The organism is Pseudoalteromonas sp. SG43-4, from assembly GCF_014164325.1.
GTDB classification, from domain to species: domain Bacteria; phylum Pseudomonadota; class Gammaproteobacteria; order Enterobacterales; family Alteromonadaceae; genus Pseudoalteromonas; species Pseudoalteromonas distincta.
On the sequence record NZ_JACJFB010000006.1, the window covers coordinates 115,782 to 231,124 of the forward strand.

The 115,343-nt window shown below is 38.8% G+C and carries 93 protein-coding genes, 5 tRNA genes and 2 pseudogenes (1 of these 100 only partly in view); 53 read left to right on the top strand and 47 right to left on the bottom strand.

The window, feature by feature from the left end:
- Positions 1-37 precede the first annotated feature (37 nt).
- The 3 genes from H5160_RS08070 to H5160_RS08080 all read left to right on the top strand — a co-directional run bounded on the left by H5160_RS08070 (position 38) and on the right by H5160_RS08080 (position 3,777).
- Positions 38-113 (top strand) — tRNA-Glu (locus tag H5160_RS08070).
- 283 nt (positions 114-396) lie between these two features.
- On the top strand, positions 397-3,264 hold the full coding sequence (locus tag H5160_RS08075) for a pitrilysin family protein (RefSeq protein ID WP_058154926.1): 2,868 nt from the start codon (positions 397-399) through the stop codon (positions 3,262-3,264).
- A gap of 246 nt (positions 3,265-3,510) precedes the next feature.
- The gene (locus tag H5160_RS08080) at positions 3,511-3,777 is read left to right on the top strand and encodes a DksA/TraR family C4-type zinc finger protein (RefSeq protein WP_024605380.1); all 267 of its coding nucleotides are present in this window, start codon (positions 3,511-3,513) and stop codon (positions 3,775-3,777) included.
- A 284-nt stretch (positions 3,778-4,061) separates the two neighbouring features.
- Here H5160_RS08080 and gloA read toward each other — a convergent pair whose 3' ends face one another.
- Entirely contained in the window at positions 4,062-4,463 is a 402-nt protein-coding gene (gloA, locus tag H5160_RS08085) for a lactoylglutathione lyase (protein ID WP_024594782.1), read from the bottom strand.
- 625 nt (positions 4,464-5,088) lie between these two features.
- Here gloA and H5160_RS08090 point away from each other — a divergent pair.
- From H5160_RS08090 to H5160_RS08145, 12 genes are all read left to right on the top strand, one after another.
- Positions 5,089-5,967, top strand: coding sequence for an NAD(P)-dependent oxidoreductase (locus tag H5160_RS08090; RefSeq protein ID WP_002962960.1), 879 nt, complete (start codon positions 5,089-5,091; stop codon positions 5,965-5,967).
- Positions 5,968-6,114: 147 nt separating this feature from the next.
- Positions 6,115-8,373, top strand: a complete 2,259-nt coding sequence (locus H5160_RS08095) for a polysaccharide lyase 6 family protein (RefSeq protein WP_182737197.1) — start codon at positions 6,115-6,117, stop codon at positions 8,371-8,373.
- A gap of 5 nt (positions 8,374-8,378) precedes the next feature.
- Positions 8,379-10,595, top strand: coding sequence for a heparinase II/III family protein (locus tag H5160_RS08100; protein WP_182737198.1), 2,217 nt, complete (start codon positions 8,379-8,381; stop codon positions 10,593-10,595).
- A 5-nt stretch (positions 10,596-10,600) separates the two neighbouring features.
- Entirely contained in the window at positions 10,601-10,945 is a 345-nt protein-coding gene (locus H5160_RS08105) for a cupin domain-containing protein (protein WP_002962963.1), read from the top strand.
- A 2-nt stretch (positions 10,946-10,947) separates the two neighbouring features.
- Positions 10,948-12,255: an MFS transporter gene (locus H5160_RS08110; RefSeq protein ID WP_002962964.1), complete on the top strand. Its 1,308-nt coding sequence runs from the start codon at positions 10,948-10,950 to the stop codon at positions 12,253-12,255.
- Between the two features lie 74 nt (positions 12,256-12,329).
- A complete protein-coding gene (locus H5160_RS08115; protein WP_182737200.1) occupies positions 12,330-13,262 on the top strand; it encodes a sugar kinase in 933 nt (310 codons plus the stop codon).
- Positions 13,263-13,491: 229 nt separating this feature from the next.
- Positions 13,492-14,109, top strand: coding sequence for a bifunctional 4-hydroxy-2-oxoglutarate aldolase/2-dehydro-3-deoxy-phosphogluconate aldolase (gene eda / locus H5160_RS08120; protein WP_058154918.1), 618 nt, complete (start codon positions 13,492-13,494; stop codon positions 14,107-14,109).
- 14 nt (positions 14,110-14,123) lie between these two features.
- Complete coding sequence (gene fbaA / locus H5160_RS08125) at positions 14,124-15,206, top strand: class II fructose-bisphosphate aldolase (protein ID WP_002962276.1); 1,083 nt, start codon at positions 14,124-14,126, stop codon at positions 15,204-15,206.
- Positions 15,203-16,165, top strand: a complete 963-nt coding sequence (locus tag H5160_RS08130) for a class 1 fructose-bisphosphatase (RefSeq protein ID WP_182715634.1) — start codon at positions 15,203-15,205, stop codon at positions 16,163-16,165. The genes fbaA and H5160_RS08130 overlap by 4 nt, the downstream gene beginning before the upstream one ends.
- A 449-nt stretch (positions 16,166-16,614) precedes the next feature.
- Entirely contained in the window at positions 16,615-19,350 is a 2,736-nt protein-coding gene (locus H5160_RS08135) for a poly(beta-D-mannuronate) lyase (RefSeq protein WP_182737201.1), read from the top strand.
- Between the two features lie 325 nt (positions 19,351-19,675).
- Positions 19,676-22,708, top strand: a complete 3,033-nt coding sequence (locus H5160_RS08140) for a TonB-dependent receptor (RefSeq protein ID WP_182695297.1) — start codon at positions 19,676-19,678, stop codon at positions 22,706-22,708.
- 524 nt (positions 22,709-23,232) lie between these two features.
- Entirely contained in the window at positions 23,233-26,196 is a 2,964-nt protein-coding gene (locus H5160_RS08145) for a TonB-dependent receptor (RefSeq protein ID WP_182737202.1), read from the top strand.
- A gap of 372 nt (positions 26,197-26,568) precedes the next feature.
- Here H5160_RS08145 and H5160_RS08150 read toward each other — a convergent pair whose 3' ends face one another.
- The 5 genes and pseudogenes from H5160_RS08150 to H5160_RS08170 form a co-directional block, all read right to left on the bottom strand.
- Entirely contained in the window at positions 26,569-28,479 is a 1,911-nt protein-coding gene (locus tag H5160_RS08150; RefSeq protein WP_182737203.1) for an aminotransferase class V-fold PLP-dependent enzyme, read from the bottom strand.
- A 464-nt stretch (positions 28,480-28,943) separates the two neighbouring features.
- On the bottom strand, positions 28,944-29,228 hold the full coding sequence (locus tag H5160_RS08155; protein ID WP_007587265.1) for a hypothetical protein: 285 nt from the start codon (positions 29,226-29,228) through the stop codon (positions 28,944-28,946).
- Positions 29,229-29,509: 281 nt separating this feature from the next.
- Positions 29,510-30,871, bottom strand: a complete 1,362-nt coding sequence (locus tag H5160_RS08160) for a S41 family peptidase (protein WP_182737204.1) — start codon at positions 30,869-30,871, stop codon at positions 29,510-29,512.
- Positions 30,872-31,028: 157 nt separating this feature from the next.
- Positions 31,029-31,514, bottom strand: coding sequence for a DUF3592 domain-containing protein (locus H5160_RS08165; protein ID WP_149602384.1), 486 nt, complete (start codon positions 31,512-31,514; stop codon positions 31,029-31,031).
- 142 nt (positions 31,515-31,656) lie between these two features.
- Positions 31,657-31,905, bottom strand: a pseudogene (locus H5160_RS08170) (endonuclease III); the annotation flags it as partial.
- Between the two features lie 67 nt (positions 31,906-31,972).
- On the opposite strand from H5160_RS08170, the gene H5160_RS08175 reads away from it, so the two are divergent.
- Positions 31,973-33,634: a recombinase family protein gene (locus H5160_RS08175; RefSeq protein ID WP_002962286.1), complete on the top strand. Its 1,662-nt coding sequence runs from the start codon at positions 31,973-31,975 to the stop codon at positions 33,632-33,634.
- 77 nt (positions 33,635-33,711) lie between these two features.
- On the opposite strand, the gene H5160_RS08180 is transcribed toward H5160_RS08175, so the two are convergent.
- Complete coding sequence (locus tag H5160_RS08180; protein ID WP_002962287.1) at positions 33,712-33,915, bottom strand: hypothetical protein; 204 nt, start codon at positions 33,913-33,915, stop codon at positions 33,712-33,714.
- 567 nt (positions 33,916-34,482) lie between these two features.
- On the opposite strand from H5160_RS08180, the gene H5160_RS08185 reads away from it, so the two are divergent.
- The 3 genes from H5160_RS08185 to H5160_RS08195 all read left to right on the top strand — a co-directional run bounded on the left by H5160_RS08185 (position 34,483) and on the right by H5160_RS08195 (position 36,957).
- Complete coding sequence (locus tag H5160_RS08185) at positions 34,483-34,875, top strand: hypothetical protein (protein WP_010558040.1); 393 nt, start codon at positions 34,483-34,485, stop codon at positions 34,873-34,875.
- A gap of 129 nt (positions 34,876-35,004) precedes the next feature.
- Positions 35,005-35,289, top strand: a complete 285-nt coding sequence (locus H5160_RS08190; RefSeq protein WP_002962289.1) for a hypothetical protein — start codon at positions 35,005-35,007, stop codon at positions 35,287-35,289.
- A 714-nt stretch (positions 35,290-36,003) separates the two neighbouring features.
- Complete coding sequence (locus tag H5160_RS08195; protein WP_002962290.1) at positions 36,004-36,957, top strand: replication initiation protein; 954 nt, start codon at positions 36,004-36,006, stop codon at positions 36,955-36,957.
- A 35-nt stretch (positions 36,958-36,992) separates the two neighbouring features.
- On the opposite strand, the gene H5160_RS08200 is transcribed toward H5160_RS08195, so the two are convergent.
- Positions 36,993-37,871, bottom strand: coding sequence for a hypothetical protein (locus H5160_RS08200; protein WP_002962291.1), 879 nt, complete (start codon positions 37,869-37,871; stop codon positions 36,993-36,995).
- Between the two features lie 806 nt (positions 37,872-38,677).
- Between H5160_RS08200 and H5160_RS08205 the strand changes: the two genes are divergently transcribed.
- Positions 38,678-38,875 carry a hypothetical protein gene (locus H5160_RS08205; RefSeq protein ID WP_002963063.1) on the top strand — a complete coding sequence of 66 codons (198 nt, stop codon included), beginning with the start codon at positions 38,678-38,680 and terminating at the stop codon, positions 38,873-38,875.
- 845 nt (positions 38,876-39,720) lie between these two features.
- Here the strand turns inward: H5160_RS08205 and H5160_RS08210 are convergent.
- From H5160_RS08210 to H5160_RS08225, 4 genes are all read right to left on the bottom strand, one after another.
- On the bottom strand, positions 39,721-42,921 hold the full coding sequence (locus H5160_RS08210; RefSeq protein WP_004588883.1) for an efflux RND transporter permease subunit: 3,201 nt from the start codon (positions 42,919-42,921) through the stop codon (positions 39,721-39,723).
- Between the two features lie 11 nt (positions 42,922-42,932).
- A complete protein-coding gene (locus H5160_RS08215; protein ID WP_010388432.1) occupies positions 42,933-44,189 on the bottom strand; it encodes an efflux RND transporter periplasmic adaptor subunit in 1,257 nt (418 codons plus the stop codon).
- A 64-nt stretch (positions 44,190-44,253) separates the two neighbouring features.
- Positions 44,254-45,471, bottom strand: coding sequence for a TolC family protein (locus tag H5160_RS08220; RefSeq protein ID WP_010388430.1), 1,218 nt, complete (start codon positions 45,469-45,471; stop codon positions 44,254-44,256).
- Between the two features lie 81 nt (positions 45,472-45,552).
- Positions 45,553-45,903 carry a hypothetical protein gene (locus H5160_RS08225; RefSeq protein WP_010557528.1) on the bottom strand — a complete coding sequence of 117 codons (351 nt, stop codon included), beginning with the start codon at positions 45,901-45,903 and terminating at the stop codon, positions 45,553-45,555.
- Positions 45,904-46,068: 165 nt separating this feature from the next.
- On the opposite strand from H5160_RS08225, the gene H5160_RS08230 reads away from it, so the two are divergent.
- From H5160_RS08230 to H5160_RS08250, 5 genes are all read left to right on the top strand, one after another.
- Positions 46,069-46,968: a cation transporter gene (locus H5160_RS08230; RefSeq protein WP_002962256.1), complete on the top strand. Its 900-nt coding sequence runs from the start codon at positions 46,069-46,071 to the stop codon at positions 46,966-46,968.
- 85 nt (positions 46,969-47,053) lie between these two features.
- Positions 47,054-47,350, top strand: a complete 297-nt coding sequence (locus H5160_RS08235) for a hypothetical protein (RefSeq protein ID WP_232007049.1) — start codon at positions 47,054-47,056, stop codon at positions 47,348-47,350.
- A 73-nt stretch (positions 47,351-47,423) separates the two neighbouring features.
- Positions 47,424-48,716, top strand: a complete 1,293-nt coding sequence (locus H5160_RS08240) for a TolC family protein (protein WP_002962255.1) — start codon at positions 47,424-47,426, stop codon at positions 48,714-48,716.
- A 70-nt stretch (positions 48,717-48,786) separates the two neighbouring features.
- The gene (locus tag H5160_RS08245; protein WP_002962254.1) at positions 48,787-49,683 is read left to right on the top strand and encodes an efflux RND transporter periplasmic adaptor subunit; all 897 of its coding nucleotides are present in this window, start codon (positions 48,787-48,789) and stop codon (positions 49,681-49,683) included.
- Between the two features lie 10 nt (positions 49,684-49,693).
- Positions 49,694-52,822: an efflux RND transporter permease subunit gene (locus H5160_RS08250; protein ID WP_002962253.1), complete on the top strand. Its 3,129-nt coding sequence runs from the start codon at positions 49,694-49,696 to the stop codon at positions 52,820-52,822.
- An 84-nt stretch (positions 52,823-52,906) separates the two neighbouring features.
- Here H5160_RS08250 and H5160_RS08255 read toward each other — a convergent pair whose 3' ends face one another.
- Both H5160_RS08255 and H5160_RS08260 read right to left on the bottom strand, forming a co-directional pair.
- Complete coding sequence (locus tag H5160_RS08255) at positions 52,907-53,794, bottom strand: cation diffusion facilitator family transporter (RefSeq protein WP_182737205.1); 888 nt, start codon at positions 53,792-53,794, stop codon at positions 52,907-52,909.
- Positions 53,781-54,511, bottom strand: a pseudogene (locus H5160_RS08260) (transglutaminase family protein). The gene H5160_RS08255 and the pseudogene H5160_RS08260 overlap by 14 nt, the downstream one beginning before the upstream one ends.
- Before the next feature lie 78 nt (positions 54,512-54,589).
- Between H5160_RS08260 and cadR the strand changes: the two are divergent.
- The 3 genes from cadR to H5160_RS20660 all read left to right on the top strand — a co-directional run bounded on the left by cadR (position 54,590) and on the right by H5160_RS20660 (position 55,744).
- Positions 54,590-54,979, top strand: coding sequence for a Cd(II)/Pb(II)-responsive transcriptional regulator (cadR, locus tag H5160_RS08265; protein ID WP_002962247.1), 390 nt, complete (start codon positions 54,590-54,592; stop codon positions 54,977-54,979).
- A gap of 51 nt (positions 54,980-55,030) precedes the next feature.
- Positions 55,031-55,399 carry a MerR family transcriptional regulator gene (locus tag H5160_RS08270; protein ID WP_028834999.1) on the top strand — a complete coding sequence of 123 codons (369 nt, stop codon included), beginning with the start codon at positions 55,031-55,033 and terminating at the stop codon, positions 55,397-55,399.
- 102 nt (positions 55,400-55,501) lie between these two features.
- Positions 55,502-55,744 carry a MerC family mercury resistance protein gene (locus H5160_RS20660; protein ID WP_327077832.1) on the top strand — a complete coding sequence of 81 codons (243 nt, stop codon included), beginning with the start codon at positions 55,502-55,504 and terminating at the stop codon, positions 55,742-55,744.
- Positions 55,745-56,208: 464 nt separating this feature from the next.
- Here the strand turns inward: H5160_RS20660 and H5160_RS08275 are convergent, their stop codons facing one another.
- From H5160_RS08275 to H5160_RS08310, 8 genes are all read right to left on the bottom strand, one after another.
- On the bottom strand, positions 56,209-56,940 hold the full coding sequence (locus tag H5160_RS08275; RefSeq protein WP_002963060.1) for a MauE/DoxX family redox-associated membrane protein: 732 nt from the start codon (positions 56,938-56,940) through the stop codon (positions 56,209-56,211).
- A gap of 28 nt (positions 56,941-56,968) precedes the next feature.
- Positions 56,969-57,481: a DUF305 domain-containing protein gene (locus tag H5160_RS08280; protein WP_010388415.1), complete on the bottom strand. Its 513-nt coding sequence runs from the start codon at positions 57,479-57,481 to the stop codon at positions 56,969-56,971.
- Positions 57,482-57,614: 133 nt separating this feature from the next.
- Entirely contained in the window at positions 57,615-58,133 is a 519-nt protein-coding gene (locus H5160_RS08285) for a DUF411 domain-containing protein (RefSeq protein ID WP_002963058.1), read from the bottom strand.
- Between the two features lie 10 nt (positions 58,134-58,143).
- Complete coding sequence (locus tag H5160_RS08290) at positions 58,144-58,632, bottom strand: DUF4440 domain-containing protein (RefSeq protein ID WP_002963057.1); 489 nt, start codon at positions 58,630-58,632, stop codon at positions 58,144-58,146.
- 23 nt (positions 58,633-58,655) lie between these two features.
- Positions 58,656-59,564, bottom strand: coding sequence for a copper resistance D family protein (locus H5160_RS08295; protein WP_010388414.1), 909 nt, complete (start codon positions 59,562-59,564; stop codon positions 58,656-58,658).
- Between the two features lie 11 nt (positions 59,565-59,575).
- Positions 59,576-59,983: a copper resistance CopC family protein gene (locus H5160_RS08300; protein ID WP_010388411.1), complete on the bottom strand. Its 408-nt coding sequence runs from the start codon at positions 59,981-59,983 to the stop codon at positions 59,576-59,578.
- A 22-nt stretch (positions 59,984-60,005) separates the two neighbouring features.
- Positions 60,006-60,869: a copper resistance protein B gene (locus H5160_RS08305; protein WP_002963237.1), complete on the bottom strand. Its 864-nt coding sequence runs from the start codon at positions 60,867-60,869 to the stop codon at positions 60,006-60,008.
- Positions 60,866-62,689: a copper resistance system multicopper oxidase gene (locus H5160_RS08310; protein ID WP_010388409.1), complete on the bottom strand. Its 1,824-nt coding sequence runs from the start codon at positions 62,687-62,689 to the stop codon at positions 60,866-60,868. The genes H5160_RS08305 and H5160_RS08310 overlap by 4 nt, the downstream gene beginning before the upstream one ends.
- 166 nt (positions 62,690-62,855) lie before the next feature.
- Here H5160_RS08310 and H5160_RS08315 point away from each other — a divergent pair, with 166 nt between their 5' ends.
- Together H5160_RS08315 and H5160_RS08320 are read left to right on the top strand one after the other, a co-directional pair.
- Positions 62,856-63,542 (top strand): heavy metal response regulator transcription factor, encoded by a 687-nt coding sequence (locus H5160_RS08315; RefSeq protein WP_010388408.1) that lies wholly within the window; start codon positions 62,856-62,858, stop codon positions 63,540-63,542.
- The gene (locus tag H5160_RS08320; protein ID WP_010388405.1) at positions 63,532-64,929 is read left to right on the top strand and encodes a heavy metal sensor histidine kinase; all 1,398 of its coding nucleotides are present in this window, start codon (positions 63,532-63,534) and stop codon (positions 64,927-64,929) included. Before H5160_RS08315 ends, H5160_RS08320 begins: the two co-directional genes overlap by 11 nt.
- A gap of 142 nt (positions 64,930-65,071) precedes the next feature.
- Here the strand turns inward: H5160_RS08320 and H5160_RS08325 are convergent, their stop codons facing one another.
- Positions 65,072-65,881 carry a toll/interleukin-1 receptor domain-containing protein gene (locus H5160_RS08325; RefSeq protein ID WP_002962239.1) on the bottom strand — a complete coding sequence of 270 codons (810 nt, stop codon included), beginning with the start codon at positions 65,879-65,881 and terminating at the stop codon, positions 65,072-65,074.
- Between the two features lie 474 nt (positions 65,882-66,355).
- Positions 66,356-67,249: a LysR family transcriptional regulator gene (locus H5160_RS08330; protein ID WP_182737206.1), complete on the bottom strand. Its 894-nt coding sequence runs from the start codon at positions 67,247-67,249 to the stop codon at positions 66,356-66,358.
- Positions 67,250-67,374: 125 nt separating this feature from the next.
- On the opposite strand from H5160_RS08330, the gene H5160_RS08335 reads away from it, so the two are divergent.
- Positions 67,375-68,577, top strand: a complete 1,203-nt coding sequence (locus tag H5160_RS08335; RefSeq protein ID WP_076924199.1) for an NADH:flavin oxidoreductase/NADH oxidase family protein — start codon at positions 67,375-67,377, stop codon at positions 68,575-68,577.
- A 473-nt stretch (positions 68,578-69,050) separates the two neighbouring features.
- Here H5160_RS08335 and nth read toward each other — a convergent pair whose 3' ends face one another.
- The 12 genes from nth to H5160_RS08395 all read right to left on the bottom strand — a co-directional run bounded on the left by nth (position 69,051) and on the right by H5160_RS08395 (position 78,556).
- A complete protein-coding gene (gene nth / locus H5160_RS08340; RefSeq protein WP_182737207.1) occupies positions 69,051-69,713 on the bottom strand; it encodes an endonuclease III in 663 nt (220 codons plus the stop codon).
- A gap of 49 nt (positions 69,714-69,762) precedes the next feature.
- Positions 69,763-70,461: an electron transport complex subunit E gene (locus tag H5160_RS08345; protein WP_002962263.1), complete on the bottom strand. Its 699-nt coding sequence runs from the start codon at positions 70,459-70,461 to the stop codon at positions 69,763-69,765.
- Positions 70,458-71,099, bottom strand: coding sequence for an electron transport complex subunit RsxG (rsxG, locus tag H5160_RS08350; protein ID WP_002962266.1), 642 nt, complete (start codon positions 71,097-71,099; stop codon positions 70,458-70,460). The genes H5160_RS08345 and rsxG overlap by 4 nt, the downstream gene beginning before the upstream one ends.
- The gene (gene rsxD, locus H5160_RS08355; protein WP_154903409.1) at positions 71,096-72,154 is read right to left on the bottom strand and encodes an electron transport complex subunit RsxD; all 1,059 of its coding nucleotides are present in this window, start codon (positions 72,152-72,154) and stop codon (positions 71,096-71,098) included. Before rsxD ends, rsxG begins: the two co-directional genes overlap by 4 nt.
- On the bottom strand, positions 72,151-74,727 hold the full coding sequence (gene rsxC, locus H5160_RS08360) for an electron transport complex subunit RsxC (protein ID WP_182737208.1): 2,577 nt from the start codon (positions 74,725-74,727) through the stop codon (positions 72,151-72,153). The genes rsxD and rsxC overlap by 4 nt, the downstream gene beginning before the upstream one ends.
- A gap of 8 nt (positions 74,728-74,735) precedes the next feature.
- The gene (gene rsxB, locus H5160_RS08365) at positions 74,736-75,290 is read right to left on the bottom strand and encodes an electron transport complex subunit RsxB (RefSeq protein ID WP_007585357.1); all 555 of its coding nucleotides are present in this window, start codon (positions 75,288-75,290) and stop codon (positions 74,736-74,738) included.
- A gap of 1 nt (position 75,291) precedes the next feature.
- The gene (rsxA, locus tag H5160_RS08370; protein WP_008134172.1) at positions 75,292-75,873 is read right to left on the bottom strand and encodes an electron transport complex subunit RsxA; all 582 of its coding nucleotides are present in this window, start codon (positions 75,871-75,873) and stop codon (positions 75,292-75,294) included.
- Between the two features lie 212 nt (positions 75,874-76,085).
- Positions 76,086-78,029 carry an EAL domain-containing protein gene (locus H5160_RS08375; RefSeq protein ID WP_182696126.1) on the bottom strand — a complete coding sequence of 648 codons (1,944 nt, stop codon included), beginning with the start codon at positions 78,027-78,029 and terminating at the stop codon, positions 76,086-76,088.
- Positions 78,030-78,177: 148 nt separating this feature from the next.
- A tRNA-Asn gene (locus H5160_RS08380) sits at positions 78,178-78,254 on the bottom strand.
- 29 nt (positions 78,255-78,283) lie between these two features.
- A tRNA-Asn gene (locus H5160_RS08385) sits at positions 78,284-78,360 on the bottom strand.
- Between the two features lie 21 nt (positions 78,361-78,381).
- Positions 78,382-78,458, bottom strand: a tRNA-Asn gene (locus H5160_RS08390).
- A gap of 21 nt (positions 78,459-78,479) precedes the next feature.
- A tRNA-Asn gene (locus H5160_RS08395) sits at positions 78,480-78,556 on the bottom strand.
- 1,051 nt (positions 78,557-79,607) lie between these two features.
- Between H5160_RS08395 and H5160_RS08400 the strand changes: the two genes are divergently transcribed.
- The 5 genes from H5160_RS08400 (at position 79,608) to H5160_RS08420 (ending at position 85,724) form a co-directional block, all read left to right on the top strand.
- A complete protein-coding gene (locus H5160_RS08400) occupies positions 79,608-80,987 on the top strand; it encodes an MATE family efflux transporter (protein WP_138489356.1) in 1,380 nt (459 codons plus the stop codon).
- On the top strand, positions 80,984-82,978 hold the full coding sequence (uvrB, locus tag H5160_RS08405) for an excinuclease ABC subunit UvrB (RefSeq protein ID WP_039487290.1): 1,995 nt from the start codon (positions 80,984-80,986) through the stop codon (positions 82,976-82,978). Before H5160_RS08400 ends, uvrB begins: the two co-directional genes overlap by 4 nt.
- A 2-nt stretch (positions 82,979-82,980) precedes the next feature.
- Positions 82,981-83,919: a class I SAM-dependent methyltransferase gene (locus tag H5160_RS08410; protein ID WP_138489355.1), complete on the top strand. Its 939-nt coding sequence runs from the start codon at positions 82,981-82,983 to the stop codon at positions 83,917-83,919.
- Entirely contained in the window at positions 83,920-84,600 is a 681-nt protein-coding gene (locus tag H5160_RS08415; protein WP_182737209.1) for a tRNA (adenine(22)-N(1))-methyltransferase TrmK, read from the top strand. It abuts the gene before it with no gap.
- Between the two features lie 101 nt (positions 84,601-84,701).
- A complete protein-coding gene (locus H5160_RS08420) occupies positions 84,702-85,724 on the top strand; it encodes a hypothetical protein (protein WP_182737211.1) in 1,023 nt (340 codons plus the stop codon).
- 4 nt (positions 85,725-85,728) lie between these two features.
- Here H5160_RS08420 and H5160_RS08425 read toward each other — a convergent pair whose 3' ends face one another.
- On the bottom strand, positions 85,729-85,971 hold the full coding sequence (locus tag H5160_RS08425; RefSeq protein ID WP_010553668.1) for a hypothetical protein: 243 nt from the start codon (positions 85,969-85,971) through the stop codon (positions 85,729-85,731).
- A 195-nt stretch (positions 85,972-86,166) separates the two neighbouring features.
- Between H5160_RS08425 and H5160_RS08430 the strand changes: the two genes are divergently transcribed.
- A complete protein-coding gene (locus tag H5160_RS08430; RefSeq protein ID WP_007378935.1) occupies positions 86,167-86,616 on the top strand; it encodes an isoprenylcysteine carboxylmethyltransferase family protein in 450 nt (149 codons plus the stop codon).
- 94 nt (positions 86,617-86,710) lie between these two features.
- On the opposite strand, the gene queC is transcribed toward H5160_RS08430, so the two are convergent.
- Positions 86,711-87,367, bottom strand: coding sequence for a 7-cyano-7-deazaguanine synthase QueC (gene queC / locus H5160_RS08435; RefSeq protein WP_002960416.1), 657 nt, complete (start codon positions 87,365-87,367; stop codon positions 86,711-86,713).
- A 145-nt stretch (positions 87,368-87,512) separates the two neighbouring features.
- On the opposite strand from queC, the gene queE reads away from it, so the two are divergent.
- From queE to H5160_RS08450, 3 genes are all read left to right on the top strand, one after another.
- Entirely contained in the window at positions 87,513-88,178 is a 666-nt protein-coding gene (gene queE, locus H5160_RS08440) for a 7-carboxy-7-deazaguanine synthase QueE (RefSeq protein ID WP_024591014.1), read from the top strand.
- Between the two features lie 271 nt (positions 88,179-88,449).
- Positions 88,450-89,193 carry a class I SAM-dependent methyltransferase gene (locus H5160_RS08445; RefSeq protein WP_182737212.1) on the top strand — a complete coding sequence of 248 codons (744 nt, stop codon included), beginning with the start codon at positions 88,450-88,452 and terminating at the stop codon, positions 89,191-89,193.
- A gap of 253 nt (positions 89,194-89,446) precedes the next feature.
- Positions 89,447-91,027, top strand: coding sequence for a DUF4041 domain-containing protein (locus H5160_RS08450; protein ID WP_182737213.1), 1,581 nt, complete (start codon positions 89,447-89,449; stop codon positions 91,025-91,027).
- 476 nt (positions 91,028-91,503) lie between these two features.
- Here the strand turns inward: H5160_RS08450 and bcp are convergent, their stop codons facing one another.
- Together bcp and H5160_RS08460 are read right to left on the bottom strand one after the other, a co-directional pair.
- On the bottom strand, positions 91,504-91,983 hold the full coding sequence (bcp, locus tag H5160_RS08455) for a thioredoxin-dependent thiol peroxidase (protein ID WP_002963124.1): 480 nt from the start codon (positions 91,981-91,983) through the stop codon (positions 91,504-91,506).
- Between the two features lie 11 nt (positions 91,984-91,994).
- On the bottom strand, positions 91,995-92,528 hold the full coding sequence (locus H5160_RS08460) for a glycine cleavage system protein R (protein WP_007583906.1): 534 nt from the start codon (positions 92,526-92,528) through the stop codon (positions 91,995-91,997).
- A gap of 358 nt (positions 92,529-92,886) precedes the next feature.
- Here H5160_RS08460 and bamC point away from each other — a divergent pair, with 358 nt between their 5' ends.
- Positions 92,887-93,948: an outer membrane protein assembly factor BamC gene (gene bamC / locus H5160_RS08465; RefSeq protein ID WP_039487313.1), complete on the top strand. Its 1,062-nt coding sequence runs from the start codon at positions 92,887-92,889 to the stop codon at positions 93,946-93,948.
- 66 nt (positions 93,949-94,014) lie between these two features.
- Positions 94,015-95,385, top strand: coding sequence for a YjiH family protein (locus H5160_RS08470; protein ID WP_138489349.1), 1,371 nt, complete (start codon positions 94,015-94,017; stop codon positions 95,383-95,385).
- 52 nt (positions 95,386-95,437) lie between these two features.
- Here H5160_RS08470 and H5160_RS08475 read toward each other — a convergent pair whose 3' ends face one another.
- The gene (locus H5160_RS08475; protein WP_138489348.1) at positions 95,438-95,584 is read right to left on the bottom strand and encodes a DUF2897 family protein; all 147 of its coding nucleotides are present in this window, start codon (positions 95,582-95,584) and stop codon (positions 95,438-95,440) included.
- 89 nt (positions 95,585-95,673) lie between these two features.
- Positions 95,674-96,210 carry an acyloxyacyl hydrolase gene (locus H5160_RS08480; protein ID WP_138489347.1) on the bottom strand — a complete coding sequence of 179 codons (537 nt, stop codon included), beginning with the start codon at positions 96,208-96,210 and terminating at the stop codon, positions 95,674-95,676.
- A 245-nt stretch (positions 96,211-96,455) separates the two neighbouring features.
- On the opposite strand from H5160_RS08480, the gene H5160_RS08485 reads away from it, so the two are divergent.
- Both H5160_RS08485 and H5160_RS08490 read left to right on the top strand, forming a co-directional pair.
- Positions 96,456-97,049 (top strand): phospholipid-binding protein MlaC, encoded by a 594-nt coding sequence (locus tag H5160_RS08485; RefSeq protein ID WP_024595677.1) that lies wholly within the window; start codon positions 96,456-96,458, stop codon positions 97,047-97,049.
- Positions 97,050-97,406: 357 nt separating this feature from the next.
- Entirely contained in the window at positions 97,407-98,744 is a 1,338-nt protein-coding gene (locus H5160_RS08490; protein WP_182737215.1) for an ankyrin repeat domain-containing protein, read from the top strand.
- Positions 98,745-98,824: 80 nt separating this feature from the next.
- Here H5160_RS08490 and H5160_RS08495 read toward each other — a convergent pair whose 3' ends face one another.
- Genes H5160_RS08495 through H5160_RS08515 form a run of 5 tightly spaced genes read right to left on the bottom strand, consistent with a single transcriptional unit; the run spans position 98,825 to position 102,344 of the window.
- Entirely contained in the window at positions 98,825-99,268 is a 444-nt protein-coding gene (locus H5160_RS08495; protein WP_024595679.1) for a DUF2069 domain-containing protein, read from the bottom strand.
- A complete protein-coding gene (gene wrbA, locus H5160_RS08500) occupies positions 99,265-99,819 on the bottom strand; it encodes an NAD(P)H:quinone oxidoreductase (protein ID WP_010555076.1) in 555 nt (184 codons plus the stop codon). Before wrbA ends, H5160_RS08495 begins: the two co-directional genes overlap by 4 nt.
- Positions 99,819-100,166, bottom strand: coding sequence for an arsenate reductase (glutaredoxin) (gene arsC, locus H5160_RS08505; RefSeq protein WP_182696116.1), 348 nt, complete (start codon positions 100,164-100,166; stop codon positions 99,819-99,821). The genes wrbA and arsC overlap by 1 nt, the downstream gene beginning before the upstream one ends.
- 53 nt (positions 100,167-100,219) lie before the next feature.
- Entirely contained in the window at positions 100,220-101,677 is a 1,458-nt protein-coding gene (locus H5160_RS08510; RefSeq protein ID WP_039487326.1) for a M48 family metalloprotease, read from the bottom strand.
- Position 101,678: 1 nt separating this feature from the next.
- Positions 101,679-102,344, bottom strand: a complete 666-nt coding sequence (locus H5160_RS08515) for a hypothetical protein (protein ID WP_024597628.1) — start codon at positions 102,342-102,344, stop codon at positions 101,679-101,681.
- A gap of 145 nt (positions 102,345-102,489) precedes the next feature.
- On the opposite strand from H5160_RS08515, the gene H5160_RS08520 reads away from it, so the two are divergent.
- From H5160_RS08520 to hrpA, 9 genes are all read left to right on the top strand, one after another.
- Positions 102,490-102,708: a sulfurtransferase TusA family protein gene (locus tag H5160_RS08520; RefSeq protein WP_002961455.1), complete on the top strand. Its 219-nt coding sequence runs from the start codon at positions 102,490-102,492 to the stop codon at positions 102,706-102,708.
- Complete coding sequence (locus H5160_RS08525) at positions 102,701-103,777, top strand: AI-2E family transporter (protein WP_024606584.1); 1,077 nt, start codon at positions 102,701-102,703, stop codon at positions 103,775-103,777. Before H5160_RS08520 ends, H5160_RS08525 begins: the two co-directional genes overlap by 8 nt.
- 135 nt (positions 103,778-103,912) lie before the next feature.
- Positions 103,913-106,168 (top strand): aminotransferase class V-fold PLP-dependent enzyme, encoded by a 2,256-nt coding sequence (locus H5160_RS08530; protein ID WP_182737216.1) that lies wholly within the window; start codon positions 103,913-103,915, stop codon positions 106,166-106,168.
- Between the two features lie 400 nt (positions 106,169-106,568).
- The gene (gene pgi / locus H5160_RS08535; protein WP_039487336.1) at positions 106,569-108,215 is read left to right on the top strand and encodes a glucose-6-phosphate isomerase; all 1,647 of its coding nucleotides are present in this window, start codon (positions 106,569-106,571) and stop codon (positions 108,213-108,215) included.
- A 269-nt stretch (positions 108,216-108,484) separates the two neighbouring features.
- The gene (gene zwf, locus H5160_RS08540) at positions 108,485-109,957 is read left to right on the top strand and encodes a glucose-6-phosphate dehydrogenase (RefSeq protein ID WP_182696114.1); all 1,473 of its coding nucleotides are present in this window, start codon (positions 108,485-108,487) and stop codon (positions 109,955-109,957) included.
- Between the two features lie 2 nt (positions 109,958-109,959).
- Positions 109,960-110,670, top strand: a complete 711-nt coding sequence (gene pgl, locus H5160_RS08545) for a 6-phosphogluconolactonase (protein WP_024606581.1) — start codon at positions 109,960-109,962, stop codon at positions 110,668-110,670.
- Between the two features lie 335 nt (positions 110,671-111,005).
- Positions 111,006-111,710, top strand: coding sequence for a SapC family protein (locus H5160_RS08550; RefSeq protein WP_024597622.1), 705 nt, complete (start codon positions 111,006-111,008; stop codon positions 111,708-111,710).
- Between the two features lie 127 nt (positions 111,711-111,837).
- A complete protein-coding gene (locus H5160_RS08555) occupies positions 111,838-112,869 on the top strand; it encodes an isoaspartyl peptidase/L-asparaginase family protein (protein WP_029752414.1) in 1,032 nt (343 codons plus the stop codon).
- A 194-nt stretch (positions 112,870-113,063) separates the two neighbouring features.
- Positions 113,064-115,343 carry the 5' portion of an ATP-dependent RNA helicase HrpA gene (gene hrpA / locus H5160_RS08560; protein WP_182737217.1) on the top strand. Its footprint extends 1,608 nt past the window's final position, so 2,280 of the gene's 3,888 nt are visible here — the first part of the coding sequence; its start codon is at positions 113,064-113,066; the stop codon falls past the right edge of the window.

Here is a 115,343-nt window from a genome sequence, read left to right on the forward strand (position 1 = left end):
GTCTAAAAATTCAGTTGTCCTAGTGACACATTTATGTGTCCCCATCGTCTAGAGGCCTAGGACACCGCCCTTTCACGGCGGTAACAGGGGTTCGAATCCCCTTGGGGACGCCACTTACTTATTTTAAGTATTGTGTAAAGTAGTGTGACACCGCACTCTCTATGCACGACGTTATCAAGAGTACCAATCTCTTAGATATGTCATTTACTACTTAGATAGGAAAGTGCAGTGTTATTAGAATAAAACCACAAATTAATACCCTCATTTTATACTTCATTTTTATATCAATCTATTTACACTTTGTTACAAAACCAAACCCATAATCGCTCCATATTCCTTGTTGTACTTTTAATTAGTCTTTAAACTCATTGAGTTAATTTAAATATGGACTAAAAAATGAAACTCACAAAAATTGCACTTGCTGTTTTACTTGCATCAGGGTTGGCTGCATGTAATAGCTCAACTCAAGCTGTTGATAAAAATATTGTTACAGAAACATCAATTCCTGGCGTTACACTTATTGAATCAGTGAAATCTAATGCAGGTGAAATCAACATACCGTATAAAAAATATAAACTAGATAACGGTTTAACTGTAATTGTGCATGAGGATCATTCAGATCCCTTAGTACACGTTGATGTAACATACCACGTTGGTTCTGCTCGCGAAGAGTTGGGTAAGTCAGGCTTTGCTCACTTTTTTGAGCATATGATGTTTCAAGGATCAGAGAATGTTGCTGATGAGGAACATTTTAAAATAATATCTGAAGCAGGCGGTACTTTAAATGGTACTACTAACTCTGATAGAACAAATTATTTTGAAACAGTACCTGTAAATCAATTAGAAAAGATGTTGTGGCTAGAAGCTGACCGAATGGGCTTTTTACTCGATGCTGTAACCCAAGAAAAATTTGAAGTACAACGCGAAACAGTAAAAAATGAGCGCGGCCAACGTGTTGATAATCGCCCTTATGGTCGTTTAGGTGAACGTGTTGCTCAAGCGATGTATCCAGACGGCCATCCATATTCATGGCCTGTAATTGGTTTTATGGACGATTTAAATCGCGTAAATGTAAATGATTTAAAAGCATTCTTTTTAAAATGGTACGGACCAAATAATGCAACGCTTACCATTGGTGGTGACATCAACGCTAATGAAATACTGCCATTAGTTACTAAATACTTTGCACCAATCCCAAAAGGTCCTGAAATACCTAAAGTTGAAAAAACAGCTGTAATACTAGATGCTGATAGATATATTTCAATGGAAGATAAGGTTCACTTACCTTTATTAAGTATGAGTTTCCCAACGACTTATGCTCGCTCTGAAGATGAAGCACCTCTTGATATACTTGCTGAAATATTAGGTGGAGGTAATAATTCACTACTATACAAAAACCTAGTTAAAACTCAACTTGCTGTTCAAGCAAGTGCAAATCATCCATGCCAAGAGTTAGCGTGTTCAATTAGTCTTTATGCTTTACCAAATCCTACAGCAGGGAAAACGTTAGCTGATATGGAAAAAATCATTCGTGATTCATTTGTTGAATTTGAAGAGCGTGGCGTTACACAAGATGATTTAGATAAAGTAAAAGCTAAAATAGAGTCAGGTGCAATTTTTGGTCTGCAAAGCGTATCAGGAAAAGTCTCTCAACTAGCCGCATCTGAAACGTTTACAGGTAACCCAAACTCAGCTAAAGATGAGATTGCACGTTATAACAAAGTTACAAAAGCTGATGTTATGCGTGTTTTTAATCAATATATCAAAGGTAAATCTGCCGTTATTATGAGTGTTGTGCCAGAAGGTCAAACTCAACTTATAGCTGCCCCAGATAACTTTACGCCTAAAGCGCATGATTTTGGAGGTCCATCTACAACTTCAGCTGATGATTTAGTAGCACGAAGAGCTGTTGATACATTTGATCGAAGTATTCACCCTGTAGCCGGCGCAAATCCTGCTGTTGATGTTCCTTCTCTTTGGCAAACTAAGACCGAAAACGGTATTAAAATATTAGGTACGCAAAGTACAGAAACGCCAACCACCGCTATTTTCATTAAAGTTCCGGGTGGCTTGTATAATGAGCAAGCTAGTAAAGTGGGTTTATCGTCAATGACTGCATCGTTAATGAGCGAGTCAACGCAAAACTACACTACAGAGCAAATGAGTAACGCGCTTGAAAAACTGGGTAGCCAGGTAAGTATCTACTCAGACAAAACACATACAAATGTGTATGTTTCTAGCTTAACTAAAAATGTAGATGCAACGCTAAAGCTTGTTGAAGAGAAATTATTTAAACCAGCATTTAATGCCGATGACTTTGAGCGTAATAAAAAGCAAATCATTCAAAATATTCAACATTCAATGAAGGATGCAGGGTATTTAGCATCTAATACATACAGCAAATTACTATATGGCGACAATATAGCTGCACTTCCAAGTACTGGAACGCTTAATAGTATTGAGGCTATTACATTAGATGACGTTAAAGCTTTTTATAACGCAAACTTTAAACCACAAGGCGCGCAAGTCATTATTGTTTCTGATTTAAAAGAGTCAACAATTGAGCCAAAGGTTAAAGCTACACTTGCAAACTGGCAAGGTAAATCGAGCCCAGTTACTGTTGATTTCAGCGAACCTAAAGTCGAAACTAATGTCATTTATCTTGTAGATAAACCAGATGCCCCTCAATCAGAAATTCGTATTGGTAAACGCGATATGGTTGAAGACATTACTGGTGAGTTTTTTAAAGCTAACTTAATGAACTTTGCATTTGGTGGCACGTTTAACAGCCGTATCAATCTAAATTTACGAGAAGATAAAGGCTACACTTACGGTGCTCGCTCTCGTTTTTGGGGTGATAAAACATCAGGTGGCTTTACAGCTTCTGCAGCGGTGAGAGCCGATTCTACTGCAGCGTCTATTACAGAGTTTACTAATGAGCTTAATAACTATGCTCAAAACGGTGTCACTGACGAAGAGCTTATGTTTATGCGTAAAGCTATCAATCAAAAAGATGCGCTTAAATACGAAACGCCTAATGCAAAACTTGGCTTTTTAGCACAAATATTAGAGTTCGATTTAAAACCTAGCTTTGTAAAAGAAAGAAATGAGATTGTTAGCAATATTAGCAAAGAAGAAGTTAACGCCTTAGCTAAAAAACACTTAAACACTAAAGATATGATTTATTTAGTAGTGGGTGATGCTAAAACACTTCGCCCAGAGCTTGAAAAATTAGGCATGAAGGTTGTTGATTACAGCCTTTAATATTTAAATAAATAATTAGAATTACAAAGCAGCTTTTTAGCTGCTTTTTTTTGCCTGATTTTAGAGTGTTGATCTTTTTGAAAGTAGATTACAGGGAGCAACTACAGCGTCTTTCTTTAGATATAAAATATAGTTTTATAGTTGAAGCCTTCAAATAACACCCCATTTCTAGCTTTATTATTCAGTACTTATAAAGATTCAATTTGGTAGCATAAATTTAAACATCCAACTTTATTAGGAGGATTTATGGCAAGTGGATGGGCACGAGACGGTGCAATTCAAGATCAAATTGATGCAAGTGTTAACGATGCCGTACAGTATGCAAGAAGCAATTTAATATCTGGTGCAAGTGCTGAGCTATGTGACGAGTGCGATGAAAAAATCCCACAAGCACGAAGGCTCGCGCTACCAGGAGTTCGCTACTGTGTTGCATGCCAAGCTGAAATAGAAGGCAATGGTGCCAGCGCTAAATCGTTTAATAGGCGTGGTAGTAAAGATAGTCAGTTGCGTTAAAAAAAGGTGCTGCAAAGCACCTTTTATTTAATACCAATCTGCATAACCATTTGAACTATATATAAAATTAAACCTCTCCATAGTTATACCAACCAGCATAAATCTTTGATCAATTTAACGAATTAAATTGCACTATTACGTCGATAAAAATTTTTTATTTAGAACAACTAGATACAAAAATTTTGCCTAGTTCTAGCGTAATTTTTTTAACGTTAAATAGACCCCATATATAAGCAGATTGGCATTAAGCAAATTGTTATAACTTGAATTAGTTGTTAAGTAATTTAAAATTTACTCATGTCTTCTTTTTTCTGAATTAACTCAATTGCATAGCCATCTGGGTCTTTTACAAAAGCAATTTCAGTAGTACCGCCTTTTACAGGCCCTGGTTCACGGCTTACATTGCCACCAGCAGCTTTAATATCTGCACATGCTTTGTAAATATCATCAAACTCAATAGCAATATGACCATATCCATTACCTAGGTCGTAGCTATCCTCGTCCCAGTTATAAGTTAGCTCTAATACTGTGTTATCTGCTTCGTCGCCATATCCAACAAAGGCAAGAGTGTATCTGTATTCACTGTTATCAGCTCTGCGTAATTCTTTCATACCTAATATTTCAGTATAAAAAGCAATTGATTTATCCAAATCCGCTACACGAAGCATAGTATGTAATAAACGCATTTTTAGTTCCTTTAGTTATTTATTCAAAGTTAAGAGTATTTTTAACTAAGCGCTATTATCAAGCGCGTTTTAGGGGGGTTATATGTATTAGCCATATATGTAGGCATTACATATAAATCACAACCTTAATATGAGAGTGGGCTTAAAACAGTTTGAGTTCGACCTTTATAAATTACCAATTAATGAATCATTTTATTAAATTTTGGATGTTTACATAACCAGTACTCAATTATTGGTCAACCTATTAGTATAAAAAAAGCTACTGATTGTTCAACAAAAGTTAACCTTTGCTTAATTGTGCTGTTGATATATAAGCATTTGTTTTAATGGGATATTAAATTGATCTTTGTGTAATTTTTAAAAATGTGGCGTTTGCTTGGTTAACTTATTGGTTGACAAAAAAGTCGTATGGTAATACAGTTTTTGCATACCAATTGGTAAGTTGCTTGGTTTGAGTGAGTACAATGTATTGGTAATTAATCAGAGTTACGTTTTGCACAGGTTAATTTATAAATAACTCAAGCTTAAAGTTACTCTACAAATTGAAACAAAAGACACAGCGTATTTATAGAGTAAATTTTACTTGTTCTTATAAAAGTATGCGCCACATATTTAGGAGTTATTCATGTCAAAACCAGTCATCGGTTTCATCGGCTTAGGCTTAATGGGCGGCAACATGGCCGAAAATTTACAAAACAAAGGCTATGAGCTAATTGTTATGGACCTTAGCAAAGATGCGGTTGCAGCATGTGTTGCTAGAGGCGCAAAAACAGCAAGCACTGCAAAAGAGCTAGCTGAAGGTTCAGATATTGTTATGTTTTGTCTTACAACGTCTGCCGTTGTAGAAAAAATTGTTTACGCAGAAGACGGTATCCTAGCGGGTATTAAAGAAGGTGCAGTATTAGTTGATTTTGGTACTTCTATCCCATCATCTACTAAAAAAATTGGTGCTGATTTAGCAGCTAAAGGCGCAGGCATGATCGACGCGCCACTAGGTCGTACACCAGCACATGCTAAAGACGGTCTTTTAAACATTATGGCTGCAGGCGATATTGATACATTCAATAAAGTTAAACCAGTACTTGAAGATCAAGGTGAAAACGTTTTCCATCTTGGCGAGCTAGGTGCAGGTCATACAACTAAGCTTATCAACAACTTCATGGGCATGACGACAGTATGTGCTATGTCACAAGCATTTGCAGTGGCAGAGCTTGCTGGTGTTGACCGTCAACAACTTTTCGACATTATGTCGACTGGCCCATCTAACTCACCATTTATGCAATTTTGTAAAAACTATGCAGTTGATAATGTTAGCGACCTTGGTTTCTCGATTGCTAATGCAAACAAAGATTTAGGCTACTTCCTACAAATGGTAGAAGACCTAGGTACTGAATCAAAAATCGCTGAAGGTTCATCAGCTAACCTACAAGCAGCGTTTGACGCTGGTATGGGTCAAGGTAACGTTCCTGAAATTTTTGATTACTTCAAAAAGTTAGAAAAGTAATACTTCTCGACCTTATTGAGCGCTTTGAGCTTTAACTTAAAGCGCTTTAACACACATGACACCAATTGACTAAAGTCTTTGTGCAATGTCAGCTTTTTTTAATTCTGATGAAGCACTACTTTCAGTCACAACGAAAAAGAGTTAACTATGCGTTTGATTAATACAATAAAGCTTAGTCTAGTTCTCATCGGTTGCATATCCACACAAGTAGCGGCCAAAGATTATTTTATAGAAAATAAACAAGCTTTTAATGATATCGCAGCTAATCTAGTTGCTGGCGACAAAGTAGTACTTAAAAATGGTACTTGGTCTGACTTCGAAATTTTACTTGAAGGCCAAGGTACAAAAAACTCTCCTATTATATTAACCGCTGAAACTAACGGAAAAGTAATTCTATCAGGTCAATCTAACCTAAGACTTGCAGGTAAATACCTTGAAGCTTCTGGTTTAGTATTTAAAGACGGCTACACACCGAGCTCAGCTGTAATAGAATTTCGTAAAAATAAAAATGAATTAGCCTACAATTCACGAGTTACTCAAACAGTAATCGATAATTACAGTAATCCAGACAAACGAGAGTCTGATTATTGGGTTGCCTTATATGGACAACATAACCGCTTTGATCATAGTCATTTAGTTGGCAAACGAAATAAAGGTGTGACAGTTGCTGTTCGTTTAAACACTAAAGCAAGCCAGGAAAACTATCATCGTATAGATAACAACTATTTTGGCTACCGTCCAACTTTTGGTTCTAACGGTGGTGAAACCCTGCGTATTGGCACAAGCCATTACTCACTAACTGATTCGCATACATTGGTTGAAAATAATTACTTTGAACGTACCAATGGTGAAGTCGAAATTGTTTCGGTTAAGTCAGGTAAAAACATCCTTCGTAATAACGTATTTTATGAAGCGCGCGGTACATTAACGCTGCGCCATGGTAACGGCAATCTTATAGAAGAAAATATCTTCATTGGTAATGGTGTTGATCACACAGGTGGTATCCGCGTTATCAATAAAGATCAAATTGTAAGAAATAACTACCTACAAGGCCTAACAGGCTATCGTTTTGGCAGTGGTTTTACTGTAATGAACGGCGTACCAAATTCATCTATTAATCGTTATCACCAAGTAGAAAATGCGACGATTGAAAACAACACATTTATAAATGTGCGTCATATTCAACTTGCTGCAGGTAGCGATGCTGAGCGTAGCGCAGCCCCAAAAAATAGCGTAATGAAAAACAACTTAATCATAAACCAAGATGGTGAACAGCCATTTACAACATTCGACGATGTAAGTGGGTTAGTATTAAGTAACAACATTGCAGATACAAAAGTGCTTTCTGAGCTAACGTACGGTGTAAAAAAAGAAAAAATCACGCTTGAAAAAGCAAGTAATGGTCTACTTTACCCAACCTCTAAAAGTTTAAATGTAGGTGCAAAGCGCGATTTAAAAGTACTTAAAAAAGAAGATACCGGTGTTAGTTGGTATGCAAAAGTACCTGCTTTAGTTGATTTTGATTCTGGTAAGACACATTCTGTTAAAGCTGATGTAAGTGCATTACTAGATGCTATTGATAATGCAGAGTCGGGCGATGTTCTAGAACTAGCGCCTGGCCAGTATGATGTGTCTAAACTGGTTAAAATTGATAAAACGTTGACAATTAAAGCAAAGCAGAACACAAAGTCTAAACTTACTTTTCAACGCTCTACCTTGTTTGAAATACATGATGGCGGCAGCTTAAAACTAGATGGTTTATCAATTTCAGGTGAAAACGCGCCAGATGCAATAGGTAACAGCATTGTTCGTACGCAAAAATGGGGTATGGTTGATAATTACCGCTTTGTAATGACCAACTCAGAGTTAAATGCTTTAGATATTAATCATTCATTCCATTTCTTTATCACTGGTAAAGGTGCAATGGCTGACGAAATTATTGTTACAGGTAATACCTTTAATACAGTAACAGGTGACATTTTACGTCTAAATACTGAAATTGAAGACTTAGGTGTTTATAACGCGGAATACGTTATTGTAAATGATAATACATTTAATGATGTAAAAGGCGGCATAGTTAAGCTTTACCGTGGTGGCACTGATGAAAGTACATTTGGCCCTCATTTTGAAATGACAAATAACACGCTTAATAACGTTGGCCTTGGTAAGCGTAACAAAGAGCAAGCGAGCATTTATGTTCACGGTGTTCAGGTTACTAATATCACAGATAATAAATTTGTTAAATCTGCTCCTATTATTGTAGAGCACACAGTAGGCGAGCCTAAAACTGAAATCTCAGGAAATACATTTGATGCAACTAAAGCACCAAGTGTTAAAGAGTTAAGAGTTAAAGGCCCGCACACGGCAGTATTAAAAAATAACAACGTTTTAAATAAGGCAGGGTAAATACTATGTACTTATTAAAATGCCAAACACGTTTTAAAATAGCTGCTGTAGCTGCAATTACATTACTTACATCATTGGGGGCGCATGCAGCGCACCCAAACTTAGTGATTACTACTGATGATGTTAAGCAAATGCGCCAAGCAATTAGTAGCAACGGTAGCACAAAGTTTGCTACTGCGTTTGAATCGCTAAAAGCGCAAGTAGATGAACAAATTGCACAGCCTATCACTGTACCAGTTCCAAAAGATGGCGGTGGTGGTTATACACATGAGCGCCATAAGAAAAATTATCAACTTATGTACAACGCGGGCATTATTTATCAATTAAGCCAAGATGATAAATACGCAAACTATGTACGTGATATGTTGCTTGAGTATGCAAAATTATACCCAACGCTTGGTCTGCATCCAAAACGTAAAATGGACTCGCAAAATCCAGGTAAGTTTTTTTGGCAAAGCCTAAATGAAGCAATGTGGCTTGTGTACACAATACAAGCTTATGATCTAATTCATGACTCGTTAAATGCCGATAATATTAAAACAATCGAGAATGACTTACTCCGTCCTGTTTCGTTGTTCACATCTGTAGGCCAACCGTCTACATTTAATAAAGTACATAACCATGGAACATGGGCAACAGCGGGTGTTGGCATGGCTGGGTATGTATTAGGCGAACCTGAGTGGGTAGAAAAATCATTATACGATTTAGAAAAGTCGGGTAAGGGTGGCTTTATTAAGCAGCTAGAGATGCTGTTTTCACCACAAGGTTACTATAACGAAGGTCCTTACTATCAACGCTTTGCACTATTACCATTTGTAACGTTTGCTAAAGCGATTGAAAACAACGAACCACAACGAAAAATATTTGAATATCGCGATGGCATATTATTAAAAGCGATTGATACGACGATTCAACTTAGCTACAACGGTTTGTTCTTCCCAATTAACGATGCAATAAAAAGTAAAGGCATCGATACCATTGAGTTAGTAAATGGTGTAACGGCAGCGTACGGCTTAACCAACGATGCAGGTTATTTAGATATTGCTAAGCAACAAGACCAAATAATTCTCTCTGGTGATGGGCTAAAAGTAGCTCAAGCACTTGATAACAACATGGCAAAACCTTATTCGTTTAAATCTGTTGCCTTCGGTGATGGTAATGACGGTAAACAAGGTGCTCTAGTTGTAATGAGAACGCAGGTAGGTGGCGATCAAGCGCTACTGTTTAAACCTGCTGCACAAGGTTTGGGCCATGGTCATTTTGATAAATTAACATGGCAGTTTTACGACCACGGAAATGAAATTGTATCTGATTATGGCGCAGCACGTTTTTTAAATGTAGAAGCTAAATACGGCGGTCGTTATTTACCTGAAAACGAAACTTACGCAAAACACACTGTTGCGCACAATACGGTAGTGGTTGACGAAACAACGCATTTTAATGCAAATGTTGAAGTAGGAAATAGTAATTACCCTACACTTAACTTTTTCGAAACGAATGAATACGGCACGGTTTCAAGCGGCGAAATAAGCACAGCTTATAAAGGCGTTGATCTTGAGCGTACGCTTGCACTTATTAACTTACCTGAACTACAAAGCACAGTTGCACTTGATATATTTGATGTTGTTGCAAATAAAGCGCATCAGCTTGACCTGCCTTTGCATTATAAAGGTCAGCTTATCGATACCAGCTTTGAGTTAAAAGCAAATGCAACGCAGCTGTCTGCGCTAGGTACTAAAAATGGCTACCAACATTTATGGCTTAAAGCTCAAGCGCAACCTCAAAGTGGTTTAGCTAAAGTAACGTGGCTAAACGAAAATGGTCGTTTTTATACGCAAACGAGCTTGTTTAAAGGTGATGAGTCTTTCTTGTTTACTCAAATAGGCGCAAATGACCCTCACTTTAATTTACGCAACGAAAATGGTTTTATTCGTCGTGTTGAGGGTCAAAAGCAACATAAGTTTATATCTGTATTAGAGCCACATGGTGAGTACAACCCAAGTAAAGAATATACCCTAGAAGCTGTTAGTCGAGTTACAAAGCTTGAATATAGTCAGCAGGGCTATTTAACACTTGTTGAACTTGATATTAAAGGCAACTCATATTTAGTGGCAATTAATAAAGCACAAACATCAGCTAAAAACACATTCAATTATCAAAATAAAGAGTTCACTTTAAATGGCCGATTAGGCGTTTATATGATGAACAATAATCAGGAGTAAATAGGATGCAAAAGCAAAGCGCAAACTTTTCATTTGGTAACGAGACCGAAATAGAAGACTTAGGAAATGGTCTAAAACGTCAAATGCTAGGTTATAACGAAGAGCTAATGGCTGTTAAAATTTGGTTTGAGAAAGGGGCTATTGGTTATAACCATGCTCACAGACATTCTCAAGTAACGTATGTTGTTGAAGGTGAGTTTCACTTTAACATTGATGGCGTAACTAAAATCTTAAAACCGGGTGATAGCTGCTTAATCCCACCATTTGCTGATCATGGAGCTACCTGCCCAACAGGCGGAATCCTGATTGATACTTTTAGCCCAGCGCGTGAAGACTTTCTTGAGGATTAATTATGCAACTTAAAGGCTTACGTTGGTGGGTTATAGCGCTAATAGCGCTAGCTACCATTATTAACTATATCGACCGCCAAGCACTTAGTGTGCTTTGGCCGGACATTGTTGAAGATTTATTTCCTGATGAATCAGCGCTAGAACGCAAACAAATATACGCTAATATTTCTATTGTGTTTGTATTTGCTTATGCATTTGGTCAGGCAATCTTTGGTAAAATATTTGACTGGGTGGGCACACGCTTCGGTTTTGTACTATCAATAGGTGTTTGGTCTATTGCAACCGTTGCGCATGCATTTGCACAAGGTGTACTTAGTCTTAGTATTTTTCGCGCAATCTTAGGTGTAGCAGAAGCCGGTAACTGGCCTGGTGCAGCTAAAGGTAACGCAGAATGGTTCCCTACTAAAGAACGTGCTTTAGCACAGGGTATTTTTAACTCTGGCGCCGCAATTGGCGGCATTATTGCTATTCCTTTAATTGCTTATTTAACTATCTACTTTAGCTGGCAAATGGTGTTTGTTTTTGTTGGTGCATTAGGTTTCCTTTGGTTAGTTCCATGGTTAATTTTAGTTAAAGCACCGCCTAGCTCACATCCTTGGCTGACTGCCGAAGAACGTGAATATATCTTAACGGGTCAAAGACGTGTTGATGACAACGGTGATGTAACTGGTGAAGACGAAGAGGAATATAACCCTACAACTGCTGAGTTACTTTCTCGTAAGCAAAGCTGGGGTGTAATCATTGCCTCTGCCGCAATTGACCCAATTTGGTGGTTATTTGTTTTTTGGATCCCTATTTACCTAAATGAAGTATACGGTATGGATGTTAAATCTATTGGTATATACGGTTGGGTACCTTATGTTGGCGCTATGTTTGGTGCTTGGTTTGGTGGCTTATTGGCTCAAAATCGACTCAAAGCAGGTTGGAATACAGATAAAACACGTAAGCTTACTATTACGCTGGGTTGTTTAATTATGTTACCAGCGCTACTTGCAATGGCAAATCCAGGCGGACCAACAACAGCAGTACTAATTATGGCTGTTATCTTATTTGGTTTTCAAACTGCAATTGGTAACGTGCAAACACTACCAAGTGATTTGTTAGGTAAAAAAGCAGTGGGTACATTATCAGGTTTTTCTGGTATGGCGGCAAAACTTGGTGCTGTAGGTCTTACATCGTTAGTACCTTTTCTTACTGCTGATGGTAACTACACACCAGCATTTGTAATTGGTGCTTCTTTAGCCATCATAGCAATGGCAGCTGTTTGGATTTTAATTCCAAAAATAGAACCTCTTAAAAAGCCTCAATAATCTAGATAATAACTGCTATGCCAACATATTTTGTATAAGTGCATAGCAGTTAACTACATAGGGTAACTTCCAAGATGAAAAATATTTACTTTATCGGTGAATGCATGGTCGAGCTTAGAGCTATGAGCGCGGCAACACTGCACCAATCATTTGCAGGCGATGTTTATAATTCTGCAGTGTATTTAAAACGTTGCTTCCCGCAGGTTACTACTTCGGTTGTTACGGCTTTAGGTCAAGATAATTTAAGTAAAAAAATGCTAGAACGCTTTGAGAGTGAACAAATAAATACGCAACTTGTATTTGCTCACGACACCAAAGTACCTGGTATGTACTACATAGAAACTGATGAGCATGGTGAGCGTAGCTTTATTTATTGGCGCAATGATTCTGCAGCTAAAAAGGTTGTTGATTTTTTAGATGCTGATGCACTCGATCAGCTTAGCCAAGGTGATATGTTTTTCTTTTCAGGAATTTCATTAGCAATAATTGAAGAAAGTGCACGTGAAGACTTTTGGAAAGTGGTAAAGCAGCTTAAAGATGCTGGGGTTAAAATCGTTTTTGATCCTAATTACAGAGCACGTTTGTGGAATAGTGTAGAGGAAACAAAAGAGCAGTATCATTTAGCCTTTACGTTTGCAGATATTACCCTACCAGGCGTTGAAGATTTAACAACACTTTATGACGTTCATAGCGTAGAAGCAGTTGTTGAATATTTAAAGCCTTACCAAATTGAAGAAATTGTTGTTAAAAATGGCCCTGAATCGGTAGTGACAAAAGAGGGCGATACGCTTCAAAGCCACACCATAATACCGGTAACAAATGTTGTAGATACGACATCCGCAGGCGATGCCTTTAACGGTGTTTACTTAGGTGCACGTTTATCTGATAAATCAATTTCAAGTGCTGTACAACTTGCTGCAAAAGCGGCAGGGACTGTTATACAGCAACCAGGTGCTATTGCTCCAAAAGATATATTTCAGCTAGCAATGGCTGAAGCTGGCATGTGATACCAATTTTATTAAAAACATGATCACCTTAGCGTATTAAATAACTCACTAACTACGTTAAAAATTATTTATATAGAGCAACTATGTATCATAATTTTAGCCTTGTTATTGAGCTATTTTCTTGTCGCTATAATAGCTCATTAATTTAATGCAATTGGTATAACAAAATAATTAAACATTAAAGGCCGCCATACCTCGGCCGCATTACTTTTTATAAAGGAACAACGTTATGACTCGCTTTTCTGAACTTATGGCAGGACAAACACTGCTACCTATAATTCAAGCAGATACTCCAGAGCAAGGTGTTCAAATAGCGAAAGCTATGGCCAATGCTGGGCTTACTTTAGTTGAAGTAGTGCTAAGAACAGAGGCATCAATAGAGGCATTAAAAGCTATTAAAGCACAGGTGCCTGAGCTAAAAGTAGGTGCAGGGACAGTCATCAATACTGATATTTTGGAGCAAGCACTTGAAGCGGGTTCTGATTTTATTGTAACCCCAGCGGTGTCTCCTACGTTACTTGAAGCACTTGCTAAATGTAATGTGCCGGTACTTCCTGGTGTATCAAACACCGGTGATATTTTAATGGCGCTTGAATATGGCTTTGAAGAGCAAAAATTATTCCCGGCATCGCTTGCCGGTGGCGCTCCTTTTGTGTCAGCTGTGTCGTCAGTATTTAGAGCAGTCAGCTTTTGTCCTACAGGTGGCGTTAGCGAAAGTAACAAAATGGACTATCTTTCTTTAAATAATGTATTCGCCGTTGGCGGTACTTGGATAGCGAAAAAAGAATGGGTTGAACAAGAAAATTGGCAAGCAATTACTGATTCTTGTATCCAGGCTTTAAAATAGAAAGGATTTCATAAATGAATTATTTAGCCCCAACAATACTACCAGGCGTAATCGTTGGCGATGAAGTAAGTGCTGTGTACGAGCATGCACGTACACATCAATATGCGTTGCCAGCGGTAAATGTTGTTAGTACAACATCTATTAATGCGACGCTAGAAGCTGCTAAAAAGAAAAACTCGCCCGTTATTATTCAGCTTTCTAATGGTGGAGCACAATTTTTTTGTGGTAAAAGCTTATCTTTACCAGAGCAACAATCAGCTGTGCTTGGGGCGGTAAGTGCTGCAAGGTATGTACATTCAGTGGCAGCACATTATGAAGTAGCAGTGATGCTTCACACTGATCACGCAGCTAAAAAGCTACTACCTTGGATTGATGGTTTGCTTGATGAAGGTGAAAGACACTTTGAACTGACTGGCAAACCATTGTTTAGCTCACATATGATTGATCTGTCAGAAGAGCCTTTAGAAGAAAATATCGAAATTTGTGAACGTTACTTAACGCGTATGGCAAAAATAGGTATGACGCTTGAAATTGAGCTTGGTTGCACGGGTGGCGAAGAAGACGGTGTTGATAACTCACACTTAGATAGTTCTGCTTTATATACTCAACCTGAAGATGTTGCATTTGCTTACGAACGCTTAAGTCGTATTAGCCCTAACTTTATAATTGCAGCCTCTTTTGGCAATGTTCATGGTGTATATAAACCGGGTAACGTTGTTCTTACGCCAACTATTTTAAAAGATTCACAAGCTTACGTATCAGAAAAATTTAATCTACCAAGCAACTCAATTAACTTTGTATTTCATGGTGGTAGTGGTTCTGAGTACAGTAAAATTGCAGAGTCTTTAACGTATGGCGTAGTGAAGATGAATATTGATACCGATACGCAGTGGGCGTGTTGGACAGGTATTTTAGATTACTACAAAGACAAGCAAGCATACCTACAAGGGCAAATTGGTAACCCTGACGGGGATGATAAGCCAAACAAGAAATACTATGACCCTCGTGTATGGTTGCGTCATTCAGAGCAAAGTATGGTTGCAAGGCTAGAGCAATGCTTTGACGATCTAAATTGTGTAAACAGGTATAGCGCATGAAAAGATTAAATACAGTATTGAAAGAAGACGGTGTAGATACCGATCTTATTTTACTTATTCGCACAATTTTAGCGACCAGTAAAGAAATTGCTTTTCGAGTAAGCCAAGGTGAATTAGCCGGTGTTTTAGGGTCAACTTTGAATGAAAACGTTCAAGGTGAAGTTCAAAAAAAGCTTGATGTAATCGCAAACCAACTACTTAAAGACATCCTACTTGATGATAGCTGTGTACGATCTGTTGCATCAGAGGAAGAAGATCATGCGGTAGGTGGCCACCCTGAAGGTAAGTTTATTGTTGCTTTTGACCCGTTAGATGGCTCTTCTAATATTGATGTTAATGGGCAAATAGGCACTATATTTACTATTTACTTAGCCCGTGATGATGTTCCTTTTGATAGCGACGAGCAATTTAGTCAGCCCGGTGTAAATCAAGTGTGTGCAGGCTATGTGTTATACGGCCCTTCATCATTACTTGTAATGAGTACTGGCGGTCCTACGCGTTGTTATACGTTAGACTCAACACATGGCGGTTACTTACTGACAAACAAGCAGTTAAGTGTGCCAGAACAAAGTCGCGAATTTGCCGTAAATATGGCTAACTACCGTTACTGGGACGAACCAACACAAGTGTATTTTGATAAATTGCTATACACCTGTGAAAGCTTTGAAAAAAGCTCAATGCGTTGGAATGCAGCGATGGTAGGTGACGTTCATCGTATTTTATGCCGAGGCGGGTTATTTTTGTATCCACAAGATAAACGCAGTGGTAACGATAACGGAAAAATAAGACTGCTTTATGAAGCAAACCCGTTAGCACTTTTAGTTGAAAACGCAGGTGGGAAAGCAACCTCTAGAGGAGCGCGAATTTTAGATATTGCGCCCACTAGCTTGCACCAGCGTGTGCCTGTAGCTTTGGGTTCAAATGAGCCTGTAGAGTTTTATAATAACGCCATGTTATAAAACAGCACTCAAAAAAAGGGGTAAGAAAATAGCCCCTTTTTACCTTTAATTTTAATTCTCTTTGTAAATCATCCTCTTTAGACAAACTCACTTCTTTTCTTATTGTCTTCAAATAAGAATACTTCACATATATTAAATAATATTACTTACTAATCCCTATATAAAACTAAGTTTTTACTATAACGCTATGTATCTTCAACGTTATTTTTCACAATTGAATTCAATTTTTAACCAACAACAAAAGCCCGAGGTTAACTTGGTGTTTATTTATTGTTATTTAATTAGGTGGGGATAGTGGAAAAACTTATTTTATTGTGGTTATATTACCAAGTTGGTTAACAATTCATTTGCGATTCAAATGAATTTGGTAATAAGCACATGATTTATTTGGTAACACACACAATAGATAACCAAATATTAAAACTATAAATTTGGAGAATAGAGCCACCATGAAATTCAAACATTTTGCGCTATGCGCTATTGCAGCAGCAATCGTTGGTTGTGACACAAACTCAAACAACAATGACAACAACTTGGGCTCTATTGCTCTTAGTGGAACTGTTACAAGCGGACAAACATTAACAGCTGAAGTTAGTGACCCTGATGGTATCTCAGGTGACGTGACTTACTACTGGTATGCAGATGGTGAGGCAATTGCTGGTGCAAATAGCGCTTCATTTACATTGACTGACGATCAGATAGGGTTACCAATTACAGTTCAAGGGCTTTATACCGATGATGGCGGTATTAATGAATCGCATATTACAGAACCAACCGCAGATGTTGCCGCAATCGCATTTCCTGCAAGTTTAACTATTACAGGTGACGCACTAGTTGGTTCGCAACTAACTGCTAATGTAGCTGACGACAATGGCTTTGATGGCGATACAGTAACTTATAAATGGTTTGCAGATGACGTAGAAATTGCTGATGAAGCACTTTCAACGCTCACGTTAACAGACGCACAGTTTGGTACAGTTATTACAGTTAGTGCATCTTTTGAAGATAGCCGTGGGTTTAACGAGTCTGTAACTTCAGCCGGTACAGAGGTTGTCGCACGAACAAACTCAGAAGGCGAAGTTACAATTAGCGGCACGCCAACTGTTGGAAATACTTTAACAGCAGAAATTAATGATACCGATGGGGCGACAGGAGATATCACTTATCAATGGCTTGCTGACGCACAAGAGATAGATGGCGCAATAGAGAGCACCTTTACAGTTGATGCATCACTTTTAGGTCAAAAGGTAAGTGTTCAGGTTGCTTATACAGATGATAATGGGTTTATCGAGGATAATACATCAGAGGAAACAATTGCTGTTTCTGCTGTTGCGGTTGACGAAGCCGGTAGCGTAGCCATTATGGGTGTAGTGCCTTATTTAACAAATGGCGAGTTAACCGCTGAGATAACTGATAACAACGGCGTTGAAGAGGCTAACGTTACTTATACTTGGTCTGCTGATGGCGTTGAAATAGCTGGGAGCAATAGTAAAACATTTACGCCTTCTGATTACGCTGGCTCAATAATGTCAGTAAAAGCCACGTATACAGATAATGATGGCTTTGCGAGTGAGGTTACAAACTCACTTGATACATTGGTTTACACACAATTAGTTAGTAACCCTGAAGCACTCCTTGGTGCTATAAGTGGCGGTTTAGCTGACGGTGATGTTATTGGTTTAAACACGGGTGTTTATGCTGATATGGACGCAATTTTATTAACCAGTGCAGTCACGCTTCGCGCTGTAGAAGGTCAAACTCCTGTACTTAGTGGTGAAGTATGTGTGCATGTAGCTGCTGGAGTAGATGGCGCTGGGTTAACAGGGCTTACCTTTAAGAATATAGATACTAAAGCGGGTGCATTTTGTGAAACCGAAGAAGGTGCTGTTATTTACTCAGAAGGGGATAACTTTACTTTTTCGCAAAACACGATGGATGGAGAAGAAGCAACGCTAAACAACTCTACTTATCATTGGTTAATGCTAAAAGGTAAAGGCGCTTTAATCGAACGTAATACATTTTCTAATCGTAATTTTGCTGAAAATGGCTCCGTGATTAAAATGGCATCTGCAAGCTCGGATCACGTTATTGAATATAACTTGTTTAGTGGCACTAGTAGCAATCCAAACTTTGACAATTCTAGCTTACATTTAATTAATGTTGGCAGTACAACGGCTAGTGGTGCAGCTGATAACGCAAACTTTACTATTCAATACAACCGAGTAGAAAACTTTGTAACGGGTCGTCGTTTAATGCGAGTGCAAACATCGGGTGCAACCATCAAAGGCAATACAATCGTAAATCCTAATGGTGGTATTTCACTAGAAGATGGTGGCTTCAACAGTGTTACAGATAACATTATTATTCGAACTACCGATATTGCAAGCTCTGATGATCGCCCAGCGGGTATATTAATCACACCACTTGGTCACACTGTGAGTAACAACTACATTGCAGGTATTCGTTCTGGCAATAAAGAAGCGGGCGGTATTGTATTTACGGCAAATCCATTTTCGCAAGCTGACGGCGGTGTGCCAAACTCGGGTAACCAAGCTGTACTTGATAGCGCTGGCGACTTTACACTAAATGTAACAAACAATACGGTTTTGAACTCACAGCAACCTATTGTATTTAGTACGGAAATAGGCCCTAAAGCACCAACAAGTGATTGTGATGAGTTAACCGCAGCGAATGCGCCGGTACTCTATGGGCTGACCAAAAATGCGTTTGTTATAAACTTTAATGGAAATTTAATTGCAAACGGTTTAGGTGATCAAACAGACGCAGATACAATAAGCAGCAGTGCTAAAACTCAAGGCCTATTTTACCCAAATACACTTGATAGTGACCATGCTTTTGAATATGACTGTGACTTAATTAATCATGATAGTTCGGTGCTAAGTAACAACTTTGGTTATATGGATAGTCGAGTATCAGGCGATGCAAGCGGTGACTGGGTTGAAATTAGAAAACTAAATGGTAATGGCGCATTCGATACTGATGGTGCAATTGACCAAGACCCAGCAAATAACGGTAAAGAAGTGCTTGAGTACGTTACAGCAGCAAGTACGTTATTAGAAACTGACCCTGCAGGCCTTCAGGCAGAGGCAGGTGCTAAAGGTCTTCATTATATTCAATCATCTGAAGTAGGTGTTGGATCTACATGGAAAATACAAAACGATTAAGTAACCAATTAATCAGTTAACTTTTAAAAGCCCCAAATTTGGGGCTTTTTTATTATTTATTAATAATCACCACACTTTTCTCAACCTACATAACTCATTTATCGACTAGTTTAGAGCTGTTTATATTCTAGTAAAAAACCTGCCTGACCTACTGGTAATGCCGTTAAGTTAAAATTGGTATACCTTATGGTAATATTAAAACGTCAAATTGGTTGATCATCGTGCTGGGTTTAAGTATATTAATGCCAAAGGTCACATAAAATATACATCAGCATAACAAGCTAACACACTAAAATCACACAACAACAACCAGCGGAGAATTCAAATGTCGTTGAAGTCACGAGATAACAATAATTCTACAACAGGGCAGTTTGCAATGCGCCCAGTTGCAAAATGGGTAAGAACAGCGGTCATCGCAGGTATGGCAAGTTCTTGCGTATTTACAGCAAGCGCACAGGAAGATCAGGGAAAAGCGACAGAAGTTGAAGAAGACGTTGAAATAATTAGTGTTACAGGTACACGTAGAACGATACAAGATCAAATAGCAATTAAACGTGAAGCAACAACGGTAGTTGATGGCCTGTCATCTGAAGATATTGGTGATTTACCAGCACTGTCAATCGGCGAAGCACTAGAATCAATTACAGGTGCTGCATCTCACCGTGAAAACGGTGGTGCTACAGAAATCACTATCCGTGGTCTTGGTCCATTTTTAAGTGCAACACACATTAATGGTCGTGAAGCGACTAATGGTAGTGGTGACCGCTCAGTTAACTTTTCGCAGTTCCCTTCTGAACTTGTAAAAAAAGTAGCGATATATAAAACGCAAGATGCGTCAATGATTGAAGGTGGTGTTGCAGGTGTTATTGCACTTGAAACTATAACTCCACTTGATTTTGGCAAACAACGTGTATCAGCTGAGGTTAAATTAAACTATAACCCAGACGAAGGTAATGTAGATAACTCGCTGCAAAGTGACGCGGGTTACCGTGGCACGTTTAGTTATGTTGATCAGTTTGAATTTGATAACGGCCAAGCCGTTGGTGTGTCTTTTGGTGTGCAGCGCCAAGAAATTAGTCAACCAGAGGCTGAATACAGAAGCTCTAGCCCATCAGGTTCTTCATTATGGGCATGTTTAAACGATCCGACTAATACCAATGAAGGTTTTTATCGCAGCAGCGCAGGCGACTGTGAAGACCAAGTTAATGGCAGTAGTAACCAAGGTTACGATACAGAAATTGATCCAGAAACAGGTAAAGCAGTAAGTGATGGGACTCCTTATGCTTGGACTGGCAGTAGCCGAAGCTTTCGTCAAAACGAGACATCTGATGAACGTGATGCAGTATTTTTTGCACTGCAATACCAACCGTCAGCTGATTGGGATGTTAACTTTGATGCACAAATTTCAGATAGAACACAACAAGAAGCACGCCACGATTTAATCTTTTTACAAAAACGTGCAACACCAGGTGTAACCGGTCCAACACTTGTAACTAACGATGTAGGCGGTATTTTACATTGGGAAGGTGAAGAGCGTATTGAATCAGCGGGTGAGCAATTTTCTCGTGAAGAAAACTACCAAGGTTACGGCATAAATATAGAACATACAGTTACCGATAGATTAACTGTTGACTTAGATTTAGCGTATTCAAAAACTGAACGTGAAGAACTTCAAATATCTAACCGTGGTAGAACATCAGGTCGCAATTTCTTTTCTTGGGATATGGGCGATGAAATTCCTCATTTCACACTGACAGATTTTGACGTAACAGATATTTCAAACTTTACAGATAGCCTAAGAACACGACTTGACCGTGAAAATGTTCGTGAAAACGAAGTTATCTCAGCGCGACTAGATTTTGACTATGCGCTAGATGGCAACGTTTTTACAAGTATTCAAGGTGGTATTAGAACATCTGAAATGACCTTCCTACAGTATGGTGGTAGCCAAGGTAACGGTTCAAGAAACGAATTTACACTAGACTCTGGTACTGAAGCGCTTGACGTATTACAAGGTTGTCAAATCGATTTCCCTGAATCAGGCTTTTTATCGAGTGTATCTGATGGTGATATCGTAACAAATATTGATAGCGACGGTAACGTTGTAGCTAGCGGTACAGGTTCATCATGGGCTACATACGACAACGTATGTTTCTCACAAGCTGTAGCTGGTTCTAACGCTGATGGTGTGTTTGCTTACCCAGAAGTGGAATATGAAAATGCAGGTACAATTGATGTAACAGAAAAAACAACATCAGTGTACTTAATGGCTAATTACGATACAGAAATGTTTGGTAAATTCATTCGCGGTAACTTTGGTCTTCGTATTGTAGACACAGATGTAACTTCGATTGGTTTTAGAAATAGCTTTGATGTTGTAACAAGTGATACCGGTGTACTGTCTCTAGTTGAGTCTGATAACGGTTCACTGGATAAAATAAAAAGTGGTGGCGATTACACTAAGTATTTACCAAGCTTTAACCTAGTTATTGATTACAGCGAAGATATTTTATTCCGAGCAGGTATATACCGTGGTATGTCACGCGCAAATCCATCTAATTTAGGTTATAGCCGTACATTCCAAGAAGATACAGAAGGTACAGCAACATCAATTAGCGATTTATTAGTGGGTGTAAATGGCTCTGGTAACCCGGACACTCAACCGCTTATGTCGTGGAACTACGATGCTGCGTTTGAATGGTACCCTAACGAAGATTCAATCTTAGCGTTAAGCTTATACTACAAACAGTTCAACGGTGGTTTTCAACAACAAACAGTAATTGAAGAGTTTACTGTTGCCGGTGAAACTGTTTCATTACCAATTACTAACTCTGTTACATCAGACGAGGACAGTGAAATATTAGGTCTTGAAGCTTCATTTTCTTACCGCTGGGATAATGGCATCGGTATGAAATTTGGTTACAACTATGCAGACACTGACTTTGAGTTCCAAGATAGCTTATACGGCGATACGTTTGTTACTGATGTAGACGGTAATACTACACAATTAACTGACGGTATTGTTGAGTCGGCTTCAGTACCTGGCTTCTCAAAGCATGTATTTAGCAGCCAGCTGTACTACCAAATTGGTGGGTTTGATACTGCCGTTATTTACAAATATCGTAGTGAGTATTTCCAACCATATACTACAAATGGTACTCGACTTCGTTATGTTGATTCTGTAGGCGTATGGGAAATGCGCGCATCATACAAAATTGATGAGCACTTTAGAGTTAAAGCAGAAGCAATTAACTTGTTCAGCGCACCTAAATCACAAGATTTCTTTGTTGAAGGAAACTTAGGTGAAGTGAATGACTACGGCCCACGCTTATTCTTAGGTTTAAGCTACAAGCTGTAATAATAGTTAAACATTAAATCTCATTAAAAAGGCGGTTTTACCGCCTTTTTTTGATCCCTAAATTCTTCAATTTTATATTTTCAATAACGCTAATAAATAGTACTCAACACAGTTTGCTTTCTAATAACGCTTCTTGACTGAAAAAACAAATTGGTTAACCAATAATGCCATTTATTAAGTGCGTACAACATCATCGGTTTCTCTTGCCTAAATTATTTCATTTTTAAAACACTAACTCTTTTAACCCTTGTAATTGATAGCTCAATTTCTAATTAAATTTAAAATCAATAAATAACATGAACTTAAAATCTACTTTATGATTTTAATTTAAAGGTTAGGTAGGTTTTTCTATTTTGGTAATAACATATTGCATAATATTTGATCTAAATTCATTACCAAAAGGTTGACCTTTTTATGGTTGGGTGTAAATATAAAGTTAAGGGTTTGTAATAATTAAGGGCTTTTAATAAAAACAATAAAGTAGCTGGTTAAACATAGCATTTCACACACACAGGAAAAAAACTATGAGTCACAAGTTATCTAAAATTACACTGGCAGTTATATCGGCAACCGCACTTGGTATGTCTTTGTCTACACAGGCGCAAGAAGCTCCAAAAAAAGCTGCAGACGATCTTGAGGTTATTGAGGTTTCAGGCATTCGACAATCGCTTACAAATGCGCTTGCACAAAAGCGTTCAGCAGATAGCCTTGTTGAGATTATTGAGGCTGTCGATATTGGTAAGCTACCAGATCAAAACCTCGCAGAAGTACTTGAAAATGTAACGGGGATTCAAATTACCCGTGAAGCAGGGGTAGGTACGGGCGTTCAAATTCGTGGTACCAATGCTAATCGTACAGAAGTGAACGGCGTATCAACAGTTGGCTCTGGGTCTGGGCGAAGTGGCATTAGTTTTGAAGATGTATCAGCTGCAATTATCTCCGGTGTAGAAGTAATTAAGTCACCTGAAGCAAAAACAATCGAAGGCTCTGTGGGCGCAACAATAAACCTTAAAACAATTCGCCCGTTACAGTTAAATGAAACTCTAGGCTCAATTAGAGTTCAAGGTGAAGATAGTAGCTTATCAACAGATGGTGTTACTCCTAGGGTATCGGGTGCTTGGGGTGATAACTGGGAGCTTGATTCGGGCGGTAAGTTTGGTGTTGTATTTAGTGGTAGTTACAGTGAGCAAGACGTAACCGCATTTCGTCCTCGTGCTGATAGAGATAATTCGGTAGCCGCTGATAGTGGTGCTGCAAGTGCACAATCGTTTGATTTTCTACCAGTACAATTTTTGATTCAAGATTACGATAATTACGAATACGAGACAAAAAACTTCGCAGGTACATTTGAATATGCACCAAACGATAATATGAAATTCTTTTTTGATGCAGTTGTTAACGATCAAGAGCGCCGCCAAGAAAGCTCAAGAGTACAAGCATCTGGCCTAAGTGATCTTAGAAATGTATCAATACCGAGTGAATTTGAAACAGTTAATTTTGGTTCTCTTGACGGACAAAACCTAGGCAGCATACAAGCGGCCGTAAGAGGCGTTATTCCGGTTGAAGACGGTGGTGGCGATCCTAATTTACGTTTTTCTAGTGATACTAATTCACGCATAACAAAAAGCAAAATATTTAGAATAGGGGGCGAATGGCAAGGCGATAGATTATTTGCAAGTGTTGAAGCCTCAACCTCTCGTTCTGATTCAACTACACCAAGCTTTAATACAACGCTTAATTTTATAAATCCAAATGTCGCTACTAATTCGTCAAATGAAAACGGTACTCCTTTTGAGTATGATCTTACAGGTGATGCACTTACATTTGGTATTGCAACGGGGGAGGCAAACGCACCAACAATGGCTCAATTACTCGACCCTGCAAATGTTGTTCTACGTGATGTAAACCAAGGGCAAGACGAGTCAGAAAATACAGAAGATGCGTTTCGTACAGATTTTACATATTACTTAGATGATGTAATAACGTCAGTCGATTTTGGCTACCGCTACAGCAAAACGAGCAGTATGTCGGATCAAGTTCGCTCTAACGTTGGTTTAAGAAATATGGCTGATAGTCCAACGGGTGATTTATTTGCACAATTATTAACAGCGGGCCCAGATAACTTTAATGATGGTGATGGGCGAGCACTTTATATTCGTGATTTCTTACTTATAAACCCAGAGCTTGCATCCTCTGATCCACAAGCTGTATTAGCAGCACTTAACCAAGCGATTGAAGCTAATAATGCTATAACGGGTTCTGATCGTGGTCCAATAAGTTCACCAACGTCTCAAGTAAATGCGTTTTTTGATATTGAAGAAGAAACACATGCCTTATATGCACAAGCTAATTTTGAGTATGGCATGTTTCGCGGTAACTTTGGCTTACGTTATTTAGAGACTGAAGTTACATCGCTAGGTAACTCTGTTACTCAAGATGGAAGTGGCAACGAACTGGTGACTCAAGTAACGTCAAAAGGTGATTACGATTTCTTTTTACCACGATTTAATTTAGCCGCGAATGTAAGTGAAGATGTGATTGTTCGTCTAGGTTGGTCAAAAGATATCAGACGCCCAGATTTTGATGACCTATCTACATCCGTTACGTTTGGCACCAGCCCTAATAGTGCAGTTTCAATAGGTAACTCAGGCTTAGAGCCAGAAGAAGTAACCTCTTTCGATATATCCACTGATTGGTATTTTGCACCCGCTGCTTTATTAAGTGTGGGGTACTTTCATAAAACACGTAGCGATTTGCACGTTACACAGCAAGTTGACCCATTTGAAGACCCAAGCACAGGCTTTCGCGATACAAATGGTCCAGAATGTGAAGGCGGCGGCATATTTAACCCAATTGCTGACATAAACGTATTTGGCCCAGATGCTGGCGTAGGGTTATGTGTACCAACACAAACTACTATTAATGATTCTGGTGAAACAACACAGCAAGGCATCGAGCTTGCAGCTCAATACGACTTATCAAATTTTGAAAAAGAGCTAGGCTGGGCATCAGGTTTTGGTGTAGTTGCTAACTATACCTATCAAGAATTTTCTGGTGGTGAATCATTTGACACCGCAACGAGTCGTGCAAATGCTGTTTTTGCATTAACAACCGGTAACCCGGATACAGACATAAGTGCTAAGCAATCACTCATTGATCTGTCAGAAAACGCATATAACATCACATTCTACTATGAGAAATACGGTCTATCTGCTCGAGCGCGTTACACGTGGCGCGAAGGGTACCGTTCAACTGACTTTGGTAGTACCTCGAGCTTCCCATGGGGTTTCCCTGTTGTACAAGAAGACAGAGGGCAGCTTAATGCCAGCATAAGTTATGATGTGAACGATCAGCTAAATATCGGTATTGAAGCCGTTAACTTAACTGAGTCAGAAGTTAGCCAGTCTTGTGTAAACGAAGGTGCTTTACTTTGTTTCCAAGGTATTACAGACCGCCGTATTACATTTGGCGCAAGCTATAGATTTTAAAGGTTATAGTTAAATCGAGTCTATAAGTGTGTGTATTTAAAGACGCTAAAAGCAAGCCACCTGGCTTGCTTTTTTTTAACTATAATTAGTTAACATTTACAAAAATGATTTATTCCACTTTGTATTTTACTTATCAATACCGTTACAGCGGCAATGTCTTGCGACACTGCCACCAGTAATTATACCAACCTGCACAAATCTTTGATCAATTTAACGAATTAAATTGCACTATAACGTCGTTAAAAATTTTTTATTTAGAACAACTAGATACAAAAATTTTTGCCTAGTTCTAGCGTAATTTTCTTAACGTTAAATAGACCCCGTATATAAGCAGATTGGTATTATTATCGAGATAGTATTAAACCAATACCTTTATTTTTTAACCTTACCCTTAAGAACATAAATTTCACCATCGAAACTGCCTTGTATCGTCAGTCCTTGGCTTGCCAACTCTTGCAAATATTCAACATGATCATCAGTGATATGCTGGCCTGGGACTAAAAGCGGAATGCCCGGTGGGTATGGAGTAACTAAACCTGCACAAATGCGGTTGTTACTTTTGCTAATAGGCACAGATTCGCGGTCGCCATAAAAAGCATCGCTTGGAATACACGCCAAGTCTATGGCTGGTAAATTTTCAGGTAAGCGAGCTCTACGCGTCGATTTCGATAGTTTTACTTTACCGCTGTCTAGCTTTTTCAATGCATTGTACAAACGAATTATTTTTGAGCGTGTGCCGCCAAGCGTCAGTAAAACCAAAATGGTGCTGTGTGTGTATTTTTCTATCTCTAGCCCAATTTCATCCAGTAGATATTTATGAATATCTTTTAATGAGTAAGGTAGCTCACTAATATCAATAAGGATCTTTAATGGGTCGTGGCCCATATTATCACCACTAAAATGCGGGAATATTTCCATAAAGTCTTGCTTAGCTAATACTTTAATTTGCTTAAGCGAGGCCATCTGTTGTTTAAACTCTTCAACATGATTTAGCAGCGCATTGAGGAGCTTATAGCCTTCCATCTCTAATTGCTTTTGGCACACGTCAAGCGATGCAATAAGCTGATATTTAGGCGATGTACTAGCGTAGATACTATAAATCTCTCGAAAGAAATCGGCATCAAAATCTGGATCGTTAATATGAATATAAGACGCTTGAGAAAACGCCGATACTACTTTATGCGCCGAATGTGTGATGTAGTCAGCCCCAGCATGTATTGCAGAATAATGACGAAAGCTAGGATGAAACAAAGAGTATGCAAACCAGGCTTCATCTATAAACACCTTGATACCATATTGATGAGCATAATCTACGACTTGTTTCAGGTCGCTAAGTAGGCCATCGTAGGTACAACCGGTAAGCACTAGTAATTTAGCATCAGTATTGTTTTCAATTGCTAACTTGATGTCGGCCAACGACGGTGGCGCGAAAATACCATATTTTGGATTTAAAATACTCGCCAAATAAATGGGGTAGCTAGCTGATTGCAAGATGCCATAGTGTACTGATTTATGGCAATTACGGTCGACAATTACTTTATCTCCCTTGCGCAGGAGTGTCTGCAAAATGATTTTATTTGAGGTAGATGAACCATTTGTAACAAAGTAGGTGTGCTTAACTTCAAACGTCGCCGCTGCTGATTCTTGAGCGCGACCAATGGTATTAGTGCTGTCTGACAATGAACCTAGCGAGTCTACCGAAACCGACAGGTCGCCAACAAATACATTGCGGCCGTAAAACTGATAAAAATCTTTGATGTAAGGTGAGTTTCTAAAGCTAGAACCCCCACTATGACCCGGTGTATGCCAAGAGTCGTTTGCTTCACCAACGTAACGACGATATGCCGTCCAAAATGGTGTTTCAGAGCGGTCGTCAAAATCGTTAATCATATAACCTAAAATAGCTTCTGGGTCAGAAATCACTTCATCTTTAAAAAAGAATGATTCGATTTCTTCTGATTCGTTTACGATCTCTAGCCCTTTAGTGTCGTCGCCAATAACATAAACCGGTAACTCAAGACGAATTGCCTTTAACTCCTCAATAAAGCGGCTATACATCCGCTCACCCACTTTGTTGTGCATATCCCAACTGAGAACTACGGCTTGAATATCACCATCTTCCTCTACACATTCCAGCGCGCGTTTAAGCTCAAGGCATTCAATAATATCGATATGAATATCGTCTCGCTCAAAGTTAGGAATAGTCTTTGACAGATTCGTTGAAAGCCCTTGTAAAGTGGCTGGGTCTTGCTCAATTATCAAGATACGAAGTAGAGGTAGCATAGAGGGTTTCGCAATATAATTTTATAATGCTCACTAGCATAACCAAAGGAATGTAACTTGTGAAATTAATACTTTGATAATGTTCTAATAATTGTTCTATTTCATTGGCTACTACAAATAAGAGGCGCAATGAAATTCATGTGTTTTCTGTTTCCATCGTAAGCATAAAGATTTTGATCATTATCAACGACAATATACTTCCCTTTAAGTTTTATACCACTGCAGTATAAAAATCATACTTATTTGATGGGCAGTTTTGTGCCATTGTAGGTCGAATAAGCGAAGCGCCATCCGACACAGTAAAATACCTTACCAATTATTATCAGCATTTTATGTTGTCGAGTGGCTGGAGAGTGCCATGAGCGGACGGTGGTAACGCCCCAAGCAGGGGATTTCAAGAGCGTTTTTCAGCGAGTAAAATTCCCTCTGACTTGGCTTGTTAGGTTGCTGGTCTACAACAAACACTATTGAGCCTCGACGCTGTGATAATCAGCTGATGTTTCATAACAATTGACACACACAACTGACATTTTATTAAAGGCTCGAAACTTCTCAGTCATACCATCTTCTTCATCAAACAAGGCTTCACATTTGGAACACCACGCTTGAAGGTCATTAGGTTCGCTAGAGTTTTCAATAAAGCCTACAGGTACACCTTCTGGTTTCAACAAATGGCAACAGACGACGGCTGCAACTCGCTTACCATGTTCGCCACAATCAACATACATTGGTTCAATCTCAGTGCTCATATGCAAACTAACAACTTTATCAGAGGACACTTTTCCTTTTTTAGCGCGAAAACATCCTTATTTTATGAGTTTCTATTAATAGCAAATAGTGTAAGTTATTGCCATCTATAAATATTAAGCTTAGGAAAGGTTATTTTACTATGTGAAAAAGAGGGAGGTTTTCACTTATTCTTACTAAGTTAATGACGACTCACCTGAATGGTCGGTTATCGCTCTTTGCCGAAGTTCGGCTTAGTGCCATCAGCAGACATTGGTAACGCCTCGTTATACGCCAAATGCACTTATCTAAAAGCTTTAATTGCCTCATTAAGCTGCACATCTTTTCCGCTTTCAATATTCTTCACATCAAGTAATACAAATTCATGATCTACAGGCAATCCAATGTTTTCATAATTATCCCCATGAGAATTGAGATATCTTTCATTTGATAATGTGATCCCCCAACCATTGGGCAAAGCTTTTGTTAACGCATCGCTAAAAGCTCCGTAGCTTCTTTCACCAATAAAAGTAACGTTGCCTCTTGCTTGTAAACCTAAAAGAAATACTTCAGCCGCACTAGGTGTTTTTTGACTAGTTAGAACAACAATGCTTCCTGTGTAATGATTAATTTTTGATGGGGCGACAACAATTTTTTGAAGTTCACTATAACCTGTCGATGTTTTAAATTGTTTCCCCCCCAAGGCTAATTCTGAATCTATTAAGTAAGATAAAATAGAAAATGCTACTAAGTCACTTCCACCCATACTAAAACGTAAATCAATAATTAAACCATTGCTTTGTTGGATGATAGGCGTAAATATCTCCATAACCTCTTTTGTTGCTTTTACGTCATTATTTGAGAAATCATCAAAGTTACTTATTTTTAAATAGGCAATATTTTGAGGCGTTTTTGCTAAGGTAAAATTATCGTGATATTGAAGAGTGGAATAGTTTTTATCAATGTAATTGATAATGTTTTCCTGAGACTTTTCAATTAATGCGGTATGTAATTCCCAGTAAGTTGAGTATTCAGGGTAGTTTTCTGAGTGCGCTTTTAATTCATCCCAAAATGACCACTTTCTTGGTGAGTAATGTGAAAGCCTATCAAGATCTTGATTGAGTAATATGGCATGACCGTCGCGTAATTCTTTAAGAAAGTCATCTATGATACTAAATAGCTCATCTTGCGTAGTTTTTGAGGTTATTCTTTTTTGCCAAAGTTTTCTCTGCTCAACCCAATTAATATTTTTATCTTTTGAAAATGCATAGTGCTCTTCAAAATTATTCATTAGAACGTCAAGAACAATATTGGCATTAAATTCATAGTTTTTGTCTTTAATACTAACAATTTTTTCGGATTGACATTGAGCGGGTAAACTATCTAATTTCGTTAGCTTTAACGGAAACAAACCACCAAAGTTAAGTAAGCGAGTATCTTTATTCACTTTTTTTGTTTCTTCAATGAACGAGATTTGTGCAAACTCATCGGTGATAAAGTGGTTTTCCAAACAATGCTTAGTTGTTAAATCAAAGGCTGTTGTTTTATTGTCCACAGTATGAAAAACGTAACCATAACCTTGGGTTTTCCAAGTTGTCTCAGTGGAGTTCGCAGAATTAATGGTACAAAGTACGGTGAGTAGAAATAACAAAATCCCTTTATTCAAAGTTTACTCCTAATAGTGAATCACAACCGAACTAGACTAAGCGTAGAATGCTGTCTTAAGCGGCAAATTGCTGTTGGCTAAAAGAACTGAGGTCCACCATTTTTAAAATTTGTAATTAATAGCTGATTTTACTGGTCGTCCACCTTAGGGCATGTTGTTAGGCAACGCTTTGCGCTATATTGCCCCGTAACCTTTTTATTTGGAATAGACTTACAACAATAAAACTAATGCCTATGCCTAACAAAAGCAGACTTGGTAACCATAAGGACATAAACCCACTTATTACAGGAGCTTTAACATTACCACCGCTATAAAGAACGGTTACTTGCTCTTGTTCTTTATAGCAAGCGGGACTACAACCATAATTAGACTCAAAAGTATGTTGTTTTTCAGTTTCATCCATGAAGCTTACTACAGGATATAGCGAGTCGTCTTTTCGAATTAACTCAATTACAGTGCCTTTTGCTGATAACGCGTTGTCGATAAAATCTGACGTACTTTTAGTAATATACAAGCCACCCAAAAACATCAGAACACCAAGTACCAGATACATATATCCTATCTTAATGTTGTTGTTCATTTTGCTGACGATACTGAACATACTTGAGTTACCTAAAAATTTAATAGTGCGCTCATCGCGCATATTTCTGCCGACTTAATGCTCATTAATCTACTTTATATAGTTTTAACAAATTACCTAAGGTATTAGTATTACTAAGGTTTCTAAAATTTTTAAGTGAAATTAAATGAACTAATATGTGCTTATCGCTCAAGGCAGCCTATAGTTACTCTGTTTTATCTTTAAACTCACACAAGTCTTCAATAATACAGCTGCCACATTTTGGTTTACGTGCTACGCAGGTGTAACGCCCGTGTAGTATTAGCCAATGATGTACGTCTACTTTAAATTCTTTTGGTACAACCTTTTCAAGCTTTTGTTCAACAGCTACAACATCTTTACCCATGGCAAGCTTTGTACGGTTAGATACACGAAATATATGTGTATCTACGGCTATAACAGGCCAGCAAAAGGATAATAATAGTAGATACTTATATTGTATTGATTTACACTGTATATAACAACAGAGGTGAATCAAAAACATGAATAAGCATACTACTTTAAAACCATTACTCTATAGTTATATACGCTTTTCTACAATCGAACAGGCTAAGGGGCAGTCTTTAAATCGGCAGCTTAGTTTTGCTAAAGAGGTTGCTAAGGAAAAAGGGCTTGAGCTTGATGACTCATTATCAATGCGTGATATGGGGTTAAGTGCGTTTCATAAAACCAATATTACCCGGGGCGCTTTGGGTATATTTTTAGCGGCGGTAGAGCAGGGTAAGGTACCGGCGGGTTCTATTTTAGTGCTTGAAAGTTTGGACCGCATTTCTCGTGCTGCGCCGCTTGAAAGTCAGGGCATTATTGCACAAATTATTAATGCTGATATTACGGTGATCACGGCGGCTGACCGTAAAGAGTATAATAAAGAAACCATTAAAAAGAATCCGATGGATTTGGTTTATATTATCCTGGTGTTGATACGGGCCAATGAGGAAAGTGAAACTAAATCTCTGCGGGTTCGTTCTGCGTTGACTAAGCAATGTGATGATTGGTTAGCCGGCAAACGTGGTTTTAGGGTTAAGTGTGGTAAGCCGCCTAGCTGGGTAGTGTGGAATGATGATAAAAAGTTATTCGACTTCGATCCGCACAATAAAGCTATTATGCTGCGTAAGCTTGAATTATTTAAAAAAGGGCACGGCGGTATAAAAATAGCTGAGCTTATTAATGCAGAGTTTGGTGCGGGTACTGTTCACCACACTGGGGCTAATGTTTATAAAGAGGTAAAGCGCCGTTCGTTAATTGGTGAGCTGAATGTAAAAGTAGGCGATGCTGATTACGTTCTTGAAGGTTATTACCCGCCATTAATGAGTAAAGTTGAGTTTGATTTTTTAGTCGCAGATTCATCTAAACGAGGTGCTACGAAACACACACAAAAGTTTGTGGGGATTTTATCGGGCGTTGGTGTATTTAAATGTGGTTGTTGTGGTAAATCGGTCGGTTCGCATGTTGTTTATCGTAAAAAGTGTATTGATGAAGTAAAAAGTAGCCATAAGCGCTATGGTTGTGTTGAAGCTAGGCGCAATAATAACTGTACAATGAGTTCTACAGTGCAAATTGAAATGGTTGAAAGTGCTGTTGTTAAGTTTTGCCAGGATAAAGTAAACCTGCAACGTATATTGCTAGGGGGCAGCGACCGCGAATTAATTAATACTGAAGAATCAGCACTGGTTGCGCAGCTTGAAAAAATTAATGACGATATAAACTCACTTACAGAAACGCTTTTAATACTTGAGGGCACGCCACCACAGGCGATAGCTAATAAAATATCAGCCCTTGAAACACAAGCGCGTGACATTCAAACCCAAATAGATACCAGTAAAAACAAGCTTGCTAAAATTGACCACTCTTTTCGTGATGAAGTAACAGACCGCTGGTTATCGCTTACTAAAAACCTTGTAAAACTTTCCAATGACGAACGTTTAGCTATTCGCCAGCTAGTTAAAGATACTTTTAAAAGCATCAGTTTACAGCTAAATACATTTAGCGGCGATAAAGGTGGCCTCAATAATGTTTTTGAGCACCTATTAGGTGCCTCAAATGCTGACTACTTTGAGCTTTTACTGGAATTTCATAATGATAAGAAGCGTTTGTTGCGTCTGCATAAACATACTGGTGAGCTAGTTAGTGGTTATGACTTTTGACGTAATTACGAAGTGGCCTGACGCAAGTTTACCCTTGCAACAGGCCATATTCAATATTATTTAGTTGAAGGGCTTAGTTATTTAGGTTCTTTAAAATAATTAGGATCAATACTTGTAAACCTGGCACAAAAGGTTTTAATAATATGATCTAGCATTGCTTCAAAGACCATTAACTCAACAACCATACCTGACTGAATAATCTTACCTTTATTGGTTATTATCGCTAGCGCATATCCTTTTTGCATTTGCAGTCCATTATTATTAGAAGAAATAATTTGCATAGAAACCTTTAAGTTATTAATAAAAGAATTGGTTAGCTTGAAGGCTTAATTAATCAAACTAACAGTACTATGATAACTATTTTCAAAATTTTTCAAAATTTAGGGATGTTTTGGATATTTTTCTGAATCCCTCCGCTAAATGGGGAGTTAGATTGCATCTTGATTAAAATTCAGAGAAAAACACAAAAAATTTTTTAGATAAATAGAGAATTAAGTAATGTGTTTTGTATATTTATCAGGAAATTATTGAAGTTGGTTTATTAATTGTTCAATACTTATTACTGATAGGTAGGCTCAAGTTACTCTTCACGCTGAATTGTCTAAGCACTTAAAATATAGGTTTACTTTCTGGACTTTTTAATAACCACGACTAAAACTATTGTTAATACGGTCGCAGGTAATAACCAAATATATTCCGCCATATTATTCATCCTCAAGGTTGTACAGTGATATTCCAACATTAATGATTTTTATTATTTTTGCAAATTAAACCAACAAAACGCAATTCTTCACTTTTACCCATTGCATGGCCCTAGTTAATTTCAGGACAATTAACGAGGACAAATCATGAAAAATATTAAATCTCAATTTATTCGCCAATACGTTCGAGCCAGTAGATCTCCGTGGGATGACTGCTCTACAATTTTATTGTTAGCAGATGTAGTTAATGAACAAACATTAGAGTTAAATTTCAATAATTACATCTATTTACATAGAGATAGCGTTGGAAAAATACTTGGCATTAGTATTTCAAATAGTATGTTGGAAAAAAATCCAAGTTTTGAGAATAGGTATTTAGAAGGGCACGACATGACGCTTTTTTTACTTATCTACATAGAGCAAATAACACAGTTTTGTGAGCTGTTCTCTGAAGAGTTCCAGCAAATATTTATGCAAACGCCAACTACATTTTTTGCAGCAACAGAAAGTGATTGGGTCGATATTATCGACAATGCATAACCCCCTAAGCGAACATTTGTTCGCTTTTTTAAAAATATTTTTCGTAAACCGTTTTAAATACCCATGCCTGATTTTATTTACTAATACGTTATCGATTTTGATAACAAAACACACAAGGATAGTGAAAAAATGAAACATACATACGTATCAACATTGGATTTTTTAAATTTATTACACTCATTTAGCCGAGTAATCACCGCTAATGACCACCAGATAAACTTATTAGAATTACGCAGTGATAATGCGAATTTAGATGAGCTGTGGGAGGTTATTGGCCCTGAAATTACAGCGAATAAAACACTAAATGAGTTTGCTATGCGAAAACTTGCTTATGAGCTCATGCACAGCCTAATTAGCCACCCAGTAGAGCGTGTGGAGCTGCCGTGTGACTTCGAGGATGATGTTTATCCCTAGGGTCTAATTGAAAAAATTAACGATTGAAACTGAGGTCATAATGGTTATTTTCAAAATCAAAATAACAGCCTAATCATATCTCCCAAAATATGCCTGAATCATTATTTGCTGATTCGTTGCCCTAACTGCAATAGCGTTTAATAGGGCATTTTACTCAGTTACTGAGTATCAAACCTGGGAGGGGGTCCTGCGCAAATACAGGGTTTCGTTACGATGCCTCAAAAGCGAGGTCATTGTAATCATGTTTGGCAAGGCCATAGGTCAAATGCACAAGGGAGGTAGATTTATGTCTATCTCCCTTTTGCGTATTTCAGTAAGTCAGTTCACTCAGTAGTTTTATTACAAATGATAGTGGCGGGGTAAAAAAATAAAAAATAAAAAATAAAAAAATAATTAATTTATTTTTTAACCGTCAGAAATGAATTAATAAATTTATAAAAGTTGCAAATGTGCCTGTATTTTTATTTTTTCTATTTTAATACTTTTAGAGGGGGTTATCTTATTGAAATTAAATAAAATATTTACTGTTTTGGTGGGCAATTTATATGTTTATTGTGGCATTTTATACGAAATGAGTAGGCAATTTATACGGTTTAGGGGGCCATTTTCACTGTAAATAAATAAAACTTTTTTTACCAAAAAACTTACCGAAATTTCTTTTATTCGTTGAGCCGCGGTTAGCATAACAGCATAAACTAGAAATGAGGTAGAGAAATGAGTAGTAAAAATTCTCCAAGAATTGTTTTCGGCAATAAGCTGTTACATGCGGGTTATTCGCTCGATATTAATGAGCAGCGATTAATAAATCTCGCGCTGTCTAAAGTAAACTCCAAAAAGTCTAACCCAGGAAAAATTCTGATTTATCCAACGGAATATGCCAAGTGTTTCGGCCTGAGTAAGTACAGCGTTTATGAGCAGCTGAGTTCTGCCGCAGAGTCACTCAGAGATAAATCTGTAAGCATTTTAGACGATAGCGGGCAGTCGCTTTCAATTCCTTGGGTGAGTAGCGCTTCATACGAAAAGGTGAAAAATCAAGGGTCTTTCATTACACTTGAGTTTTCAGAAGAAATCGAGCCGTATATTTTTAATATAGAGAAAAATTTCACAAGGTTATTTTTTCATAACACAGTAAAATTAAACAGCCTAGCATCATTTCGGTTGTATGCACTCCTAAACGAGGTGCGAAATTATAAAAATTACAAACGACAGGGCGCGGTAGTTGTGAATTTTCAGTTGCCAGAGATGAAACAAAAATTATTTTTATCTGAATCATATGGAGCATGGCGCGATTTTAAAAACCGCATCCTGTTACCTGCTATTGAAAAAATTAATGCCCACACAGATGTACGCGTAACGTTTAAGCCTAAAAAAATGGGTAACTGTATTACTGCCATTGAATTTTCCTATTTTACTCAATGCTCTAGTGAAAGTGAAGAGTTTGCTAGGCCAAGACTATCTCGTCGCCCTAAAGTCAATAAGGGGTCGCATGCTGAGGGTGTGTGGGCTCGGGGAAACCTCAATCGATTAGGAAATTATGAGCTATCAAACCAAAACGAAAACCCCGCTTTTAGATTGGCAAAAGCAGATATAAGGCGCTGTATAACGTATGCAAAAATCATTGGTGACGATGAAGCTAAGATTTTTTACTCTAAACAATTGAATAAATAAAATAATCATGATGTCTCAATGTTGATACTACTGCATTACGAGTAAAACATTTTTTCAATTTCAGAGCACAATTTAGTTCGGTATATTATTGAGGCACGCAGCAGCTCAGCATCGCTCTCACTGAGAAGTGGTGCTCGTGTCTTCTTGTCAAAACGTTGCGGCATTTCCTCAAATAGTTGTTCGTGGAGTCGTTTAATGTCATCAAAAATTTTGACCGATTGAGAGAATAAAAAAATCTTACTGTAATCGTTTTTTTTTAACGAGGCCAAATATTTTAGTAAAATGACCTGTCGTGCCGTTTTATTTTTAAATGAATGCTCAATTTCAACTGCTGCAACAGAGCCATCTAGGAGTCGCACAGCACCATCCACAGTTCGTGCATCAGATAGGTTATTAATACGTTTAAATTCAGGCTCGGTAATGAATCCACTCCACATTGGGGCGTACGTTTCATCACTGTGATAATTATGTATACCGCGCAACATTACAAATGCGTTTATAAGGTTGTGTGCTACATTATTTTGGTTGAACTGCAGAGCAGGGTTTTTATTACTCCTAAAATACACGTCGATGCCCATTAACTCCTCGGCAAATTTGGCAGCAGTATAGGTAGGCACATAGACGCGACCATCTGGACTGCGGTGTGTTTTTACTACACGCAGTAAACCATCTTTTTCTAGCCTGTTTAGGTGTTCCAACGCGAGGCGATGATTAATGCCGTAGAGCCAACGCACAATGCCTGGTGTAACAATAGAAAACCGAATTGCAATAAGCACCGAGACCTTGGTTCTGTTAACCCCTTTTTGGTGGTTATTTTCGCCTAGATAATACCGCATATTAATATCAAAATAGCGAGGGTAGTGAGTATGAAGCGGGTTTTTCGTTTCTAAATCTTTTGATGGTTGCTGAGTCAATTCAAAAATCCTTTTGGTGAGTTAATTATTAAAATTAACTAGCACCGCAACACAAAAATTATCATCATTTTATAATTATATTGCCGTTTTTCATTCCGAGATGCTCTGGCAGCATGTACGGAATGATTGTCGCGATAATTATCGCAACAAAAGCCGCTTTCAGCGGATGGCCTCGTCGCTTCGCTACTCAACCATAGGTCTAAAACGCCCGTCAGCTCTGGTGTTGCTCCGCAACGAGCTGGCTCAACGCGCTATCGCGCTAGCGTTTTATACCCAGCGCGAATGCACCGAGCTACGCTCTGTACTGACCGCCATACTGCCGCTTCAGACAATGCGATGGGTGCCCCATTATCCGCATTTTTCTTCGCTTTTATTTTCTGACGAAAATTATGGTTCGATATCAATTTGTGCCAAATTTTAATCGAATTTCGCTGATGCGAAACACTATCGCGGTCAGTACAGACCAGCTGTACATTCGCGCTTTCTCCATGTGTCTACGGCTTCGCCTACACCACATTACGCGCTTGTTGGCCTCATTCTGAGGCGCTATTTTGCAGTTTTTCGTGCCGAAAAATGCGATCTAAAAACCTGTCTTGCAGACAAAAGCCGCCTTCAAATTAAACTTATTAATAAACTTTTTAGATAAAGAGGAGAGGGTTTTTACTAAAAAAATTAAGTGAAAATAGAAGAAAAGTGAATGCCTTATTCAAACTGTTTGTTGCTGAGCTGCGCAGTCAAACAAGTTTGTTTTTATCACGAAATCATTAAATTTGAAAGCATTAATTAATGATTATTAAGGTTTAAAAATGAAAAACGACGCTAATGATATTGCTATTAATCCAACAACAGGACTACCTATCACAAATGCCAGTACTAATATCGTAGATGTTGGTGGCAATGTGGTGGGCCAGCCAGACAGGGTAATGACTGTTTATGAAATTGAAGAGTCGATAGGTGACTCTATAGAACATGATTCTTTTGATGCTTTTGATGACGGTTTTTAATGTCCAAAATTTTAAAGGCTTTTAGCCAATATCGAATAGAAATTACCTATTCGATTATCGCATTTAGTGGCTCAGCTATATTGTGTTTACAGTTCCAATCCACTGAAAACTTCGCTTGGTTTATCGCTCTAAGTTTTTTTTGCACTAGAATGATAACAGGTATCTATAACTACGAATATTATCGAAAAAGTAACACCCCAAGCATGAAGGTCATGCTTAAGCATCTCCTTATTAAATTTGTATAACCCTTGTTTATTTGTCCTAAACGCAAAGCGCTCTGAGTTAATCAGGGTGCTTTTTAGTTTTATATGTATGTAAGTTACTGACCAGCCAGCCTTTAAGCTAGTTAAAATATTTTAATTCGACAAATATCAACGTATAAATTATGAAATATAAGATATCGGGTTTGGGTTTGTGGGTACCATCACTTAAGCTGATTTTGAGTCACAGATTGAGAATAATAACTACAATTTGAAGCAAAGTAGGGCACAAAAATTGATATTTTTTGATTAGAGCTTAACTTTAAATTTAGAGTAAGAGTATTTTCAGTTAGTGCCAGAGTAGGTCGGATAAGCTAAGAGCCATCAGGCGGAGAAAAACACTTTATCAATTATTATTTTATCGAGTGGCTGGAGAGTGCCATAAGCCGACCTTGAGACACATAAAGATTAAGACTGCAAAGATACGAAAGCGGAAGTTAGCTTTGGCCTGTTTAACGACAAATATTCCGACAAAGCAGTCATGACTATTAGTTTATTGTTAAATCTAATCTTTCTTTTCGTTCATCTACTCAATAACCCCACGCTAAACGTGACTTTAGCGTGGGGTTAGAGTTCACAGTCATTTTATCTGGATAGCTCTTTTATTTTTTTCTCTGAAAACCAGCGATATAAAACAGGTAAAACAAATAATGTTAACAGTGTTGCAGTTACCAAGCCGCCAACAATAACACTCGCTAAGGGGCGCTGTATTTCTGCACCAACACCATTAGACATTAACATCGGTATCAAACCTAAAGCTGATGTTATAGCAGTCATAAGTACAGGTCTTAATCTTGAAGTAGCGCCTTCAAAAACGGCTTTAGATGCTTCTAGACCGTCTTTAATACGTTGGTTGATACTTTCTACCATAACGACCCCATTCAATACCGCTACACCAAATAAGGTAATAAAGCCAACGGAGCTTGGTACAGACAAGTATTGTCCAGATAAATATAAGGAGAAAACTCCGCCAATTACAGCAAGCGGCACGTTGACCAATATCAGCATAGCTTGACCAACAGAACCAAAGGCAAAGTAAAGTAGTAGTGCGATTAGTGCTAACGATAAAGGTACAACTATAGCTAACCTATTTTGAGCACGTTTTTGACTTTCGAACTGGCCGCCAATCGAAACAGAATAACCTGAAGGTAAGTCAACCTTTTCAGCAATTACCGTTCTGATATCGGCAACCACGCTTCCCATATCTCGATTTTGTACATTTGCTTGGATAACGACTCTTCGTTGTACATCATCGCGTCTAACTTGTGGTGGGCCTGACTCAAATGAGACTGAGGCTACGTCACCCAGTCGCACCCAAGCACCAGTAGGTGATTGAAGCCGAATATCAGCAATAGCTTCTTTGTTACTTCGGTACTCTTCCTCTATGCGAACGTAAATATCATAACGTTCATTACCATTGATTATTTGTCCGGCTTCAACACCACCAATACCATCACGCACAACCTCCATTATGTCACTCACAGACAATCCAAAGCGCGATAGTTCTTGCCTGTTAGGACTTATCACCAATTGCGCTTCACCAGCAATTTGCTCCAATGCAACATCCCTTGCACCTTCAATGTTTTTAATTGCTGTTTCTATTTCTTGACCTTTAGCCGCCAGTACCTCAAGTTCAGGCCCAAACAACTTTATCGCCAACTGAGCCTTAACACCAGATAGTAGCTCATCGACACGAGTCGCAATAGGTTGAGAAAAGTTGAGTAGCAACCCAGGGAATTCTTCTAAAGATCTCTCCATTTTTCCTTGAAGTTCATATCGATTAGATGCACTGGTCCACTCAGAAACAGGCTTCAACCCTATGTAAATTTCGATGTTATTCACAGGCTCTGGGTCTCCACCTATTTCTGCTCGACCAATTCGGCTTAATGCATAGGTTACTTCAGGGAAAGCCATTAGTTTTTCTTCTAGAATTGGTGCCACAGTGAGCGCGGTATCTAAACTGGAAGAAGGTGCAAGCGTTGCTCTTAAGTTTATCGTCCCTTCTTCTAACTCAGGTACAAATTCAGTACCAATTAATGGAACTAATGCAAAGGCAGAGAAAACTAATATAAGTGCGGCTGAAATGACTAATTTGGTGCGTTTTAGTGCGAATGTAAGCCCTTTTCTGTAGAGTTTGTCTAATGGCCTAAGAACAAAGCTTTCCCTCTCTTTTACACCTGACTTAAATAAATAAGTAGCTAAAGCGGGTACAACAAACAACGCAACCACAATAGCAGATATAACAGCTAAAATGATGCTTATTGCCATAGGTTGAAATAACTTTGCCTCAACACCTTCAAAGCTAAATAAAGGCGTAAATACGACTAAAATAATAGAAGCTGCAAAAAATACGGGACGAGCCACTTCTTTACCCGCATTTTGAAGACGTAACTTAATACCATGCTCATCTTGTTCTACATCATGTGGATCAGTATCAGCACTAGGCACTCTTTCTTTTACAGTTTTTAAATGGGTAGAGTCTGGTCTATTTAAATGCTTAAACATGTTTTCAACCATCACGACTGAACCATCAACTAGCATACCAATGGCTACGGCAATGCCACCCAATGACATAAGGTTTGCAGAAATGCCCCACCAAGCCATGATCATTAACGCGATACCAATTGAAATTGGAATAGATATTAGGACAAGGAAGGTTGCACGTATATTCATTAAAAATAGTGCTAATACAATACAGATGAAAATAAATGCTAGTAATAGTGCATCAACTACTGTATCAACGGCTTTTTCAATCAAATCAGCCTGATCATAAAATGGTTCAAAGCGAACACCTTTAGGCAATGCTTGATTAATTAATGGGATTCTTGCATTGATACCATCAATGGTGGCTTTAGTATTAGACCCCATGCGTTTTAAGACAATGCCAGAGACAACTTCACCTAAATTTTCGACTTTACCGTCTTCGGTTTTGCGCGTCATTGTGACAGCACCTTGACGAATTTCACTGCCCATTTCAACTTTAGCAATATCCGAAACCGTCACAACTGTCCCATCAACTGTTTTGACGGGAACTTGTTTGATATTACTAATACCAGCGTCACCACTTTCAAACCAACCTGCACCTCTAATAACAAGCTGCTCTTGCCCACGGTTCATATACCATCCGCCAACATTGGCATTGTTGTTATCTAGGGCACCAACAACGTCTTCTTGCGTTAGGTTATAAGAAAGAAGCTTAGATGGATCTACATTTACTTGGTACTGCCTAACAATACCTCCAAAGGAGAGTACATCAGTAACACCATCGACAGGCATAACGAGTAATTTTACTACCCAATCATTGAGACTCCTGAGTGCCATAGCATCATAGCCTGCATCTTTATCTGAAATAAGAAGGTACTGAAATACTTGGCCTAGCCCTGAGGTGTTTGGCCCCATTTCGGGTGTGCCGACACCTTCTGGTATCAGTTCTTTTGCGGCTTGAAGACGCTCAAATACAAGTTGTCTTGCAAAGTAAATGTCGGTGCCTTCTTTGAAAACAACCGTGACGCCAGACAAGCCTGTTTTAGAAATTGAGCGCACTTGTTCTACATCAGGTAAGGCATACATGACCGCTTCAATGGGGTACGTAATGAGTTGTTCAACTTCTTCAGCAGCTAGTCCTGGCGCTTCAGTATTTACAGCAACTTGAACATTAGTAACATCAGGAAAGGCATCTAAATTTAGTTTTGGTATAACCATAATTGCGCCGACAATTGTGGCAAACAGCGCAATCAAAATCAGGAGTCTATTATTAACAGACCAATCTATTATTTTATTAAACATAGTCTTGCTCCTTAGTGGTTATGCGGATCAAATCCGCCTTTAGCGATTTCAGAAGCAACAAAAAATGCGCCTTTGGTTACAATTCGCGTCCCACTATCAAGGCCAATGATTTCCCTAAAATCACCTAAGGCTCGGCCTAGTTCTACTTCTACAGCTTTAAATTCTCCAGGGTGGTCTTCGACAAATACGGTCCAATCACCATCTGCGCTGCGGATCAATGCTTCTTCTGGCACAGCCATCACTTTCTGCTTTGTGGCAAACTGAAAGTAAACTTTTACAAACATACCTGAATGAAGGTTATCATCAGCATTCTGTACCCCCAATCTAATAATTCTTGTACGAGTTACGGGATCAATTGTATGGGCTTCTTGGATAACTTTGGCATTGTAACTCTGGCCTTCTAATTTAAGTACCGCAGGAGAATCAATTGATAAATTTAGCTTTTTATTTGGAGAAACTTTTGCTTCAACCCATAGTTGTTTTTCATCAGCTAACAACATGACTGAATCCCCAGCATCAACACGTTGCCCTTGGATAAAGTCGTCTTGAAGCACGACACCTTCACGGTGCGCCGTTAATGCATATTGCCCAAATGCTTTAATGTCTTTGTTAGAAATACCATTTATTGCTTTTTCAGTTAACCCTAAAGCAATGAGCTTGCCATAGCTCGCATTGTATGTTGTTTCAGCTTGTAATAATCGACTTTCACTCACCGTCTTATTACCCAGCTTTTTTACACGTTGCCATTCGGTTGAAGCGATTAAATAGTCAGCTTGTGCTTGTGCCATTGCTTCACTAAATAATGTAACTAACTTCTGACCTATTTCTACATACTCGCCAAGCGCTGCATGGCGACTGATAATGACTGACTCTGTACGTGGTGATACCACATAACTTTTATAGCCATTAGCTTTTATTTCGCCAGGTGCATATACGGAGCTAAATTGATATTCAGGCTTAACACTTTCCACTTTAATTTTAGCAAGCGACATCTTCTTTGGATCAATAGTGATACCTTCTTCATGTTCTTCTTCTCCCTCTTTATTACCACCTTCATGGCCGTGCTCGTCATGGTCACCTTTATCTTCTTCATGTCCCTTTTCGTGTTCATGCTCATCTTGATGTTCTTTTTCTTCTTGTTTCGAAACGTTTGTGACAGAACCAGTTCCATCTGACGACTGTGCAAAAGCATCATGATTTGTAGTAAACCCAACTAACAGGCTGCTAATTACTACGGCTAAAAATTTTTTACTAATTACTGTATTCATTTTTGTAACCTATATTTTTAATAAATTTAAGATTTCGTTTTTCGCTACTGAAAAAACAAAGCGCTCAAATCTCAAATTTGGATAACTGACCCATACTTAAAATGAAGGATATTTCTGCAAGCTTGAATTGATTTTCCAAACGTATTCCTGCATGAAGCCCTTCCGCACGTTGATTTAATGCAAGTAAGTAGTCAGAAGTATTAATATCACCAGCTTGCCAGCGCTTATTTAATAAGTTTTCGCTGCTATCTAATCTGCCTTTTGTCAGTTTTTGCCATTGCTCATAATATTTTCTACTGACATTAAGCGATTCATAATTAGCTTTTGCTTCAAAAGACTGCTTTCGATATACCGACTGAAAATTCGCCTCGGCTGCAATGGCTTCTGAATAAGCGGCTTTAACATTATCTGTATAGTTATTTCTGATGTTTAAAGGCATTGAAAAAGTCACACCAACCAAGTCTTCATCTCCACTTTTCCCTGCGCTAACGCCAATGGTTGGATTAGCTTTAGATTCCATAGTGGTTAGTTGAGCTTTAGATTGTTGTCCCTTCCATTTCGCTCTAGCAAGTTTAACTTTTGGATGTTCCTCAACCCACTGGGAGTTAAATGAGTAGCTTGTTGCTCCAAAAGTAAATGAAAACAAATTGGTAGTATTAGGCGTCCAATCAGGCAATAACTCCTGAACCTTTACCTCTGCATTTTTCAAAGCAATTTGAGACTCAGATATTTCACTAAAAATTTGCGACAAGTTTAAATAGACTAGCTCAGCGTCAAGTGGCTCTAGAAGTCCAGCTTTTCGTTTGTCTTCAACAATTCCAACGAGCGTTTGCAATTGCTCTTCTCTTTCTGAAAGTAACTGAGCAGCTTTTTTTGCTGCTTGCCAATTAACTAATGCAGTTAAGGCATTAGCCTTTTTAGAATCGAGTAGAGATAACAATTGTTGCTGGTTTGCATAAACATCAATTTCACCAATGGTTTTATTTGTTGATTGCTTATCCCAAAAATCTATCGTTTGACTGATACCAATAGAGTAATTATCAAAATCACCTTCTTTTTCATAGCTTGCTTCAAGCTCTGGGTTATATACGGCTTGAGTTAAGCTTTTGGCTCTATGATTACTTGCATTAAGTAACTCTTTAGCCGCAACAACTTCGGGATCTTTATTTATTTGACTATCTAGCCATGAAATACTTTTCTGTTTGCCATAAGTGGCAACTGAAAAACTCACAGCCATGCATAAAGACAGGGTTAAACCTGTATTTTTTAAAAATATATACATAAAACTTCTTAATTTTTTAATTTATAAACACGAACCCTTTATCCTTCTCATGGACAAATAGGTCATTAAAAATCAATCTAATTAAGAAATGGGTGGGCGAAGTATCGCTTCAAGGTAAGTATTTGTTTGATCAATTTGATAAGGCGTTTTATTGATAATGTTTAGTTTGCCCGTGGTATTTGAATTACTGACTAAAATCCAAGATAAGTGGCTGCCACTGCAATGACCGCAGTGATGACAATCTTTTTCATTATGCTGCTCATCACCTACATTATCATTTGAGACATTTCGATCATCTGCATGATCATGTTGAGTTTGAAGGTGCTCTATATCTATTTGGTGATTCTCAGATGTTGAGGATGCTACAGCAGTTAACGATTGTAAAACAATCGAAATAACCAAGAGCATTTTTAGTACAACATTAAGGTTCAAAGTTATCACCAGTTAAATATAGTATTTAAAATACTAGCAGAAACTATTTTCTTAAACTAGCTTTTCAATTCAGTTTCCACGCTTTTACATTAAATAATTTTTTATTTGACTCTATAGCCACTATAGATTTTATACTTATTTTAATATTATTACGGAGTGTTAAATATGTCAGAAAAATGTAGTGGTCAGTGTCAATCATCTTCTACCAATGAAGATGTAAAAATTGATACACAATTAGATAACTATAGTGGCGCGTTTGTCAGTACATTTAAAGTACCTCAAATGGACTGTCCTTCAGAAGAGAGATTGATTAGGTTAGCACTTGACTCAATTGAGCCTTCAGTTGGGTTGCAATTTGATATTCCTAGCCGTTTAGTCAAGGTTTTTCATGATGAAAATTTAGATGAGATAACAAAAAAATTACAACAACTCAATCTCGGTGCAGAGTTGGCATCAACTAAAGAAAGTTGCAGCACCGAAGCTGCAAAAGCAAAAGATCTAGCCCAAAAAAATGAGATGAAAGAAGCATCAACGCTAAAATGGTTGTTAGCCATTAATGGAGTCATGTTTTTTATAGAAGTAATTGCTGGGATTATTGCGCAATCTGCTGGCCTTATTGCCGACTCATTAGATATGTTTGCTGATGCTGCTGTTTATGGTTTAGCTATATATGCTGTCGGTAAAAGCATAAGCATGAAACTTAGAGCGGCACATATATCTGGTGTACTTCAAATTATTCTAGCGCTAGGTGCTTTGAGTGAAGTCGTAAGACGCTTTATTTACGGTAGTGAACCTATCTCTTCTTTAATGATGATATTTGGTGGAATAGCACTAATCGCTAACATTGCTTGTCTGTTTTTAATATTTGGCAACAAAGAAGACGGCGCTCATATGAAAGCGAGTTGGATTTTTTCCGCAAATGACGTAATCGCAAACGTAGGTGTAATCTTAGCTGGCTTATTAGTTACAGTAACTAGCAGCCGTTATCCAGATTTAGTGATTGGTTTGATTATTGCTGTTGTCGTTTTAAACGGTGCTCGCCGCATCTTACAGCTAAAGTCTTAAGTAGAAAGTAGTTAAAAGAATGCACCCGTCATATTTTAAACCATATATATCATACGTGATAATGATTTTAATCGCGGTGCAGTCTGTGTTTTTTTCGCAAGAAGAGATTGAAGGAAACTTAATTGAAAGTTCTTTTAATATATCACTAACTGAGTCTATTACCCCGCTAAAAGCTCCTGAAAGCTCTAATTTATTTGAGGAGGGTAATAGCCAAACTTTAATTGATAATTGTAATTTTTGTTGCTGCTGTCAGTTATTTTTAAATACAGATTCTTCTTGTAATATTTTACAAGCAATAGAATATTTCCCTACCTACGCCTTAGTTTCCCCTGAGCTAAAAGGCTATATCTCGGTGCCATTCCGCCCACCTAAATACGCCTAAATTTTATAGAAAATTAAGAAAGGTCAAATGTTAATGACCTAAATATCACATATAAATTTATAGGAAAGTATACATGGCACTTAATACCTGTGTGCATCGCAAGATAGCAATTTTAAGGTGTGTAACACCTCGGCTTAAATATATCGCGTTTCTCGCTTTGTCACTTTTTACATTTAATGTTTATGCCTTTGAGAAGCAGTTAAACCTTCAAGAGGCAATTCAGTGGACGCTTAAACAAAATCCAGAACTTAAAATATTTGATTTCAAGCAAACGGCATTAATTGGACGAGAACAAATCGCAAGTTTAAATCCTGCTTATGAACTAGAGCTTGAAGCTGAGAACTTTGCAGGCTCAGGTGAATTTAATACATTCGACAGTGCTGAATTAACAGTCGCTCTATCTTCGGTTATCGAAATGGGAGATAAACGCTCAGCGCGGATTGGAATTGTTTCAAAATCAAGAACACTACTCACTGCTGAAAAAGAAGTCTCTGCGCTTAATTTAATGGCTCAAGTCACTGAGAAGTACGTGGAAGTACTTGCAGCCCAACAAAGAGTTATATTGGCAGAAAATGCTTTGAGCTTAGCACAAGAAACCTTAGAGATTGTATCTCAGCGTAACCGCGCAGGTGCTACTCCTGAGGCTGAAGTGAAACGCTCAAAAGCAGTTATTGCTCAGGCTAACCTCACCCTTCAATCTGAACAAAAGCGCTTGGAATATCTAAAGCTTTCTTTATCAGCTTACTGGGGAGAAACATCAGTGTCATTCTCTAGAGTAACTGGAGATCTGTTTCAGTTTGGCAATGATAGTGATTTTAGTAGTCTCTTTGCGAAATTAGAGAAAAACCCTGCTATTCAAGTTTATGCAAGTGAGCAGCGACTAAAAGAGGCCGAGTTACAGTTGGCTAAAACAGAGTCAACGGCCAATATCAAATGGTCTGTTGGTGTTAGGCGCTCTCAAGAAGCCAATGATACGGCACTGGTCGCTGGCTTTAGCTTACCTTTGTTTGCTGAAAAGCGAAATTCTGGCGCAATCGCTAGTGCGCTAGCAGAGCGTGACCAAGTTGCCATAGAGAAAGAGGCGACTAAGTTAAGATTTAGAAATCACTTACTACGAGCATACTCCAATAGAAAACAAGCCATATTAACAGCTAATTCATTAAAGCAGTCGGTTATCCCAATGCTTGAAGATGCACTGGAAGATACTCAAGACGCCTATCAAAAAGGTCGATATGGATATCTTGATTATGTATCGGCTAGACAAGAGCTGTTAAATGCTCGGCGAACCCTTATTGACGCGGCATCTGCTGCCCTAATTTATGGCGCAGAGATAGAAAAACTAACAAACGAAGCGCTGTCACTCTAAATAAACATCACTTTAAGTTTAATAACAATTTATTGATTCAGTGATTAACTGAATCGTTTAGGAATTCAAAATGAAAAACTATTTACTCGCACTATTGATTTTTATTGGGTATCTATCACCCATTCAAAGTGTTTTCGCTAGTGAAGATGAACATGAAGGCGAAGAAGGCATAAGCAAAATCGACAATAACATGGCAAAAAAGGTTGGTGTTGAAACAGCCTATTTAGCTTCAAAAACGTTGAACCAAACTATCCCTGTATACGGCTCTACGACGATAGGCGCTGAACAATTATTTCAAGTTAGCGCTAGATATAACGGCGTTATAAAGACAATAAACTTCACTGTTGGTGATACGGTAAAAAAAGGCGATCTATTAGCCGTTATTGAATCTAATGAGAGCTTAAATACTTATAAAATAACATCGCCTGTTTCTGGGACTGTTTTACAGCGAAATGGAAATATTGGCGGTATCACGCAAAACACTAGCTTGTTTGAAATCGTCAAATTTGACACCTTGTGGGCTGAATTTAAGGTGTTTACCAGCCAATATAATCAAATCAAAGTCGGTCAGCATGTTGATATTGAGCAAGGTGAACACGCATTCAGTTCAGTCATCACTAATATTATTCCAGCTAAAGATCAGCCTTATGTTTTAGCACGGGTACGATTAAACAACACTGAGTTAAAGCTAACGTCAGGTCAATTATTAAAAGGCAACGTAAAGATAAACCAATTTGAGGTGGATTTAGCGGTCGAGAAAGTTGCCATACAAGAGCTAGGTGGACAATTAGGTGTCTTTGTAAAAGAAAATGAAGAGTACGAGTTTGCACCACTTGTCCTTGGTCGTTCAGACAAAAACTATATCGAGGTCATTGATGGCCTCAGTAAAGACGCTGAATATGTAAACAAAAACAGTTATCTGATTAAAGCAGATATCTTGAAATCTGAAGTAGAAGACGACGATTAGGAGACGCAATATGATTGAATCAATTTTGCGTCTTGCAATAAATAGGCGCTATTTAGTATTAAGCTTGCTGATGGTAATCATCGGCGTTGGTATGTGGAGTTATCAAAAACTTCCCATTGATGCTGTTCCAGATATAACAAACGTACAGGTACAAATAAATACCTCTGCCCCCGGTTATTCACCTTTAGAAGCGGAGCAAAGGGTAACTTTTCCAGTAGAAAACGCATTAGCTGGACTACCAAAGCTGTCTCACACCCGCTCTCTTTCAAGATATGGTTTATCCCAGGTGACCGTTATCTTTGAAGAGGGAACCGATATTTATTTCGCACGCAACTTAATCAATGCAAGATTAGCTGCGATAAAAGGCGTTATTCCCTCTGGCTTAGAGCCAGAGATGGGTCCTATTTCCACAGGGCTTGGTGAAATATTTATGTATACCGTACAAGCTTCTCCTGACGCTAAAATGCCTAATGGAGAGCCTTATACCGCTATTGCCTTAAGAGAAATACAAGACTGGATCATTAAACCGCAATTGGCTCAAGTTAAAGGCGTCATTGAGGTCAACAGCATCGGCGGCTATAACAAGCAGTATCATATAACGCCGAAACCCGAAAAATTACTTTTTCATCAGGTAAGCTTTGAAGACGTTTCTGATGCATTACGTAAAAATAATGATAACCGTGGCGCGGGTTATATTGAGCAAAACGGACAACAAGTGTTAGTGCGCTCCATCGGGCAACTTGCGACAATGGATGAAATCCTCAATGTCATCATCAAAAAGAACGATGGTATTCCTGTAAAAATAAGTGATGTTGCCAATGTTGCTATAGGCAAAGAACTTAGAACAGGGGCTGCTACTCGTAATGGCATTGAGACAGTGCTTGGTACAACCATGATGCTGATTGGTGAGAATTCTCGCACCGTTGCTTTAGAAGTGGAACATAAGCTCAGCGAAATACAAAAATCTCTGCCAAAGGGCATTACCGCAGAGCCTGTTTACGACAGAACAACGTTAGTAGATAAAGCGATTGCAACCGTTACCAAAAACCTCGTTGAAGGTGCGCTTTTAGTTATTGTTGTGTTATTTATTCTACTTGGAAATTTACGTGCAGCTCTCATTACCGCTGCTGTTATCCCTATTTCCATGTTAATGACAATCACAGGTATGGTGCAAGCAGGAGTATCTGCCAATTTAATGAGTCTCGGCGCATTGGACTTTGGCTTGATAGTGGACGGGGCTGTAATCATCGTTGAAAACTCTGTCCGTAGGTTAGCACAGGCCCAACACAACGGTCATAGGCAAGACTTAAGAGAACGCCTAAATACCGTTTTTGAAGCCACTTCAGAAGTGATACGTCCAAGCTTGTTTGGTGTGGCAATTATCACTGTTGTTTACATCCCCATTTTCACGCTAACTGGCGTTGAAGGGAAAATGTTCCACCCTATGGCGGCAACTGTCGTTATGGCGTTAATTTCCGCAATGATCCTTTCAGTTACACTGGTTCCTGCTGCTGTAGCTGTGTTTATGAAAGGTAAAATCAGCGAAAAAGAAAGTGTAGTTATTCGTTCAACCAAGTCTATTTATGAACCATTGTTAAAAATGGCGATGAAATTTCGTTGGATTATTGTTTCATTCTCAACGCTGTTAATGGGGTATAGCCTTTGGTTAGCAACTACGCTTGGGACAGAATTTGTTCCTCAATTAAATGAAGGTGATATTGCACTACAGGCATTAAGAATTCCATCGACTGGCCTAGAGCAATCAGTAGAAATGCAAGAAGTACTTGAGCAACGTATTAAAGCGTTTCCTGAAGTTGATAAAGTATTCTCGCGCATTGGCACACCAGAAGTAGCAACCGACCCAATGCCACCGAGTATTGCTGATATCTTTGTTATTTTAAAACCACGTAAAGAATGGGCCGAACCTTCAAAACCAAAAAGTGAATTAGTTGAAGAAATGGAAAAAGTACTGAAAAACATTCCAGGCAACAACTATGAATTCACTCAGCCTATTCAAATGCGTTTCAATGAATTGATTTCTGGCGTTAGAGCTGATGTCGGCATCAAAATATTTGGTGATGATTTGGATCGGTTATTACTTACCGCAAAAGATATTCTAAATATTGTGAAAACCGTGGATGGTGCCGCTGATGCTCGAATAGAACAGGTCACAGGTGTTCCATCTTTATCAGTAATTCCTAAACGAGAAGCGCTTGGTAGGTATGGATTGAACGTTACCGAATTGCAAGACTGGGTTGCCACTGCGATTGGCGGTGAATCTGCGGGGATCATTTATGAAGGTGACAGACGGTTTGAGTTAGTTGTTCGCCTACCAGAGCAAATAAGAACGGATATCGATAGCTTGAAGCATCTGCCGCTTCCACTTGAGAATGGTAACTATGTGCCAATTGAAGAAGTTGCAGAGCTTAAATCAGAGTCTTTACCCGCGCAGATTAGCCGAGAGAACGGAAAAAGAAGAGTTGTGGTTACCGTCAATGTTCGTGGTAGAGATTTAGGCGGTTTTGTAAAAGAAGTTAAAGCTAAAATTAATCAGGAAGGAGAAATTCCAGCAGGATACTGGCTTGATTATGGTGGAACGTTTGAACAACTAGAATCAGCAAGTAAGCGATTAAGCCTAGTTGTACCGATAACATTGGTTGTTATCCTAGGTATTTTGATTATAGCATTTGGTTCATTAAAAGATGCATTAATCATTTTCAGTGGCGTGCCTTTAGCATTAACAGGGGGCGTATTTTCACTTTATTTAAGAGACATGCCCTTATCAATTTCGGCAGGTGTCGGCTTCATTGCATTGTCAGGTGTCGCAGTATTAAATGGCTTGGTTATGTTGGCTTTTATTCGAGATCTTTGGCATGAAAAAGGCGACCTATACGTAGCGATCATTGAAGGTGCCATCATTCGTTTAAGACCTATTTTAATGACGGCACTGGTCGCAAGTTTAGGTTTTATTCCAATGGCGTTAAACACTGGAATTGGTGCAGAAGTACAACGACCACTAGCAACAGTTGTTATCGGCGGTATTGTATCTTCTACCATTTTAACTTTGTTTGTATTGCCTATTTTATATCAATGGGCGCATGGCGCTGAGAGTAACAAACAGCAATCCGACGAAATCTAAAAGCAAAAAAGCAGCTTAATTACTAAGTTATGCCTAATTAAGCTGCTTTTTATATTGTATGCTCCAAAATTTTATTGATAAAACTTACTCTGCTTCATCCCTACAATTTTCATTTAAAAACTCAAACTCTATCGTCGTATGCGATAAATGATAGGAAGATAATTTAGCTGCAACCTCTTGTTTAAGCTTAATTAATTCTTTAACGTCAAAGTTGTCACTCAGCTCAAGGTGCGCTGTTAAAACGTGACTTTCACCATCCAGTGACCAAAAATGCATATGGTGTATACCATTTACTTCAGGAAATTCAATTAATGACTGCTTAATACGCTCTTGGGTCTCTTTATCGGGTGCAGCTTGAAGAAAAAGCACCAATGTTGATTTAAGATTTTTGAAAACGTTAAATAAGATAAACAGCGTAAACCCTATTGATAATAGAGGATCTAATATCGGCAGTTCAACGAACAACAATACAATAGAGACTATAAGAACGGCAACCCAACCGAGTACAGCTTCAAGTAGGTGCCATGTCAGCACTTTTTCATTTAGTGTTTCACCCGCTTTTAATTTGAATACCGCATAACCATTTACGGCAACACCGAGTATGGCTAGCCCTAACATCCCCTCAACTACAGGCATTTCAGGATTGGACAGCTTAGGTATTGCTTCAAATAAAACCCAAATAGAGCCGATAATCAAAACAATACTATTTACCAATGCACCAAAAAGTGTAAGTCGGCGATAACCATAGCTGAATTTGTCTGATGCTTCTTTATCTGAAAAACGACTTAAAATCCACGCAAAACCTATTGAAAGACTATCACCAAGATCGTGAACGGCATCCGCCATTATCGCCGTACTGTTTGTGAGCCAACCACCTATAAATTCGATAATGGTAAATATCACATTAAGGAAAAATGCCCAACCAATCCGGTCGTCTTTACCATGCTGATGACTGTGACTATGGTTGTGCATTTTGTACCTCCAGTACTTTTTTATTTCTTATTTTTGATACATTCATATTAGTCAAATGTCGGATCACTCGTTGATACAACCAACGTTTTACACCTGATAGATTAGTACCTTTTTCGAGATAGAACTTATCTGGTGAATCATAAAGCCCAAAGTCGTCATGAATACCTTCTTTTTGAATATAGGTATCCTCTCCACGCCAATCCGTACCGGGTGAAGATAAGCACTTTGTTGCAACACCATAACCACAAAACTCATCTTTTGCTTGGCTAAATTTCTGCTGTAGTGAGCTTAAGTATTGCTCATCCAATATAAAGCCCTCTAAGTTTATCCAACGCCCTTCAAAGTAAACTTCTACCCAACTATGAATGATGTATTTAGGTGCTAACCAAAATACAAGCTTAGGATAGCACCTTTTTATAGTTGCTGATCAATGGTAAAACCTTGGAAACGACACTGGATACCTAGTCCACGCAATAGTGCCATTAACAGATTACCCTTAGTATTACATTGTCCATAACCATCTGCTAGCACATCGCTTGCTGAAATATCATCACTCTTGTTATAGCCAAACATTATTTCATCTTTTACAAACTGATAAGCGGCACCAATTTTGTTGAAATTATCCAAATTTTTCCACCCTCGTTGATCGATCAGGGATTGGATATCTTTGTGTTCAAAATTAACGATATTCGTATTGTTTAAATATTTCTCAGTCATTTTTATATATCCCTTTCGTTGCATACCTATACTATAGATCCTATAGTAACTATAGAGTCAAATGTCTGGGGGAAATTGATGAAAATAGGCGAATTGTCAAAAAAATCGGGCTGTTCAATACAAACGATTAGATATTATGAAAGAGAAGGATTACTGTTAAATCCAAACCGTTCAGAAGGTAATTTCAGGCTGTATGATAGTAAAGCACTTAAACAATTGGAATTCGTAAAGCATTGTCGCAGCCTAGATATATCACTCAATGATATTAAACGTCTTATCGAATTAAAAAATAAGCCAGAAGAAAGCTGCTCTAGCGTTAATGCATTAATTGATCAGCAACTTGCACTAGTGAATAAACGTATGAAAGAATTAAGGGCGCTTAAAGCTGAATTACAACAGATGGCAAGTGCTTGTGGTTCAGACAATACAATTGAAGCGTGCGGCATCATCAAATCATTGGATAGCTAAACTAAATATAACTTTAGATTAGTAGTATTCACAAAGGCAATAATGTAAACCATTGGCAAATTAGCACAATCATTAAATTTAAATGTAGAAACCATTCGTTTTTATGAACGAGAAGGGCTGATTACACAACCTGAAAAACCAATATCTGGTTATAGACAATATGACGAAACAATAGCAGGACAACTTAGGTTTATCACAAAAGCCAAAGCGCTCGGCTTTACGTTAAGAGAAATAAAATCGCTAATGTCTATGGACAGCAACTGCACTCAAGTTGAGCTATTAAGCCGACAAAAGTTAGCAATCATTCGAGACAAAATTAATGACCTTCAACGTTTAGAGAAAGTAATTGTGGATATGACAAATACCTGTATGCAAAACGAAGATCCAACACATTGCCCCATAATTGATTCATTAAAATGATTGACTCCGTACTTATATACGGAGTTTAGAATGATGGTAATATCAACCAATAGACTTTCAAATGATAAATAAAATATTAGACAGAGTAGGCTCTAGTGGCGTTTGGCTAGCGGCACGGCCTGCTTCCCTGCATTAAGGTCACTTGCATCGGCATTAGGACTAGGCTTCTTCTCTCACTTCGAAGGAATAGCTGTAAATACGCTTTTACCTATTTTTGCATCTTTGGAACTATTGGTAAACTTATACAACTGGCACAAAAATAAAAACCATACCAGAGCTGTCTTCAGCATTCTAGGGCCTGTAGCAGTGCTATTAACGCTTTATCCTCTTTGGCTATATGATTGAAGCACATACCTATTTTACTTTGGTATTTGCTTAATGGTCGTTATGTCGGTTTTGGATATCGTAAAACCAGTAAGGGAGCAAACATGCAACGTATGGCTAATTGCCGTCGTTGAAACGATTAACGGTCAATGTCTGCTTTTCGCTCTAAGCGGACTAGAAAAATTTCACAAAATTTATTAATTAAATTTATAAATTCTTAAACACTAGGATGATTAAAAATTTATTGCCAAAAGAATTCTGGAATCAAATTTAGATTAGGTCTATTTAATAAAATTAGAGGGCTAGTGCTTTTTTAAATCATGCAATTGATAAAAAACTTTAGTCTCGTTGTAACTTCAAGATACCTTAGAGAAGCCAGAGCAAATTGATGGCATTTTAAGTTCAGGCAGAACCAGACTCAACTACTGAATCTGGTTCGTGCTATAAATAAGCTCGTCATCATATTTTTAAATTAAAGCTGTTATTTACCTAACAAACATCCAAATACCGGCAGCTATCATAAATAAGTTTTCTGTTAGAGAGATAAACCCTAGTGGTACGTTACTGTCACCGCCTACACACGCACATTTTAACTCTCGTTTATCTATATAGACTGCTTTTATCACTGAAACAGCACCAACCCCACCTATGAATAATGAAATAGGGGCAATAATATAGGCTGGTAACCCGGCTATCATTCCAATGCCAACAAATGCTTCTAAAAATGGGTAAACATAAGCGTACCTGACTACTTTCATAGCGACTAAGTCATAGGTTATAAATGAATTAGTAAAGCTAAATAAGTCTTGAAGCTTTTGTATTGCTAACACTGCCATTGTTAGGGCTACAAACAGTTCAGCGGTTTGCATTGATAATAAGCTATTATCCGATGCAAAACTAAATGCCACACTAAGCAAAAAACTAACCGAAAAAATCGCAATCACGGGCGTGTAAGTTGTACCTTCTTGGGCTGCTTGTGGCTTATTAAAGTAATCACGTAAATCGTCGTAGCCACCTATACGTTTATTATCAATAAATGCTTGAGGTGTAGTTTCTACACTGTGTTGTTTTTTAAATTCATCTGTTTGCTCTCGAGAAGTTAAAAGCTGATCATCAACTGTATATCCCTCTCGCTCTAGTAGGTCTTTTGATTTTAAACCAAACGGACAAATATGCTCATCTGTTGCCATTCTAAAAAGTTGGGCTGATTTACTCATGCTTTACTCCTTATGTTATGCGGTTTATTTATTTATTTGAATTGAAATCTGGAACAGCTCTTAATTGTGCTTGAGCATTGGTTTGTGCAATGCCGTTTTGCTCTATATCTTTTAGGAGCCATTGCATTTCTTTTATTTCTCGCTCTTGGGCTTCAATTATATTTGTAGCAAGCTTTTGAACGCGTTTATCTTTGATTTTTGCCCTGTCACTGGTGAGTATGGCAATTGAATGATGTGGGATCATCGCCGACATCCATGAGCTATCATCAACAGTCACTTGTGAGCGAACTAAAAATAAACTTCCTGCAAATACGGCAACACTAGCAATGAGTACTGTTATATTTTTCTTTTTATCTTTATACATATTGAGCATGAAAAGTAGCATTATCACTGCCATCGTGGCTCCCATATAAAGCGCCATATAAGTACGAGTTTCACTAAAATAAACATGACTAAGTTGGTAGGTGTTCAAATACATCAATACAAACATGGTTATTGTGGATGTTGCTATCATTAAAAAAAATTTTGAATAGTGTGACATTGTATTGCTCCTTAAAAGTTTTGTATTTTGTTTTTACATGTGAGTAATTTTTACACTATCAAGCTCACAAATCAGTGTTTCCTGTTGTGTAAAATGGGTATTTAATAATTAACTCAAGAATTATGCCGTTAGGCTAAAATTGCTCGCTGGATTTACTTATGTATCTGTAGGTTTCTTCATTTGAGTTGTCAGTGAGTAGTTCAATATTATATTTGTGAAATATACCCTCCATTTCCATTCCGGGAGTGCCAATAGGCATGGCTGGTACACTTAAGCCTGTAATGTGCGGAGCGTGTTGCCCAGATAAAAACTGTTTTATATGTTTAACGGGAACATGACCTTCAAATACAAATCCATCGGCTGACACGGCTGTATGGCATGAGCGCATATTAGGTTTTATTTGATACTGAGATTTAATCGACCCCATGTCATTAACGTTAATTGCTTTTGTTTGAATATTGTTTTCACTCAAATGAGCAATCCACTTATTACAACATCCACAATTTTTACTTTTATAAACGGTAAGCTCAATTTCAGGTTTTTCTGAATTTTCATAGATTATTGATGTTTTATGCTGTTTTTCGATACTCATTGCCGAAAATGACATAGTTAATGATAAAAAAAACGCTGAGGTAATGTAGATTACTCGCATTGTTAACTCCTTAATTAGACCAGTGAATATGAGTGATTTTCCAACCTTTATCGGTGTTTTTTAATGTGATTGATTCCATTCCCGTAGACTTAATATCTTTCCCTTTATACTTTCCTTGAGTTTTACTTCTTGAAATTGAGTAAGCTATGTCTCCATTTGTGTGAACTTGATGCTCTAGCAGTTCACTATCAACTGCACTTAAGAATTTCATATCCGCTATCATATGATGGTTCGCGTATACATCTGCAGAACGCTCAACAATTCCGCCTTCAAAAATGACGACATCGTCGGCCAGTAATTTACGGGCACCTTTGGCATCGCCTTGTTTTAGGGATGCATGAAATAAGCTAACTGCCTTTGCAGCTTCGCTATCAACATTAACAAAGACCCAGCCTTTTTTTGTGTGCTCTTCATGGGTGTGTGCGTTCACAGCAAAAGAACTAACAGCGCTAAAAATTAGTAGCAATAAAATTTTTAAATTAGAGGATTTAATTAACATACATTTTCCTTTTTTATTAATCGTTAAATAGGCGGACCAACAAGTGTTGTAAATACACTTGTTGTAATAAGTACAAATAGGGCAATTAATATTTCAACAGTGATCGAGCGTTTTAATATACTTATATGGTGTTGTTGAGTGATTTGCGGGACTAAAAAAAGCTTATGCCATGCACCTAGTAACAGCATCGCGCTGACGAGTAACAGCTTTAATAAAATTAGTTGCCCATAATTTGATGTAAACAATGCAGAAAATGACTCTAGGTACTGCAGGAGCAGAGTTAAGCCCGAAATAAGTAGTACAAATACAATAACAATAGCGAGTTGACCAAAGTAATGCATTAACCGCTTTACTTCACTGGTAGGTAGTAAAGTGCAGCTTTTGTAAAGCGGCCACAATGACCCTAACCAGCTCGCAATGGCAATAAGGTGAAAGGTTAAAATACTTTTCACTAACCCATTTTCATTTGCACTGTGCCCAGTAAAAGTGAAGCTATAAGCGATAAACCCAAGCATGATTAGTATAACGGCAACGTTTTTATAACCTGCTACGTTATCATCTGATTCCACACTCCACATACATGCGCTAATTAGAGCAATAATAAGCGCTGGTATTCTAAACGTTGCTTGGTCACCTATGACTGATTGCCAAACAATTTCAAGCATAAAGGGGTCAAACATTCCCATAAAGCCTGATTCAGCCATTGCTCCAGCTTCTATTGGTACTTGTAAAAGTGCAGCAATACTACCTGTAACTACACACGTAATTTGCCAACGTTTTAAGAACTGATAAAAGCTAATTAAGTGATGCCCTGCAACATTGCTGTTGCCACACATAAAGCGCATTAATAAAGTGCCCGCAAGCCCTGAAATTGCGATATAGCTTGCTAGTTTTAATAATAGTAAGAGTACTGACCATTCACTTAATTGCATTATGTTGCTACTTAATGATTATGTTTGCTGTGGGTATTAGATTGTACTTGCATCATCTTATGCGATTCACTTTTGTGTACCATAAATCTAAACGTGTCGGTCATTTTATGTCCATCACCACCCAGTGCTGTCCATTTAACCGTGTAAGTGCCTTGGACTAAGCTCGGCAATGACCAACTAAAGTCTGTGCTTGGGGTAGAGCTTGGTTTGAAATCAAAGTTTATTGATTTATTTTTTTCATCTTTGATGATGACTTTTGCTAGCCTTACTTCACCACCAAAAGTTAACGAAAGTTGCTCTGGGCTTTTCATTAACATGGCTTCTTGCGCAGGTGTTGATTGCTTGAGTGATATATGCGCTGATGCGGAAAATGTAAGTACTAAACCTAAAATAGCTACTGCAGAATTAAAAAACTTCATAATTACCTCTTATTTAAAATGATTAAAACCAAAATTTAATACCCGTAACAAATGCGGTGTTGTTGCTACTTTGTCCACTTGATGTGGCATAGTCGGCGGTATTGCCAAATTTATTGCTCCATTCAACGCCAATATAGGGCGCAAACTGGCGTGTAAATTCATAACGAACCCTAAAGCCAATCGCGCTGCTTGATAGGCCACTTCCAAGTTCGTTTTGTTTATCGTTTTTGCCATAAAGTGTAATTTCGGCTCGCGGTTGTATAATTAGCTTTTGCGTGAGTAATAGTTCGTACTCTGCCTCTAACGTAAATGCGGTATTGCCTCGCTCACCTACGTATGCTGTCATATCAAGTTCAAACCAATAAGGGGCTAAACCTTGTAAGCCAAAAGCCAACCATTGCCGATTTTCACCTTCTTTATTGTAATCAAGACGAACACCTGCTTGAGTATCCCAATATGCTGATACGGCGTGACCCCATAAAATATCGGTTTGGTTTTCTTCAATACTTCCTTCGCTGAAATCACCCTCGGTTTTAATTACCAATCGATCAAAGGTAGTGCCGTACCATGCTTGTAAGTCAAATACACCTGCGTTTGCTTGCTCGTTATATTCAAGACGATCGCCTAGTAATGCGTAAAATGGATGCTCATCAGCGAGTGTTAATCGCTCATTGCCCTCAAGCGCATATGGGCCTTCTGTTAAAGTTGTTCCCGCAGAGTAAGCATGGGGGTCTCTTGCATCTTTAGGTGCACTTCCTCCTTGTGGTTGCATCTTAGCGCTATTCATTTGTGCCATTTCACTTTGCGCTAATAAAGGGAAACTAATTAATGAAGCCCCTGTTAACATTAATAAACCTAATGATTTAGATAGTTTTAATTGTTTCATGATACGACTACCTCTCTAAACATACCGGCATCCATATGGAATAATAAATGGCAATGCCAAGCCCAGCGACCTACATCGTGAGGGGTGGTTAAAAAGCTGATTCTTTGTGCGGGTTGAACAGGTATCGTATGACGTCGCACTTGCACATCACCTTGCTCGTTTTCTAAATCACTCCACATACCATGCAAATGCATAGGGTGCGTCATCATGGTATCGTTTTGTAAAATAACTCTTAAACGTTGGTTATGCTTCATATGCACTGGCGTGCTTTTACCAAATTCTAAGCCATCAAATGACCAGCTATAACGCTCCATGTTTCCGGTTAAATGCAGCTCAATTTCAGCTTCTGGCTCTTGCTGGTTAGTGATCCCTTCAAGTGAGTGTAAATCTGCAAGTGTTAAAACACGACGACCATTTTTACGTAAACCAATACCAGGATCATCAAGATTTGTTCTAGGCATATCAACGCGCATATCAACTGAAGCTCCATACTCCGTTTTTGCATGACGCACTTTAGAGCTGGCAACCGCTAATGGGTTTTCAGACATACCATGTTTGCTATGATCCATCGCCATTGCACCGTGGCCCATAGCGCTATGATCCATTTCTTTAGAGTTCATACCTGACATGCCTGCCATACCAGCCATTGCAGAGTGCTCACCGCCGTGGGTCATATTGCCCATCATATCGGTCATCGTTAACCATTCAACAGGGTCAAGTGCAGGTACTGGCGCATCAATATTAGGCGAGCTTGATAAAGTTCCTTTTGCGTAACCAGAGCGATCCATACTTTGAGCAAAAATCGTATAGGCATCATTTTTAGGCTCAACAATTACGTCGTAGGTTTCACCAGGGCCGAATCTAAATTCATCAACTGTCACTGGTTCAACGTTTTGCCCATCTGCTTGTACAACCGTTAGTTTTAACTCGGGGATACGCACGTCAAAAAAGCTATTACTAGAGCCATTAATAAACCTTAACCTAAGCTTTTCACCGACTTTAAATAATCCACGCCAGTTTGCCATTGGAGTACTACCGTTCATTAAAAAAGTCATTGCTGATGCAGATAAATCAGCTAAATCTGTAGGATTCATTCGCATCTGATTCCACATTTTTCGGCGCTGTAGAGCATTTGAAATACTGCTGCTTGAAACGTCATCGAAAAACTCTGGGACAGTGGGTTGATTGAAATTAAATACATCACTCTGTACTTTTAATTTACGGAACAGCGCCATTGGGTCATCATCAGTCCAATCAGATAATTGAATAACATGCTCGTTATCTGCACTAATAATATCGTTTTCTCGCGGTTCAATAATTAATGCACCGTACATGCCTGTCATTTCTTGAAAGCCACTATGTGAGTGATACCAATATGTACCGCTTTGTTGCAGTTTAAATTTATAAACAAAGGTTTCGCCCGGCATAATGCCTTTAAAGCTGATACCTGGTACGCCATCCATTTGATACGGTAAAATAATGCCATGCCAATGAATTGAACTCGGTACTGATAACTTATTTGTTACTCTAATAGTAACGTCATCGCCTTCTTTGAGGCGCAAGGTAGGAGCGGGTATAGATCCATTGATAGTTGTCGCCATACGTACTACGCCAGTAAAGTTAACCGGCGATTCATCTATAACCAGATCAATTACTTCGCCGCTAAGTTCGGGCACAGTGCCTGTTATTGTTCCTGCTACTAAAGATGATGCAGCATGTAATACACTCGGAAAAGCAGCAAGTACACCTCCTGCAATTAAGCCTTGAACAAATCGTCTTCGTGGTGTGCTAACCTGTTGTGATGACTTTTTAAACCCCATTTCCTTACTCCTTCATAGCAGAATATGTATTGAGTATAGAAAATAGACCTGTCTTCAACATGACGCGAACATTACAAAGTTGTAATCTTGGTGTCATGTTGCTGTAGTGACAGATACTGCATAATATTTGCAGAGGTAGTTGTTAGGACTTTAATGAAGGAATTGTATGCGCTTATTAGTTGTTGAAGATGAAGCAAAAACGGGAGATTATTTAAAACAGGGACTAAGTGAAGCTGGTTTTCAGGTTTCTTTGGCGCGCAATGGTCTTGACGGTCATCACCTAGCAATGACCGAATTATTTGATGTAATAATACTTGATGTCATGTTACCTGACGTATCCGGTTGGAAAATTTTACAGTCGCTACGTGAAGCAGATAACAAAACCCCAGTACTATTTTTATCTGCTCGCGATAGCATAGACGATAGAGTAAAGGGGCTCGAACTTGGTGCTGATGACTATTTAATAAAGCCTTTTGCTTTTGCTGAAGTTTTAGCAAGAGTACGCACTCTTATTCGCCGTGGTGCAGTACAAACAGTTGACGATATACTGATCGTTGCTGATTTAGAAATGGATATTCCAAAGCGAAAAATACAACGTGCAGGCAAGCGTATTTTATTGAGTAATAAAGAGTTTAGCTTACTTGAACTATTGTTACGGCGCGAAGGTGAAGTACTGCCACGTTCGTTAATTGCTTCTCAAGTATGGGATATGAATTTTGATAGCGACACCAATGTGATTGATGTTGCCATTCGTAGGCTAAGAGCAAAAGTTGATGATGACTTTACTATTAAATTAATTCATACAGTTCGCGGTATGGGCTATAAATTAGAGGTTGAAACTGATGGCTATTAAGTCACGGCCTTTATCACTTACGATGCGTGTTGTGTTGTTTGTGGCTGTAACCGTTATTGCGTGCTTAACTTTAGTTGCCACCTTAATAAATAGTTCGATAAAACATCATTTTTTCCAGCAAGATAGTAGTGAACTGCATGTTATTAATCAATCTATTGAATTAGTTTTAAGACAACACTATAAATCAAACCTGAAATTTAAAAATGAATTATCTAACGCTGTAGCGGGTCATCACGGTGTTTACTATCAGGTAAATACCGCAAAAGGAGATCTCATTTTTCAAAGCTCTGAACGAGATTTTAGTGATTTTGTAATGAGTGCTAAGGCTTCAACTGGCTTTAACCGTAACAACATTACCTCATGGCAAAATGATACCCACACCTACCGAGCTCTGGTGAGTAATTTAAGTACTGAGCAACAGCAATACAAAATTACTACAGCGATAGACATGAGCTTTCATTTACACTTTCTCAATCAATTTCAACAAAGCCTTTGGGCCATTATGTTTGGCTCAGCGGTACTCATTTCATTGGTGGCTTGGTTTGCTGTACATCAAGGATTAAACCCTTTACGAGGTTTAAGTCAGAAAATACACGATATCCAAACTAATAAAATGGATGTAAGGCTCGATGAAAATAAAGTGCCTATTGAGCTTGTTAATATGGTGCAGTCGTTTAACTCAATGCTCGACAGGCTCCAGGGTGAATTTATTCGCTTATCAAATTTTTCTAGTGATATTGCTCATGAACTACGAACTCCACTAACGAATATAATTACTCAAACACAGGTTGGATTATCTAAAAAAAGGCAGTTGGAAGAGTATCAAGAATTATTATTTTCTAACTTAGAAGAACTCGAGCGATTAACGAAAATGGTTAGTGATATGCTTTGGCTCGCCAAAACTCAAAACGGGCTAATTAAACCAGTTCAAAACACTCTAAAAAGCCATGATGAAATTGAAGTGTTATTTGAGTATTTTGACGCTTTGGCTGAAGACTCATTGATTGCATTTAATAAAAAAGGTCAAAACCTTTGTTTTTATTGTGACAAATTACACTTTCGTCAATTATTATCAAACTTACTATCCAATGCAATTAGGTACGCTCCAAAAGGCTCATCAATCACTGTAAACAGTGAAATGACCACCGCTGAAAAAATATGCATTTCAGTGATTAATACAGGGGAGAGAATACCTTCTGAGCATTTACCTTATTTATTTGACCGCTTTTATCGACCTGATAAGTCGCGGCAACGACACAGTGACGGAGCAGGTTTAGGGCTTGCAATAGTTAAAGCTCTAGCGCAAGCAAACGGTGGAGATATAGAGGTCAGTTCAAATAATCAAACTACCAGCTTTAAAGTTTATTTAAATTTAGTTAAAAGCTAATTATTAAAACCAATAACTCAATGTTTGCTTGTAGCTCTTTGGCGAAGTTCAGCTAAGTGCCAGTTGCAGACGTTCGATAATGAGATTCATGAGCCAAAATTTGCTCTTATTCTCTCTTAGGGATTTTCTAATTAATTAGCTTTCACGCGTTGTTTACGGCATCTGCAACTTTTTCTGCAATTTCATATACCGTATTAGTTGCTGAATTAAGAGCAAACTTATCCACAAGCGTAGGACTCAACTTCATAATCTCATCTTTACTAATATTATGCCAAATAGGAAGAATGACTTTTTCACCCTCCATCTCTTTTGCGACTAATCCATTTAGTTCATATTGTGTCCAGTTTTTTTCGAAAAAACTTTTAGATAAAATAATTAAACCAAACCTAGATTGAGAAAGGCCTTTATCAATGGACTTCCTTAAACTATCACCAATTCTTAGTGCGTATTCATCATACCAAACTGAAACTCCCTGTTTTATGAGCTCATCTGCTAATGATTTCACAAAATCAGCTTTATCTTCAGAGGCGTGTGAAATAAATAAGTCGCTTGCTTTACCATCTTGCTTAGTTAAATCCTTAGCAAAACTGATCGGCATATTTTTTAATTGAGACAATATGTTTCCCTGAATTTTTAATTCTTCATTTAATGATTGATTAAGTGCAATATTCTTTCTTTTTTGAACTTTACCACCAAATTTTTCTTTATTTCGCTCAGCTAACTTTCTGGTTTTTTGAGCTATTTTTGACTTAACTTGTCGTCTAGCTTTAATAACAGACTTTTCTTTACTTTTTAAGGCCTTCCTTAATTTATGTATATCGTCATAAGGATCTGCATTTTTTAATTTTTTTACTGCCCACTCGAACTCTATCTCTCTAGTAATTACATTTTGTTCAAGTTTTCGTATTTCTGCATCTAGAAAGTTAACACCTTTATATTTGGGATGTTTCAAATTTATTCCTTAAATGCTTAACATTTCTTAGTGTTCGAAGGGCACATCTGAGCGGATGTAAAGCTCGCCTTTATAATCTATATAGTTTTAACAAATAACTTTAGATATTACTATCACAGTTTTCCATTGTATTTAACCAACCTCAATGGCCGGTAATCGCTCTTTTGAGGCATTCGCCTCAACACGTTTTGGGGCAGAAACGAGTTACGCTTTAATGCCCGCTCATGGCACTTAGGCGAACTTCGGCAAAGAGCGAGAAGCAGACGGTCGATCAGACTCATTTTTGGACAAAAGCTCGTCAGAGTAAATAACCTAGAACCCCGCTTTCAGATAACTTCTCGTATCTCAAAACGTCAAAGACCACCGTTGTCAGCGGTGGTCGGTTTGCGCGGAACTGGACAGTTTCGAGCATGGTCGATTTTGGGAGTGAATTATTTTTTGCTGCAATACTGTATATTAATCCACGAAACACCATCACGAAACGATTTGTGCCACTTTCTTCCTGAGCAGTTCCCGAAAAGCAATAACAGCGGGGCTAACCTGCTCTCTGCTTGGACAGATTAGATTTAACTCAACAGGTGGTGATTCAAAGCCTGGTAAAAGCCGTACAAGTTGCCCACTCCGAAGTTCTGAATGGACATCTATCTGGGAGCGATACGCTATCCCTTTACCACTAACAGCCCATTTACGAACAATGTCAGTATCATTGCTGACTCGATTGCTATCCACTTTGACTTTGTATGAGCCAGAATGACCAGCGTATTCCCAACTGTTCAATAAACGACCAGCTCGACGGTGCAATAAGCAATTATGCTCCTTTAAGCTGTTAGGATGCGTTAGCTCACCATGTTTAGATATATAGGATGGAGAGGCGCAGGTGATCCTGCTCACGGTGGCGATATGAAATGAAACCATCGATGAGTCTTCTAGCTTCCCATAACGAAGTGCCATATCAACTTGGTCGAGAAAAAAATCTGAAATTGAATCGCCAACCGTAAGGTCAATCGACAATAAAGGGTGTTCATCCAGTAACTCTTCTACCCAGTGTAAAAGAGTATTGCGCCCTAAGTCAGATGAAACGGACAACCTTAGCTTACCACTCACCTTACCTTGTGTCTGATGTGCAGCTATACGACCTTGCTCCAAACTGGCTAATGCTTGGCGACAATGAAACAGAAATTGTTCGCCTTGAGGTGTGATCCTTAATTGCCTTGTGGTTCTGATAAGTAGCTGTATATCCAACTTTTTTTCCAGTCTTTTAAGCGCAGAGCTGACTGCCGCAGGAGTGACACTCAGTTGTTTTGCGGTTTCCGTTATGCTGCCTGTTTCCACTATTCGTATGAATAGATTGAGATCTGATGTATTCATTATTAAATAATATTTAAAAGTGTTTGAACTATTGCTATCTTTTTAGTTTAGTAAAAATCGGGGACAATGTCTCTACCGTTATTAATTAACACCGTACATAAGTATTGGTGCCCCGAGAGGTAGATATGACCCAGCCATTACACACCGCGAACTTACTTGATCCTCCTTTAGAGCTCCCTTGTGGCGCAGTCATCAAAAACCGTCTAATAAAGTCAGCAATGTCTGACTCACTCGCTGACGGTGAAGGGAACCCTACTGAAGCTCAGTCTCGACTCTATGAACGATGGGCAGAGGGTGGTATTGGGTTATCCGTCATTGGTGAAGTGCAGGTAGATCCCAGGTTCCCTGAAAAACCAGGAAACCTGGTATTAACTAATCAATCCAACCTAAAAGATTTACAAATGTTAACCTCCCGCGCATCGATTAATGATGCCCACATATGGCCTCAGTTAGGTCATGCAGGAGGACTGGCTTACAAACTACTTAGCCAGCCCAAAGGTCCATCACCTCTTAAGATAAGTGAATTTGAATGTGCAGGTATGTCAGAGAAAGAAGTATCTTTATTGCCAGATGTGTATGCCAGAGCTGCGAAGATTGCTAAAAAAACAGGGTTCACAGGTGTTCAGATACATGCAGGTCATGGTTTTCTGCTTAGCCAATTTCTGTCTCCGCTATTCAATCACCGCAAAGACCAATATGGCGGTTCAATACAAGCACGTAGCAGAATCGTTATAGAGATAATAGAGAAAGTCCGAGATGCGGTGGGGGGGACTTTTCCTATTGGCATCAAGATGAACTCTTCTGATCAACTAGAAGGAGGATTATCTCAAGACGACGCTCTAGAAGTTATTCGCATCCTTAATAAAACGTCTATCGACTTGATTGAGATAAGCGGCGGTTCTTATTTTCCTGGAGCAAAATCCAGCTCTGACAGTGCTTCAAGCGGCCCGTACTTCATTGACTTTGCAATAAAGGCTAAAAGCTTAACAAGTATTCCTTTAGTAGTGACTGGCGGTTTTAAAAAACGGGAGCAGGTAATAGATGCCTTATCTATAAATGCAGCGGACTCCATTGGTCTTGGACGAGCATTGATACTCAGACCCGATTTGCCAAATGAATGGATAGATGGAGAAGGTGTTACTCCTCGCTTTCCAAAGTTTAAGTCACCACCTCAGGGGGGAATTACAGCCTGGTACACAATGCTTCTCACGGCGATAGCTAATGACAACGAAAGAGAGTTCAACTTAGAACTATTACCAGCGATTCAGGCCTATGAAAATCGTGACAAAGCGCGTGTTATGAGATGGCAGGCTAAGTATCAATTATAACCCAACACCTACACACCAAAAAACGCATCGTTATGCGTTTTTTGGGATCGCAATATCTGAAGTGCAATTTGCGTATCTATGGGAGATTCCGAGCACAGCCCCTCAATCGCCACCCATGAGGAAAAGTACTTCGATGTCAGTGGCTCGATCTGCCACCGAGTAATCAAACTAACGCAGAAAGGGGCAGAAACGAGTTATACCGGAATGGCTGCAATTGGCACAAACCGGAAATAGCTTCCAATTAACTCCGTATTTAAATTTTAGGTTTTAGCTGGGCTCTAATTAATAAATCATAATCTATTTGCAACACCTCGCTTAAATTCAAACTATTCTGAAGTTAACGCAAATTTTCAATTTAATTGGTGCTGGCCGAATAAAGGCTCATATGAGAATCAAATCGCCAGCTTCTTAAATAGAAACTAAAGATGTGACCGTTAAAAGGTTTATGCTAATTAAAAAATAACTACTCTTAACTATGACTCAGTTTTCTCTTTATAGTCACACAAATCCTCAATTATACAACTTCCACATTTTGGTTTTCTCGCTGTACACGTATAGCGCCCATGTAAAATAAACCAATGATGGAGGTTAAACATAAATTCTTTCTTATTTGGCGTATTTTTAATTATAGCCTGTTCAGTCTGCTCAACAGTCTTACCCTTAGCGTAACCAGTACGGTTTGCAAGACGTTGGATGTGAGTATCTACTGCTAAAAAGTATCTACCTTCATTATCTTTTAGCCAGCCAAAGGCTGTGTTGAGTACAACATTAGCGGTTTTACGGCCAACGCCTGGTAGGGCTTCTAGGGCTTCACGATTTTCTGGCACGATGCTGTTATGTTCATCCACCAAAATTTGGCACATTTTGTACACGTTGGCAGCTTTAGAATTAAATAAGCCGATGGTTTTTATATAATCACGCAGTGTATCGTGACCTAAGTCTAAAATGGCTTGTGGCGTATTGGCAACAGGGAACAACTTTCGAGTGGCTTTATTAACGCCTACATCGGTTGCTTGCGCTGAGAGGGTTACCGCTACTAGTAACTCAAATGGGCTTGAATATTCAAGCTCTGTAACTGGATGTGGGTTATCGTCGCGTAGGCGCGACAGTATTTGGTGACGTTTGTCTTTATTCATGCAACTTAAAACGTATTAGTGCTAATTGTTGCTCTAATACGTTTTCCCCTTAAGTTAAGCTAGTAACACGTGCTCGAGGGCCTTTTTCAGCCTCTGGCGGTGCAACTTGTTTTGATTTTATTTGTGCGTCAATTACGTTTTTTGCAGCAATAAGCAGCCCAAGCCCTAAAAAGGCACCCGGTGGTAAAATTGCGAGTAAAAATTGGTTATCAAAGTTAAATACTTCTATGCGCAAGCTCTGTGCCCATGGGCCAAGTAATAAGTCGGCACCGTCAAACAGCGTACCTTGGCCGATTAGTTCGCGCATAGTACCTAATACTAACAGTACAGCCATAAAGCCTAAGCCCATCATTAAGCCGTCAAATGCTGATAAATGAACAGGATTTTTAGAGGCGTATGCTTCGGCGCGGCCAATAATGGCGCAGTTAGTTACAATCAACGGGATAAAAATCCCTAATGATTGATATAAACCAAAGGTATAAGCGTTCATGAGTAATTGAACTATTGTTACAAAGCCCGCGATGATCATTACAAATACAGGTATACGAATATCTTTTGGCACCCAGTTACGCACAATTGATACGGTAACATTTGAGCCTATTAGTACGAGTAAAGTTGCTAAGCCTAAACCTAAGGCATTTGTTACAGTTGAGGTAACGGCAAGCAGTGGACATAAACCTAAAAGCTGCACAAGGGCAGGGTTATTTACCCATACACCTTCTTTGTATAATGTTTTTAACTCACTCATTTAGCTACCTCCATACATTCGGCATTAGGTGCTGCAAAAATATCATCAAAATTAGTTTGTGCGAACAATACGGCATTTTTAACAGAGCCCACAACAGCACGTGGCGTTATGGTCGCGCCTGTAAATTGATCAAACTGGCCGCCATCTTTTTTTACAGCCCAGCGAGCGTCTTCTTCGCCTTCAACCGTTAAGCTTTTGAATGTTGTGATCCAAAGTGATTTTTTAACTTCGACTTTGTCACCTAAACCAGGGGTTTCTTCGTGTTTAGTCGTACGAACGCCAGCAATAGTGCCATCGCTCAATACCGCTGTTAATAAGTTAATATCGCCACTGTAGCCGTTTGGCGTAACATGCCTAATAACAACAGCGACTGGTTTATTGTTTTTACGAGCACGGTAAATTACTTGATTTGCGTGTGGGCCTAGTTTTTCGTCAGTAATAATTACGCAATCTTGTGATAATTGATTGTCGTACGATTTTGGGTCGAGCACTTCTTGTAACTGCGCAGTGAGTTGCAGTTGTTCTTGCTCTGCAATTTTATCGGCAGTAAGCGCATTGATAGAGGCAACTAAGCCCGTCGTAGCTAATGCAAACGCAGTTAAAATAGCACCATTTTTAGCCATTGACGAAATGATCATTTTACTGCTCCATGGCCATAAGTACGTGGCTGTGTGTAGTAGTCTATTAGTGGCACTGCAATATTAATCAATAATACGCTAAATGCGATGGCATCAGGAAAACCACCAAAGGTACGAATTAAATAAATTAGTAAGCCAATTAGTGCGCCATATATTAAGCGCCCTTTGTTAGTTGTTGCTGCAGATACCGGATCGGTCGCTATAAAAAAGGCCCCCATCATAGTGGCACCACTTAATAAGTGAAATAGGGTGCCCGGCTCTGTACCAGGTGATGCGATATAACCAATAGCACTACATACAGCTAAAGTTACGATAAAACTAACAGGAATATGCCAGTTAATTATTTTTGCTTTTAGTAAGTATAAACCACCCACTAAATAGCCTAAATTAACCCATGCCCAACCAAGGCCAGCCCATTCGTTAAATATTGGCTTTTGCATGCTCTCGGTAACGGTTAAACCGTGGGCTATGTCTGTTTTAACAGTATCTAGTGGTGTTGCCATTGTTAGGCCATCAACCCCTGCGCGTACTTGATCTAGGCTAAACCCAGAGGCCGTAAAATCGGTAAATATTAACCTTAGCTGATCAGCAAAGCCTATTGGCGTATTTATTAAATCAGTAACAGGCAACCATGCGGTCATTTGCACCGGAAACGAAACTAATAGCAGTACATAAGCCGCCATTGCTGGATTGAATAAGTTAAACCCAAGGCCGCCATAAAGCTGTTTAACTATAACAATAGAAAATAAACAGCCAATAACGATTATCCACCAAGGCGCAAGTGGTGGAATACTCAATGCCAATAACACGGCAGTAAGCCACGCACTGCCATCACTTAATGCAGGCCAAACAGGGCGCTTTCGTATTAGCATTATTGCAGCTTCAAATACGCTTACAGCAACAAGCGCTAGTACCAGTTGAATAAGCACACCTGTTCCAAAAAAGAAAACTTGAGCAATTAGCCCAGGAATACACGCAGCAATAACGCTAAGCATTAATCGCGTTAACGATTTATGGCTGTGATTATGCGGCGAACTGGCCATGGTTAATTTCATGACTGATTATTTCCTTCTTTTTGTAACTTTTTAGCTTTTGCTCTCGCAATTGCAGCAGCCACGGCGGCTTTTTTCTTATCGTCGACTGATTTAGGTTTATCTGCTTCAGTAGAATTGGATGAGTCATCGGTGTTACTTTCTGCACTCTTAGGTGCTGCGCTATCAACTTGTAGCTCTTGGGGCTGAGTTTGTTCGGTATCTTCTAGTGCTTTAGCTGCTTTTTTAGCTTTAGCGCGGGCAATAGCCGCCGCTACCGCTGCTTTTTTGTCATCAGCAGGCGTATCGCTTTGTGGTTCTTCACTTGTGGTTTGCTCGGCTTCTTCTAATGCTTTAGCCGCTTTTTTAGCTTTAGCACGAGCAATGGCCGCCGCTACCGCTGCTTTTTTATCATCAACAGGGGCACCACTTTGTGGCTCTTCACTCACGGTTTGCTCAGCTTCTTCTAATGCTTTAGCCGCTTTTTTAGCTTTTGCACGCGCAATGGCCGCCGCTACGGCTGCTTTTTTATCATCAACAGGGGCATCACTTTGTGGCTCTTCACTTGTTGCTTGTTCAGCGTTATCTAATGCTTGTGCTGCTTTTTTAGCTTTAGCACGCGCAATGGCCGCCGCTACGGCTGCCTTTTTGTCATCAACAGGGGCATCACTTTGTGGCACTTCACTTGCTGTTTGTTCAGCGTTATCTAATGCTTGTGCTGCCTTTTTGGCTTTAGCGCGAGCAATGGCTGCAGCTACCGCTGATTTTTTGTCATCAACGGGGGCATCAGTTTGTGGCTCTTCACTCACTGTTTGCTCAGCGTTATCTAATACTTGTGCTGCTTTTTTAGCTTTAGCTCGAGCAATGGCTGCAGCTACTGCTGATTTTTTATCATCAACGGGTGTAGTCTCGGCCGATTCATCTGTTTGCGATTTTTGCTCTTTATATTTACGCGCTTGTTCTTTACGTAGTGCGCGCTCTTTTGCTACTTCGCTGTTATCTGGCTCTAGTTCTTCGCCTTGTTGCTTTTTAGCTTTAGCGCGTGCAATAGCGGCAGCAACAGCAGATTTTTCATCGCCGTTATCTGATTTATTTTTAACACGGGCTAGTGCCTCAGCTACTTTTTGTTTTTCGTCAGCAGACTTAGCAGCAGGTTTGCGTTTATGGCGGTTTTGGCGTTCTTCTTGCTCACGCTCTAAACGTTCTTTTCGGGCATCAAAACGCTCTTTTGCTCTGTCGGCTTTAATTTTGTCAGCTTGTTGTTCTTTAATTTCAACTTTGGCTATACGGTAGTACTGTACAAGAGGGATTTCGCTTGGGCACACGTATGCACAAGCACCACATTCAATACAATCAAATAAATTGTGCTCTTGTAGTTTGTCGTACTCTTTTGATTTAGCAAACCACTGCAATTGTTGTGGCAATAAAGAAGCAGGGCAGGCATCGGCACAGGCGCTACAACGTATACAGGCTTTTTCAGGGCCGGGTTCCGCTAGCTCTTTATGATCAGGCGCTAAAATACAGTTAGTGGTTTTAACTATGCCAATACGTACTGTGGGTAGCGTAAAGCCCATCATTGGGCCGCCCATCACAACACTTTGCTGCGGTACAGGAGAGAAACCTTGGCAATCTAGTAAATGCTTTATTTCAGTACCAAGCAGTGCCCATACATTTCCAGGTTTATGAATAGTGTTACCTGTTACCGTAACTATACGCTCAATTAGCGGTTTGCCTTCATAAACGGCTTGTTGTACGGCAAACAAAGTACCCGTGTTATGCACTAAAATACCAATATCGGCTGGAATACCAATGCTAGGAACTTCACGGTTAGTAAGTAATTTAATTAATTGCTTTTCACCGCCAGATGGATAAATAGTTGGCACCGTTTGAATAATAATTTTTGAGTTATGCTCAGCTGCTTGCTTCATTGCTGCAATAGCTTCAGGCTTGTTATCTTCTATACCCACAATGCACAGTGTTGGGTTTAAAAGTTGCTGCATTATTTCAATGCCTTGGATAACTTCTTTAGCGTGTTCGCGCATTAAAACGTCATCGGCAGTAATATAAGGTTCGCACTCAACAGCATTTACAATCAAAAATTCGATAGGTTGCTTGGTATCTGCTTTTACATAAGTAGGAAAACCAGCACCACCCATACCGCTAATACCGGCTTGGTGAATAATATTTATAAGCTCATCATGGCTAAGCTCAGCAGGATTTTTATTTTTATTTAGAGCTACCCATTCGTCTTTGCCGTCTGGTTCAATAATAACACTTAGTTCAGGCAGGGCCGATGGATGTGCTGATGGCATAGGTGCAATATCAGTAACCACACCAGAGCTTGGCGCATGCACAGGTACCGACCAGTTAGCAGCAGGTGCTGTAAGTGGTTGGCCTTTTAAGACGTGTTGGCCTTTTTCTACAAGTAACTTACCGTTTGCGCCTATATGTTGCTTAAGCGCAACAATGAGTTTGTCGGGCAAAGGTAGGCGAGTGATACTCGCACTATTAGAGAGTGATTTTTGCTGTGGTGGGTGTATGCCGCCAGGAAATGCCCACACCGTGCCTTTTTTTATTTGTTCAAGTAACTTGTCCACTCAAACCTCTAATCTATTTGTGTAACAGGAATAGCATCTAGCTGCCATTTCCAGTTTTGTTTAGTTTCGGCTACAGGTAGCATATCAATGCAATCTACAGGGCAAGGCTCAACACATAAATCACAGCCAGTACATTCATCAATTAACACGGTGTGCATTTGACGAGTCGCGCCTAAAATAGCGTCAACAGGGCAGGCCTGAATACATTTGGTACAGCCAATACATTCATCTTCGCGAATATAAGCCACTGTTTTTATAGGTTCTGCTTGCTCGCCGCCTGCAAGTGGTTTTTCATCAACACCCATTAAGCCGGCAAGCTTTTTCATAGTTGATTCGCCGCCCGGAGGGCATTTATTTATTTCATCGCCATTGGCTATAGCTTCGGCGTAAGGGCGACAGCCCGGGTAGCCACATTGTCCGCATTGAGTTTGCGGCAAAATAGTATCAATTTGCTCAACAATAGGGTTACCTTCAACGCGAAAGCGGATTGCTGCAAATCCTAAAATAAGTCCAAAAATGAGTGCTAGCGAGCCAATCGCTATCAAGGCATAAAACAAGGTCATATTAAAACTTCACTAATCCAGTAAAACCCATAAACGCCATCGACATTAAGCCTGCGGTGATCATTGCAATGGAGGCGCCTTTAAAAGGCGTAGGAACGTCAGCTGCTGCTAAGCGTTCTCGTAGTGCTGCAAACAATACAAGCACTAAAGAAAAACCAACCGCAGCACCAAAACCATACACTGCAGATTGTAAAAATGAATGATCTTCTTTGATATTTAATAGAGCTACACCTAATACCGCACAGTTAGTGGTGATCAGCGGTAAAAATATGCCTAGTAAACGATATAGAGTAGGGCTTGTTTTACGTACAACCATTTCGGTAAATTGCACTACAACGGCAATTACCAAAATAAAGCTCATGGTACGTAAAAATTCGATATCCAGAGGGATTAAAATATATTGGTTAACTAAATAGCTAGTTACAGAGGCAAGGGTAAGTACAAACGTGGTTGCCAAAGACATACCAATCGCCGTATCAAGCTTACCTGATACGCCCATAAACGGACATAAGCCTAAAAATTGTACTAATACAAAGTTATTAACCAGAACGGTTCCAATCAATAACAAGACATATTCTGTCATGTGTGCCTCACGCTATTAAAGTCCTGCGTATTATCCTTTTTTCTGCCCCGATAAACAACATTTGCGAGTCGTTATCAGTTAAATAAACGCAAGGACAAACATATTGATCACAAGGCTGTAAAATTAATGTGATTTTGATGTAAGGAATTACTCAAATAGCAGAAACAAAAAAAGAGCAACGAATGCTCTTTTTTTTATTAATTAAAAACTAATTAAATATCTTTAGGTTTTTCTATGTAATAACCTTGAACGCCATCTAAACACAAAGTTTCTATTATGTGTTTCTCTTCTTGGCTCTCAACGCCCTCAGCAAATACGCTAACACCAATACGGTGGGCTAAATCGACCATTAAGCGCATAAAGTACTGATTGTTTTTATCGTCTTCTAGGCCGCGAGTATAACTTGCGTCCATTTTAATAAAGTCAGGTTTTAAATCGCGGAAAAACTTAAATGAAGTCAAGCCAACACCAAAGCGTTCAACAGTAACGCGTGCGCCAACTCTGTGCACCATGTCGATAAAGCGCTTACTAGCTTTGATGTTTTGCTGTAAACCAAACTCGCTTACCTCAAATACTAGTTTAGATGCAATATGCGTATCTTTCAATAATCGGCGCTCTAGCCAAATTACAAACTGATCGTTGTGTGCACTTGAGGCTGTTACGTTTAAACCAAAAAACTTTTCAGATAAATTACGGCTTTTAACTTTTTCAAGAGAAGAGTCGATGATCAGGCGATCAATTTCTATTGCCATATCAAGTTTTTCGGCCATTGCTAAAAAAGAAGCGGTAGGCAGTACTTGATTGTCTTCTGTTTTAAATCGAACTTGTACTTCAGCGTAGGCTTTTATGCTTTTACCAAGCGGCATAATGTTTTGCATCACTAAATGCACACGCTTAGATTCTATAACTTCCTTAATAACCTTACGCCAGTTTTGATTACCAAACCCCGCACTTACGTTATTAACTAAATCGGTTTCGCGTTGTACGTGCCATGCATTAACTTGCTTTGACTGCGCCATGCTCATCGCGTTATCAACAACAGAAAGCAGTTCGCCTAACGGTTTACCTTTTTCGTAACCTACAATACCCGTATTAGCTACCGAGCTTAACTCTTGGTTTTGTTGGTACTGCGTGAAGCGCGATTGCAGGTTTTCACCAAAGCGCTCAGCTTCTTTTAAAGGAATGTGGGGGAGTACTACCGCAAAATCAGAGCTGTTTAATCTAAATACTTGGCTACCCGTGTAAGTGCCGCTTATGTGCTTAATAATATCGGCAACGCCTTTAACGTACTCGTCACCTTTTTGATAACCACGGCTTTGGTTTATAGCTTGTAGTTCGCTACAACGAACCATAGCTAAAGAGCCAAATGTACTTTGCTCAGTGTTTTCAATGTTTTTTTCGTAGTACTCAACAAACATATTACGATTACCAAGCGAGGTAATTACATCTTTGTACGCTTCATGCTTGATAGTCATAGCAGCGCTTTGTATGTCTTCGTTTTTGTTTTTTAAAAAATGTGATAACCGATTAAAGCTAGGTACTAAATCTTTTCCCATTTTTTTCAATCGAGTGCCATCTAATGCTGTTTCTAAATCATTATCAACTTGGTTTTGATTGATATAAATATCGATAATGTCAGCAACTGTTGTACTTATATTTTTATTTAAATGATAAAAAATAGATTTCATTAGAATTATTGGAATAATAACTAAAATAGCAGAAATCAAAATAACAATAAAAAGGGACGTTTGTAGCTGCGACGCTAAATGCTCAATGTTAAGTACAAATTCAACTTTTATATCTGCGGCATCGTTTACAGCAAACTGTGGGCGTACAGAGTTAAAGTTAGAGAGTACAAAATCAGCAAACATTGGTAATTGAGTAGGGGGGTTAATGCTAAATACTTCAGCACCTTGGTAATCTCTTAGAGTAAAGCTTGAAAACGTATTACCATCTGCAATTGATTGTTTTAAATTTTGAGCAGAAATATCGTCTAAAGAAAGGTCATTAATATACTTAGTAACAGTCGTTTGTGCATTTTTTTGTGCATCACTTACCGCAGTATCAAAGCTTATAGATATGAAGTAGCTTCCTGCTGCAACACACAATAACCAAGAGATAATTTGTATAAAAATAAGTTTTTTAAATCCAGCCATGTTTTCAGTCTTTTAATAATCAAAAGGGAAGGAATCAAGTCCTTGATTAATAAACTAAGTACAGCGCATTAAAGAATTAAACTAATGCTTTAGTTATATAAGGAAGAGTAGTGGAAATAGCTTGGAATGTCTATGAAATTCTTAGAATTGGCTCCCCCTCCCCGACTCGAACGGGGGACCTGCGGATTAACAGTCCGTCGCTCTAACCAACTGAGCTAAGGGGGAACTAAAGTACTGATATTATTATGATGATTTGGCTCCCCCTCCCCGACTCGAACGGGGGACCTGCGGATTAACAGTCCGTCGCTCTAACCAACTGAGCTAAGGGGGAACTACATCATAAACATAAACTTGGCTCCCCCTCCCCGACTCGAACGGGGGACCTGCGGATTAACAGTCCGTCGCTCTAACCAACTGAGCTAAGGGGGAATCGTTTATGGTTGAAAAACTTGGCTCCCCCTCCCCGACTCGAACGGGGGACCTGCGGATTAACAGTCCGTCGCTCTAACCAACTGAGCTAAGGGGGAAGCGTCTTGCCTTTCAACGGGGCGAAATATTAATGACCGAGCCGCAAAGTGTCAACATATAAAAGTCATAAATTGAAAAAAGAGGTTTATTCGTTGTTTTTGTGTTCGATCTGCGTGATTTATAGCTCTATTAAAGCTGTTTTTTTAAGAATTTAAGAATACTAATGCGAGTTTTATTATTGTTGAGTCTTTAAATTGGTTAAATTAAACACGCCATTAAGGCCGCTTTTAATTAAAAAACAACTCAAAAACATAAAATTTCATTTTTTACTTTGGGATATTCTTCGTATTTATTTACTTTTTTATTTTAATTTTCTAAAAATATACCTGCACGAATAGTCATAAAAGTATTTTCCCTCTTAATAGTGATCCAATTTTGATCTATAAATTGAGCATTTATTATCTTCGCTCAAAAATAGAACAATCAATAACTTAACTTTGTATTAAACGTTTTTTATTTACTAACGTATAACTATGTTAAGAAGAAAAATCGGCAAGCTTGCGTTTTCAGTGTGAGTTTATAAAAATGCCACAATTAGCAAATCAACAATTGGTTGGACCTCAGCGAAAATTGCGAGTCTCTCAAGGCCTTTATAAATGCGGCTTTGAATGAGTTATCCACGGTTTCTGTGGATAACTCTGTTTATGAAACTTTAAGAACATCATCGGCACCAATGTTTTAGGGTGCTACAACGATTTCAAGCTTTTAAATCACTATTTTTTATTCATTGTAAAACAGTGGGTTATGTTTTGGTGGCTAATAGATGTAACTCCATGAATGAATTTTTTCGTAACGATAAACCAAGTAGTTGCTTTGTGTAAAAAAGCATCAGATAACACAGGGTGTTTGTAATAAAAGTTATAAAAATGTGTTTTAATTGTTTTTTGGCGTGTTTAGGCTCTATTTTAACAAAAAGATGTAAAAACCAAGTTTTACTATTTTTTAGAATATTTACTTACGTAATTACATCAATTGTAGTGATAAATCCGTGGCTTGAACTGTCTTGATGCTTTAAAATGATTCGTTCAGTAAAAGAGGCCTATTTATTTCATGCGCGCAATTTCAAAATCTCAGACTCGCCCAGATTTACTAAACGATCCTATCTTGCCTACATTAAAGACGATGACCATACCGATGATATTCGGCATGATCACACTAATGATGTTCAATATTGTAGACACCTTTTTTATAAGTTTACTTGGCACCGAACCATTAGCTGCCGTGAGCTTTACATTTCCAGTTACTTTTACCGTTATCAGCTTAGCAATAGGGCTGGGGATCGGTACATCAGCAGTAATAGCGAAAGCGCTCGGCAGTAATAAAATTGATGAAGCACGTTTTGATGCCAGTATTTCTTTAATGGTTGGTGTGGTTTTGGTTATTGTGTTGTCATCTGTTGGGTATTTACTGATTGACCCCATATTTACTTTACTAGGAGCGGGCGCGCAAGTATTGCCGTTAATACATGAATACATGAATGTATGGTTTATCGGTAGCGTATTTTTAATAACCCCAATGATTGGTAATTCGGTACTGCGTGCCAGCGGTGATACCAAAACGCCAAGTATAGTAATGGGCGGAGCCGGGCTGATAAACGCCGTACTTGACCCAATACTGATATTTGGCTTTGGGCCGGTACCCGCGTTAGGAATTCAAGGCGCTGCCATAGCAAGTGTTGTCGCATGGTCGGTCGCTGTGGTTATTATTTTATATATATTAGCGGTTAAAAAACGTTTGTTGAGTCTAAAAGCGGGCAAGCAAACTGTAACTGGCGCTATTCGTAAAATATTAAAAATTGGTTTACCTGCTGCAGGTGCAAACATGCTTACACCTGTTGCAATGGCTGTAATGACCGCCTTAGTAGCGCATCATGGGCCAGAAGCCGTGGCCGCATTTGGAGTAGGAAGCCGGATAGAATCTATTGCAAGTATTTTAGTGCTTGCGCTATCGATGACATTACCGCCATTTGTGAGTCAAAACTTTGGGGCTGGCAAATTATGCCGAGTTAAAGAAGCGTATACCGGCACACTCAAATTTGTGATGGTATGGCAATTTGCCATTTACGTATTACTAATTGCATTTTCAGGTGTTATAAGCCAATTATTTGGTAAAGAACAAGCCGTAATAGATGTAATTAAGCTCTTTATTTATACCATCCCACTAAGCTATGGCTTACAAGGGGTGATCATATTATCAAACTCATCGTTTAATGCTTTACACAAACCAATGAACGCATTGGTACTAAGCGTTATTCGTTTATTCATATTTTATGTACCATTTGCTTATATCGGCAACGAAATAGCCGGATTATTAGGGTTATTTATAGGCGCTGCCATAGGTAATTTATTTACAGCAATAGTGGCATATAAATGGTTTATGAAAAAACTAGAAGCGCTGAGCGGCGAATCGTTACAGGAGTGCAATAATTGAGCGACCATTTTCAGTTAAAATCACATTTCAAACCAGCAGGCGATCAGCCTACCGCCATTAAACAGCTATGCGAAGGGTTAGAAGCGGGGCTTGCACACCAAACGTTATTAGGTGCCACCGGTACAGGTAAAACCTTTACTATGGCCAATATTATTAGCGATTTAAATCGTCCAACAATAATAATGGCGCACAATAAAACATTGGCTGCGCAGCTATACGGCGAGATGAAAGAGTTTTTTCCTAAAAACGCGGTTGAATACTTTGTATCGTATTACGATTACTACCAGCCAGAAGCCTATGTTGTATCTAGCGACACATTTATTGAAAAAGATGCTTCGATAAATGAGCACATAGAGCAAATGCGTTTAAGTGCGACCAAAGCATTGCTTGAGCGTCGCGACACCATTATTGTGGCATCGGTATCGGCTATTTATGGTTTGGGTGACCCTAAATCGTACATGAAAATGATGCTACTTTTAAAAGTGGGCGAAAAAGTCGATCAACGCGACATGCTACGCCGTCTTGCTGAAATACAATATACCCGTAATGATATAGATTTTAGCCGAGGTACATACCGTGTACGTGGCGAAGTAGTTGACATATTCCCAGCAGAATCAGACACTTTTGCTGTACGTGTAGAAATGTTTGATGATGAAATAGAACGCTTAAGTATTTTTGACCCGCTTACCGGTGCAATTGAAAAGCACATAGTGCGCGCTACTATTTATCCTAAAACGCACTATGTTACCCCGCGTGAAAAAATACTTGGCGCTATCGAAAAAATAAAAGAAGAACTAAAAGAGCGACGCGCCCAGTTACTCAGTGCAAACAAGTTAGTAGAAGAGCAACGTGTAGCACAGCGAACGCAATACGATATAGAAATGATGACCGAGCTTGGTTATTGCTCGGGTATAGAAAACTACAGCCGCTATTTATCTGGGCGTACGCCAGGCGATCCGCCGCCAACATTGCTTGATTACCTACCTGATGACGCATTAATGATTATTGATGAATCGCACGTAACCGTATCGCAAATTGGCGCCATGTATAAAGGCGACAGAAGCCGTAAAGAAAACCTTGTTGAGTATGGTTTTAGAATGCCATCCGCAATGGATAATAGGCCACTGCGTTTTGAAGAGTTTGAAGCCATAGCACCACAAACTATTTATGTATCAGCAACGCCTGGCGACTTTGAGTTAGAGCGCTGCGCGGGCGAAATAGCAGAGCAAGTAATTCGCCCAACAGGGCTGCTCGACCCACTTATAGAAGTACGTCCTGTGGGCGATCAGGTTGATGATTTACTCTCAGAAATATACAAAAGTGTGGAGAAGGGCGAACGCGTACTGGTAACTACACTTACTAAACGTATGTCTGAGGATTTAACAGATTACCTAAGCGAGCATAATGTAAAAGTACGTTACTTACATTCAGACATTGATACCGTTGAGCGCGTGGAAATAATTCGTGACTTACGAGCTGGCGTGTTTGATGTGTTAGTGGGCATTAACTTACTGCGAGAAGGCCTTGATATGCCAGAAGTGGCACTTGTTGCCATACTTGATGCTGACAAAGAGGGCTTTTTACGCTCGGCTCGCTCGCTGATACAAACCATTGGCCGTGCTGCTCGTCACTTAGATGGCCGCGCTATTTTATATGGCGACAGAATTACAAAATCAATGGCTAAAGCCATGGACGAAACAGCACGCAGGCGCGAAATTCAGCATGCATATAACGTTGAGCACGGCATAGAGCCTCATGCTCTGGCTAAAAAAATACTTGATGTAATGGATGTAGGTGAAGAAGCGGCCCCTAAAGACAACCTTAAACTTATTCGTAAAGAGTCTAAAAAGGTTCTTAGTGCGAAAGAAATTGCCGTGCAAATTAAGCAGCTTGAAACCAAAATGCATGCATACGCAAGCGACCTAGAATTTGAAAAAGCGGGCTCTGTTCGCGATGAAATACATGAACTACAACAACAGTTGATTAATTAAAAATGACAGCAAACTTTACACCTCTTATTACTGCGCTTGAAGACGCGCCAATTTTAAAAAATGAACTGTGTCGTGTTTTTCATGGCCGAGGCCACAGCGTCGAAGCATTAAGCCATATTAATTTAGACTTTTACCCGCCCAGTTTATTTTTGGTTTCGTACGATGAAATTGACGAGCAAACACTAAGCGAGCTCACCAATGTTGTGTGGCAGTGGGCGCAAGAAAATCAGCCTGAGCTTATTACTTCACTTGTGTACCAGCAACGTGCTGGCGTACAAAGCCAAAACACCGTGGTTTATGGGCAATTACCTAACCCACATGTTGTAACCGAAAATGGCATTCGCTTTTTGGTTGATTTACAGAGCCGCCAAAATACCGGAATATTTCCCGATATGCGCAGCGGCCGTGAATTTGTAATGGCCAACAGCAAGCATGGCAAAGTGCTTAATTTGTTTTCGTATACATGTGGGTTTTCGCTTGCCGCCATGCAAGGCGGGGCAGATCATGTGATGAACATGGATATGAGCAAAGGCGTGCTAAAAGTCGGCAAGCAAAACCATCAGCTAAATGGTTTTGAGCGCGGCGTCAGTTTTTTACCTCACGATATCTTAAAATCCTTTGGAAAACTAAAAAAAGCAGCCCCGTTTGATTTAATAATAGTTGATCCGCCAAGCTTTCAAAAAGGCAGCTTTATATTAACTAAAGACTATCAAAAAGTGCTGCGCAGGTTGCCAGAGCTACTTTGCGATACCACACAATTACTATTGTGTGCTAATAGCCCAGAGCTTAGCGAAGATGCATTTAAAGCATTAATAAACGAGAACACCCAAGGCGCAATTGAATTTGTTGAGCGCCTAGCCCCCACCGAGCGTTTTATTGAAGTAGACAGCGACAAAAGTTTAAAAGCGCTTGTCTATAAAACGTCACAAATACCTGCTTAAATGAAGCTCAGTAAACGCCTAACTACCATTGATAAATTAATTTCGCAGCACCACGATATTATTTGGGATTGTTGCTGCGACCATGGTTATTTAGGCATGGCGCTATTAAAACGCGCAGCTGCAAACCACGTTATTTTTGTAGATATAGTCGCCACTTTAATGAACGATTTAGAAGCGCAATTATCATCTATTAATAAATTACAAAAAACCTGTGATAAAAATCCGCAGTGGCAGGTCTTATGTCAGGATGTAGGCAAAATTGAAATTGCTCAAAGTAAAAGCCAAGTAGTTGTAATAGCAGGTGTTGGCGGTGAGCTGTTATTAAGTTTAGTACAACAAATTATTGCTAATAACGCAGTGGATCATTTAAATAATGTTCGGTTTATTTTATGCCCAGTGCATCACACTTATAAGTTGCGAGTGGGTTTAAAACAACTTGGTTTAGGGCTTATAAGTGAGCAAATAGTTTACGACAACAAACGTTTTTATGAAGTGATTGAAGTGAGCTTTAATACCAATAATGAGATTAGCCGTACCGGCAACAAAATGTGGGACTTTGCTAGTACAGAGCACGCTATGTACCAACGACAACTCATAAATCATTATAATAAAATGCTCAATAAAGATAAGCCATACTATCAAAAAGTTATAACAGACTATCAAGAACTCACCGATAGTTAAAAAAGCCCAAAAGTAGGGCGTACATGTGATCTAATTACGACATTGACGACGTAATGTGTTCATAGTTTATATCGCACAACGCGAGTTTATTTGGTTTATTTATGTCAGATAACAAGAGTCACATTAATCATTTGCTCAGCAATGAGCAAAAATGGCAACACAGTTACGAGCAACCTATTTCTTATGCACCCCTGGTGCAATTGGCTAATAGTAATTGGGTGGTGCCACAGCATTTTTTACGTTACAAGCACACGCTTGAAAGCGTAAACGAAGTACTTGAGAGTATTGAGTTTTCGGCTCACTTTAGAGTGCTCGCTGCACAAAAAGGTGAAGAGATTTACCTGCAAGTAGCAGTGCTGAGCCCTGATAACTACCAAAAAAGCGCATCTACTAATGAAGCCAAATCTAAAAAACTATTATTTGGCAGACGTTGGATAGTAGAGGAAAACTTACCTACTTCAGAGCTTATTCAAACCGCATTTTTAGCGTTAAAAGTAGCGCGAGAACATGAAGTAAGAGAACTTTTTCAGTTAATGCAAAGCGGCGCAACAAGCACGCCATTTAACAATCACCACGACTTACCTGTAATGGCGCAAAACCCTGAACTTGTTAAAAGCGAAGCGGTTACAAGTAATGTTGATGAAGTGCTCAAACGTATTGTATTTGCAGGAAAAAGTATTGAGCTGAAAAGTCAGCAGCAAGTAGCCGAGCAACATTTATATACTGTTGAACTCTTGTGTGAGGATTGCCAGCTTAGCGAGTTTAATAAAAAAACAATTGCGTTTTTAACAGCAGACTCATCCGCTAATAGTTTTTTACACGGCTTAATTGCGGCATTGGTGGCCATAAGTAATGACTACGTAAACGAGCAGTTTAAATACAAAGGTTTTGCCCGTTTTAGCAAGCACGTAGTAGTTGAACAAATAGGTAACCTAAGTATCGCTATGCGCTCGCCAAGTACCGTAGGGCTTTGCTCTATGGGTAAGCAACATGCTAATCAGTTAAATTTTGAGATAGACAGTGGGCGAGCACCACAGGGCTGCGGGCAAGCTATTGGTGGGTTTTTAGCTGCTCACGGCATTGAGCAGCCAGAAAATGCGCATTTATATCCAAATTACTTATAAAAACTTAAAGTTTATTAATTTCATCTTTAACGTTAAAGCTTGAATCAGTAACAATAGCCTCAAGTGTTTGTACACGCTCTTTTAATGCAAGCACTTGTGCGTTTGTTTCAGCTAGTTGTTTATGGGCATCGCTGTTGTTGTTTTGCATTTTATGCTTAAATTCAAGATGCTTTTTATACATATCGTAAACTACTCCTGAGCCAACCGAAATTAGCACAATAAGTACAATCATCGTAGTTCCAGACATAATCTCATTCCTTATCATTTTATTATTCGTTTATGGTTAAAGTATAACCTTTAAGCGCTTATGATAAAGCTGACAATTGTAACTTAATTTGTATAGTTTACTTGGCGTGTTCATAATTCATACATTTTTTATATTGTTTAATGGAGATAGTGCCTCCATATAATAAACATACTTTAGCCAATACAGAGAGTTGCCATGTTAAATAATAAAATTCCACCGGTTATCGTTGTGCTGTTTTTTGCAGGCATAATGGCGCTTATTGCGCATTACAGTGTTATTGATTTCACCGCCTTTATTACCTACCTAGCAGCAAGTTTGGTCATTATCGGGTGTGTTTTTTGTATTGCAGGGGTAGCGAGCTTTAAAATAGCAAACACCACAGTAAACCCAAATAAACCTGAGCAAGCATCAAAACTTATTACGAGCGGCATTTATAAAATTTCGCGTAACCCAATGTATGTGGGTTTTGCATTTATTTTAGCAGGGTGGGGTGTTTGGTTAAGTTCCTTGTGGGCGCTTTTATGTATTATCGGGTTTATTGCGTATTTAACATTTTTTCAAATAATACCCGAGGAGCGTGCGCTCACTAAATTATTTGGCGAAGAGTTTACCGCTTACAAAGCGCGCGTAAAACGCTGGCTGTAATCAATATCATTGACTTAAAACGTGACAAACAAAAAAGGCTATCGATGATAGCCTTTTTTTGTTTACAGCAATTGTATTACTAATTAATTGCGGCTTATTCGTATTCTAACGGGTCTGTAATGTTATTTAGTGCAAATGCTTCAAGGCGTTCTTGGCACGCGCCACATTTACCACAGGCCTTTTCACGGCCGTTATAACAGGTCCACGTTTGGCTGTAATCTAAACCCATTTCAATACCGTCGGTCAAAATACCAATTTTAGTATTATTTAAATACGGGCTAAAAATTTCTACCGCGTCGTAGTTAGCAATACGACACACATCATCCATTTTTTGCACAAATTCAGGACGGCAGTCAGGGTAAATAGCATGATCCCCAGAATGAGCGCCGTAATAAACTTGGCTAGCTTTAAGTGATACCGCGTAACCAACAGCAAGCGAGAGCAAAATCATATTACGATTAGGCACAATCGTACTTTTCATGCTTTCTTCTTCGTAGTGGCCTTCAGGTACGTCAATATCATCAGTAAGTGATGAGCCACCAATAAGTTGGTTAATCGCCGAAATATCAACAATTTTATGTGGAACGTTTAATTTTTCACACACACTTGCTGCTACTTTAAGCTCTTTTACATGACGCTGACCATAGTCAAATGAAAGGGCATATACATCATGGCCTTGTTGCAGGGCTTTATTTAATACGGTAAATGAGTCCATACCGCCGGAATAAATAACAACTACTTTTTGCGTCATATCTGTTTTGCTCTTAGTTTTAATAGAGGTTTATATCAGGGCGCGATATACTACACGGCCGCAGCTTAAATAACAATTTTTGCACAGCGCTTTTTGGTTTTTTAATAGTAGCAATTTGGCTGCTAGGTAGTAAGTGAGATCTCTTTTGTACAAAATTAATGAAGTGTTTGAAACCATTCAAGGTGAAGCTAGCTTTACTGGCACACCCTCAATATTTTTACGTCTGCAAGGTTGCCCTGTAGGCTGCTCTTGGTGCGACACCAAGCAAACGTGGGATGTTGATAATGTATATAAAGTATCGCTGGATGAAACCGTAGAAAAAAAAGCCGACTCAGATCATTGGGCTAACGCCAGTGCAGAGCAAATTTTAGCTTTGTTTCAATCACGTGGTTACACCGCAAAGCATGTTGTAATTACTGGCGGCGAGCCATGCATGTTTGATTTAAATCCAGTATGTAACTTATTACATGAACACGGTTTTAGCACACAAATAGAAACCAGCGGCACGTTTGAAATACTCGCCCCAGAGCAAACATGGGTAACGGTATCGCCAAAAATCAATATGCGCGGCGGTTATGAAGTACTCACCAGCGCTATGAAGCGTGCCAATGAAATTAAACACCCCGTTGCCATGCAAAAGCATGTAGAAGAGTTAGAAGAATTATTTGCTAAAACAGGCGTTAACCCTAAGCTTGTTTATTTGCAGCCAATTAGCCAAAAAGTATCAGCAACAAAATTAGCAATCGACACCTGTATTGCCAAAAACTGGCGCCTATCAATACAAGTACATAAGTATTTAGGAATTAGTTAAAGCCAGCTTAAAGTTATATTACGTATGTTGGGTAGAGCGAAGCTAAACCCAACAAATCTCCACTTCCGCACCATTTTCTAATAACGTTTCATAATATTTAAATACGTAGGTCGGATAAGCGAAGCGCCATCCGACAACCCTGTACTTTATAGCCTAAAATTTATATCCTAGAATTACATCTACCTTAAAGCTCATATCTTCTTCGTTAATTGTGCTAATTAGTTTACTATGCGCGACTTAAAAATATTCCACTACTTACTACTAGGCTTATATGTCCGTAAATGCGCTTTACACCGACCTTTCTGATTACTACGACTTAATGTGTGCAGATATTAATTATCAAGCCCAAAGCAATTCTATTCACAGGCTGCACCAAATTTTTGGTAATGGCGCAAATACCCATCTCGATTTAGCGTGTGGCACCGGCCCGCATGTACGCCACTTTATTGATTACGGCTATAAAAGTAGTGGGCTTGATTTAAACCAGCCAATGCTCGATAAAGCAAAAGTTCGTTGCCCAGAAGCGCAATTTTCATTGCAAAACATGAGTGAATTTAAGGTCGCTGAGCACGTGGATTTAATTACCTGCTTTTTGTATTCAATCCACTACTGCGACGGAATTGATAAGCTAAAAGAGTGCCTTGCTAGCGTGCACAATGCATTAAATGTAGGTGGAATATTTTGCTTTAACACGGTTGATAAAAACAAAATTGACAGCGATTCATTTGTAGAGCACACAGCAACAAGCGAAAATAGCTCGTTCACATTTCGCTCTGGTTGGCATTACAGTGGCAGTGGTAGCAAACAGTTATTAAAACTCAGCATAGAAAAAACCACCGTAGACAAAACACTCGTATGGCACGATGAGCACCCAATGGTTGCTTTTAGTTATACAGAGCTTAAAGAAGCCTTAAAGCCGTACTTCGAAATCCACATATTTGAACATGACTACGACAAAATAACCCCATGGGCACAACGCTCAGGCAACGCCATTTTCGTCTGCGTAAAAATTTAAGTTAAACATTCATCAAGAAGAGATAAAAGTTTGGGTAGAGCGCAGCGAAATCCAACGAACCTCCAATACCACGGCCCAATAACTCCGCATTATATATTTGAAAGCGTAGGTCGGATAAGCGAAGCGACATCAGACACAGTAACCTATTTGAGTTTCGGCGCGTAAAATTCTGTATATTAATTTCAGTTTCATCGACTCTAAAATATATGCTACTTTCAAATAGTGGATTAAATAATGATAAAAGGAATTTAAAATGGAACTCTCTGCATCAATTCTTCTACTAATAATTACCATATTGATTTGTCTTGGTTGGTACAACCATACAAAAAATTTAAAAATACAGTTTAAAAAAAATATTAAGGCATTAACTGATTCTTTAGCTTTAGCGCGAGAAGAAGCTAAAAAGCAATCATTGAAAAATAAAGAACTAACTGAGAAATATAGCCCAATCATTCAAGCTGGAGCTTACTCTCAAACTTTATTAGATGAAGCGGAACTAAAAGCAAATGCTATAAAGCAAACTGCTGAAAATTTAGCTAATGAAGTTAAAAATGAATCTATTACTTTAAGTGAGTCATTAAAGGAACAAAGGTTAGAGGGGAGCTTAAGACTTAGAGAAGCGAAGGAAAAAGCAGAACAAATTAGGTTGGATGCTAATCAAGAAGCTGACCGTATTACTTTATTCGCAGAGCAAAGGGCTAAAGAGATTGCGGGTGATGCTTATGAAGCGAAAGAAAAAGCTAATACCTACGAACAAGCAATAAAAGCAATGCGAAATACCATCGAAGGCTATAAGGACGACTATATCATTCCTAATCACTCAGTTTTAGATGATTTAGCTGAGGATTTTGGTCATAAAGAAGCTGGAGCAGAGCTAAAGTCAATACGACAAAATATTAGACAAATGATAAAAGAAGGATTTGCTGGAGATTGTGACTATGTTGAACAACATAGAAAAACATATGCAATCCATTTTGTAGTAGATGCATTTAACGGTAAAGTAGATAGTGCTTTATCTAAAGTAAAACATGATAATTTTGGGAAAATAAACCAAGAAATACTAGATGCGTTCGCATTAGTTAACCACAATGGCGTTCCTTTTAGAAAAGCTAGAATTAATGAAAAATACCTTAATGCACGTTTAATCGAACTAAAGTGGGCTGTAGCTACAAGTGAATTAAAAAAAATCGAACGTGAAGAGCAAGTAGAAATTAAAGCTCAAATTAGGGAAGAAGAAAAGGCTCTAAGAGATATTGAGAAAGCAAAGAGAGAAGCCGAAAAAGAAGAACGCTTACTTCAGAAAGCTTTGAAAAAAGCACGAGAAGAACTTTCTACTGCAAATGATGAGCAGCGGGCCGATTATGAAGCGAAATTACTTGATCTAGAGAAACAATTAAAAGAAGCGGAAGATAAAGGTCAAAGAGCTATGTCGATGGCACAGCAAACCCGAAGAGGGCATGTATACGTAATAAGCAATGTAGGCAGTTTTGGTGAAGAGGTATTCAAAATTGGTATGACCCGAAGACTTGAGCCTATGGATCGTGTCAAAGAACTGGGCGATGCTTCTGTTCCTTTTTCCTTTGATGTTCATGCGATGATATTTAGTGAAGATGCGCCATCTTTAGAAAAAGAACTCCATCGCCGTTTTGATATTTACTCAGTGAATAAGATAAATTCAAGGAAAGAATTTTTCAAAACTACAATATCAGAAGTTAAGAAAGCTGTAGAGGGCAATGGGATTAAAGACGTTTATTGGACTTTAAAAGCTGAAGCTTCTGAGTACCGTGAGAGTTTAGCAATAGAGAAAAACTTACAATGTAATGCGGTTGCTTAACTATTTCTTATTTAGTTTCATGTATTAATACAGAGTAGGTGAATTAGTTTTTCTCATCAATTTCTTTCCCGCAATTATAACAATTGTTAGTGGGAAGCTTATAACTAGAAATAGAGCGCATTACTTGGTTTTTCTTACAGGCAGGGCAAGCGTAATTAATTACAGAGATTATAAGCGCAATAGCAAAAACAAAACTACCGATATAAAACGGGTTTGAGTAAAATTGCATACTTGGCTCTGAAAAGTTAAAACCAATAATACAGATGCTTAAGGCAGTTAAATAAAGTTTAAATTTTAGGCTTTTATTCAAGATTTAAATATCCAATTGGCAAGGTGCTAATAATAAGTGCTTTGGCATTTTTAACAAATTATCTACTCTATTGCTATTTAAGTTTTATATAGCGCAAATGTATAGACATAAAAAAAGCGTTGCCCATGAGCAACGCTTTTCTGTATTTTTTCTGACAGCTATTAAATTATTCTGCTGCAAGATAATCCAACACTACTTGATGGTGATCTTTGGTTTTAAACTTATCAAATAGGTGTTTAATTTTACCGTCTTGGCCTACTAAAAACGTTAGGCGGTGAATACCATCGTACTCTTTACCCATAAATTTTTTGTAGCCCCATACACCAAATGCTTCAGCAATGGCGTGGTCTTCATCGGCTAATAAATCAAAATTAAGCTCTTTTTTAGTTTCAAAGTTTTTAAGGCGCTTAATTGGATCTGGGCTAATACCTACAACGCGGGTGTTAAATTTAGCAAGCTGTGCTTGCTCATCGCGTAGGTTTTCGGCTTGTACAGTACAACCCGGCGTTGACGCTTTAGGGTAAAAGTACACAAGCACTTGTTGCTCTTTTAACAGCTCGCTTAATGTTACTGTTTCGTCGTTTTGGTTTTGTAGGCTAAAAGCGGGTGCAGTATCGCCAGCTTGTAATGGACTAATTGTGTTCATGTTTAGCATCCTTAACGAATTCGTTTAAAAATATAATCTACGTTTAGTGTGTGAGAAAGGCTCTCAAAACTAATTTTAAATTGATCTATATCTACATCAACAGGTATGTTGAATTCAAGTTCACAACGCATTTTAATGTTGTCTTCTTGGGAATAAGTGTCTGACTTAAGTGAGCAAATACTAATATTATTGTCGGCAAAAAAGCGCGTTACTTTGCTCAATGTACCAGGGGTGTCTATGCCTGTGTATTCTAGTGTGTAACCTGCACAAAACTCGCTAGGAGTATGACTTGCTGTACGCTTCATCATGGTTAGCAGGCCAAGTTCCATGGCTTTAGTTGGCAGTACGTGTTCTATGCGGCTTATTGCCGACATGTCGCCGCTAAGTAGCATTATGAAGGTAAATTCGCAGCCTAAAATAGCAATACGGCTGTCAATAATGTTGCAGTGGCAATCGCTAACCAGTTGGGTTAGTTCACTTACTATACCGGGTCTGTCTTCGCCAATCGCTGTTAAAACAATTTGATGATTTGAAAATGCAGTCATGAGTTCAAATACCTTGTTACTTGGATTATATCAACCGAGTTGGCAACACCAAAAATACACACGAGAAGTTGCACGGCGGCGAAGTTTAACACAAAAAGGGCTCTAAACTACAGCACACGCTAATTAAGCGCTTTTAAAGTGCGGTGTTTCTTGTTTTTACTGGCACGGGAAAGTACCATAGCTAAAATTTGCTTATTTGCGCTTAGTTGCTTACTAAGTTGAAGTGCTGAACTTTATTGCATTTAGGCAGCCAAATAATAAATGTAAAGTTAATATTGATTTTACACTGAACCAAATCGGTATTACCCACTCATATATTTGTTAAAACAATTAAAGGGTATGCTAAGGAGAAATATCTGTGCAGTATTGGATCCCAAAAGCACTTGCAGTAAGTGTATTGGTAAGTTTATCAGGGTGTAGTGTATTTATTAATAAGGCACATGACGAGCGTAACTATCGTACGCATGAGCCTGTAAAAGCACCAGCGTCGTTATCTCAACCAGCTCAAGACCCAGTTTATAAAATGGATGTAGGTCAATACGACAATAATCCTGAAGCTACAAATTACCGCCCACCGGCACAAGTATTAACAATTGCGAAAGGCAGTTGGGTAGAAGAGACAGATAAACAGGCGCGTATTTATTTTGATAAAAACGATGGCATTGCTGATTTAGATGAGTTTCTTTGGGATACGATTAAATCTGTCCTAGCTGATAATAATGCAGGAACTACTAAAGAAGATAAGCTACTTGGTATTATTGAAACTGATTGGTACTCAATCATTAAAACCGAAGAAGGTTTTTGGTGGTGGGGCGATGAAGTTAACGATGATTTAGAAAAGTTTAGATTCACTATTGAAGAAAAATCACATCAACGCACTGCGTCTTTACGTGTAGAGCTGATTGATTTTAAAGGTGATAAAACTCTAACAGACTTACTCAAGCAGCAGCTAGAAGTACGTGCGCTTAACCAAGTAGTGAGCGAGTTTGATTACCGTTACCGTCAACTTGAAGTTGATATGCGTAAACGCCAAGGTATTATTTCTCTTGAAATGGGCTTTGATAATAAAGGTAATGCAGCACTTGTAACTGAGCAATCTTACGACGCTGTGTTTGACCGTTTCTCTGGGTTTTTAGAGCGCTTGTCGTTCTCTATTGTTGAAATTAACCCAGATACGGGCTTAATTACTGCAGATTATACTAAACCAGAAACAAGCGTTTGGGATTCAATTTGGGGTGATGACGTAGCTCAACTACCTATTGATGAAGGCCAATACCAAATTTTAGTAAGCAAAACTAAAGAAGGCGGTACTAGCTTAACGTGGATGGATGATAAAGGCGAAACGCTTGAGCCAGGTACTATGAATGGTTTACAACAAGCATTAGAAGCAGCACTCATTCAGCGCGGCATTAAAATTTAAATAATAATAAGTTTTACCACAAAAAGAGCGCTATGCTCTTTTTGTGGTTTTTATAGGTTAAACAATATGTCTCAGCTACCTGAACGTTCACACTATACGTGGCGCACTTGGTTTACTTTTTTGGTTCCTTCGTTAATTGGTGTGTTTTTATTTATGACACCCATTAGTACTTCGCAAGGGATGACCATTCCTATTGCAGTTATGGCAAAAGCGGTTCAAGCAATGATGCTTGGCTCTGCTCAAGCAATTATTACCCTCATTATTTGTATTACAGGGGTTATTTCTGTAATTACTAAAGTGTTTAAACCCGCCGCTATATGTAACTCACCTTTGTTAAAGCATTTATTTGATGTGAGCTGGACATGGCTGGTGGTACGCTTATTTGGTATGGCGTTTGGTTTGATGACGTACTTAAGCCTAGGCAGCGAGATGATTACCTCGGCCAATACTGGCGCGCTGGTATTAAATGACTTATTGCCTGTGTTGTTTTCGGTATTTATTTTAGCGGGCTTATTACTGCCGCTATTAATTAACTTTGGTCTATTAGAGCTTGCTGGTACGTTAATGACCAAAGTAATGCGCCCTGTATTTGGTGTACCAGGTAGAAGCGCGGTTGACTGTACCGCATCGTGGTTAGGTGATGGCAGTGTGGGTATTTTGATGACTGCAAGGCAGTACGATCAAAAGCATTATACACAACGTGAAGCGGCTATTATTGGTACTACGTTTTCAGCGGTTTCAATTACATTTAGTTTAGTGGTGCTTGGGCAAGTTAAACTTGAATACCTATTTGCACCGTTTTACGCAACGGTATGTTTAGCCGGTATTGTTGCCGCTATTATTGTGCCGCGATTACCGCCACTGCGCTTTAAAAAAGATTTACTCATTGATGGCACTGAGCCAGATAGAGACGCTGAAACAATTCCGGGTCATAAAACCTTATTTGGTCATTCGTTAGATGTTGCATTAGCTAAAGCCGATAACTCAACGGGTGTTAAGGGCACTATAAAAGAGGGCGTACATAACGCGCTTGATATGGTGTTTGGTGTGTTACCGGTAGTAATGGCGGTAGGCACATTTGCACTGATCATTGCTGAGCATACGCCTATATTTCAGTATTTAGGTATGCCGTTTGTGCCATTTTTAGAGCTATTGCAAGTACCCGAAGCAGCCGCAGCGTCGCAAACTATCATGGTTGGCTTTGCTGATATGTTTATTCCGTCAATATTAGCAGCAGGGACTATCGAAAGTGATGTAACGCGCTTTATTATTGCCGCAATGAGTGTAACTCAGCTTATTTATATGTCTGAGGTGGGTGCACTTTTACTCGGCAGTAAAATACCGGTAAATATTTTAGAGCTATTTATTATATTTATTTTGCGAACGCTAATTACTTTACCTGTTATTGCGCTAATGGCTCATTGGCTAGTAGGCTAAATTAGCAAAAATATATTTAGCGAATTGGTATTATTGAAAAAGCCCTGATTGATCAGGGCTTTTTTGTGTCTGTTGTATTTTTTATATTGGCGTTGGGCTTTATAAACTCCTGTTTTGCAGAGAGTCTAATCAGCGCAATATTACCAATGATAATGGCAAGAACAACAGCGACAATAATTACAATATGCCAAGTTTGCATCGCAGTATCACCTAAACTTTAGTACGTTTAAGTGTGACCGCTTTGCACTATAACAGCAATTGATTTACTCAAAAATACAATCAATAACGTTAAAAACGTCTCGCTACCGAAAGCGTTAAAAAGTTAAGGCCAGGGTTTGGCTCTTTAAAGCCTGCGTTTGAATAGTGAATAACGCGAAGGGCAACATTGGTGTGGCCAAAATCGGCTACAAGGCCTATGCGGTCTTCAAACTGGTAGTGAGTACTTATGTTTTTACCGGCAAACTGCGTTTCATCAATCAGTGATACACCAATGCCTGCTTCTACATAAAATGGGGTGTTGTTAAAACTAAAAGCAGGAAATTGCAGTACAGGTGACATAGCAAGTACTAGGTTTGATTGTGTTTCATCGCCGTGGCGGTATTCCCACATGTTTACGCTGGTTTCAAAGTAAAAGCGTGCATCACCAATAATGTTTTGCATACCAGGTGCATGATACTGATACGCAAGCTTAACGCCGTTTACGTTACCTTCGCCTTTGAGAAAGTCAACGGCATAACCGTGGTCCGATTGAGCAAAAGCAAGCTTGCCAAAAAGTGAAACTACTAATACAAAAGAGATAATAAGTGTTTTAAGTGACGTTTTCATAGGTGCCAAATGTTCGTTTGATTTAAGTTGATAACTAAATGATAAGGGCGGCCTGTTAACAATTACAATGAGGACAAAATGCCGGTTGTATATGAGCTGTTAATGGAGTTTTCTAACTGCTTGAATTTATTTTATTTATTTGATTGGTGCTAATTTGGCATTAATAAGTTGCTTATTTGTGCCTTTTTTATTGCGTATAGTTCGCGTAAATTACAGCCATCTTAATCACACAGACATATACAATTATGAAACTCTTTAAACTATTCGTTTTAGCCACTGCTTTTTTTAGCAGTTCGTTATTTGCACAAGCTCAGCAATCACCAGATCAGTTACTTGAATCGGTAGCCGACAAGCTTTTTGCAGATATTGGCCAAGTAAACTCAAAAGGTACAGCCAGCAAAGACGCGATGGCTGCCATTGTTGAAAAACGTTTAATGCCACATATTGATGTTAAGTTTGTGTCGTTTAAATTATTAGGTAAACACATTAAAGGTATTGAGCGCGAGCAAGCTGTTCAATTTATAGATGCAGTAGAGCATTACTTAACAGGCACTTACGCCGGTGCACTAATGAAGTACACGGGTCAAAAAGTAGTATTTGAGCGTAATAACGCAAAAAGTGACTCTGAATACGCAACAGTTAATACGCAAATTATTGAGCCAAATGCGCCTACTATCGACTTAAGCTTTAAGCTTCGTTTAGGTAAAAACAATGAGTGGAAAGTATACGATATTGTTGCTGAAGGCATTTCACTATTAAGTGCTAAACAAAAAGAGATTATTCAACGCATTTCTGATGTGGGTTTAGAGCAAGTTATTAGCGAGTTAAAAAGTAAATAGACTATTTGTCTGGCTCTGATTAAGCCCAACTCCAACCTCAAAAACGGCCAATTACTTATGTACTTGGCCGTTTTTATATTTTTGCTAAGGACAATACCAATCCACAGTAATACTTAATCATTTAGAACAACTAAATAACGAAATTTTTGCTTTGCTATCACACGGTTTTCTACCTCAAAATAAATCACTTAATTAAGCGAATTGGTATAATCCTAAAGGATTGTTGTTATTGCGTAATTTTGCGCTAGCAGCAAAACAAAGGTGTGCTAGAATATCGGCACTTTGATTAAGCGTGGTGTCAGCTTAAAACTGATATAACTTACCACCCCCAAGCCACACTGGAGTTGTGTTGTTTTAATGGAAAATGTACTGATTTGGCCAAAGGAATACCCATTACTTATTAAAGGACTGGTAGAACAAAACGGTGCCTTTATTTTAGATGCTTTGGAAGCTTGGCCTGCTTGTCGTTCTACAAATGAAGACGATGGTGTATGCACCACCGTGCTGCCACCTATTTATTATTTGGCATGGCTAACCCCGCTGGAGCCATTTGAAGAATGTTACTTTCAGCATATCTCTGAATATGACGAAGACGCACAAGCGTATATTAGTGCGGTTAAAAGCCATTACTACGATAATGAATACACCCCTGAAAGCCTAGTACTTATGCTGTGCCAGCGCCTTGAAAAATACGCAAGCGTGGCTGCACAAAATACCATAGATACGCCACTGTCTTTAGTTGATTTATTTTTTAGTAAACGCTACTTCACCTTAATTGAGCATGCGTTAAATAATAAAAGTAAACTCTCGGCAAAGGACACATTAGCGCTTTGGAAAGAAGTTGATTTTAGAGAGCGCCTAAGTGCGTTTATTCCAGAGTCTATTGCTGATTTAGATACTCTCTCTGAACTTGCCAGCGAAAAAGTAGCTGCGGGTAAAGACTATTTTACGCTACTTACGCAGGTTTCTCCTGATGTTGACTCTGTTGTACTGCTAGAAAAAGCTTTGCTTACTCATTTACGTAAAAAAACAGCTAAGCAAACAATGGCAATGCGTTTTATTGAGCAAGGCGCTACTGGTGTACTTGCTGATGAAAACAATAAAACAGCTTTTATGTGGGCCGCCGAAAAAGGCTTTGTAAATGTGATCGAAACACTACTTGCAAAGCAAGACAAAAAAGCGACAGATAACTTTGGTAATACTGCACTTCATTATGCTGTGTTTGCTAAAAATGAGTCGTTAATGGTGCTACTTATTAAAGCCGGATACGATTTTAGGGCACGTAATAAAGAAGGTTTAAGCTGTTATCGTTTGGCGGTGAGTATTAAAGCTAATAACTTAGTTAAATGTTTAGAGCGTGATTTTGGTATTAAAGAACTTTCGCCAGAAGGGCAGTTCGATCGCATTAAAAAAGTGCATGTGCTACATGCTATTGTGACTATATTGCTGCCTTTACAGTTGTTTTTCTTTTTTGATGAAACCCTCTCAATTAAAAGTGAGCTGACGCTGGGTTTAACTATGACTGCAGTCATTTGTTTTTTCTTTGCGACCACATTAAAACGCTGTGCGCTATATCCACATATTAAACACCCTTGGGGTTTGTTTGTGCTTAGAGGCTTTTCGTTTATTAGCTTAATTGCTCAAATAGGGTTGGCGAGTATTGTGGTGCTAGCTGCCTTGAGCGATTTAGTTTAGCTAGTTTTAAACAGTTAATAAAAAACACGCTTAAATTACTTTAAGCGCGTTTTTTTGTATATAGCGTTTATGGTTAAGCCTTATTTACCGTGCTCATTTGCTGCTTTTTCTTCAGCTAATTCTTCTTTAAGCTTACGGATTTTTAAACCTTGTTCTTGTCCGCGATGTCTTGCGTAGTAAGTACAACCAATAAACATAGATGATGCAAATACAAGCTCTAACAACACCCAAATTAATTCATCTGGTGCTGCCCACAGCATGGTAAGACCGTGGATAAAATAAAGCATTACAATAAAGTTAGCCCACGCATAGGTGTATGTGTTGTCTTGAATTATGCCTCTTAGCGGCAGCAGTAAAGGAATGATAGGAAAAAACAATGACACCCAACTAGTATTACCGTCTAGAGGGGGTACAAAATACATCCACAAAGGAATCAGAATAAGTAAACCAACATAGCCAAATAGTGCTGCACGTTGAAATTTTACCGTAATCGGCTTTTTAGCTGGACTGTCAGCTGTAGTCATTTAAGTTTTCTCGCAATGTGAGTAAGGCGTTTACCAACGCTTTGGCATATTTTAATTTCGTCTTTGCTTAGTTGTGCACTATTAGCGCTGCCAGCGACGTGTGTTGCACCGTATGGTGTTCCACCGGTTTGTGTTGCAAGTAGTTCGGGCACATCATATGGCACACCCAGAAGCATCATGCCGTGGTGTAATAGTGGCAAAGATAAGTTAAGTAAGGTTGCTTCATTTCCACCATGCATACTACTTGATGACGAAAATACACACGCTGGCTTATCGATTAATTGGCCTTTTAGCCACAAATCGCTGGTGGTTTCCCAAAAGCTTTTTGCTTGAGAGGCCATCATGCCAAATCGGGTTGGTGTACCAAATGCTAAACCATCGCAATTTATTAAATCATCTTTGGTGATCACAATATCATGCGCATTTTTAGCCACAAAGGTGCGAAGTAGTGCACTAGCACCTTGTTGCTCTATCGACTCTGCTATCTCGTGAGCCATTGCTTCAACTGAGCCATGGCTTGAGTGATAAAGCACCACTATGGTTGCACTCATTATAAAACGCTTAGTACGTTTTCTGGTGGACGACCAATCGCTGCTTTATTGTTATTAACTACGATAGGGCGTTCAATCAATTTTGGGTATTTAACCATAGCGTTAATAAGTGCATCCTCATTTGTTTCATCTTTCAAATTAAGCGCTTTGTAGTCATCTTCTTTTGTGCGCATCATTTCACGTACGGATGAAAAACCAAGTTGGATTACAAGCGTTGAAATTTGCTCGTGAGTAAGAGGGTTTTTTAAATACTCTACAACACTTGGCTCTATCGCTTTACTTTGCAGTAGCGCTAGCGTTTCGCGTGATTTAGAACAACGTGGGTTGTGGTAAATAGTAACAGACATAAAATGATTCCAAAGTGTGAATTGCGTCTATTTTAGGGTAAGCGCTTGCAGACTTAAAGTCTTGCAAGCTCTTTTTGTAAAAGTCGATACTGGGTAAGTAGTGCTTTTAAACGCTGTTGCTTTACAAGTTCGGTTGGCTCTACGAAGTTAAGTGCTTTTTGTACTTCGTCTGCGGCTTTTAAATAAGCACCGTATTGAGCCAATACATCGGCGTTCGCTTCATGATATGAGGCTAATTTATCTTGTTTTTTATACGCATCAGCAAGAAGTTGCTTGCCTAGGTTATGATCTGGCTTTTCGAGTAAAAAACTCTTCAAAATATTTTCGGCTAGTTCATATTGCTCAGCTTCAAGTGCTGCGTTGGCATAGTTGAGCGTAATTACCTGATTATTAGGGCGATACTGATTTAAATCGGCTAAAAATTTTACGGCTTCATCTGCCTTTTTTTGCGCGATGAGTAAGTCGGTATGGGTATCTATATAAAATAGGTTTTTAGGATCGTTTTTTAAAAGCTCGTCTAGTATTGGGGCTGCTTCATCAAGCTTTTTTTGATCAAGTAAGCTAATAGCTAAACCGTACTTTAAAGCGGTGTTATCGTAGCTATTTTCGCGTAGTCGTTTTCTAAATAGGTCTTCGGCGTTTTCTGGTTTGTTGTCGTAGCGCGCAAGCACGCGGCTTTTAGCTAAATTAAACTCAAGACTGGCACTCATATGACGCACAGGAAATTGCTCTGCACGCAAACGCACATCTGATACTCGGCTCTCTGGTAATGGGTGAGTAAGTAAAAACGCAGGTGGTTTATATTTATAACGAATTTGCGCGGCAAGTTTAGTTAAAAATTCGCTCGATGCACGGGCATCAAAGCCTGCATTGTTAAGCGTTTGCATGCCTATGCGGTCAGCTTCTTGCTCGGCTGAGCGACTATGCGTTAACTGACTAAAAGCAGATTGTGTTTGGCTGGCAGATATAATCGCAATACCCGCATCTGGTGCAACAACGGTTGCTAATATACCTGCAATCATACCGGCAATAGTCAGCGCGCTGTTATCTTGTTGTTGCTGTATTCTTCGTGCTAAGTGGCGCTGTGTTACGTGAGCAATTTCGTGACCAAGCACTGAGGCAAACTGGCTCTCGTTATCGGCTTGAGCTATTAACCCTGTATGCACGCCTACATGGCCGCCATAAAAGGCGAAGGCATTTATTTCTGAGTTATTTATCCAAAAAAACGAAAACGGAAAGCGCACGTCATTAGCATTAGCAACGAGTTTACGGCCAATAGTTGTGAGGTATTCATCAAGCACTGGGTCATTTATTACTGGTGATGAGCCTCGTATTTGCATCATCATTACTTCGCCAATGGCTTGTTCTTTTTCGAGTGGCAGTGCTTGTAATGCAGATGTTCCTAAGTCAGGAAGCGTAAAGTTGGTTTGCGCTTTTAAAGGTTCGCTTATTAATAAGCTAAACGTAAGCGCAGCACTGCATAAAGTGATAAATGCTGATTTTAGCTGCATTTTATTCCTTGTTAATTTGTTCGCCAATTGCAATTTTGGCTATGTCTATTTCGTCACTGCTTGCACGGCTGTCTTTTTCGCACAATTGGTATAGTTCTTTTATTGTGACTCCATCAAGCTTTACAACGTTCAATTCTCGCTGCAAAAAAGTAATAATTTTATGTACTACTTTGTGTGCATGTAAAATAATGGCTTTATCTGCTTTGTCGCCTCGTTCAAAATAAAAGCCAATAAACTTATGTAACTGACTTATTCTGATCAAGTTTTTCATTGAATGTGGGTCCCACACTCTAAACTCCATAAAGCGATTGTTTTTTATGTATTGATCAACAATAACATCTTTAGCATAAGGCTGTGCCCATAGCTCAAAGCCTCTGTCGGTAAATACTTGGTGCAGCGCAATACGTGGCTTATGTTTGGTATGTATTTCACCTAAGTTATCTTCATAGCCTTCTAATAAATCTAAGTTCCAATTGCGTTTATCTAAAAGTTGTTTAACTGCATTGTCGAACCCATGATCTAAAATTCCTTCTGATTCGCTTATTGATGAGGCAACAAGGTGATAAAAAGGAGGTAGTTCGCCCCAATTAATCTGCTTTTTAAACCAATTAATCTCTTTGAGTGTTGGATTACTTGGTAGTTGCGCTTTATTATGCGTGCCAGGCATTAACTTATCCTTACTGCTAGTTATGTTATAAGGATAAACTATTGCAGGAATTGTTTTAACAAAAAGTTACAACGGTTTGAGTATATAAATACGTAGACCGTAAATATGCGACTTATTATTCATTTACTATACGGATAAAGTAGTTATGGTAGAGCGCGATTTAAAAGAGTTTAAGTGTCCTCAGCAGTTTGTGCAGTTTAAGCTTGCGCTTCGAAGTGCACAGTCATCAAAACAACGCATCACTTTTAGTCTGAACAAAGGTGAAAGTGCGAACGACATTGAACGTTTTTTGCAAAAAAATGCTTATAGTTACAATTTTGATAAACAACGTGGGTTGTTATTAGTGGAGCCATTACATGTTTGAATACGTAAAAACATGGTACGAAAGGAAGTTCTCGGATCCTCATTCGTCTACCTTATTATTTTTATTATTGGTATCAGTTGCCTTACTTTACTTTTTTGGCGCGTTAATTGTTCCTGTGCTTGTTGCACTGGTTATCGCTTATTTACTAGATTGGCCGGTTGTTCATTTAGAGCGTGTTGGCTTAAAACGTTTTACTGCAACAATTATTGTAATGTTGATATTTATTAGCATTATGCTCACTCTTATTTTAGTTATCGGCCCAGTGCTTTGGAAGCAAACCAGTAACTTAGTGCAAGAAACACCGCATATGCTAGAGCAGGGGAAGTCTTATTTAATGGCTTTACCTGAACAATACCCAAGTTTAATTAATATAGAACAAGTACAAGCTATTGTTGCAACCGTAGAAGCTAAAATTATTGAGTTTGGTCAAGCGGTATTATCGTTTTCACTTACGTCTTTAAAAGATGTTGTTGCTTGGCTTATATATTTGGTACTTGTGCCATTACTGGTGTTTTTTATGCTTAAAGATAAGCTGGAGCTGACAGGGAGTATAGCTAAACTGATCCCGCAGCAACGGCGCTTGATTTTACAAGTGTGGAACGAAATGAACCAACAAATTATGAATTACATTCGCGGTAAAGTATTCGAAATTTTAATTGTTGGTGGTGTGTCTTTCATTGCATTTACTGTTTTAGATTTGCGCTATGCAGCTTTACTTGGTGTGCTTGTTGGCTTTTCGGTATTAATTCCATTTATTGGCGCGGCACTCGTCACTATTCCGGTAGCGGCAGTTGCACTGTTTCAGTTTGGATTAGAAACGCAGTTTTGGACCATTTTAATCATTTATGGAATTATTCAAGCGCTTGATGGCAATGTACTTGTACCGCTGTTGTTTTCTGAGGCAGTTGATTTAAATCCGGTATTTATAATTGTCGCGGTATTATTTTTTGGTGGCTTATGGGGATTTTGGGGTGTATTTTTTGCCATCCCGTTGGCCTCATTAGTAAAAGCGCTAATAACAGCTTGGTCGTCAACGCACGAAGAGATCAGCAAAGAGCTCAGTGAATAGTTAAGCAAACAGACTTTTAGTTTAAAAAAGCATAGTAAACGCACCTCTAGTGCTAATTGATTATTACTCATTACCTGTAAATTTATGTACTATTGGTAATAAGATATATTTTTTAGTAATAAGGTGCGTTTTTTAATGTTTGAGTTTTTATTGCACGATGAGCCAGTAAAACAAGTTTACCTTGATGCAAATGCAACGACCCCTGTGTTGCCTTGTATTGCTGATGTTGTTTCTCATACCATGCAAATATGTTTTGGTAATCCTTCAAGCCCGCATATCACAGGTATTCAAGCCAAGCATTTATTAGAACAAACACGTCAAAAGGCACGCACGGTTATTGGCGCAACTAATGGCGATATCCTATTTACCTCTGGTGCAACGGAGGGTATTCAAACTGCGGTGGTTTCTACATTAATTAATGCTAAAAAGCAGTCTATTAAAAACCCTGTATTATTATATGGCGCAACTGAGCATAAAGCGGTGCCAAATACACTTAAACATTGGAATAGCGTACTTGACGTTAATGCTGAGGTGCTTGCTATTCCGGTTGATAGTAACGGTATTTTAGATTTAGATTTTATCGCAGAGCATATTAATAACGCTTTGATGATTTGCACCATGGCCGTTAATAACGAAACCGGTGTATATCAAGATTTACCCGCTATAGAGCAGGTGATCCGTAGCCGTAACAAAAATGTATCGTGGATGGTGGATTGCGTACAGGCACTCGGTAAACAAGCGCTCGCACTGAGTAATACAACTATTGATTACGCTCCTTTTTCGGGGCATAAGCTTTACGCACCTAAAGGTATTGGCTTTTTATATATTCGTAGTGGCAGTGCGTATACACCTTTTATAGCGGGTGGCGGTCAAGAAAGTGGAATGCGTTCAGGCACCGAAAATCTACCCGGTATTGCAGGGTTAAACAAACTATTTAGTATGTTGCTTGATAAATCAGACGATACATTTAAACCAATTAGCACACTAAACTCTTATCGAAGCCAGTTACAAAGCGCGATAAAAGACACCTTTGGCGATATTACATTTAATCATGATTTTGCTTATAGCGTGCCTACCACACTTAACTTTGCGGTAAACGATTTAACGAGCAAAGAAGTGATTGATTTATTTGATGCTGCGGGCATTCGCGTAAGTGGTGGCTCGGCTTGTAGTACGGGCGCATCAACAAGTTTTGTTTTAGATGCAATGGGTGCAAGTAAGTGGCAAAGTGAAAATGCGATTAGGCTATCGTTTGGACCTGCGGCAACACAACACGATATTGATGATGCTTGTGTGCGGATTCGCGCTCTTAAAGCAATACTACAGGCTAACTGTTTAATTGTATCTGATAGCACTACACCACAACAAGAGGTGTGCGCACTTGGCCTTACTCAGTTTAGGCACCAAGGAGCATGTAGTTGGCTTTATGTAAGCGATGATAAGCGCGCAGTTATAATAGACCCGATTGTTGAGCTTATTCCGCGTTTTGAAAAAATAGCCAATACACAAAACTTAACTATATCAGCGGTGCTTAATACTCATCTGCATCAAGAGCGAGAGTCAGCGACTAATTTATTAACCAGCGTTCTTGCATCAAGAGTTGTAAAAGGTGAGGTTGATGCTTTAGGTTGGCCACTAAATGCAGAAAGTATTAGCTTAGCAAATGACGTACTTGAAAAAATAGCGACACCTGGGCACAGCAAAGATAGCGTAAGTTATTTATTAAAAAATAGTAATGGCGAAACGCGTTATTGTTTTTGTGGTGATTTAATTTTGCCTGCAGGGCTTGGCAATACATCGCTTATAGGTGGGGATGCAAGAGCAATGGCACGCTCTATTTTAGCAATAAGCGAGCAACTTAATAGCACCAGCATTATTTGCTCAGGGCACGACTACCAACAATGTTTTGCCATGAACTGGGCTGTACAACAAAACCAAACGCCATTACTCAATGCGTTAGTAAGCGGCAGTATTTCAGTTGATGAATTTACAATACAAAAGCAGCAGTACGACGCTTCAAAGCAAGTAAATAACACGCAATTATGTGGTTATGTAAATGCATTGCCTGAGATTGATACACAGCAATTAAATTTTGATGACGCTAAAGCAATGTTAAACACCAGCGATGCATATTTAATAGATACTCGGGAGCCGTATGAACATGGAGCAAATAATGTTGCTCAGTTATTTAATACACTTGATGAAAAAACATTAAATATACCGCTTAGCAGAATGGCAAATGCGGTATTTGAAGGGCAGTTAAGTAAAAATAACAAATATATTTTATTATGCCGCAGTGGTAACCGCTCAAAGATTGCTGCGAGCAATTTAATGCAGCTAGGATACAAAACTGTTTATAACCTAAGTGGTGGGCTAGCGCTTAGTAATTAAGCAAAAATTGTAATTTATACAAAATCGGCTTTAGAGCCGATTTTTTGTTTTTAAGGTTTATTTGTTTGCAAGGCAAACAATTACAGTAATTAGTGAATAACTATGAAAAGTAATTAGCAGCGCTTATAAAAATTCATTAATATTTCATTTTGATTGATTAAGCTATGCCGTTGCCTTTAAAATTACAGGTAAATTAATTTATAAAATTTTTATGATACCGGTGTCAAAAGCTAAAAATTGCGTTATCATCTGCACATAAAATTATAAAAACAGCACTTTTTTTGCATTTTTAGTTATACTATTTGCGCTTTAATTTAGTGTGAATAAGTAGTATTAAGAGTTTTGCTTTTATAAAAAACATTTTTAAATCAATTGATTGAAAAAAATAGAGGATATTTCCATGTCTAACCGAACGCAACTAGCAAGTTGGCAAGCACTAGAACAAAGTGCAGCTAAGATGAAACAAACACATCTAAAAACGTTATTTGCACAAGATGACACGCGCTTTTCTCAGTTTTCTACTCAAGTACCAGGCGTATTATTCGACTATTCTAAGCAACTTATTGATAACGATGTTTTTGCTAACTTAATGTCGCTTGCTAAAGAATGCGATATTGCATCGTGGCGCGATAAAATGTTTAGCGGTGAAAAAATAAATATCACTGAGGACCGCTCAGTTTTGCATACGGCACTTCGTAATCGTGCTCACACTCCATTAATTGTTGATGGCGAAAACGTGACACAAGCCGTAGACAACGAATTAGCTAAAATTAAAGTGTTTGTAGAAAAAGTTCGTAGCGGTAAATGGTTAGGCTATACCGGCAAAGCGGTAAAAGATGTTGTAAGTATTGGTGTTGGTGGCTCTAACCTTGGTCCACAAATGGCAACTGAGGCATTAAAAGCACTTGCTGATGATACGTTAAATGTTCACTACGTATCTAATGCTGACGGTGTACAAATTTCGTCTATATTAAAAGCCATTGACCCTGAAACAACATTATTTGTTATTTCGTCAAAAACATTTACTACGTCAGAAACCATGACAAACGCAAAGACGGCGGTTGACTGGTTTTTACAAACAACAAAAGATGAAAGTACAATTGCAAAGCATTTTGTTGCAGTAAGTACAAATTTAGAAAAAACGGCAGCCTTTGGTATCAGCGACGAAAACGTATTCACTATGTGGGATTGGGTTGGTGGTCGCTTTTCACTTTGGAGTGCGATAGGCTTACCAATTGCATTATATTTAGGCTACGACGCCTTTGAAGCAATTTTAGAAGGTGCGTTTGAAATAGACGAGCACTTTAAATCAGCGCCGTTTGAGCAAAATATACCATTAATTATGGCATTGCTTAGTGTATGGAATACGAGCTTTTTAGGTTATACAGCGCAAGCTATATTACCGTACGATCAAGCACTTCATATGTTGCCTGCGTATTTACAGCAAGGCGAAATGGAAAGTAACGGTAAACACGTTAACTTTGCAGGCGAAACGGTACCTTATACTACAGTTCCAATTATTTGGGGCATGACGGGTATTAATGGTCAGCATGCCTTTTATCAGTGTTTACACCAAGGTAATGTAATTGTACCTGCAGATTTTATTGCATCAGTTAAGCCACAAGTGAATGTTGATAAGCATCACGATATTTTATTATCGAACTTCTTTGCACAAACAGAAGCGATGATGAGTGGTGTAGATGCAGCGCAAGTTACAGCTGATTTAACCGCTAAGGGTAAATCGCAAGCAGAGATTGATGAGTTATTAAATCATAAAATTCATCAAGGTAATCGTCCTACAACGTCTATGCTATTAGATACAGTAGATGCTAAAACAGTGGGCCGTTTAATTGCACTGTATGAGCATAAGATATTTTGCCAAGGCATTATTTTAGAAATATGCTCGTTTGACCAATGGGGTGTAGAGCTGGGTAAAGGTTTAGCATCTAAAATTGAGAGTGAACTCACTGATGATAGCGTGAAACACGCTCATGATAGTTCTACAAACGGCTTAATGGCGTACTACAAACAAAACCGTACGCAGTAAAAAATTCGCTTACGCAAGTAAGTAAACCGAGTACCTTTGAACGGGTAGCGCTGGAGTGCTTAGGGTCTGTATTTTTGTGAGAGGAGATACAGGGCCCCTAAGGCTCATTTAATAAGCGCAATGATAAACAATAATAATAAATCATCGATACAGAACAATTCAGCAGGCTTTTATTTAAATACAGCTATAAAAGCCATCTAATCTAGCAATAAATAGGCATACCCGCGCATTTACAAAATGTACTGGGTATCACAACGTAGAGAGTAACTATGCTTAATCCTTTTGATATTATAATTTTTGGGGGCGGTGGTGATCTTGCGTTACGCAAATTGCTACCTGCAATGTACAGAGCATATCAAGAAGGTAACTTACCTGAAGGCTCACGTATCCTACCAACAGTGCGCGAAGAATCGAAACGTGCTGAATACATAGAAACAGCGCATAAAGCATTACAAGAATTTTTAAGCAAAGGTGAGTTTAACGCTAAAGATTGGAAAGCGTTTTCTACTTTTTTAGTGCCAGTGGTAAGTAATGTTACAGAAGCAGACGACAACTGGGATGTGCTAAAAGGCATTTTAGATGAGCACGAAAGCACTAAGTCTCGCGTGTTTTACTTATCGCTTCCGCCTGCTGTTTACGGCACATGTTGTGAAATATTATCGACTAAAGGTTTAATTACCCCTACATCACGCGTTGTTGTTGAAAAGCCAATTGGTTATTGCGGTGATTCTGCTGAAGCAATTAATGGAAAAATTGCAGAGTTTTTTAATGAAGAACAAATTTTCCGTATTGACCATTACTTAGGTAAAGAAACAGTACAAAACTTAATGGCGCTGCGTTTTTCAAACTCATTGTTTGAAAATATGTGGGATGCTAAATCTATTGATAATATTCAAATTAGCTTGTCAGAAACGGTTGGTCTTGAAAGCCGCGCTGGTTTTTATGATAAAGCCGGTGCACTTCGTGACATGGTTCAAAACCACTTATTACAACTACTTTGCTTAGTTGCAATGGAGTCGCCTAATAAGCTAAACGCTAACAGCATTCGTAACGAAAAACTAAAAGTATTAGAAGCACTTCGCCCGCTTGTAGATGGTGATGTTGATGAAAATATTGTTCGTGGTCAATACGTACCAGGTGACTTAAACGGTAAAATTGTACCGGGTTACTTAGAAGAGCTAAATGAAGGTTCTAGTAAAACAGAAACGTTTGTAGCTATTCGCGCGCATATTGATAACTGGCGCTGGGCAGGTGTTCCATTTTACCTTCGTACGGGTAAACGTATGGCTAAGCGCTGTGCAGAAATTGTGGTTGAATACAAAAAAGTATCTCACAATATCTACGAAGATAACGTGGGCAATATCGAGCCGAATCGCCTTGTTATTCGTTTGCAGCCAGAGGAAACAATTCAACTAACGCTTATGTCTAAGCGCCTTGATAATCTTCAAATGCAACTTGAGCCAGTAACAATGAATATTGAGCTTTCACAAGCTTACAGCAATGGTTTCCATTCAGATGCGTACAAGCGTTTAATGCTTGATGCTGCTGCAAATAACCCATCGTTATTTATTCACCGTGATGAAGTGCGCCAAGCGTGGAAGTGGATTGATCCAATTATTGATAGATGGCAAGGCAAAGGCAAACCTGCGCTTTACCGTTCTGGTAGTTGGGGACCTGATGATGCTGATGAATTATTAGCAGAAAACAACCACGTATGGTTTAACACAGGCGATAAGGTATAAGCATGGCAACATTAGTTGAAAAGTTTTTTGACGATAAAGACGCGTTAACAGCTGAGCTTTCTGCAACGCTTGAGCAATCATTACGTGATGGCATTAAAAACGATGGCCGTGCTGTATTAATGGTGTCGGGCGGCTCGTCTCCTGCGCCCGCTTATAAGCATTTATCAACGCTTGATTTAGATTGGCAACATGTTGATGTTGCTATGGTTGATGAGCGTTGGGTAGACCCAAGCCATGAAAAAAGTAACGAAGCTTTTATTAAAAGTACTTTATTACAAAATCATGGTAGTGCTGCAAACTTTATTACTATGAAGAACGCTGCAGCAACGGCTCAACAGGGCGCACAAGAGTGTGAAGCGGCTTATAGCGAGTTAAAAAGCCCATATGATGTAACTATTTTAGGTATGGGCCCAGATGGCCATACAGCGTCGTTATTCCCAAATGCAGACGGTTTAGAGCATGGTTTAACAACTGAGCAAACAGTATGTGCAATTAATGCGATACAAAGTGATGTGACGGGTAGTATTACTGAGCGAATGACGCTTACGTTAAATGCCATTGCACAATCTAAAGTGGTTAAGCTTTTAATTAGCGGTGAAGAAAAACTCGCTGTTTATAAGCAAGCAAAAGCGGGCGGCGATGTTAATGACATGCCACTTCGCGCCGTGCTTAATCACCCAAGTATCAATATTGAAGTATATTGGGCGCCTTAATTTAGATGCCAATTTAACTTTTGAAGGCCGCTTATATAAGCGGCCTTTTTTATTTGCTTAAATTTAAGCCTAAACACTGCAAAAAATAGCTTTGAACTGTTAACCAATGTTAATGAATAACTTTGGTTTGTATTAAAATCAACCACAAAGTGTGTTGTTTTTGAACAAAATTTATGAGTTTGAGCTGTATGTTTTTTAGCAACGTTCAGATTTAGTTAAATTTTATTTTTTCATGGTTGTTGTCATAAAAGTTTCCCTTCCTTTTTTAGCTCAAAAGCATTAGCCTAAAGGCATTAACAATGAAACATATAAATTAAAATAAACGGAGCAGTAACATGGCGGAGCAACAAGTACAGCCTTTACACAACGAAAAACATGCCAACACTAAAATTCAAAACGGCATCAATGTAGAATTCATGAAAACTCAACACTTAGTGCCAGTAGTTGCACATGAGTTTGCACGTGTAGCAAACGAGTTTCCAATGTCATTCGTTAAAAATAACGAAACAGGCACTTTTCAAGCAGTTGCTATGTTTGGCTTAGAGCCAGGCGAAAACCTTTTTGTAGAAGATGGTAAATGGACTGCAGCATTTGCACCTATGGCATCTACTCGTTACCCACTGGGTTTAGTTAAACACCCAGATCAAGATCAATACGGTATCGTAATTGACGAAGCAAGTGCGCTTGTTGGTGAAGACGAAGGTAATGCATTATTTGAAAACGGCGAAGAAACAGATTACCTAAAACGTCGTAAAGAAGCGCTAGTATCATTTATTGAGTTTTCTCAAGTAACTGAAGCGTTCACTAAATTCCTTGCTGATAAAGAGCTACTAATTGCGCAAACGCTAACAGTAGACATTAAAGGCGAGAAAAAAGACATCAACGGTATTTACCTTATCGATGAGAAAAAACTAAACGAGTTAAGCGATGCTGATTTCTTAGAGCTTCGTAAACGTGGTTACTTAGCACCAATTTACTCGTTCTTAACGTCTACTCACCAAGTAGCACGTTTAGCGCGTTTAAAAGCTAAACAAGCTTAATTACAAACACGTAAAATTTTAAAAAGCGCCTTAAGGCGCTTTTTTTATGCCATTAAACTCACTTTAGTTGAAATTAAGTCCGTAACCATTCACATTAGTTTATAACTTCCCCATAAAAGAACTCATTATGAAAACACCATTATTAGCGATTTTTGCGAGCAGCTTTGTTGCTTTAAGTAATAGCGCAGTAGCTGCAGAGACTCCTTTTGCCATTGCGATTCATGGTGGGGCAGGGACAATTGAAAAAGCACGATTTACACCCGCTCAAGAAAAAGAGTATCGTGCCAAATTAACGCAAGCAGTAGAGACAGGTTATAAAGTATTACACCAAGGCGGCGAAAGCTTAGATGCGGTAATTGCAGCAATTGCAGTATTAGAGCAATCCCCTTATTTTAATGCAGGGCGTGGAGCGGTATACACCTACGATGGCGGGCATGAGCTTGATGCATCCATAATGGATGGTCGAAACCGTGAAGCAGGCGCAGTTGCGGGTGTAAAGCATATTGAGAGCCCAATTAACTTAGCGCGTTTGGTAATGGATAACTCTGTACACGTAATGCTTAGTGGGCAAGGCGCTGAAGAGTTTGCTAAAGAGCAAGGTGTTGAGCTTGTCGAAAATAACTTATTTGATACCGAGCCTCGTTACAAAGCGCTTTTAAAAGCAAAACAAAAATTAGATAAAGCCAAAGCAACCAGTAAAGAGTACCAAGCCGCGCACAAAGCATTACCTAACTCTTACAAAATGGGCACGGTTGGCGCAGTGGCGCTTGATAAAAATGGTAATTTAGCGGCAGGTACATCAACAGGTGGTATGACCGCAAAACGTTATGGTCGTGTGGGGGATGCGCCGGTAATTGGGGCCGGAACATTTGCTGAAAATGAATCGTGCGCGGTATCGGCAACAGGGCATGGTGAATACTTTATTCGCTATAATGTAGCGAGCGATATATGTGCGCGAGTTAAGTACCAAGGTAAAACCATTGCTGAGGCAGGGGATGAAGTTATAAACGGTGTGCTTAAGCCTATTGGCGGCACTGGCGGCGTAATTATTATTGATACAAAGGGTAATATTAGCTTACCGTTTAATACCTCTGGCATGTATCGGGCAAGTAAATCGAATACGCAAGCGACCTACGTGGGCATTTTTAGTGACGAATAAGTCAACGTCATTTAATTTATTCAATGTAGTTAGCCCTGAAAATAATTGTTTAAAATAAATTTATTATTCACAGTTTAGTTCAATAGCAGCGTTTATATAACAAACAACCCCGCGTTATGCATTTTGTAGGATTAACCCCAGCCGTTTAATTTGATACAATTACGGCTCTTTAACTAATTTTATAAGGTATGCGGGTGGTAAACCTAGGTCAGTTGTTTGGCGAGCTAAAAACGTGCTTAAAAAAAGATCAATTCATTTTCAAAAAACGCTTACATGGCGTAAAAAAAATAACGGATGAAAACAAGCATGCCAACGCGCTTGAAAAAATAGCGGCTGATATAACCCGTAGCCAAGAATTACGCGATAAACGCTTAGCTGGCCTCCCTAAAGTGACTTACCCTGAGCAATTGCCGGTAAGTCAAAAAAAGGAATTAATTAAAGACGCCATTGCAAATAACCAAGTGGTTATTATTGCCGGTGAGACGGGCTCAGGTAAAACAACGCAAATACCTAAAATGTGTTTAGAGCTTGGTCGCGGTGTTGATGGTTTAATTGGTCATACGCAACCACGTCGATTAGCAGCGCGTACTGTGGCTAATCGTATTGCTGAAGAAATGAAGTGTGAACTTGGCCAGCAAGTTGGCTTTAAAATTCGTTTTAGCGATCAGGTATCTAATAATACGTATATTAAATTAATGACTGACGGTATTTTGCTGGCTGAAATTCAGCAAGACCGTTTTTTAAATCAATACGACACGATTATTATTGATGAAGCGCATGAGCGTAGTTTAAATATTGATTTTATTTTAGGTTACTTAAAAAACCTGCTTCCAAAACGCCCTGATTTAAAAATAATAATTACCTCAGCGACTATCGATCCTGAGCGTTTTTCAAAGCACTTTGATGATGCGCCCATTATAGAAGTATCGGGTCGTACTTTCCCTGTTGATGTGCGCTACAACCCTATTACTGATATTAATAAAGATGATATGGAAGCGGAAGGCGATCAGCTACAAGGTATTTTTGATGCCGTTGATGAGCTGTGTGCTGAAGGCCCTGGCGATATTCTCATATTTTTAAATGGTGAGCGTGAAATACGCGATACCGCAGATGCACTTAGCAAGCGTAATTTAAAACACACCGATGTATTGCCACTTTACTCGCGTTTATCTAACGCAGAGCAAAACCGTATATTTGCGCCGCATTCTCGTCGTCATATTATTTTATCGACTAACGTAGCCGAAACGTCACTCACCGTGCCGGGTATTCGTTATGTAATAGACCCAGGTACTGCGCGTATAAGTCGCTACAGCTATCGTACAAAAGTACAGCGCTTACCAATAGAGCCTATATCGCAAGCAAGTGCTAATCAGCGTATGGGTCGTTGTGGACGTGTTGAAGCGGGTATTTGTATTAGGTTGTACTCTGAGGATGATTTTTTATCGCGCCCAGAGTTTACCGACCCTGAAATACTACGTACTAATCTTGCATCTGTTATTTTACAAATGTTGGCGCTAGGGCTTGGTGATATGGCGCAATTTCCGTTTGTACAAGCGCCAGATAGCCGCAATATTAATGATGGCCTAACATTGCTTGAAGAGCTACAAGCGGTAAAACCAGCTAAACGCGATAGTAAAACCAGCCTAACGCAATCGGGCAGGGAGCTTAGTCGACTACCCGTTGACCCACGTTTAGCAAAAATGGTGCTAACAGCCCATAAACTTGGCGCATTGCGTGAAGTGATTATCATTGTAGCGGCGTTGTCTATTCAAGACCCACGTGAACGCCCACAAGAAAAACGTGCTGCTGCCAATGAAAAGCACGGTCGTTTTGATGATCCAGATTCTGATTTTATCGCTTTTTTAAACTTATGGAATTACTTAGAAGAGCAGCAAAGCGAGCTTACTAATAGCCAATTTAGAAAGCTGTGTCAAAAAGACTTCTTAGCCTATATGCGCCTGCGTGAATGGCAAGATATTGTTTATCAAATAAGTACTGTGTGTAACGAAATGGGCATGAAAGCAACCAGCCAAGCGGCTGATGGCGAACTTGTTCACAAAGCGTTGTTAAGCGGGATGCTAAGCCATATTGGTTTTAAAGATGAAAAACAAATATACAAAGGCGCACGTAATAGTCAGTTTCATATTTTTCCGGGTTCAGGTTTATTTAAAAAGAGCCCCAAATGGATCATGTCAGCGGAGTTGGTAGAGACAAGTAAGTTATATGCCCGCACAAATGCAAAAATAGACATTAACTGGGTAGAACCATTAGCACAGCACTTAGTTAAACGTAGTTACACAGAACCTCATTGGGAGAAAAAGCCAGGTGCGGTAATCGCGTTTGAACAGCAAACTTTATACGGCTTACTTGTTGTAAATAAACGCCGCTGTGTTTATAGCAACATAGACCCTAAAGTGAGTCGAGAGCTTTTTGTGCGCACTGCATTAGTTGAGCAAGAACTGGGCTTAAACGAG

Coding starts and splice junctions, on each gene's coding strand:
- H5160_RS08075 (WP_058154926.1), top strand. CDS start 397: ATGAAACTCACAAAAATTGCACTTGCTGTTTTACTTGCATCAGGGTTG.
- H5160_RS08080 (WP_024605380.1), top strand. CDS start 3,511: ATGGCAAGTGGATGGGCACGAGACGGTGCAATTCAAGATCAAATTGAT.
- gloA (WP_024594782.1), bottom strand. CDS start 4,463: ATGCGTTTATTACATACTATGCTTCGTGTAGCGGATTTGGATAAATCA.
- H5160_RS08090 (WP_002962960.1), top strand. CDS start 5,089: ATGTCAAAACCAGTCATCGGTTTCATCGGCTTAGGCTTAATGGGCGGC.
- H5160_RS08095 (WP_182737197.1), top strand. CDS start 6,115: ATGCGTTTGATTAATACAATAAAGCTTAGTCTAGTTCTCATCGGTTGC.
- H5160_RS08100 (WP_182737198.1), top strand. CDS start 8,379: ATGTACTTATTAAAATGCCAAACACGTTTTAAAATAGCTGCTGTAGCT.
- H5160_RS08105 (WP_002962963.1), top strand. CDS start 10,601: ATGCAAAAGCAAAGCGCAAACTTTTCATTTGGTAACGAGACCGAAATA.
- H5160_RS08110 (WP_002962964.1), top strand. CDS start 10,948: ATGCAACTTAAAGGCTTACGTTGGTGGGTTATAGCGCTAATAGCGCTA.
- H5160_RS08115 (WP_182737200.1), top strand. CDS start 12,330: ATGAAAAATATTTACTTTATCGGTGAATGCATGGTCGAGCTTAGAGCT.
- eda (WP_058154918.1), top strand. CDS start 13,492: ATGACTCGCTTTTCTGAACTTATGGCAGGACAAACACTGCTACCTATA.
- fbaA (WP_002962276.1), top strand. CDS start 14,124: ATGAATTATTTAGCCCCAACAATACTACCAGGCGTAATCGTTGGCGAT.
- H5160_RS08130 (WP_182715634.1), top strand. CDS start 15,203: ATGAAAAGATTAAATACAGTATTGAAAGAAGACGGTGTAGATACCGAT.
- H5160_RS08135 (WP_182737201.1), top strand. CDS start 16,615: ATGAAATTCAAACATTTTGCGCTATGCGCTATTGCAGCAGCAATCGTT.
- H5160_RS08140 (WP_182695297.1), top strand. CDS start 19,676: ATGTCGTTGAAGTCACGAGATAACAATAATTCTACAACAGGGCAGTTT.
- H5160_RS08145 (WP_182737202.1), top strand. CDS start 23,233: ATGAGTCACAAGTTATCTAAAATTACACTGGCAGTTATATCGGCAACC.
- H5160_RS08150 (WP_182737203.1), bottom strand. CDS start 28,479: ATGCTACCTCTACTTCGTATCTTGATAATTGAGCAAGACCCAGCCACT.
- H5160_RS08155 (WP_007587265.1), bottom strand. CDS start 29,228: ATGAGCACTGAGATTGAACCAATGTATGTTGATTGTGGCGAACATGGT.
- H5160_RS08165 (WP_149602384.1), bottom strand. CDS start 31,514: ATGCGCGATGAGCGCACTATTAAATTTTTAGGTAACTCAAGTATGTTC.
- H5160_RS08175 (WP_002962286.1), top strand. CDS start 31,973: ATGAATAAGCATACTACTTTAAAACCATTACTCTATAGTTATATACGC.
- H5160_RS08180 (WP_002962287.1), bottom strand. CDS start 33,915: ATGCAAATTATTTCTTCTAATAATAATGGACTGCAAATGCAAAAAGGA.
- H5160_RS08185 (WP_010558040.1), top strand. CDS start 34,483: ATGAAAAATATTAAATCTCAATTTATTCGCCAATACGTTCGAGCCAGT.
- H5160_RS08190 (WP_002962289.1), top strand. CDS start 35,005: ATGAAACATACATACGTATCAACATTGGATTTTTTAAATTTATTACAC.
- H5160_RS08195 (WP_002962290.1), top strand. CDS start 36,004: ATGAGTAGTAAAAATTCTCCAAGAATTGTTTTCGGCAATAAGCTGTTA.
- H5160_RS08205 (WP_002963063.1), top strand. CDS start 38,678: ATGAAAAACGACGCTAATGATATTGCTATTAATCCAACAACAGGACTA.
- H5160_RS08210 (WP_004588883.1), bottom strand. CDS start 42,921: ATGTTTAATAAAATAATAGATTGGTCTGTTAATAATAGACTCCTGATT.
- H5160_RS08215 (WP_010388432.1), bottom strand. CDS start 44,189: ATGAATACAGTAATTAGTAAAAAATTTTTAGCCGTAGTAATTAGCAGC.
- H5160_RS08220 (WP_010388430.1), bottom strand. CDS start 45,471: ATGTATATATTTTTAAAAAATACAGGTTTAACCCTGTCTTTATGCATG.
- H5160_RS08230 (WP_002962256.1), top strand. CDS start 46,069: ATGTCAGAAAAATGTAGTGGTCAGTGTCAATCATCTTCTACCAATGAA.
- H5160_RS08240 (WP_002962255.1), top strand. CDS start 47,424: ATGGCACTTAATACCTGTGTGCATCGCAAGATAGCAATTTTAAGGTGT.
- H5160_RS08245 (WP_002962254.1), top strand. CDS start 48,787: ATGAAAAACTATTTACTCGCACTATTGATTTTTATTGGGTATCTATCA.
- H5160_RS08250 (WP_002962253.1), top strand. CDS start 49,694: ATGATTGAATCAATTTTGCGTCTTGCAATAAATAGGCGCTATTTAGTA.
- H5160_RS08255 (WP_182737205.1), bottom strand. CDS start 53,794: ATGCACAACCATAGTCACAGTCATCAGCATGGTAAAGACGACCGGATT.
- cadR (WP_002962247.1), top strand. CDS start 54,590: ATGAAAATAGGCGAATTGTCAAAAAAATCGGGCTGTTCAATACAAACG.
- H5160_RS08275 (WP_002963060.1), bottom strand. CDS start 56,940: ATGAGTAAATCAGCCCAACTTTTTAGAATGGCAACAGATGAGCATATT.
- H5160_RS08280 (WP_010388415.1), bottom strand. CDS start 57,481: ATGTCACACTATTCAAAATTTTTTTTAATGATAGCAACATCCACAATA.
- H5160_RS08285 (WP_002963058.1), bottom strand. CDS start 58,133: ATGCGAGTAATCTACATTACCTCAGCGTTTTTTTTATCATTAACTATG.
- H5160_RS08290 (WP_002963057.1), bottom strand. CDS start 58,632: ATGTTAATTAAATCCTCTAATTTAAAAATTTTATTGCTACTAATTTTT.
- H5160_RS08295 (WP_010388414.1), bottom strand. CDS start 59,564: ATGCAATTAAGTGAATGGTCAGTACTCTTACTATTATTAAAACTAGCA.
- H5160_RS08300 (WP_010388411.1), bottom strand. CDS start 59,983: ATGAAGTTTTTTAATTCTGCAGTAGCTATTTTAGGTTTAGTACTTACA.
- H5160_RS08305 (WP_002963237.1), bottom strand. CDS start 60,869: ATGAAACAATTAAAACTATCTAAATCATTAGGTTTATTAATGTTAACA.
- H5160_RS08310 (WP_010388409.1), bottom strand. CDS start 62,689: ATGGGGTTTAAAAAGTCATCACAACAGGTTAGCACACCACGAAGACGA.
- H5160_RS08315 (WP_010388408.1), top strand. CDS start 62,856: ATGCGCTTATTAGTTGTTGAAGATGAAGCAAAAACGGGAGATTATTTA.
- H5160_RS08320 (WP_010388405.1), top strand. CDS start 63,532: ATGGCTATTAAGTCACGGCCTTTATCACTTACGATGCGTGTTGTGTTG.
- H5160_RS08330 (WP_182737206.1), bottom strand. CDS start 67,249: ATGAATACATCAGATCTCAATCTATTCATACGAATAGTGGAAACAGGC.
- H5160_RS08335 (WP_076924199.1), top strand. CDS start 67,375: ATGACCCAGCCATTACACACCGCGAACTTACTTGATCCTCCTTTAGAG.
- nth (WP_182737207.1), bottom strand. CDS start 69,713: ATGAATAAAGACAAACGTCACCAAATACTGTCGCGCCTACGCGACGAT.
- H5160_RS08345 (WP_002962263.1), bottom strand. CDS start 70,461: ATGAGTGAGTTAAAAACATTATACAAAGAAGGTGTATGGGTAAATAAC.
- rsxG (WP_002962266.1), bottom strand. CDS start 71,099: ATGATCATTTCGTCAATGGCTAAAAATGGTGCTATTTTAACTGCGTTT.
- rsxD (WP_154903409.1), bottom strand. CDS start 72,154: ATGAAATTAACCATGGCCAGTTCGCCGCATAATCACAGCCATAAATCG.
- rsxB (WP_007585357.1), bottom strand. CDS start 75,290: ATGACCTTGTTTTATGCCTTGATAGCGATTGGCTCGCTAGCACTCATT.
- rsxA (WP_008134172.1), bottom strand. CDS start 75,873: ATGACAGAATATGTCTTGTTATTGATTGGAACCGTTCTGGTTAATAAC.
- H5160_RS08375 (WP_182696126.1), bottom strand. CDS start 78,029: ATGGCTGGATTTAAAAAACTTATTTTTATACAAATTATCTCTTGGTTA.
- H5160_RS08400 (WP_138489356.1), top strand. CDS start 79,608: ATGCGCGCAATTTCAAAATCTCAGACTCGCCCAGATTTACTAAACGAT.
- H5160_RS08410 (WP_138489355.1), top strand. CDS start 82,981: ATGACAGCAAACTTTACACCTCTTATTACTGCGCTTGAAGACGCGCCA.
- H5160_RS08415 (WP_182737209.1), top strand. CDS start 83,920: ATGAAGCTCAGTAAACGCCTAACTACCATTGATAAATTAATTTCGCAG.
- H5160_RS08420 (WP_182737211.1), top strand. CDS start 84,702: ATGTCAGATAACAAGAGTCACATTAATCATTTGCTCAGCAATGAGCAA.
- H5160_RS08425 (WP_010553668.1), bottom strand. CDS start 85,971: ATGTCTGGAACTACGATGATTGTACTTATTGTGCTAATTTCGGTTGGC.
- H5160_RS08430 (WP_007378935.1), top strand. CDS start 86,167: ATGTTAAATAATAAAATTCCACCGGTTATCGTTGTGCTGTTTTTTGCA.
- queC (WP_002960416.1), bottom strand. CDS start 87,367: ATGACGCAAAAAGTAGTTGTTATTTATTCCGGCGGTATGGACTCATTT.
- H5160_RS08445 (WP_182737212.1), top strand. CDS start 88,450: ATGTCCGTAAATGCGCTTTACACCGACCTTTCTGATTACTACGACTTA.
- H5160_RS08450 (WP_182737213.1), top strand. CDS start 89,447: ATGGAACTCTCTGCATCAATTCTTCTACTAATAATTACCATATTGATT.
- bcp (WP_002963124.1), bottom strand. CDS start 91,983: ATGAACACAATTAGTCCATTACAAGCTGGCGATACTGCACCCGCTTTT.
- H5160_RS08460 (WP_007583906.1), bottom strand. CDS start 92,528: ATGACTGCATTTTCAAATCATCAAATTGTTTTAACAGCGATTGGCGAA.
- H5160_RS08470 (WP_138489349.1), top strand. CDS start 94,015: ATGTCTCAGCTACCTGAACGTTCACACTATACGTGGCGCACTTGGTTT.
- H5160_RS08475 (WP_138489348.1), bottom strand. CDS start 95,584: ATGCAAACTTGGCATATTGTAATTATTGTCGCTGTTGTTCTTGCCATT.
- H5160_RS08480 (WP_138489347.1), bottom strand. CDS start 96,210: ATGAAAACGTCACTTAAAACACTTATTATCTCTTTTGTATTAGTAGTT.
- H5160_RS08485 (WP_024595677.1), top strand. CDS start 96,456: ATGAAACTCTTTAAACTATTCGTTTTAGCCACTGCTTTTTTTAGCAGT.
- H5160_RS08490 (WP_182737215.1), top strand. CDS start 97,407: ATGGAAAATGTACTGATTTGGCCAAAGGAATACCCATTACTTATTAAA.
- H5160_RS08495 (WP_024595679.1), bottom strand. CDS start 99,268: ATGACTACAGCTGACAGTCCAGCTAAAAAGCCGATTACGGTAAAATTT.
- wrbA (WP_010555076.1), bottom strand. CDS start 99,819: ATGAGTGCAACCATAGTGGTGCTTTATCACTCAAGCCATGGCTCAGTT.
- arsC (WP_182696116.1), bottom strand. CDS start 100,166: ATGTCTGTTACTATTTACCACAACCCACGTTGTTCTAAATCACGCGAA.
- H5160_RS08510 (WP_039487326.1), bottom strand. CDS start 101,677: ATGCAGCTAAAATCAGCATTTATCACTTTATGCAGTGCTGCGCTTACG.
- H5160_RS08515 (WP_024597628.1), bottom strand. CDS start 102,344: ATGCCTGGCACGCATAATAAAGCGCAACTACCAAGTAATCCAACACTC.
- H5160_RS08520 (WP_002961455.1), top strand. CDS start 102,490: ATGGTAGAGCGCGATTTAAAAGAGTTTAAGTGTCCTCAGCAGTTTGTG.
- H5160_RS08525 (WP_024606584.1), top strand. CDS start 102,701: ATGTTTGAATACGTAAAAACATGGTACGAAAGGAAGTTCTCGGATCCT.
- H5160_RS08530 (WP_182737216.1), top strand. CDS start 103,913: ATGTTTGAGTTTTTATTGCACGATGAGCCAGTAAAACAAGTTTACCTT.
- pgi (WP_039487336.1), top strand. CDS start 106,569: ATGTCTAACCGAACGCAACTAGCAAGTTGGCAAGCACTAGAACAAAGT.
- zwf (WP_182696114.1), top strand. CDS start 108,485: ATGCTTAATCCTTTTGATATTATAATTTTTGGGGGCGGTGGTGATCTT.
- pgl (WP_024606581.1), top strand. CDS start 109,960: ATGGCAACATTAGTTGAAAAGTTTTTTGACGATAAAGACGCGTTAACA.
- H5160_RS08550 (WP_024597622.1), top strand. CDS start 111,006: ATGGCGGAGCAACAAGTACAGCCTTTACACAACGAAAAACATGCCAAC.
- H5160_RS08555 (WP_029752414.1), top strand. CDS start 111,838: ATGAAAACACCATTATTAGCGATTTTTGCGAGCAGCTTTGTTGCTTTA.